The sequence below is a fragment of the Phytoactinopolyspora alkaliphila genome, from assembly GCF_010550695.1.
Lineage (GTDB): Bacteria > Actinomycetota > Actinomycetes > Jiangellales > Jiangellaceae > Phytoactinopolyspora > Phytoactinopolyspora alkaliphila.
Genome location: NZ_JAAGOB010000001.1, coordinates 402785 through 518127, shown reverse-complemented (window position 1 = coordinate 518127; position 115343 = coordinate 402785). Strand labels below are relative to the sequence as shown.

Sequence of the window (115343 nt, the reverse complement as noted above, 5' to 3'; positions counted from 1 at the left end):
GCTACCTCGACGCCGTCAGCGACGAAGCGACCAGCTGACCCGATCCGGGCTCAGTGGCCGCCGCCACCGGAGCGGGAGAAGCGCTCCCTGGCGACCGTCCAGGCGTAGCGGTCGAAGCGGCCGTCGTCGCGGATCGCGTCCACGGCGTCGTAAGCCATCAGCAGAGCCTGGTGGATGTTGTCGAAGATGAACAGGCCCTGCCGCCCCAGCGTCACGACCCGCCGGATCATCCGCGCCCAGGCGTCCACCTCGGTGAGGTCGTTCTCGTAGCCAAGCCGGTAGATCGGATACACCTGGCCGAGCCGGCGACTCTCGACGTGGATCCGGTCCACGCTCGGCAACCCGGTCAGTCCCAGAGTCTCGTCGACGAGATCGGCCAGCGATTCGTCGTCGAGACCCCAGACCTCGTCGGTCATGGAGCATGGGATCTCCGCACAGAGCACCGAGTGGTCGTCGGGGTCCGCGGGGTTGTCCCGGTAGTTGATCGGCTCGGAGATCCGCAGCACCGGCGTGCGCGGATCGGGGATGTCATGGGAGTCGAACGTGCTCCAGCGCCCGCCCTTGTGCACGATGTACACCAGCAGCATGGCCCGGTAGCGAAGCCGGGCGGCGGACTCGATCGAGGTGAGCGACGGCGCCGGGCGGGAGATCCGGGCCAGGACCGGCAACGGGAGGGTGGAGAACACCAGCCCGCCGGTGACGACGTCGCCGTCCTGGGTGCTGACCTCGACCTCGTCCTCGTATACCCGGACCCGATCCACCTCGGCCTCGAGCTTGATGTCCACACCGGCGTCGACCGCGGCGTCGGCGAGCGCCTCGACCAGCTGACCGAACCCGTTGCGCGGGTAGTAGTAACCACCGGTGGAGAGCTGCCGCTTCTGCCGCAACCGCCCCACGGCGCGCCCCGCGACCTTCCACGCGCTCAGCCTGGCGGCCTGCCGGTGCGCCTGCATGGTGCTCAGGCCGTGCCCCGGCACGCCCCACTGCTTCTCGGCCAGCGGTCCGTAGACCGTCTCGTACAAGGCGGGGCCGACCCGGCCGCGGACCACGCTCGCGTAAGTATCGTCATGGTCGCGCCGCAGGGACATCGTGGCCGAGTCTCTCGCGATGCGCGCCAGCAACGACGGCGGAAGCCGCCGGGTCACCTCGTCCATACGCAGGGGCAGCGACAGCCACTGATCGCCCACCCTGATCCGGCTGCTGCGGCGCCGCAGCTGGAGGTCTTCGCCCATCAGCCCGCGCAGGTCGGCGAGCAGCCACTCGGGCGTGGCCTGGTCCAGCCGATGAGAACCCTGATCGACCCGGATCCCGGCGACGTCCAACGACGCCGCCATTCCCCCGACGTGGTCGGCACGTTCCAGGAGCGTGACCTGGAAGCCCCGCTGGGCAGCGCGCCACGCGGCGGCGAGCCCTGCGGGTCCGGCGCCCATGACGATGAGGTCGCGAGAAGTGCCCATGAAGGAGGCCAGCCTACCGTCATCCACCGCCTGTCCACGCGGCGGACACACCGCGAGTGGCGTTCCCCGAAGGAAGTGGTGGCGCCGGGCGAGGCCCGGCTCCCCGGGGCATTAGGGTGGTCGCCGTGAACGGAGAGGACGCACGTCTGGTCACTGAGATCCGCGCCGCATTGCGCTCCGCCGCGGATGCGTCCAAGGCCGAGCCGATGCGGGCGTACATGAAGTCCGACATGCCGTTCCTGGGCGTGCAGAAGCCCCATCGCGCCCTCGCGCTGCGGCCTGTGCTCCGCGCTCGCCTCCTGGGCACCAGAGAGCAATGGGACGCCGCCATCCGCGAGCTGTGGGATCATGCCGCCTTCCGTGAGGAGCGCTACGCCGCGACCGATCTGGCGCAAGTCCGCGCCTACGCCGAATGGGCTACTGATCCGGTCTCGTTGCAGCTGTACGACCACATGATCGTCACCGGCGCCTGGTGGGACCACGTGGACGACGTCGCCATCCGTCTGGTGGGAGCGGTTCTACGCACCCACCCCTGCGAGACGTCGCCGGTCATCCGGGCGTGGTCGCGCGACGCCGACCGCTGGCGGCGGCGCACGTCGGTCATCTGCCAGGTGAGATCCGGTGAAGACACCGACGTGGACCTGCTGCGGGAGTGCGTGCTCGCCAATATCGACGACCCCGACTTCTTCCTGCGCAAGGGCATCGGCTGGGCGCTACGCCAGCAGGCGAAGATCGACCCGGCCTGGGTACGGACTTTCGTCTCGATCCACTCTGGACAGCTTTCCGCTCTTTCCCGCCGGGAGGCGATGCGCAACATCCTGTCCGGAGGCTGACGTTCCACCGGAGACTGGCGTTCTGACGGCGGCGAGTGGAGGGTATTGTTACTCACGAGTAGCATAGGTTGCACAGCCATCGCCGTCTGCCCTCGCAGGAGGTCTCGTGTCCTCGTCCACCAGGCAACACCGTGACGTCGTCTTCATCGACGGTGTGCGTACGCCGTTCGGCAAGGCCGGCGGCATGTACGCCGAGACCCGCGCCGACGATCTGATCGTCACCTGTATTCGTGAGCTGGTCCGGCGAAACCCGCAACTTCCACCGGAACGCATCGGGGACGTCGCCATCGCCGCCACCACGCAGACCGGAGACCAGGGTCTCACCATCGGCCGCACAGCGGCGCTCCTCGCGGGTCTCCCCCGCTCGGTCCCCGGCTACGCCATCGACCGCATGTGCGCCGGCGCCATGACGGCAGTCACCACGGGAGCCAGCGGGATCGCGTTCGGCGCCTACGACGCCGTCATCGCCGGCGGCGTCGAGCACATGGGAAGACATCCCATGGGCGAGGGTATCGACCCCAATCCCCGGTTCCAGTCCGAGTCGCTGGTCAATCCGGAAGCTCTGGTCATGGGCAAGACGGCGGAGAACCTGCACGACCGGTTCCCGCACCTCACCAAGGAACGTGCCGACGCCTACGCCGCAGCCAGCCAGGCCAAGCTCGCCAAGGCCTACGCGGACGGCAAGGTCCAGCCGGATCTGGTGCCTGTCGCTACCCGCAGCCAGGATGAAGGCTGGGGCCTCGCGACGGCCGACGAGCCGCCGCGCCCGGATACCACCGTCGAAGGCCTCGCCGGACTGCGCACTCCATTCCGCGCGCACGGCCGGGTCACCGCGGGCAACGCCGCAGGGCTCAACGACGGCGCCACCGCGGCACTGCTGGCGGGCCGGGACACCGCGGAAGAACTGGGGCTCTCCCCCAAGATGGAACTCATCTCCTATGCCTTCACCGGCGTCGAGCCGGAAGTCATGGGCGTCGGCCCTATCCCGGCCACCGAGCGGGCTCTCGGCCAGGCCGGTCTCACCATGGACGACATCGGTCTCATCGAGATCAACGAGGCTTTTGCCGTGCAGGTGCTCGCCTTCCTCGACCACTTCGGCATCGACGACGACGACCCCCGGGTCAACCCGTTCGGCGGGGCCATCGCCGTGGGACACCCACTCGCGTCCTCCGGGGTCCGGCTCATGACACAGCTGGCCCGGCACTTCGAGGACCGGCCCGAAATCCGCTACGGCATCACCACACTGTGCATCGGCCTCGGCATGGGTGGCACCGTCGTCTGGGCCAACCCCCACCATGTCGACTACCAGAAGGAGAACGCCGCCTGATGACTGACACTTCCGCGTCCGCTGGTACCGACACGCCCCTCGCGTTCCCGGGCGAGGTGGTCACGCACGCGCACCTGCGCTTCGTCGACCTCCCGCACGCAGCCGGCAGGGCCGCTTTGATCACGCTGGACAACGGCCATGACCACACCAAGCCGAACACCTTGGGGCCCACTACCCTGTACGCCTTGGATCGGGCCATCGACGCCGCGTACGCGGAGCCGGGCATCGTCGCCCTCGCCGTCACCGGCAAGCCGTTCATCCTCGCGGCCGGCGCCGATCTCAAGGGCTTCGCCATGCTGAACGACCGGGAGCAGGCCGTCGAGATCGCCCGGCTCGGCCATCGGGTCTTCGGCAAGCTCGGCGACGGCCCGGTGCCCACGTTCGGCTTCATCAACGGCCTCGCTCTGGGCGGAGGGCTCGAGGTCGCACTGAACTGCACGTACCGCACGGTCAGCAAGGCCGCTCCTGCCGTCGGTCTGCCGGAGGTCTTCCTCGGCCTGGTGCCGGGATGGGGTGGTGCCTGGCTGGTGCCGAACATCGCCGGGCCCGAGGCCGCGGTCACTCTGATGATCGAGAACCCCCTCAACCAGAACCGGCTGCTCAAGGGCGCACAGCTGGCCAAGCTCGGCGTGGCCGACGTCGCTCTCGATGCCGCCGACTTCCTTGAGCAGTCCCTGTCGTGGGCGGCGAAGGTGGTGCGCGGCGACCTGCGGGTGGAGCGTGCCCCCATCGACCGCAGCGAAGACGCGTGGGAAGCCGCGGTAGCCCGTGGGAAGGCGATCGCCGACGCCAAGGTGCATGGTGCCGCTCCGGCGCCCTACCGTGCCCTGGAACTGATATCGGCCGCCCGGACCTGCACCCGCGAGGAAGGCTTCGCCGCGGAGGACCGGGCGCTCGCCGACCTCGTCATAAGCGAGGAGCTTCGAGCCGGTCTCTATGCTTTCGACCTCGTGCAGCGCCGGGCAAAGCGCCCCGCCGGTGCGCCGGACAAGGAGCAGGCGCGCCCGGTGACCAAGGTGGGCGTCGTCGGCGCCGGCCTGATGGCCAGCCAGTTGGCTCTGCTGTTCGTCCGCCGCCTCGAGGTGCCCGTCGTGATGACCGACCTCGACGAGGAGCGGGTGAGCAAAGGTGTCGGCTACGTTCAGGCCGAGGTGGACAAGCTCCTCGGCAAGGGCCGGATCTCACCGGACCAGGCGAACCGGTACAAGTCGCTGGTGAGTGGCTCCACTGACAAGGCCGTCTTCGCCGACGCCGACTTCGTCATCGAGGCCGTCTTCGAGGAGATGTCGGTGAAGCAGGAGGTCTTCGGCGAGCTGGAGTCCATCGTCTCCGACGAGTGCATCCTGGCGACCAACACGTCGTCCTTATCCGTCACCGAGATGGCCTCTGTCCTGAAGTCACCTGAACGGGTCGTCGGTTTCCACTTCTTCAACCCGGTGGCTGTGCTTCCGCTGCTGGAGATCGTCCGTGGGGAGCAGACCGACGACGCCGCGCTCGCCACCGCGTTCGCCACCGCCAAGACACTCAAGAAGTCGGCCGTGCTGGTCAAGGATGCGCCGGCGTTCGTGGTCAACCGGATTCTGATCCGGGTGATGGCGGAGGTCATCAAGGCCGCCGACGACGGAACGCCGCTCGACGTCGCCGACAACGCCTTGCTCAAGCTGGGCCTGCCCATGTCACCGTTCGTCCTGCTCCAGCTGGTCGGGCCGGCCGTGGGGCTGCATGTGCTGGAATCCCTGCACGCAGCGTTCCCGGAACGCTATCCGGTGTCGGAGAATCTGCGCCGGCTGGTCGAAGCGGGCAAGCCTGGCATCTGGTCGTGGGACGAGAACGGCAAGCCCTATCTCGATGACGAGACCGCGGCGCTGATTCAGCAAGGCGAGACCGTCCTGACCGAGGATCAGGTCCGCGAGACGGTACTCTCGGCGACCGCGGAGGAGATCCGGCTGATGCTCGACGAGGGCGTCGTCGCCGAACCGCAGGACATCGACCTGTGCATGATCCTCGGGGCCGGCTGGCCGTTCCATCTGGGCGGCGCCACGCCGTACCTGGACCGGTCAGGCATCTCCGAGAAGGTGACCGGGTGCCGTTTCCTGGAGCCAGGAGTCGCGAGCCTGCCGCGGTAGGTTCCAAGGAGGCTTGGTGCTGCCAAGGGCACCTCAAGGAAGCCAGGTGTCGCGCCTACGGCAACTCCAGCTCCGGAAGATCGACCACGTGCTCGGCGGTGAAACCGAGCAGTTCCCGTGCGACGCTGAGATCCACGGGGGCTGCTCGGCCGGGAAAGACCCGCGTTCTCGGCACGCCTGGATGGTAACGATCGATCAACTGCTCGGTCGGGTAGGGCACTGACGTCAGCGAGGCTGCCACGAAGGCCACGTGCGCCGTTCCATGGTGTGTATGGGGACTGTTCGGCGACAGAGCGAGGGCGAGCGCGCGGGCGGCGTCGCGGTCGTCCAGGTACAGCCAGAAGTCCGTGGCTCCATCGGCGGGATTCGCGGCGAGGTGGTCGAGAAACCCGCGAAGCTGTCCGGACGAGCCTTCCTGGCTCCCCACCATGGGGAAGCGCAACGCCACCACGGTCATGCCGTGGCGCCGGGCCATCGCCGCGGCGGTTGCTTCGTCCACCAGCTTGGACAGCGAGTACGGGTCTGCGGCCTGGCTGGGCAAGCCTTCGTGTAGGGGCAGCTGATCGGGACGCCCCGGCACGGGGCCGAACCGGTACCCCAGCGCGTTGATGCTGCTGGCGATCGCCGCGTGCGTGATGCCCGCCTCTCCGGCCGCGTCGAGGACGGTGAAAGTGGCCTGCGTGTTCACGGCGAAGACCTCGTCGGCCGTACCGCGCGAAGGACTGGGGATCGCGGCCAGGTGGATCACGGCGTCCACGCCGTCCAAGGCAGTGATCACCGCGGACCGGTCCGTGGCATCACCGACCACGACGCGGTCGACCGGTACGTCGCCTGGGTCCTCGAGGACCAGGCCGGTGGTGGTGAAGCCGAGATCGCGCAGATGCGACGCCGTGGCCCTACCGATCAACCCGGCGGCACCTGTGATCAGCGCATGTTGCATGGAGTCCATCCTCGATCGTCGAGCCTCGTGTGGGGCGGAGCCCCGGCTACGTGGTCTTGCGGCTCGCGTCCCCACCTTCGTGGTCGGTGACCAGGTCCTCCAGGTCTGTGGGGCGGCCGTCGACATCGGGCACGCTGGCGCCAGGCATCGACGGTCTCCGCCCGCCCGCGCTAGAAGCGTCCTGCTCGCGGAACTTCCTGCGCCAGGCGATCACCGCCGCGGTGATGGCGCCGGTGATGGGCACCGCGAGGAATAGCCCGACCAGTCCGAAGGCGATACCGGCGCCGGTGGTGAGTACCAGGGTGATCAGCGGATGGAAGCTGACCGCCCTCGCCATGAGCAGGGGGGCGAGAACGTTGCCCTCGATCTGTTGCACGGCAAGCACGATAAGCAGCGCCCAGATCGCGGCGGTGAGACCACCGGAGAAGAACGCCACCATGATGGCGATGGCCCCGGCAAGCGTCGCGCCGACGAGCGGGATGTAGCCCATGATGAAGGTGAGCGCACCGATCGGGATGGCGAGGGGGACGTTGAGGATGGTCAAGCCGATCCCGATGAACAAACCGTCGACCAGGCCGGTCACGGTCGAAGCGTAGAACCAGTTGCCAGTGGTCTTCATCGACGCCTTGAACGCCGAGTGCGCCGGTGCCTGGTACCTCGGCTGCAGGGCGCCGACGAACTGTGCCCACAGCTTGTCTCCGCTTGTCAACGCGAAAATCGTGAAGAACACCGCGATAAGCAGCACCGTGGCGAAATTTCCCACAAACGTGATGCCGGTGGCGGCTGCCTGACCCACTCCGGTGAGCACGTTGCCCAACTGGTCCTGGACGTCGTTCAGCCAGTCTTGGACCGTCGCGGTGTCCAGCCCGAAGGGCCCGCCTTCAAGCCACTCCGTACCAGTCTCGATGGCACCGGTCACCGAGCGCACCATGTCCGGCCACGAGTCGATGACCTCGGTGACCACGAACACTACGATGCCGGCGAAGAAACCGAGGAACAGCAGCACCGACAACAGCGACGCGAAGACGGCGGGTACCTTGTGTGCCCTCAGCCACTTCGCCAGCGGCCACAGCAACGACACCATCGCGAATCCGAGCACGATGGCCATGACGATGAACTGGATCTGCATCGCCAGGTAGAGCGCACCGGCGACCACCAGGCCGATGCCGAGAAGGCGCCATGCCACCGCTCCTTCGCGTTCCAGCAGGTGAGTATGGTGACGCTGCTCGGGAGGGGGCGCAGACACCGGTTACACCGTTTCTGAAGGCGTCGTCATCGACGTCTCCGAGTCGAGGGCCGCGACAAGGCCGGAGATCTCCCGGGCCAAACCCTGGCCGGTCAGGCCGAGCTCGGCGAGGATCTCGGCCCGCTTGGCGTGGTCGAGGAAGCGCGGCGGGATGCCGAAATTCCGCACTGGGATGTCGACCCCGCGATCCTGCATGAGCTGGGCCAGCACGGTCCCGACGCCGCCGACGCGTGAGTTGTCCTCCACCGTCACCACCAGCCGGTGCTCCCGCGCGAGGTCGATGACGGCGTCGTCCAACGGCTTGACCCAGCGCGGGTCCACCACGGTGACACCCACACCCTGTGCTTGCAGCCTGCGGGCGGCGTCGACCCCGGCCGCCGCCATCGCGCCGACCGCCACGAGGAGGACGTCGCGAGAGTCCGCGCGGGCGAGAACATCACAGGCGCCGATCCGCTCGATCGCCGGAATCTCGGCGGCGGCGGGTTCCTTGCCGGGAAAGCGCACAACCGTCGGCGCGTCGGGGACGTCGAGCGCCTCGTCGAACTGCTCGCTCAGCTGGGCGGCGTCCCGCGGAGCCGCGAGCCGCAGGCCGGGCACCACCTGCAGAACGGACATGTCCCACATGCCGTGGTGCGACGCGCCGTCGGGCCCAGTGATGCCCGCACGGTCGAGGACGAACGTCACCCCGGCCTTGTGCAATGCGCAATCCATCAGCACCTGGTCGAAGGCCCGGTTGAGGAACGTGGCATAAACGGCCACCACCGGGTGCAGACCCATCATCGCCATGCCGGCCGCGGACGTGGTGGCGTGTTGCTCGGCGATCCCGACGTCGAAACAGCGGTCAGGGAATGCCTGGGCGAACGCCTCCATCCCCGTGGGACCGAGCATGGCCGCCGTGATCGCGACGACGTCAGACCGGCGTTTGCCGGCGTCGAGCAGGGCGTCGCGGAAGACGTGCGTCATTGACCGGGTGGGGCTGCTGGTCGGCTCGCCGGTGACCGGGTCGAACGCGGACGGGCTGTGCATGTGGTCGGCTTGGTCGAGAACAGCGACCTCGTAACCGTGCCCCTTCTGGGTGACGCAGTGCACGATCACAGGTCCGCCGAAGCGGCGGGCCTGGACGAGGGCGTTCTCGACGGCCACGCGGTCGTGGCCGTCGACCGGACCGATGTACTTGAGGCCCAGATCCTCGAACATGCCTTGCGGGGCCAACAGGTCCTTCAAGCCCTTCTTCAGCCCGTGCAGCGCCTCGTAGGCCGCATGCCCGACCAGCGGTGTCCGGTTGAGCGTGCGCTTCACCAACTCCAGTGCCTGCTCGTAGCGAGGATCTGTCCGGAGTCCGGAGAGATGCTCGGCCAGGCCGCCCACCGTGGGCGAGTACGAGCGGCCGTTGTCGTTCACCACGACCACCAGGGGGCGGCGGTCAGGACCTGTCTGCGGTCCACCGGCGATGTTGTTGAGCGCTTCCCAGGCCATGCCGCCAGTCAGGGCGCCGTCGCCGATCACCGCCACGGCCGTCCGGTTCTTCTCCCCCCGGACCGCCATTGCCTTGGCCATGCCGTCGGCGTAGGAAACGGCGGTGGAGGCGTGAGAGTTCTCGACCCAGTCGTGCGGGCTCTCTGCCTGGCTGGGGTAGCCGGACAAGCCGCCTTTGGACCGGATCGAGGAGAACTGCTCCACCCGGCCGGTCAGCAGCTTGTGTACGTAGGACTGGTGCCCGGTGTCGAACACGATGGGATCTCGTGGCGAGTTGAACACACGGTGCAGCGCGATGGTCAGCTCGACCACACCCAGGTTGGGTCCGAGATGGCCAGCGTTGCGGGAGACCGTGGTGACGATCAGATCCCGTATCTCCGCAGCAAGTGCGTCCAACTCATCGGCGGAGAGGCCCCGCAGGTGCCGTGGCTCTCTCACACGTTCGAGTACGCCCAATGCGGCTCGCCTCCTCGATGGCTCAAACAGTCCTCTGCGAGTCTAGTGTCCGGATTGCACGGACCGAATAGCCCTTCCGGGTTCCATGTGTAACGGTAGTGGTTGTGAGGCAGTGGATCACTCCGACCCGGCGGGGAATCGGCGCGAGCGTGGCGCTCGTCGGCGCGCTCGGGGTCGCCGCGAGCGTCTACCTGAGCTGGTATGCCAGCGACGGCCCCCGAGACTGGCCATTGCAGCAGCTGTTCCAGGCCAGTCCGGCCGGTACCGCGACCGCCTACTGGGGATCCGTGGCAGCGCCGCTGGCCGTCGTGGGGTTGCTCGGCGCCCTGGGGGCGCTGCTCAGGTTCCGGTTCATCCTCGGCCTGGGCTGGATCATCGGCTCGGCCACCTTCATCCTCTGGTCGATCATGCGCGCCATCGACGACGAGTGGCGCACTCAGGACCTGGAGAGCGGTGCGTGGCTCTGCGTTGCTGGTCTCGTCGTCCTACTGGGCGGGATCCTGGCGATGGGGCCCCGACAGGAAGAGGTCGAGGCCCCACTCAGGATGTTCGACGACGATCCGCCTCAGTAGGTTCAGAGAAGGCCGCGCAGCACGTACTGCATGATGCCGCCGTGGCGGTAGTATTCCGCCTCGCCAGGTGTGTCGATACGCACCACGGCGTCGAACTCGGTGTCGCCGGCCTTCACCTTCACAGTGGACGGTGTGTCGCCGTCGTTGAGCGCCTCGACTCCGGTGATCTCGAATGTCTCCTCACCGGTCAAGCCGAGAGATTCGGCACTCTCCCCCTCGGGGAACTGCAGCGGCAGGACGCCCATGCCGATCAGGTTGGACCGGTGGATGCGCTCGAACGACTCCGCGATCACGGCGCGAACCCCTAGCAGGGCCGTGCCCTTGGCCGCCCAGTCTCGCGAGGAACCGGATCCGTACTCCTTGCCGGCCAGCACCACCAGCGGGACGCCGGCTTCGGCATAGGCGACCGACGCCTCGTAGATCGAGGTCACCGGAGCATCCGCCTTGGTGAAGTCGCGGGTGAATCCACCCTCGGTCCCCGGCGCCAGCTGATTGCGCAGGCGAATGTTGGCGAACGTGCCCCGGATCATCACCTCGTGATTGCCGCGCCGGGATCCGTACGAGTTGAAATCACGACGGCTCACACCGTGGGAGGAGAGATACTCCCCCGCCGGCGAGTCGACCTTGATGGCCCCTGCCGGGCTGATGTGGTCGGTGGTGACCGAATCCCCGAGCTTGGCGAGCACCCGCGCGCCGGCGATGTCGGTCACCGGACTGGGGGTCGGCTGCATGCCGTCGAAGTACGGAGGCTTGCGCACATAGGTGGAGCCGGCGTCCCACTCGAAGGTGTCGCCCGACGGTGTCGGCAGCGATTGCCAGATCTCGTCGCCGGCGAACACGTCGGCGTAGTCGCGGGTGAACATCTCACTCGCGATCGCGGACTCGACCACCTCTTCGATCTCGGCCGGCGTGGGCCAGAGGTCGCTGAGGTAGACGGGCTGACCCTGCGTGTCGGTACCGAGCGGCTCGGTCGTCAGGTCCAGATCCATCGTCCCGGCCAGCGCGTACGCCACGACCAGCGGCGGAGACGCGAGATAGTTCATCTTGACGTCCGGGTTGATCCGCCCTTCGAAGTTGCGGTTGCCGGACAGCACGGAGACCACGGCGAGATCGTGCTCGTTGACCGCGGCGCTGACTTCCTCCAGCAGCGGACCGGAGTTACCGATGCAGGTAGTGCAGCCATACCCGACCAGGTGGAACCCGATCTTCTCCAGGTACGGCGTCAGCCCAGCCCGCTCGTAGTAGTCCATGACCACCTTCGACCCGGGTGCCAAGGTGGTCTTCACCCAGGGCTTGCGGTTCAAGCCGCGCTCGACGGCCTTCTTCGCCACCAATGCGGCACCGATCATGACCGACGGGTTGGAGGTATTGGTGCACGAGGTGATCGCGGCGATGACCACCGCGCCGTGATCGAGCTCGCATTCGGTGCCGTCATCGAGAGTGACCGCGACCCGCTTCGACGGGCGGCCGTTGGCGCGGGCGGCCGCCGACACGACCTCACGGGTCTCCTCGCCGCCGTTGCCGTCTCGGATGGCCACCGGGTCACTGGCCGGGAAGGTCTCTTCGACTGCCTCGTCGACGTCGGTGTGGGGGGCGTCATCGTGGTCCGCGTAGTCTCCGAGCGACGTGCGGAAAGCGGCTTTGCCGTCGGACAACGACACCCGATCCTGTGGTCGTTTCGGCCCCGCGATGGAGGGCACAACGCTACTGAGATCCAGCTCCAGGTACTCGGAGTACTCCGGTTCGATGTCCGGGTCGTGCCACAGGCCCTGTTCCTTGGCGTACGCCTCGACCAGCGCTACTTCCTGGTCCTGACGCCCGGTCAGGCGGAGATAGCGAACGGTCTCCTCGTCGATGGGGAACACCGCGATGGTGGAACCGTACTCGGGGCTCATGTTCCCGATGGTGGCGCGGTTGGCCAACGGGACCTCGGCGACGCCAGGCCCGTAGAACTCGACGAACTTCCCGACCACACCGTGCTGGCGCAGCTTCTCGGTGATGGTCAGCACAAGGTCGGTGGCCGTAGTCCCCTCGGGCAGCGCGCCGGAGAGCTTGAACCCGACCACGCGCGGAATCAGCATGCTGACCGGCTGGCCGAGCATCGCGGCTTCGGCCTCGATGCCGCCGACGCCCCAGCCCACCACGCCGAGGCCGTTCACCATGGTGGTGTGGCTGTCGGTGCCGACGCACGTGTCCGGGTACGCGACCCCGTCACGGACCATCACGGTGCGGGCGAGATGCTCGATGTTCACCTGGTGCACGATGCCGGTTCCCGGCGGGACGACCTTGAAGTCGTCGAACGCCCCCTGGCCCCAGCGCAGGAATTGGTAGCGCTCCTTGTTGCGCTCGTACTCCAGCTCGACATTGCGGGCGAACGAATCCGGGGCGCCGAACACGTCGGCGATCACCGAGTGGTCGATGACCAGCTCAGCGGGGGCGAGTGGGTTGATCTTGTTCGGATCGCCACCCAGGTCGCTCATCGCCTCGCGCATGGTGGCGAGATCGACGACGCACGGAACGCCGGTGAAGTCCTGCATCACTACCCGCGCGGGTGTGAACTGGATCTCCGTGCTCGGCTTGGCCTTGGCGTCCCAGCCGGCCACGGCACGAACATGCTCCGCCGTGATGTTCGCACCGTCTTCGGTGCGCAGCAGGTTCTCCAACAGAATCTTCAAGCTGTACGGAAGCCGGCTCACGTCGCCGGCAGCGGCCAGCCGGTATATCTCGTACGAGTCCGCCCCGACCTGAAGGGTGCCCTGGGCACCGAAGCTGTTCTTGCTGGCCACGTCAATCCCAACCTTTCGCTTCCACGCTTTTCGAGCCATCGTCGCGCACGCGCCGGGACGCGCCTTCCATAAGGTCGCCCTTACCCGCTTGCCATTACCCGACCCTGCTTCCCCAACGCATCGGAGTGCACTCTGAATGGCACTTATCTTGACCTCAAGATACACGACGTGAAGGTAAACTTCTATCCACCCTCCTCCCATGATCATCGGTTTGCCAGAGTGGGACGTCCCGATTGTCAGTTTCAGACCAGGAGCAACACTGCATGAACTCGCACCGTCGACTCACTCGACTCGGCATACTGACCGGGCTGGTGGCGTTCTTCGCCGCCGGTTGCGGGAGCGACGAGGACCGAGCCATCTCGGCCGCTGAGGACTTCTTTGGTGCCCTTGCCGACGTTGACGCCGCACGAGCCTGCGAGCTGAACCTCGGCTCGGACGGGAACCCGCTCGACAATGACCACGTCGACTGGCAGGCCTGCGTGACCGGTGTCGAGACCTGGGCGAATTCGGTGGCCATCCCGGTCGACTCCGAGCTGCCGACCGTCTCCTTCGAGTCAGTCGAGATCACCGGTGAGACCGCTCACGTCTCCGAAACGGTTCCGGCGGAATACGGCTTCGCCTACGCCTACGACCTGCGTCTTGTCGACGGATCCTGGTACGTCGACGGAGCCTGGTATCTCTGAGAACCCGATCGCGATGACAGCGACATCCAGCCGATGACGAGGCATGTCGTGGCCGGGACGGAGCTGAATCCGAACGGTTCCAGGCCGGTTGTGGCGTAGCCGAACACGCCGGCCGTCTTCGGGGTGCCATCCGAGTGGGTCTCGACGACTCATGTCACCCTGTGGAGCCACGCCGGAAACACGCCCGGAGAGTGACGTCACAGGCGGCCCGCGCTGACTACGAGATCGCCGACGCCCTGGTGCTCGCCGAGCAGACCGTGAAGACCCACGTGGGCCGGATTCTCACCAAGCTCGATCTGCGCGACCGGGCCCAGGGCGTCGTCGTCGCCTATCAGACGGGTCTGGTCCAGCCTGGCGGCTGAGCCGTCAGCCCGCGACGTGCGGTGCGACCTCGGCGGCCACCAGCTCCAGATGGTCCAGATCGGACAGGTCCAGGACCTGTAGATATACCCGGCTCGCTCCGTGCTCGCGCAGCTGGTTGATGCCGTCCACCACTTCCTGCGGAGTTCCGGCCAGGCCGTTTCGCCGCACCTCGTCCGGCTCCCGGCCGATCGCGGCAGCACGGCGCGCGAACTCGGCCTCGTCGCTGCCGCACGCCAGCACGAGCGCCACCGAGTAGATCAGGTCGTCCGGATCGCGGCCGGCTTCCTCGCACGCCTTGCGCACGGCGGCGAACCGCTCCGGGATATCCGCCTTGGCCGGGAAGGACGTGTTGTATTCGTTCGCGAAGCGGGCCGCCAGGGCCGGAGTGCGACGAGGCCCGTTTCCGCCGATGATCACCGGGACCGGCGACTGAGCCGGCTTGGGCAGCGCCGGCGAGTCGGTCACGGTGTAATGCTCACCCGAGTACTGGAACTTCTCCCCCTGCGGCGTGCTCCACATGCCGGTGATGAGCTCGAGCTGTTCTTCCAGGAGCCCGAACCGCTTCGGCGGGAACGGCACACCGTAGGCCGCGTGCTCGGCGTCGAACCAGCCGGCCCCGAGGCCGAGCTCGACCCGCCCGCCGGACATCTGGTCCACTTGGGCGACCTGCACGGCGAGCATGCCCGGATACCGGAACGTCGCGGACGAGACCAGGGTGCCGAGCCGGATCCGCGACGTCTCCCGAGCCAGGCCGGCAAGGGTCACCCAGGAGTCCGTGGGACCGGGCAGGCCGCTCGCGCTGCCCATCGACAGGAAATGGTCGGAGCGGAAGAACGCGTCGAAGCCGAGCCGTTCAGTAGCCTGGGCCACCCGGAGCTGATCGTCGTAGCTCGCGCCCTGTTGTGGTTCGGTGAAGATTCTCAACTGCATGATGCCAAGCCTTTCACGCCCGGGGTCTCACCAGTGCGACGCACTCCACGTGATGCGTCATCGGGAACAGGTCGAACGCACGCAGCCCGGCGAGCTCGTAGCCATGCGTGGAGAGTGCGGCCAGGTCACGAGCGAGCGCAGCGGGGTCACAGGCGACGTAGGCGATGGCTCTGGGCCGACGCCGGGCAATGGCACTCACCACGGCGAGCTTCGCTCCCGCCCGTGGCGGGTCAAGGACTACCACGTCGGCGCGGGCGTCGTCGTCGCGGGCGAGGATCTTGGCCACCGGACCGGAAACAATCCGTACCTGCGGCATGTCACTCAGATTGTGGCGGGCGTCCGCAACCGCGCTGCGGTCGCCCTCGATAGCCGTCACCCGGCCACCGCGGCCGACCCTGTCGGCGATGGCGGCCGCGAACAGCCCGACGCCGCTGTACAGATCGAGCGCCCGTTCACCGGGTTGAGGCGCCAAGGCCTCCAGCACGGCCTCGGTCAGCGTGGTGGCGGCGCCGGGATGCACCTGCCAGAACCCGCCCCCGGTGACCCGCCAACGCCGGCCGCCGGCCAGCTCGGTCACCGCGGACTGGCCGTGAAGCACGCGGGGACGTCCGCGATCCTGGCCGACGAGCACCGAGACGTCCTCGGGCAGGTCCGGCACCTCGACGTCGAGTTGTCCCGGTTCGACGACGACGAGCCGTTCCCCAGAACTCGACGTGACCGACTCCACGGACTCCACCCCAGGCCAACGCCTGCCCTCCACGCCCATCGAGCGCACACCCGGATGAGCGATCAGGCATTCCTCGATCGGTATCACCTCGTGCGAGCGGTGCCGCCGCAGTCCCGCTCGGTCTTCGTCGTCGACGGCATAGGTGACTCTTGTCCTCCAGCCCAGGCCGTCGTCGTCCTGGTCGTCGTCGTGTCTGGGCACGGGCTCGACGACGACGTCCCACTCGATGCCGGCCAGCCGGCTCAGCTGCTCCTGGACGACACCGGCCTTCAGCCGGCGCTGGGCCGGCAACGACGCATGCTGCCAGTCGCAGCCGCCACACTGTCCCGGGCGGGCGTAACGGCACGGCGCCGTGACACGGTCCGGCGAAGCCGACAGCACCTCCACCGCGTCGGCACGCCAGTACCGGGCGTCGTCAGCTCCGTCCGTGACCAGAGCGCGAACCCGTTCCCCGGGAAGCGAGTGACGCACGAAGACAACCCGGCCCTCGTGCCGGCCGACACCGAATCCGCCGTGGGCGGCTCGATCGATCTCGACGGTGATCTCCACAGGGGCTGGCACACCGGATATGTTAGACAGGTCGAGGGAGAGGACGAGCGTGCACGTCGTCATCATGGGATGTGGCCGGGTGGGGTCCACACTCGCCCACGGTCTTCAGACACGTGGGCACAGTGTTGCCGTCGTCGACCAGAACAAGGACGCCTTCCGGCGGCTCAGACCCGGTTTCGAGGGCATCACCATCACCGGCGTGGGCTTCGACCGGCACGTGCTGCAGGAGGCCGGCATCACCGAGGCCGGCGCGTTCGCCGCCGTCAGCAGCGGAGACAACTCGAACATCATCGCCGCCAGGGTCGCACGGGACACGTTCGGCGTGACCAACGTCGTTGCCCGCATCTACGACCCGGGGCGCGCGGAAGTGTACGAGCGCCTCGGCATCCCCACCGTGGCCACCGTCCGCTGGTCCGCCGACCAGGTACTGCGACGCATCCTGCCGGACGAGATCGAGACGGAGTGGGTGGATCCGTCCGGCACCGTACGGCTGGCCGAGGCGCACCTGGGCCCCAAGTGGATCGGGTCGTCCGTGCGCGCCCTCGAACAGGCCTCCGGTTCCCGGGTCGCCCTGATCACCCGGTTCGGCCGTGGTCTCATCCCCCACGCCGACACCGTGATCGAGGAAGGCGACCGGGTGCACGCCGTCGTCGCCGACACGGATATCGCTGCCGCGGTCGCCACGTTCGCCGGCGGATCGGGGGCGTCGTCATGATGCGGGTCGCCATCGCCGGCGCGGGCAACGTCGGACGGTCCATCGCCACCGAGCTGCTCGACAACGGCCACGAAGTCCTCATGATCGACCGGGATCCGAGGGCGATCAAGGCCGACAGCGTACCCAGCGCAGAATGGCTCCTGGCCGACGCCTGCGAGCTGTCCACCCTCGAGGAAGCGGCGTTGCACCGCTGTCACGTGGTGATCGCCGCCACCGGCGACGACAAAGTCAACCTGGTGGTGTCCCTGCTGGCGAAGTCCGAGTTCGACGTCCCCAGGGTGGTCGCTCGGGTGAACCATCCGGACAACGAGTGGCTATTCACCGAGAGCTGGGGCGTCGACGTCTCCGTCTCGACCCCGCGGATCATGAGCGCGCTGGTCGAAGAGGCTGTCAGCGTTGGCGACCTGGTCCGCCTGTTCACGTTCCGACAGGGTGAGGCGAACCTGGTGGAGTTGACTCTTCCGGCCCGCGCGCCCATGGTGGGCACCACGGTCGGCGATGTCGATTGGCCGCATGACACGTCGCTGGTCTCGGTCATCCGTGGCCGCCACGTGCACAGCCCGCGCCCGGACCTCGCGCTCGAGCCCGGCGACGAGCTGCTCTTCGTCGCTGCTCCTGACCAGGAGAACGAGCTGGAGGAGCTTCTCTCCCCCCGCGACACGTGAGCCGCACTACCTGCGCTCGCCGCGAGGTGTCACCTGATCGTCGATATGTCGTCTGATCGCTTCGGACTTAACGATCAGGTGCACAAAGTGCGAACGGCAGGCACCCTTTGTCATCTGATCGCGTCTCACGATACGAACGGAGAATGATCAGGTGACGTACTCGGCGGCATATCGCCGATGTGTCATCTGATCGACCTCGGCGGCGGCGATCCACCCTCGACCTTACGGGCCGGATGATCGATCTCCGCCGGAGGAGATCAGGTCACCGCGGCTTGCCGCTCCTGATGAGCTCGGTACGCCGGCCGGATGATCAGCCAGGACAGATATGCGACGAGCAGGAACAGCGGCCAGCTCATGACCAGCCGCGCGCCGGCCAGCCAGCCGAGCTGGTCCTCGCCGGCGAAGTACAGCGGCGCCTGGACCGACAGCCGGAAGGCGAACATCGCCACCCACACCGCGCTCGCCTTGGTGTAGGCACGCATCAGCTGGGGGTCGCTGCGCCAGGACATTCCCTGGCCGGTGGCCAGACCGACGAACACGCCGAGCAGGGGCCACCGGACCAGAATGGACACCAGATACGCGAGTCCGTAGCCGACATTGATCAGCAGTCCGGGCAGGAAGACGTCCTCCGGCTGGCCGGTCCGGTGCGCCCAGAAGGCAGCCAGGCCGAGGCCGAGGAAACCTGCGATGACGTTCTGCAGCGGCTCACGCCGGACGATCCGGAAGACGCCTAGAACGGCACCGGCCGCGAGCGCCGCCCACAGCGACATGGTGAGATCGCGTCCACCCGCCGTGTAGACGACCGTGAACAGAGCTAACGGGAAGCCCGCGTCGAGGAAGGCGGCCGGGGTCAGCGCATTGGTGGCACGGAACCGGTCGGCACCGGCCACGGCACCTGCCAGCCCCGTGCTTCGCTGACCTTCCTCGGATCCGTGGGGGCCGGAGCCCTCGGAATGCTGCCCGCCGAGGTCCTGCGTGCCGACATCCTGCGCGCCCACATCGCCCATATCACCCGCGTCCTGAGGGTCGCCGGAGGATCCCTGGCCAGGGTTCACCGCTGCGAACCCTCGTCGGGACCGGATCCGGCGTCGTCGTCATCCGCGCCCGCAGTACCGGAAGCGGAGGTACCGGTGACCGATGTATCGGTAGGAACCGCCTCGGCCGTGCGCGTGTCGGTGATGGTGGCGGCGCCGTCCTCGACCGCGCCCTCGGTCGCTTCCCCGGCCGCCTCTCCCCGCGGCGGCGGACGCAACGCGATCACCTCGCCGGGAGGCATGGGACCGTCGCCACGCACCACCACGACGTCGCGGACCAGCTGCACCAGGCGCTGGAAGGCGTTCGCGTCCGTGATGGCCTTTCCGAGGAAGGTGGCCCGGAGCATCCACCGGGGGCCGTCGATACCCGAGATCCGCGACGCCTGCCGTCCTTGCTTGCCGTCCTGGGTCTTGACCGGCAGCACCACCCGGACCTCGGTGCCGAACGGACCCGAGCCCTCTTGCACCGCGCCGCCGCGGCGCTCCGCGTCGGCGGTGATCTCCAGCATGGCCTGCTCCCACATACCCGCGCTGCGCGGCGCCGCGACGGCTACCAGCTGCACCGCGGCATCGCCGACGGCGAGCAGCGCGCTGGTGCCGCGCCCGGTTCGCTTGTCGACCTGAAGCTGGATCTTCAATCCCTCGACGCCCTTGACCAGGATCCCGCCGAGGTCGATCCGATCGCTGAGAGCTTCACGCGCGATCTCGGAGACGTCGAACGGCCCAGCCTGGCGAGGTGGAGAGTCGGCGCCAGATGGAGAGCCGGCGTGGTCGTCCTGGGCAGGTTCGGTGCCAGCGTCGACCTGGCCGGCCGATTCGTCGTCCCGCCTCCGGCGTCGAAACACCACGTGAGCTGACTCCCTACGTTTCGTGAGCGTGCGTTGCTGATCTCAACGGCCTGTCGAGCCGTATCCACCGTCCCCGCGTGCCGATCCGGGCAATCGCGTCACCTCGTGGAACACGGCGCGCTCTACCTTCTGCACCACGAGCTGGGCGATCCGGTCGCCTCGCGAAAAGACCGCCGGTTCCCGCAGGTCATGGTTGACCAGAAGAACTTTGATCTCTCCCCGGTATCCGGCGTCGACCGTGCCGGGGGTGTTCACGATGCTCACTCCCAGCCGGTGGCCCAGCCCGGACCGGGGGTGGACAAATGCAGCGTATCCCGCGGGCAGGGCGATGGCGATGCCCGTGCCGACCAGCGCGCGTTCGCCTGGAGCGATCGTGACGTCCTCGGTGGTGACGAGGTCCGCGCCGGCGTCGCCCGGATGGGCGTAGGAGGGCAGGCCGATGCCGCCGTCAAGCCGGGCGACCAGCACGTCCACGGGGGCCGCACCGGCTGGCGTCGATGAGGTGTCCACGGTGGCTGACCCTACCGTTCGGCCGGTGTGGGGCCTACCAGACCCCACACCGGCCGATGTGCCGACGGCGCCGGACCGCATCAGGCTGCGCAGTCGCGGCAGACGAGCTGCCCGTTCACTTCCTTGGCCAGCTGACTGCGGTGGTGAACCAGGAAGCACTGGCCGCAGGTGAACTCGTCGGCCTGCCGCGGAAGAACCCGGACTGCGAGTTCCTCGTTGGACAGGTCAGCACCAGGGAGCTCGAGGGACTCGTTGAGATCGGCCTCGTCGACGTCGACGATGCCGGACGCCTTGTCCATCCGGCGGTTCTTCAGCTCCTCGATCGAGTCCTCGGAGATGTCGTCGTCGGTCTTGCGTGGTGCGTCGTAATCGGTTGCCATCAGGGCTTTCCCCCTTGGGTGAGCGCTAAAGAGTCAAACAGTACGTTCCGTGGCACCAGGCGGTACCACGTTCCGTCGTGCTCTTGCTAACGCATGAGAGCCCGTGGTTGTGCCCGGTCCGGCGCCGAGATTGTGCCTGATTTCTTACCCAATTCGCACATCGGCTCGCCGATGTGACGCAGATCATCACCTGCGACGGCGCCCGCACGTGCCCGAAACCGGCCCGAGATCACGGGGCGCGAGACCAATTCGTGACCCGATTTCGCTTGACGGAACCGGCAACGTGCGCGAAACATGGTGTCGAAGCGTTTCGACTAACCGTTTCGACTATCCGTTTCGATGGGTCGCGTTCGACAGGGAGGTCCCATGGCTACGATGCACGACGTCGCCAACCTGGCGGGCGTATCCCTGAGCACGGTCTCCTATGCGCTCACCGGCGTCCGCCCGGTGTCGGAGAAGACGCGGGCGCGGATCCAGGCGGCCATGGACCAGCTCGGCTATCAGCGCAACGCGATCGCCCGTAGCCTCGCCAGCCGGCGAACTCACATCCTCGCGATGCTCTTCCCCGCCATCGAGCGGGGCTTGTCCGGCACGGCACTCGAGTTCGTCACCTCGGCCGCCGAGACGGCACGCGAGCGGGGCTATCACCTCGTTCTCTGGCCCGTGAACGACCAGGAGGGCCACGAGACCCGCGAACTCCTTCAGCAAGGGCTGGCCGACGGCGCGCTGGTGATGGAAGTCCGTCTCGATGATCCCCGCGTTGCTTTGCTGCACGAGGTCGGAACCCCGTTCACACTGATCGGACGGACGGAGGACCCGGACACCCTTCACTATGCGGACATCGATTTCGAGACCACTGTCCGTGACGCCCTGGACCACCTCACCGCACTGGGGCACCGCGACATCGCACTGCTCAGCCACTCGCGGGCCAGTCTGGACGCGGGGTACGGGCCGACGGTCCGGGTGGGCGCGGCGTTCGAGCGGTACATGACCGAGCGCGGGCTTTCCGTCGTCGTGCGCCATTGCGACGAGTCGGCTGACGCGGGCCGGATCGCGACGGCCGGTCTGGCCGCCAGCCATCCGCGGGTGACCGCGCTCATGACCATGAACGACGCCGCCACCTTCGGGGCGATGGCCGAGCTCCTGGAGCGCGGGAAACGGATCCCGGACGACATGTCCGTGCTGTCGATCGTCTCTTCACCGCGGGTGGGGGCACTCAGCCATCCGCGGCTCACCACGATGTCCGCTCCCGGCACCGAGCTCGGCCGGCTCGGGGTCACCTCGCTCATCGCCCAGATCGAAGGAACGGGCGCCACAGCGCTGCACACACTGATTCCGTGCCGGCTTGATGTGCAGTCCACCACCGGCCCGGCACGCCTACCCATGAATCACACGCCATGACCAACATGACCAGAACCCCCTGATCAGCACCCCCTGCCCAGCCTCACTAAGGAGTGAGAACACCATGGCACAACGACGCATCCTGGCCGGCACGGCTTTCCTGGCCGCGACGGCCCTCGTCCTCGCCGCCTGCGGCGGTGACGACAACGGCGGCTCCGGTGGCGACACCTCCGCCGGCGGAGAAGGCGGCACGCTGACGCTCTGGCACTACGAGGGCGAGAACAGCGCCATGGGCATCGCCTGGGACGAGGCGATCCAGGTCTTCGAGGAGGAGACCGGGGCCACCGTCGAGTTCGAGGAGAAGGCCTTCGAGCAGATCCGGCAGTCCGCCAATATGATCCTGAACACCAGTGAGGCGCCCGACCTCATGGAGTACAACAAGGGCAACGCCTCCGCCGGGCTGCTCGCCTCCCAGGGCCTGCTGACGGACATCTCGGAGGCCGTCGAGCAGTATGGCTGGGACGAGATGCTGTCGGAGAGCCTGCAGACGACGGTCAGGTACGACGAGCGCGGCGTCATGGGCTCGGGCGCGTGGTACGGCGTGCCGAACTACGGCGAGTTCGTGATGGTCTACTACAACCAGGATCTGTTCGACGAGCACGGCGTCGAGATCCCGGAGACCTATGACGACCTGGTCGCGGCGATGGACTCCTTCGTGGCCGAGGGTGTGACGCCGTTTGCCATGTCCGGCGCCGAGTACCCGGCCGGCCAGCTGTTCTACCAGCTCGCGCTCACCGAGGGTGACCGGCAGTTCGTCAACGACTACCAGCTCTACGAGAACCCGGTGGACTTCTCCGGCCCGGTCCTGCGCCACGGCGCCGAGGAGTTCGACACGTGGGTGAAGGCCGGCTACATCGACGACTTCTCGGCCGGTCTCACCGCGGAGGACATGGGCACCTCGTTCATCGCCGGTGACTATCCGATGCTCTTCTCCGGATCGTGGTGGTACGGGCGGTTCACCGACGAGATCGACGGCTTCGAGTGGGGCATCTTCCCGTTCCCCGGCGCCGATCTGCACCCAGGTTCCAGTGGCAACATCTGGGTGGTCCCGACCGCGTCGGAGAACCAGGAGCTGGCCTACCAGTTCATCGACATCACGATGCGACCGGAGATCCAGGCAACGCTCGGCAACAACGGCGGCGTGCCGGTGGCGGCCGACCCGGCGGACATCGAAGATGAGAAGAGCACCGAGCTCATCTCGCTGTTCAACCAGGTCAACGAGGTGGACGGGCTTGCGTTCTACCCCGACTGGCCGGCTCCCGGCTTCTACGACGATCTAGCCAGCGCCATCCAGCAGCTGATCAACCAGAGCGCGTCGGTCGACGACGTCCTCAGCGAACTGCAGGCGTCCTACGACACCGGCGTCGACGACTTCCTCAACTAGACGGCAGGAACTCATCATGGCCACCACGAGTCCTTCCCGAGCGAAGACGACGAGGGCCAAGGCATCCCGCGGCGGCACCAGGACGGGCATCGGCGAACGCAGTCCCGTCTACTGGCTCTACCTGGTGCCGGGCGGGCTGCTGTTCGCCGCGGTCATCATCGTTCCGTTCGTGATGAACCTGGGCTTGAGCATGGCGCGATGGCCAGGCGTCGGCGACATCACCTGGATCGGGTTCGACAACTACACGCGCCTGTTCGCCGACGACACCTTCTGGACGTCGTTCCGCAACTCGGTGGCCATGATCGTGGCGATGGTGATCGTCCCGACGGCGATCGGGCTCGTCCTCGCGGCCGTGCTCTTCGACGTCGTCGGCAAGCGGTTCGGCAACGGCACGGCCAGCGCTCTGCGGGCGATGTTCTATCTCCCGCAGATTCTGCCCGTCGCCGTGGCCGGCATCGTCTGGGGCTGGATCCTCCGGCCCCAGAACGGTGCCCTGAACACGCTCCTGGAGGCCGTGGGACTCGGGGACCTGGCGCAGAACTGGCTCGGTGACCCGTCCACGGCCCTGCCGAGCGTGATGGCCATCCTGGTCTGGGTCCAGATCGGGTACCCGGTCGTGATCTTCATGGCCGCTCTCCAGCGGGTCGACCCGGACCTCTACGAAGCCGCGGAGCTCGACGGCGCCGGCTGGTGGCGGCGATTCCGGGCGATCACCATCGCGCAGATCCGACCCGAGATGTTCGTGGTCGCGCTCACCGCCACGATCGCGGCGATGAAGGTCTTCGGGCCGGTCTACGTGCTCACCGGGGGCGGGCCCGGGCACGCCACCAACGTGCCGTCCTACTTTGCCTACCAGAACTTCTTCGAGCGGGCGAACGTCGGGTACGGCGCCGCGATCTCCACCATCCTCACCCTGATCATCATCGTGCTCAGCATCATCTTCATCCGCTTCCAGGCGGCGAGCGAGCGCAAGGAGCGAGGCCGATGACCGCCACCCGTACGGCTCCCCCGTCTTCGAGCGCCCCCGGCCCGGCGCTGCCCCGCCGCAAGGACCGCCACCACCGCGGCGTGGGCCGCTGGATCGTGCTGGCGTTGCTGGTGATCGCGGCTGCGGCGATGCTCTTCCCGTTCGCGGTGATCGTGCTCAACGCGTTCAAGACTCCGGCCGAATACTCCGGCGCCGGACCGCTCGCCATCCCGACCGAGTTCTATGTGGACGGGATGATCAACTTCTGGAATCGGGTCAACTTCGGCCAGAAGCTGTGGAACTCGTTCATGATCGCGGGCTCAGTGGCGATCCTCGCCGTGCTCGTCTCCCTGTTCAACGCCTACGCGCTGGGCATCGGACGGGTGAAGGGCCGGCTGAGCATCGTGGTGCTCTTCCTCATCGCCAACATGCTCCCGCACGAGGCGCTGATCTACCCGCTGTACTTCATCGCCAACGAGGTGGGCCTGTACAACACCCAGCTCGCGGTGATCATCATCTTCACAGTGATCCAGAGTGCGTTCGGCACCTACCTCCTGGCGTCGGTGTTCGGCACCTTCCCGAAGGAGATGCTCGAGGCCGCCGCGCTCGACGGAGCGTCGAAATGGCAGATCCTGTGGCGGGTCGTGTTCCCGATGAGCCGGCCCACCCTCTCCGTCCTGGTCGTGTTCTTCTTCATCTGGACCTGGAACGAGTTCTTCATCCCCCTGATCTTCCTGGTGTCCAACGACAAGCAGACGGTTCCAGTGGCGCTCGGCGTACTGGAGGGCGACCGGCTCATGGACGCCACCACCACCAGCGCCGCGGCTCTCCTCGGCGTCGTCCCGGCCATCCTGTTCTTCCTGTTCTTCCAGCGCACGCTGGCACGCGGCATCTCCGCAGGCGCCGTCAAGTAACACCCGCGAAAGGAACCACACGTTGAAGTTCACCGACGGCTACTGGGGCATGCGCCCCGGAGTCCAGGCGCTGCATCCGGCGCAGGCCTATGACGTCCAGGCAGGGACCGAGTCCGGCGACGCGTCGCTGACGGTATACGCGCCGACCAGGCGGATCAGGCACCGGGGCGACACCCTGAACCGGCCCATGGCCACGATCCGGCTCTTCTCCCCCGCGCCCGGGGTCGTCGGTGTCCGGCTCACCCATCATGCCGGTGGCCGGGAGCGCCCTCCGCACTTCGCGCTGCCGGGTGCCGGCGCTGCCGACGGCAAGGATCGCGCGTCGATCCGGGTGGACGACGATGTCGCCGAGCTCACCAGCGGCTCGCTCACCGCCCGTGTGCATCGCGGCGACACGTGGCGGCTGGACTTCGTCGCCACGGATCGGGCCACCGGACAGGAGCGTGTGCTGACATCGTCGGGCCCGAAGAGCATGGGATTCATGACGATGCCCGACGGCGGGCACCATGTCGTGGAGCGGCTCGATCTGAACCCCGGCGACGCGGTCTACGGGCTCGGCGAGCGGTTCGGGCCACTGGTGAAGAACGGGCAGGTGGTCGACATCTGGAACAACGACGGCGGCACCGCCACGGAGCAGGCCTACAAGAATGTGCCGTTCTACCTGACGAACGCGGGCTACGGCGTGTTCGTGAACCACCCGGGGCTGGTCTCCTTCGAGGTCGCCTCCGAGATCGTGGCCGGCACCCAGTTCAGCGTCCAGGACCAGGAGCTGGAGTACTACGTCATCCACGGTCCGTCGCCCAAGGAGATCCTGACTCGCTACACGGCACTCACGGGGCGTCCAGCACGGGTGCCGGCGTGGTCGTACGGGCTGTGGCTGTCGACGTCGTTCACCACCGACTACGACGAAGCCACGGTCACGTCCTTCGTCGAGGGCATGGCCGAGCGGGACATCCCGCTGAGTGTCTTCCACTTCGACTGCTTCTGGATGCGCGAGTTCAACTGGTGCGACTTCGAGTGGGACCCGCGCACGTTCCCCGACCCGCCGGGGATGCTCAAGCGCCTGAAGGGAAGGGGGCTGAACATCTGCGTGTGGATCAACCCCTACATCGCGCAGCGGTCCCCGCTGTTCGCCGAAGGCAAGGCGAGGGGTTACCTGGTTCGGCGGCCCGACGGCTCGGTGTGGCAGTGGGACATGTGGCAGGCCGGGATGGCTCTGGTCGACTTCACCAATCCGCGGGCCCGGGAGTGGTTCGCCGGGCATCTTCGCCGGCTCCTCCAGATGGGCGTCGACGCGTTCAAGACCGATTTCGGCGAGCGCGTCCCCACGGACGTGGTGTGGCACGACGACGCCGACCCGCAGCGCATGCACAATTACTACACGCACCTGTACAACGAGACCGTCTTCGACGTGCTGCGCGAGCACAAGGGCGACGACGGCTCCGTCGTGTTCGCCCGATCCGCGACCGCGGGCGGGCAGCAGTTCCCGGTCCACTGGGGCGGCGACTGCGACTCCACGTTCGCCTCGATGGCGGAGAGCCTGCGCGGCGGGCTGTCGTTGGCCATGTCCGGTTTCGGCTTCTGGAGCCACGACATCGGCGGGTTCGAGAACATCCCCGACCCCGTGGTCTTCAAACGCTGGTGCGCGTTCGGCCTGCTCTCCTCGCACAGCCGGTTGCACGGTTCCGGCTCGTATCGGGTGCCGTGGGAGTTCGACGACGAGGCGGTCGACATCCTGCGGACCTTCACCAAACTCAAGATGCGGCTGATGCCGTACCTGTCGGCCGCGGCACGCGAGGCGTACGGCGATGGTGTCCCGGTCATGCGGCCGATGGCACTGGAGTTCCCGGAGGACCGGGCGACGACACACCTGGAGTTGCAGTACATGCTGGGCGACCGGCTGCTCGTCGCCCCCGTGATGTCGGCATCGGGCGAGGTGTCGTACTACCTGCCCAGCGGAACCTGGACGTCCCTGCTGGACGGAGGCACGTTCGACGGCGGCCGCTGGCTGACCGAGACGCACAGCATCGGCAGTCTCCCGCTCCTGGTCCGCCCGGACACGGTCCTGCCGCTGGGCGCCGTCGATGCGCGACCGGACTACGATTACGCCGACGGCCTCACGCTGCATCTGTACCAACTCGCCGACGGGCACGATTCGACGCTCACGATCCCCGACGCCGAAGGGGCCGGGCACAGCACTTTCCACGTGGCTCGACGCGGTTCCAGTGTCATCGTGCGCGCCGTCTTCGCCGGTCGGTTCCCGGCCGCATGGAGCGCGACGGTCGCCGGCACGGATCTCGTCGCCGAGGCTCCGGCCGGCACCACGGAGCTCACCGTGACGGTGTGATCGGCCGGCCGGACCGTGCCTGAGTCCGCACCCTGCCGGCTCGCGTAGGGTGTTCGGGTGCTGCGAAAGAGAACCACGGTGACCCAGGCATCCGCCATGCAGTTCCGGGTGCCGAACTCGCGAGGCCCCCGCCGCGGTGACCTGTACGCCCACAACGTGATCGTCCGCCTCGACGCCACACCGCAGGGTCAGCCGGTCCAGGGAATCGGCGAGGCGGCGCCCCGGGGATGGACCATCACGGGAGACACCCGGGTGGGATCTTGGCGGTTCCTGGAGGCGGCGCTGGGTGCACTCGAGGGTGCAGAGCTGCGGCGTCGCCCGGCAGACGCACGCGACGACATCGCCGGACTCATGGTTGAGCTCAGGCAGCTCGCGGTCCGGACGAGCACGAAGAGCACCACCGAACAGCCTTACCGGGGCATCCTGGCGGGCCTGGAGTCCGCGCTCCTGGACCTGGCCGCCAAGGCGGCCGGCTGCACCGTTGCCGAATTGCTCGGTGCCGGTGCTCCCACGCCGCCCGCCGGGTCGCGCTCCCCCATGCCTGTCAACGTGGTCAGCGCCTCGTTGCCCGAACGCAAGCTTCACAAGGCGATCGCCGCCCGGGCCGGCTCGGCGATCAAGCTGGCGGATGTTCCGGACTGCGAGACCGCGCTGGCCCTGGCGCTACGTGCGGCGAAAGTCTTCGACGGCCCAGGGGTGATCTGGCTCGGCTTCGGCCGGCCCCAGCCGCAGCCGCAGCTGCTCACGCTGGTCGAGACCTTGCTCGCCCGCATCGCCGCCGGGGTTCTCCCGCCCCACGTGGTCGTGGAGCAACCCGCCGGCCCCGCCGAGACTCAGTCGCTGCTGGAGTTGCAGGCGGCGGCGCCGCCGCCGGAGGTGGATCCTGCACCGGGACCTGGCGTCGTGGTGATGGCCGGCGTCGCCACCGACCACCACGCGCGCGAGCTCGCGGCCGCCGGCGTCCGGAGCCTCAGCCTCAGTCCGCAGCGTCTCGGCGGCGCTCAGGCCGTCCTCGGGGTCGCGGCGGAGATTCGGGACCGCCTCGGGGCCGCCGTCCGGCTCGGACTCGGCGACGTACCGCACATCTCCGACGTGGGAGCCCGGGCGCTGAGCGACGTCGCGACCGGCATGCCCGGGCTGGACTACGTAGCCGTGCCGCGGACGGCGGCGGACGGGGTCCGTCTCGCCGAGGACGGCTCGCTCGTGCTCACCTCGGCCGTGGCGGCACTCACTCGTTTCGCGGCGGGCCCCGCGACCCCAGTGCGGCCGATGAGCTACGGCGGGCGCCCGGCCAACGTGTTCGACGTCGACCCGTTGCTGCCCTTCGTCACCCCGAAGGGCGAGATCAGGTTCGCCAGCCCGCTGGTCGAGCGCGCGGCCCTGTCCCGCGGCCTCGATACCGTCCGGATGAACAGCCGGGAACTCGTCGTCGACCATCACGACCTGCCCATGCCACTGTGCTTCACGCCCAGCAAGTCGCCCTGGACCGGCCGGCCGGCGCACCGGGCCACGGTCGACAAGGAACTCACGCGGACGCTCCTGCAGGATATGGACGTCCCGGTCCCGCATGGCACCGCGTTCGACGCACATCAGGTCGACGACGCCGTCAAGTACGCGCTGTCGTTGGCGGCTCCTGTCGTCGTGAAGCCACGCAACGGCATCCACGGCACCGGCGTCTCCACCGATCTGCGCACCGAAGCCGAGGTCCGTGCGGCGATCGCGGCGCTCGACTCGACCGCCTTCCGGGGCCGTCCGTTCATCGTCGAGACGTTCATCCCGGGTGACGACTACCGGCTCCTCGTCGTGGGCGACCAGGTCGTGTCGGTCGTTCTCAAGCGGCCCGCCTCGGTGGTGGGCGACGGCAGCTCCCGCGTGGTCGACCTGGTGCTCGAGAAGAACCGGTGGCGGCTGGAGAACCCGCACACCCGCAGCTGCCTGCTCGGCTTCGGCGGCGACGCGATGTACTGGCTCGGCCGGCAGGGCCTCACTCCGGACAGCGTCCCTGACGAGGGCCGGTTCGTGCGCCTCGGCAGCGCGGGAAACATCGCCGCCGGTGGCGAGAGCATCGAGGTCCTGGACGAGACCCACCCGAGCATGCTCGAGCTGGCTGTACGCGCGGTCCACGCGGTCCCCGGCCTCGACCATGCCGGAATCGACCTGATGGGTGATCACCTACGCGCCGTGGACGGCCATCCGGCGGCCATCATCGAGGTCAACGGCAACCCCGCCACGACGTTCAACCACTTCCCGCTCGCCGGAACTCCGCGTGACGTCTCCAGCGATCTGGTACTGCGCAGCTGCTCCCTCGCGGGCTTCGACCCGGGTGCACCGCGGGACCGCCTGACGGTGCGCATCGAGGTGGACGGCCGGGTGCAGAATGTCGGGTACCGTGCGTGGTTCGCCGCGATGGCACAGGAACGGCAGGTGACCGGCTCCATCCGCAACCTCCCCGAGGGAGGCGTGGAGGTGCTCGCGTCCGGTCCCGCCGCGGAGATCTGCGTGCTCGCCTCGAGCGCGATCCTGGGGTCACGGCGCGCCGTCGTCACTCAGGTGCGCACCACGCACCTTCCCGACCTGCCCGCCACCGATCGGTTCGAGGTTCTGCCATGACGTTACCGAGCGTGGAGCAATTCGTCGGCGACGCCGTGCCGGCCCGTTGTGGTCTCGCGTCCGCGCTGCTCGAGCATGCGGCGCTGCGACGAGGCCTTGAGGTGCGCCGGTTCAACCGGCAGATCGTCCTCGTCCGGCTCGGCGCCGCCGTCGTTCCCTTCCACGGCGTCAACGGCCCGGACACGAGCGAGACCGCGCAGCTGATGCGCACTCACCGGGACACCCTGTACACCCTGCTCACCGCCCGCGGCGTGCCCGTGCCGCGGTGGTCGGTATTCACCACGGAGCAGCGGAAGCCCGCCCTGTCCTACGCCCGCGGTCTCGGCTGGCCGGTGACGGTGCGCCCCGCGCGCGCGTCGGGCGACGACGGTGCCACCGCCGACGTGACCGGAGCGACCGCGTTCCGCGACGCATGGCAAGCCAGCATCGAAGCCACCCGCACCGGTTCTTCGCACACGACCGCCGCCGACGCCGTCCTGGTGCGCGAAGAGATCGGCGGCCGCCGCATGCAGGTCTTCGTCGTCGCGGGCAACGTCGCCGCCGTCACCGAGCTCGTCGGGGTGCCTCCGGGACAGACCCGGGTGTTCCGGCACGGCTCCACCACGCCCGCTCACGGCCGGCTGGTCAACCTCGCCCCGCCCCACCAGACCGCCGAGGACACGGCCCGCGACGGCGACGCCGCGGCCGTGCGGGCGGTCGCTGTGGCAGCCGTCCAGGCGCTGCCGGGCATGGCATACGGCACCGTGGACGTGATCGCTCCAGAACCCGTCCGCGCCGGCGCCGCGGCTGGTTCACCGGTGGTGACCTACGTGGACTGCTCGGCGGTACCGGTGGCGCAGTTCCCCACCGACGGAGAGCCATGCGACGTCGCGGGAGCGATCCTGGATCACTATCTCGACTCCCCACGGTGGGCGTCGGCCCGGGCGACGCCGCACAAAACCGGCACTGCGGGCACGGAGCGCGTCGAGCCCCTGTACCTCGGCCGCGCGTGAGCGAACCGTCAGCGGCGTGACCGGGCCGTCAGTGAATTCCGCATTCGGTCTTCGACCGGCCGGCCCAGCGCCCCGCCCGGGGATCCTCGCCGTCGGCCACCGGCCGGGTGCACGGCGCGCACCCGATCGATGTGTAACCCAGCTGCCGTAGCGGGTTCACCAGGATGGCGTGCTCCTCGATGTAGGCCTCGACCTGCTCGTCGGTCCACGCCGCAAGTGGGTTGACCTTGACTTTGCGACGGCGGGCATCCCAGCCGACCACGGAGGCCGTCTGCCGGCCGTCCGACTCCGCCCGACGGACTCCGCTGGCCCAGGCGTCGAACGGGCGCAGCGCCTGGTCGAGTGGGAACACCTTGCGCATGGCGCAGCACAGGTCCGGATAGGTCTCGTAGAGCTTGCCGTAGCTGGCCTCGTGGTCGGCCACCGGGAGCGGGTGCCGGGCGGTGTGCACGTCTACGTCGTAGGCAGACGCGACCGCGTCCCGGGTGCCGATGGTCTCCGCGAAGTGGTACCCGGTGTCCAGAAACAGCACCCGGATCCCCGGCACCGCCTGGGAGGCCACGTGGGACAGCACCCCGTCGGCCATCGAGGCGGTGACGACGAAACCCGCGCCGAACGTCTCATTCGCCCACCGGACGATGTCGTGCGCGCTCGCGGTGTCGAGGTCGCGCGCTGCGGCCTCGGCCACTCTGCGAAGCCCATCGGTGGTCATGCCAGGCATCGTGGGGATCCTCCGTCCGTATCGGCGGTCTGCTCGAGATCCAGGTGCTCGAGGATGAGTCCGAGCTTGCGCAGCGCGTCGGCGCTGTCCGCGAGGGTCCGTTCGAGCCGTTCGGTCCAGACCCGGCCGCGGGTGTGGTCGAAGACGATCTCCGACACCGTGGGGGCGCCGACTGCCAGCCGCAGCCCTGCCAGCCAGGCGTCGCCGCGGCGCAGAATCCGCACCGGCTGCCCGAGCTGGAATGTGCGCCGCAGCACGGGCTCGTTGACCGGGACAATGTCACGCAGGTCCTGGCTGAGGAGCCGGTGCACTACCTTCGCCTGCTCCATGGTGATGGGGCGCCCGTCGGCGCCGATGGCCAGGAACGTGAAGATGGTCGGCAGGTCGTCCAGACCACGGCGGTCCGGATCGGGAATGGCCGTATAGGGGCTCTCCACCAGCGACACCCACGGTGTCTCCTCGACGATGCGCCGCAGGCCCGACGCGAGGACGCGCAGCACCTCGTCCCGGATCTCCGGTGAAGCATTGTGAAACGAGCGCATCTCGGCAAGGGCGGCTTCCCAGCGCAGCAGCAGGCCCGCGTTCATTCCCGGTTTGGCCACGGCGTGCAGGTCCGGGAGCGACGCGGGGACATCGGACCGCCTGAGGTACCCGGCCACCCCGGCAGGCAATTGCCGGCCGGACGCGAGCCGGGCCGCCAGGTGAGCCGGAATGATCACAGCACCGGAGAACGGCGGACCGCCGAAGAACTTGGAGCCGGTGACGATCACGATGTGCCCGTCCCGCACGTGCGCCGCGGCCGTATGCTGGTCGACACGCATCTGAGCGGCATCGACGACCACGTCCAGCCGGTCACCGTACCGCTGCCGCCAGGCTCGAACCGTCTCGTGCCGGGGAAGCCGGATACCGGTCTTCGAGCCCTCCACCACGTGCACCAGACTCCGATAGCCGGGGTATGCGTCGATCGCCTCCTCGATCAACTCCTCCAGGTGTTGCGGCCGGAGCATCTGTCCGTCGTCACCGCGCACGTCGACGACGGACGTCACCACCGCCGAGGAGTCCAGACCGCCGACCGGGGCTCCTGCCTGTCCTGCCTCCCCGGAGGGCAGCCGATCACAGAAGTGCCTCCCAGCAGCGGCGTACACGCCCCCACTGCCGATCTCGTGCTGGCCGACGACGACCGAGTGGACGGGCTCACCCTCTGACAGCGCGATCAGAAGCGGCACGAGCTCGGCGTCGGTTCCCGACGGTGTGAACACGACCTCGACGGGTGCCGTGACGCCCAGCGCGGTGAGCAGTGTGGTACGCATCGCCGCCGTGTATGTGCTGACCATCGCCTCGATGTCGTCGGCCAGGGCCGCGTCGATGAGCCGGCGGCGCAGGCCGGCTGCGGCGTCGAACGCACGCACCGTCGGCGACGACGCGGTGCACGAGCCGAACAGGGCCGTCCATGGCGTGGGGCTGGGCGAGACACCGTACGAGTTGCAGCCGCTGAACCAGTCCACGCTCTGCCGGCTGTCGCCGCCGCTGGCGATCAGCACCTCTGCCGGGGGCGAGAACGGCAGGGCTCGGGCGGCCCGCTCGATCTCGCCCGGCGGGCACTCGTCGGCTGACTCGTCCCGCTCGCGCAGGAAGCGCGCGATCCGCTCGGCAAGGTCGCGGGCGGTCGCGGCCGAGCCGGCCGAGCGGGCGGTCGCGGCCGAGCCGGCCGAGCCGATCCGGTCATGCAGGGCGATGATCTCTGCCGCATCGGCACTCAACGGTGAGAAGGCTGCGCACGCCGCGCTCTCGGCGCGACCGGCCAGCCCGGTGGCGCCGAACACCACCGCGGTGGCGTGGGCCAGGATCCGGTCGGCCCACGCGGCCTCCGTGATTCCCTTCTCACCGAGCTCGATCGCCTCTCGCAAGATCAGGGCCGCACCCGTCACGGTGGCTGCCCTGTCCGGCCGGATCGTGACGTTGCCGGGAGCCACCGCGAAGGGGCGGCTCAGTTGAGGGTCGATCCGCACCGAGAACCCGGAAAGGCGGGCGCCGATCTCCGGCAGCCCGCACGCCTCGATGACGGGCCACGGAACAGGAGGGGTCTTGCCGGTGGATTCGAGGACGGCCGGAGCCAGCGATGCGTCGGTCACGTGTCGTATCGGCTTTCCAGTTGGTCCAGAACGGCTGTGCGGACATCTGCTCCGGCATCGATCCGCGACGTCACGCCGTACAGCGTGGCGCGGTTGTCCGCCGACGACGCGGGTGGGGCGTCGGCGACTGCCCAGCGCAGATCACGGAGGAAGTCCTCGGCGACCGGCGCGTGCGTGGGGTTGACGATCAGGTGGATGCTGTCCGGATCGCGCTGCCGGTCGATTCGCCACTGCCGGCTCTCCATCCGGTCTGCGACCGCCATCATGTCCACCTGCTCCGATGCCACCGCGAAGACGCTCATCGGGGGCTCACCCACGATGTGCAGTCCTGGCACTGCCCGTACGCCTTCCTGGATCCGTTCGGTGGTCCGCATCACGGTGGAGAAGATCTCCCGGTATCCGGCTCTTCCCTCGTAGACGATGGCCGCCCAGGCGCCGGCGATGGCACCTCCCGGGCGGGTGCCGAGCAGGGTCGGCGACGCCAGAATGCCACCGGGCCAATCGGTGTAGGCGGCGAACTGGAAGCGGCGCAGGCTGCGGTCCCGGTAGAGAATGCTCGACGAGCCTTTCGGTCCGTAGCCGTATTTGTGCATATCCGCCGTGATGGAGGTGACGCCTGGCACCGTGAAGTCGAAGTCCGGGACCTTGTACCCCAACTCCCTCACGAATGGCAAGGCGAAGCCGCCGATGGTGGCGTCGATGTGCAGCCCGATCCCGCGTTCCTGCGTGATCGCGCCGAGATCCGTCACCGGATCGACCACACCGTAGGGAAAGCACGGTGCCGAAGCGCAGCCGAGAATCGTCGAGTCCGACATTGCGTCCGCGAAGGCCACCGAGTCCGCCCGGAACGACTCGTCGACCGGCACCGGGACCGGGCGGACACCGAGGAGGTCGGCCGCCTTGAGAAACGCGGGATGCGCCGTGACGGGCACCACCATCTCCGGCACGGCGACCTCGGGACGCTCGGCCCGAGCGCGGTCCCGATACGCCTTGACCGCGAGGATGATGCTCTCCGTGCCACCAGATGTCATGGTCCCACCGGAGACGGCAGGGTCGGCGCCCAGCAAGTCAAGCAGCATCCACACCACTTCCTTCTCCATGGTGGCGATGCTGGGGAATGCGGTGGGGCCGAGGATGTTCTCCGAGGCGAACCTGCGGTACGCGTCGTGCACGACGTCGTCGTGCTCCGCGCCCGCCGAGTAGACCAGGCTCCAGATCCGTCCGTTGCGCCAGTCGACGTCGCCCGCTCCACGACTTCGGAGCTGTTCGTTCACCTCCCCCGCTGGCGACCCGTGTTCTGGAAACGTACTGAACTGCTGGTCACTACTCATACATGCTCGACATTCTCACTCCGGCAGGACGAACTGGCGATCTTCGGGAGCTGACCCGGAAGCGCCAGCGTAACCCATTCGTTATCCGGTATTCCGGAGGACCGCCGAACGACGAGCCCCACGCCCGGGATGTGCCGTAACCTGGCACCCGATGTGGGAGAACGACGAATGACACGCGACCACGGTCCAGAACGCGACATCTACGCGAACCGCACGCTCAACCTGCGTTCCGTCGAGGCCATCGGCTACGACATGGACTACACGCTGCTGCATTACCGCACCGAGGAGTGGGAGGGTGCGGCGTTCGAGCATGCTCGCCGGCTGCTCGTGGAACGCGGATATCCGGTCGGCGACGTCGTGTTCGAGGCAGACCACTACCTTCAGGGACTGGTGATCGACCTCGACCTCGGCAATCTGGTCAAGGCCACCCGGTTCGGCTACGTCATCCAGGCTCAGCACGGCACCCGGCAGCTGACGTTCGACGAGCTCCGGCGCGCGTATGCCGGCGTCTTCGTCGATCTGGGCGAACCACGATTCCGGTTTCTCAACACGAGGTTCTCCATCTCCGAAGCCGCCTTGTATGCCCAACTGGTGGACCGGCTCGACGCCGACGTGATCGAGGGCCCGATCGGGTACGACGAGCTGTACCGCATAGTGGCCGCGGCGCTCGACGAGTCACACGCGCTCGGTCCGCTCAAGGCCGAGATCGCCGCTGACCCGGACAAGTTCTGCGATATCGACCCCAATACCGCTCAGACGCTGATCGACCAGCGACGTGCCGGTAAGCGGGTGCTGCTGATCACCAACAGCGACTGGACCTACACCCGGGCGATGATGAGCTACGCCTTCGACCGGCACGTCCCCGGAGGCTCGTGGCGCGATCTGTTCGACATCGTGGTCGTCGCCGCGTCGAAGCCCAGGTTCTTCGCCGAGGACAGCGCCGCCTTCCGGGTTGTGGATCCGGACCGCGGACTGCTGGAACCGCACCGTGGCCCGCTCGGCGTCGGCGACGTGTACTACGGCGGATCCGCCCGGCTGGTCGAGCGCAGCCTGGGTCTCGACGGCGAGCACATTCTCTATGCCGGCGACCACCTGTTCGGCGACGTCCACGTGACCAAGTCGGTGCTCCGCTGGCGGACCGCGCTGATCATGCAGGAGCTGGAGTCGGACATCGCCGACGCCACCCGGTTCGCCGCCGACGAGGCCACGCTGCGCCGGTTGATGTCGGAGAAGATCAACCTCGAAGACCAGGTGGCACAGGCCAGGCTGGCGGAGCTGCGCCACTCGGCCGGCGACGACTCGTTCCCACCGTGGGAGGGCCCGTCGATCGGCCGGATTCTGGAGCAGATGAGGGAACTCGACCAGCGGATCACCCCGCTGGCCAAGAGCGCCGCGGAGCTCGGCAATCCCACGTGGGGCCCGCTGATGCGCGCCGGAAACGACAAGAGTCTCTTCGCCCGCCAGGTTGAACGTTATGCCGACGTGTACACCTCACGGGTGGCGAACTTCGGGCTGCGGACCCCGTATGCGTTGCTGCGCGCTACACGCACCACACTCCCGCATGACGTCCTGCCCTGGGACACCGGTCATGAGTGAATTCGCGCGTTGCATCGGATGGTGCCGTAAATACAGATAGCCCGCGTGCCTCACAAATAACGTGTGAGACACGCGGGCCGTCCCCCGTGATTGTTGTAATCTTGCGTTCTTGACGCCGCCCGGGCGGTGGCGATCCCCCGTGCCGCTCCCGGCCGTCGGGGCGTCTGTCGGCTCTTCTCGGATCTCTTACCGGGAGACCCTCATGTGAGCGTTATCCAAGCAGGCCCAGCAGTGTGTCCAGTAGACCGCCAACCAGTTCGAGCAAGGAATCCAAGAGTCCCATGAGCGCCTCCCTTCAGAGAGTATCTCCGACATTTCAGCCAACGGATCCTGGCTAGCCGTACCGGTAGATCCGTGAAGCCATGGCCATGACTATAACCATGTCAATTAGACGAGTAAAGAGTCTTGGCGACATTTTCCAGAAAACTCGCCCTGAATGGCAGGGAGTCATTCACGCGACACCGACGACCAGCGCCGCGACAGGTCAGTCATACATTGTCTTGGCAACAGTCATGGGCCGTGCCGGTGTGGCCTCGATGCACCGATCGGCCCGTTCGCGCCCTCCCTGTAAAGTCGGCAGGGTCGGGACGGACCACCTGGAGCACGCTTGCGCCGCACATTCACATGCCTGGCCTCCGCCGTACTCGGGGCCGCGCTGATCCTCACCTCGTGTTCGCCGGATGAGGGTCGCGTGCCTGGGACCGGGCCGACGGATCCGAGCACCCCGGCAGTCGAGATTCCCGCCGACGCGGTCGGCAGCCAGGTCAAGTGGGTCCTCGATCAGCTCGGGGCCGGTTCCGGACCGGACACCGAAACCGCCCAAGAGCGCTTCAGCGACGAGTTCCTCGCCCACGTGCCGGCGGAGGAGATGGACGCGACCTTCGCCCAGCTGCGGGCCCTCGGGCCGTTCACGCCGACGTCGTACTCAAGTCGCGGCGACGAGGCGGTCGTCATGCTCGACGGCGCTGACGACACGGCCTGGCGGCTGAGTGTCGCCATCGACAACGACGAGATCACCACCCTGCTCGTCGAGCCCAGCACCGAGATACCGGACATCGCCGGCTGGGAAGATCTCCAGGCTGCCCTGATGGCCACCGGCGCCGATGTCTCGGTGCTGGCTGAGCGGGAGTCACGCGGCTCGTGGAACACGGTGCATTCGACGCCCGGCTCCGAGGTGCTGCCCCTCGGCTCCGTGTTCAAGCTGTACGTCCTCGGCGCGGTCCAGCAGGCGGTGCTGGAGGGTGAGGTCAGCTGGGACGACGAGGTGACGGTCACCGCCGCTGTCCGGAGCCTGCCGACGGGTGAGCTGCAGGATCAACCCGACGGTACGCCCGTGAGCGTGGCCGAGGCGGCAGGCAAGATGATCTCCATCAGTGACAACACCGCCACCGACATGCTGATCGACCTGGTCGGCCGGGCTGCGGTGGAGGACGCCGTCGCCGCGATGGGCCACGCCGACCCGGCTCTGCTCCAGCCGTTCCTCACAACCCGTGAGCTGTTCCGGCTCGGCTGGTCCACGCCGGAACTGCGTGAGGCGTGGCGCGAGGCGGACCTGCCCGGGCGCTACGACCTCCTGGAGAGCCTCCCGGACGGCGAGCTCGAGGTGGAACCCCAGGCGGTCACCGACCCGAGCTGGCCGGACGGGATCGAGTGGTTCGCCACCGGGTCCGACATCGCTGAGGCGCACCGAGCTTTGCAGGACATGGCCGACGACGATGCCACCGGAACAGTACGCGATCTGCTTGCCGAGAACCCTGGTGTGCGGCTCGACCCCGGCCGATGGCCCTACGTGGCGTACAAGGGCGGCGCCGCGCCCGGCGTGTTCGCGCTGTCCTGGTATGCCGAGGACACGGACGGCGGGGCCTATGTCCTGGTGATCCAGCTCGCCGCCACAGAGCCGGAGCTGCTCTCCGACACCGCCTACATCGTCGCGGTCGCCGAACAGGCGTTCACTCTGCTTGGCGACTCGTAGCAATCCTCGCGGGTGCGTGACTCACGCGGGCATGGCCCCCACCAGCCGGGCTGTCAACCCCCGCATGGAATCGGCCGCCTCAGCGGGAACCGGGACGACGGACGACGCACCGTAATCGCGGGCGATCGAGCGCACCCGGTCGAAGAGATAGTCACCGTACGAATCGAGCGGGTTGGCGGCCGCGAGCTCCTCCGCTCGCATCACTCGTTCCACGGCGAACCCACGGGACCGGAACGGCCCGAAGTGGGGCGTGTCGATGACGAACAGCGGACGAAACGAACCGGTCAGCATCTGCGCGCTCTCGATCTCGCGAGCCAGCCGCTCCGTCGCGTCCCCCTCGAAGCCGATGACGACGATCACCACCACCGGCAGGTGGCGAGCCTCCACGTCGGTGAAGTAGCGGCCCGGACGAAAACCCATCGGTGTCCCCTGGGTGCCTTCCCGGTCCAAGCCGACCACGGCGTAGGCCACGCGACGTGCCAATGGCGATCCACGCAATGCCGTAGCGGCCTTCGCCCGCAATGCGCCGTACCCCGGTATACGCGCGCGCAGGGGCATCGTCGTCGAGCGCGTACTCATCGGATCACGCCCTTCTTCACCAGTACGTTCTCCAGCAGCGCCGCGCCGTCGGCGGCGCCGTTCTCCGGGTACAGGGCAGCGCACCGGTCGCGGATGCGCTCGCTCTCCCCCGGCGCGAGCAGCCGCGCGAGAGCGCCCTCGATCGCCACCGGGGAGACATCCTCCACGCTCACTCCCAGACCTGCCTCACCCGCGTAGCGTGCCCGGGCGAACTGATCGTCGGTGACCTTCGGCTTGGGGACGAAGATGGTGGGCACCCCGGCCATGATGGTTTCGTGGTACGCGTTGTAGCCGCACGCCACCACCGCCACGTCGAACGCGCGCATCACCCGGCTGAGCGGATACGGCGAGATCGTACGGATGTCGGCGTGCGTCATCGCGGCCCGGGCGATCGGCGCGCGTGTGGCGTACACCGTCCAGCCGGGCCGCCGTTCCATCACCGTGGCAATGGCCTCGAGATCCGGCCCGAGCTCGTTCGCGTTTCCGCCACCGAGAGTCACGAGCATGGCCTGCTCGTCCGGGTCCATGCCGAGTTCGGCCCGGGCCTGCTCACGGCTGAGCAGATCCGCGTGGTCGAGCAACGTGACGGGTCCGATCCTTCTCGCGTCCTCGCGGCCCACCGTCGGGCCGCGGTCCGCCTCCGCCGCGATCTCACCGGGCTCGATGACCAGGTCGAACCATGCTGACTTGTCCAAGCCGTCGGTGCGATGCTCAGGCACCCACATCGCCCGCCGCGACCAGATGTACACCAGCTCGGGGAAGATCTCCTTGGCTTCACCGAATCCTCGGTACGGCCAGGTCCCGTCGAAGACCAGCGCCTTCGGCTGGAAGCGTCGTATCACGTCCACGAAGCGAGCGGCGAAGAACGGGTTCCACTCCCTCGCCGTCACGTCCAGGTCGTCGCGCGACGGGCAGTACTCCCAGTGGTACCCGAACTTCGCCACGACGGGGACGGCGGACGACATGGAGAAGAAGAACGGCTCGATCCGCTCGCTGGTGCGGTTGGCCATGGCCAGGAGCCGGGTCAGGTGTCCCATGCCCGTCCCGTTGCTGCTGACGAAAAGCACCCGGGCGGGAGGTGTGCCGACGCGCGTCCGCGACGGGGCCGGCGTGCCGGCGGCCCACGACGTCACGGGCTCACCGATCTCTGCCGCCAGCCGGTCCACGTGCATCTGGAAGCCGTGCCGGGACGCGACGTACTCCCGCCCGCGGGTCGACTGCTCGGCGTACGCGTCGGGGTCCGCGGCCAGACGAGCGACCACGGAACGCACCTCGGCCGGTTGCGCGTACACAGCGGCGTCGCCGTACGTCTCCCGGAAGTGCTCGGGAAGGATCGCCACCGCGCCTGATGCGAGCGCCTCGATGATGTTCCGGCCGAATGCCTCGACCCAGCTGGGATGGTGGTAGTAGACGAAGAAGTCGATCTCGGCGAGGAAGTCCGCGGGATGGCGGGCACCGAACGGCTCGACCAGCCATCGCCGGGGTATCCGCCCCAGCACCTTGTACGCCGGTTCCGCACCGCCCAGGATCCGCACGCGGAAGTCCTCCGCGTCCGGGTACGCGGCCAGGATGTCTGCCGCCTTGCGCGGCCACTTCGCGGGGTGTGGACGGCTGTGCCGGCCCAGGACCGGCACCGGGCCCACACCGCCCGACCGATCTCGGCTCCAGGCCGCGACGTCGATGAGATTGCGCCAGTCCGTGTCAGCGAGTTTGATCTGCGAGCGGGTGGCGTACTCCAGCAGTTGCTGCCGCACCACCGGGCCGATCGGTCGCCACACCGGCTTGTGGCCGAAGTAAGCCACCATGTTCTCCGTCACCGCGACCGGGTCGTACTGCTCGACCTGTGCGGCGTCTCGCACGGGGTGATTCGCGATGACACTGACACCGTCCACGGTGAGTCCGCGCTGCGGGTCCGTCATGCCGTGCGCCACGATCGGCTGCCGCACGAGAGCGTGCCGGGCGTGCACGCGGTCGCCGGGCAGTACCAGGTCGGCTAAGCCGGCCTCGATGAGGCGCACCAGATGACCGGAGAACCCCAGTGCCTTACCAGTGAGCGAGCTGTTGACGTGGAGAAGGGCGGTGCGATAGCCCGCCGCGGAGTGCGCCCTGATCTCTTCGGCCATGCTCGCCGTGGTACCACCGGGCAGCCTCAGGTCCGAGACCATCAAGACGTCGTAATCAGCCACCATCGACACTGAACCCTTCGCAAGGCCGTACGTCATTGCGCGCACGTGAGCATGGTGTGACACATCGGCGCTGACCACCGCCACGCACCGTCTGACTACCCATTAATCCTGTCCGAAATCGTCCCGGAGTACCTTTTCGCCGTCCGGCAACGCTTCACGCTCGATGGAGGCGATGATGTTCCGGGTTCGCTCCCCCGCCCGCTGCAGGCCGAAAGAGAGGTTCTGGCTGTGGTTCACTACATACACCGCCGCGGGGAACGGCAACGTCTCGAACGGACGCCCCGACTCCTCCGCCACGATCGGCCAGTACGCATGGCTCTGGAACAGGTTGAAATACAGGTCTGGATCCGATCTGCCGTCCCGGGGCAGATCCTCCGCCTCGAAATGCAGCACCGCCGAACTGCCGCACACCCGGTCGAACGGCACCGACCATACTCCAGGGACCGGGGCCAGCCGCTGATTGGCGAAGTCATGGGCGTATCCGCGCTCGATCCGGTACCCCCGCCTGTTGTCGCTCTCCAGTACCGATGCGACGAGATCCTTGTGGATCAGATCGTCCGCATCGAGCGGGAAGAAGTACCCGCCGCCGAGGTCACGCAGGAAGGACCCCAGGAGTCGCCGCTTCCACATCTTGTCCTTGCGGAACTGCCCGGAGTGCGCCGGCGGGTCGATATCCGCCTCCACGAACATGATGCGCGGGTCGTCGAACTCCTTCAGCTCCGGCTTCTCGTGCCCACAGACGATGACCCTCCAGCGACCGTCCGTCTGGTTGATTACGGAGAGGAGCGTCCGTCTGAGCAAGTCCGAGGTCAGATCCCAGTTGGCCGCCGCCTTCTGGGACGCCAACGAGATGGCGAACAGCAGGTTGGGCGTACTCTTGGTGCCGGACAGCTGCGGATAGCACCGGGCCAGCGAGGCGAGCCGATCGTTGCCTTCGTCGCCGGCGGCGAGCATCTCCGGCGGAGCCCAGAATCGGCGCTGGCCGCCGGCCGGCTCCAGGTACAGGTCGCTGATCCGGTTGGTGGAGTGCCATTCCAGCCAGCTGTACTGGTACGCGGAGCGGATGGCGGAATAGTCCTCGGCGTCGCGCGCTCCGGGTCCGCTGGTGGTCAGAGACGAATCATGCTGACGGCCGAACCCGAGACACTGCGGGATGCTGCGGACCGCCTTGCGGCCGAAGACCCGCTGCAATCGGTACCAATACTCCGAGTCGGCGCTGAACCGCACCCGATCGAAATGGCCAATCATCTCGAGGACATCGCGCTTCATGAACACCGACGCCGGGTTCGGGTGCGCGAGCCGCTTTCGCCAGCGCCGGAAGTCCAGCCGGCCGCCGGCATCCGCGCGCAGCCACGACGAGCGGGTGGCGTACAGCACTGGATCGCTCTGCATCACCGACACATGTGTCTCGATCCGCTGCGGGTGGGCCCAGTCGTCGGAGTCGTGGAAGGTGATGTACTCGCCCGCGGCCATATCCAGGGCGGAGTTTCTCGCGACGTATGTGCCGGCGTTGACGTCACTACGCACGACCTTCACCCGCCCGTCGGACCTGGCGATCTCCGTCAGGAGGTCCATGGTGGCGTCCGTGCTCTGATCGTCGACGATGATCAGCTCGAGGCGACGGTGCGTCTGGCCGAGGATCGAGCGCGCCGCGTACTCCACGGTGCTCGCGGCGTTGAACGTCGTCATGATCACCGACACGAGCGGTCCGTCGTCGGTGGATGGGGTGCTCGCCGGAGCCAGCTCCTCGAACGCGAACGCCGTAGAGGAGCTACTGATCGGCGCGGAGAGCTCCTGGTCTTCGAAGAACCGGTTCACCTGGCGGCGGTACTCGTCGAACTGCCCAGTCTCCAGGGCCTGGGCGGCGTCCACGAGCAGAAACTCGCCGTCGTCCGCCGAAGGCAGCTCGGCGAGCCCGGACTCCCTGAGCACGTTGAGCCGCAGGTGCTTGTACAGCAGGGCATTGCCCGTCGACTCGCCCTTGGTGCCCTGCTGCGTCAACACGGTGGCGACATCCGCGGCCGCCGCCTCAGGATCGTGGATCCAGCAGATCTCCGCCCGGGTCGCGAGCAGCCCGCCCATGCCGGCGGCGATCTCCTCGTCGAGCATCGCTCTGGCGTCGTCATAGCGGCCCACCCGGGTGAAGTTCACGGCGGTGTCGGCGATGAACCTGCGATAGTCACGTTCACCGTACGCCGCGACCAGCTCGTCCCGGCGGCCGTGGTACCTGCGGAACACCGCGTCCGCCGCCTGAGCGCCGAACCCGAACGCTGAGGTCTTGCGAGCGAGCGCGCCCAGCAGGTAACTGTGCGAGAGGAAGCCTTCCTCGGTGGCGAGCGCTCGCTCGAACTTCTCTTTGAGAGCGAAGATGTTCTCGAAGTCGAGCTCCTTGACCAGAGTGGTGATGTACTCGGCGTTCCCGGCCACCTGGCTGGACCCGGCACGGCTCAAAGCCGTGCCGTCCAGACGAGGACGCTTCGGCAGCCGGCTGCGGCCGCTGGCAGACTTGCCCAGCCCCCTGCGCATCACCCGTCCGGCGATCCTGACCGGAGCCATCGCACGCCAGGTACGACTCTTCAGCACGCTCTGATATTTCATCTCCAGCTTGTCCGCGTACTCGACGTACGCGTCCCGCTCGCTGCGTATCTGCGCCACCTCGGCGTTGTGCCGCCGAAGGAGCACCGACTGCTCGGCGAGCCGCTGTTCGATGTCGGCCAGACGCGACGCCGCGGCGCGCCGCTCCCGTTCCCGCAGCGCGAGCGCAGACTCCCGCTTCTCCAGCTGTGCGCGAAGCTCATCGGCTTCCTCTGCCAGCGCCTTGTGCTGCTCCCGTAGCCTGAACAGCTCCCGCGACAGTCGATACGGATTGTTGGCCGCGAAAGCGGCGCTCATGAACGCGATGTTCACCCGGCGCAACGCGGGGGAATCGTCGATCCACTCGTTCTTCTGCTCGTAGATCTTGAAGATCTTGTAGCCGTACGAGTTGAGTGTGTCCTCGATCGATCGGTAGTACGTGTGCTGCTCGGCCTCCGGGTTCAGCCCGGCCTCGACGTAGATGACGTCCACGCTTTCCGCGGTCAGGAGCTCCTTGGCGCCCTCCAGCACGGCCATCTCGTGACCCTCGACGTCGATCTTGAGGATCTCGATGTGCTTGATGTCGCACGACCGTGCGAGCTCATCCAAGGTAACTGTCTTGACCTCGAAGAACGGAGATTCGACGCCTTCGTCCGGCGGTTGTCCCCCTGGAGCCTGCGCGACGTGGGTCATGGTGCCCTCGTCCCGCATCGTCAAACTGCCTGGGGCGGAGCTGATCGCCACGTTGTGGCATGCGACGTTGCCGGTCTTCACGTGCTCCTCCGCCGACTCTCGCAACACGTCAAAGCTGCGCCTGTTCGGCTCGATCAGGTGCGCTTCCCGCACGTTGATCGACGACGCGGTCATCCGCTCGAAGACGCTGCCCTCATGGGCGCCGACGTCCACGTAGGTGATCGGTCGCGTGTAGAAGAACGGTTCGAGATCCCGGATGAACGGGTGTGCCGCCTTCCCTTGCCGGGCGGATTCGCCCTTGGCATCTTCACCTGGGGTGTTGCCGTCCTTCGCCGTTCCCATTGTCCCTGTTTCTCTCGTGCTGTCGCAGGTGACGCTCAATGCCCGGAGCCGGGGGCGTAGCGCAGTACCGCCTGCCGCCCGAACGAGACCGGTTCGCGGACCAATCCCGGCGTCTCCTGGATCCAGCGTTCGATGATCTGTTGCTCATCGTGGCGGCCCGCGTCGTCGAGGATGACCAGCGCTCCCACGGCAAGTTGCTCTCGCAAGACCGGCACAGCCGGGTAACGTGCGTGCGGCCCGGTGCGTTCCGGTGGGCCGTCGACGATCAGCAGGTCGATTCCTTGTACGTCAGCGAGCAGGTGGGGGTCGTACCAGCGAAAGTCTTGCCCCGTGACAGTGACGTCCACAAGTGGCGCATGCCGTACTTCGGTGGGAGCGATCTCGTCACGGTGCAGCCCCACCATGGCAGCAGACTGTTCGGCGTACTCGCGCTCGTGGTCGACCGAGACCAGCCGGCCCTCGCCGTTGTTCGCCAGCGCATGTCCCAGCCACACCGTCGAGGTGCCGCTCCCCAGTTCCAGGACCACCTTGGGGCGGTGCCGCTGCACCAGCGCGTACAGGTTGAGCAGTCCCTGCGGGTTCAGCGCCCACTTGCCCGACGGTGGCATCGGCTCCGTCGGCTGAACTCTCGAATACAGCTGCAGGAGGGCTTCCATTTCGCGAGTCTGGGTCTTGACGAGGGTCGCGAGCCGCTTGCCCAGCAGCTCCTGGCTTCGCTGTTGCTCCACCAGCGCGTGGGCGGTGCCCCCGAGGCTGTCCCCGCCCGGAGCCTGGCCACTGAGCAACTCGACGGCCGACATGAGTTCCTTTCGGCTGGTCTCGACTGCGTCAATTATTGTCGCGTTGGTTACCCCACTGCTGAATTCATATTTCTGCCTCGTTAACAGAGCCTCGCTGGACATCGCGGCCGTCTTCACGTGGCGCGCCAGCTCCCCGGAGCGGCGGCGGACATCCAGGGTCACCAGTGCGGCCACCCCGATCACCGCCGTCGCCGCGGTACCGGCGAGCCGCCAGGCGCCGAAGGCGGCTGCGACTACCGCCACCAGGGAAATCAATGCCACCAGCGAGCTGACAGCCTGCTGCCGCCGGGTCACTCCGAATGCTGTCCTGAACATACGCAGACCTTGTCTCGACAAATACCGACCCTGACGCTCCGCAGGTCCGCGGAAGCGCGCTTCACGTCTCGATAAGCTACACCCAAAGCACGGCGCCAGTGCAGCGCGCCGTACGCTTCGCCCGCAGCATTTTCCGGCAGGTGCAAATGATCCGCAATCGGAAATACGAATGTCATTGTGTGAATAATTGACCCGAAAAATGGCAATCCTGCACAGGAACGCGGCCGAACAACTGACAGGAGACCCGATGAAGTTCGATGAGGTGGACCGCCTGGTCCGGGGCGTGAAGTTCATGAAGCCCCAGCAGGCCCGCATCGCCTACGATTTCGTCGTCCAGAACAAGCTGCCTCGTATCCTCGAACTTGGGTTCGCCTACGGAAAGTCCACATGCTATTTCGCTGCCGCGGCCGATGAGGTCGGGGGCGACGCACATGTGGTGACGATCGACCGGGAGGCGTCCCGAAGCCGGGAACCCAACGTGTACGAGCTCCTGGAACGGTGCTCTCTCACCGACCGGGCCACGCCCATCTTTGCCGAGGCGTCTTTCACCTGGGAACTCATGAAGATGCTCGAGCAAGACCCGCGCCCGCAGTTCGATTTCGTCTATCTCGACGCCGGGCACACGTGGGATGTCACGGGCTATGCGTTCTTCCTGGTCGACCTGCTCCTGGCCCCAGGCGGCTGGCTGCTCTTCGACGACATGGACTGGACGATCGCCGGTTCCAAAGCGCGCAAGCACGCGTGGGCCAAGGACCTGCCCGCCGAACAATGTGCCACCCCACAGGTCCGGAAGGTCTTCGACCTGCTTGTCCGGCCCCACCCCAACTACACCGACGTCCACGAAGATGCCGAATGGGAAGGGTGGGGCTGGGCTCGGAAGCGGTCCCCACGCCGCGGGCTCCTCCGGGGCCGCGCGGCGTAGCCGGGTTCTGGTTTTCAGCTGCGAGGGGAACCGTCGGCACCTGGCCGCCGTCCGATCAGCATCCGGGCGTGAGGGGAGGGCCGCTGATGACGGTCACCGGAAAGCCGGCTCACAAAGTCACACTCGCGCTCATGGTGCTCGTCCTCGCGTCATGCGGAGATGCGGCCGTACCCGCCGGCACGACGGAGGAGCAGACTCAGAAGGTGTCGTCGCCCACGGCGCCGGCGCGATCGCCGGGTTACGACATTCTGGAGGTCACGGAGTTCAACTACGAGAGCGTCGACTATGAAACGGCTGACCCCGAGCCGGAAGTAATCCTCACCGCATCGGACCGCGGCGAACTGGACGCCCTCTGGACCGAGATCGGATCACCCCGGCCCGTGCCGTCCGTGGACTTCGGCCAGCAGGTCGTGGTCGCGTACCTGGTGGGTGGGAGCGGTTCCTGCCTTGAACACGTCGCCAGGTTCGACGTGGACCCAGACATTCGCACCGCCCAGGCCGTGTTCGCAGCAGTACTCCCCCACGAGGTATGCACGGACGACCTGAGACTGCGATACCACGTCGCGGCCATCGCTCTCATCGACCTCGGTCCCGGCCCGATGACGTTCAGCCGGATCGCAAATCGTGCCCGCGAACAGGCCGAGCCGGTCGTCGTGGACCTTCCCGCGCATAGCGGGGAAGGGCCTTCCATACTGCCGATGCCGGTCGACGACGTCGCGCATCCAGCAGGCGTGGTGCCCTTGCCGCAGCCGGGTGAGGCCATCAGCGCACGCCTGGACGACGGCATGCCGGTGTGGGCGGTCGCCCCATAGTTGACACGGCGCCGTACAAGCTCAGGCCGTGCCCCGACGAGGCACCCCTGGTCTTCGACCGGCCCGCTCCCGCCGACTGGCCCGGCTCTGTCCGGGCTTACTCCGGGCCCCTGTTCGTCGAATTCCAGGGCGGTACCATCAGCCGGGTGACCCCGGTCAGTGGTGGTGTGGCGGAAAAGGCGCGACGCTAGGGCCGGCCGAGGCCGCGATAGGTCCAGCCCGCGGACTTCCACGCGTCGGCGTCCAGGCAGTTGCGCGCGTCGACGACGTTGCGTGAACTCACCACACCGGCTAGCTCGACCGGATCGAGCTCACGGAACTGCTTCCACTCGGTCAGGTGAAGGATCAGGTCCGCGCGGCTGCAGGCGTCGATCGCCGACGCGGCGTACTCCAGCGTCGGGAAGACCTTCCGGGCGTTGTCCATGGCCTTCGGATCGAAGACGGCGACGTGCGCGCCCTGCAGCTGAAGGCGCCCCGCGACGTTCAGCGCGGGCGAGTCGCGGACGTCGTCGGAGTCCGGTTTGAATGCCGCACCGAGCACGGCGATGCGCCGGCCGACCAGCTTCCCGTCGAGCACCTCGCGGGCGATCTCGGCCACTCTCTCTCGCCGGCGCAGGTTGATCGCGTCGATCTCGCTGAGGAAGGTGAGCGCATGCGGAGCTCCCAGTTCCCCGGCGCGAGCCATGAAGGCTCGGATGTCCTTCGGCAGGCAGCCGCCGCCGAAGCCGAGGCCGGCGTTGAGAAACTTGCGGCCGATCCGGTCGTCGTAGCCGATGGCATCGGCGAGGTGTGTCACGTCGGCCCCGGTGATCTCGCAGATTTCGGAGATGGCATTGATGAACGAGATCTTGGTGGCGAGGAAGGCGTTGGCGGAGACCTTGACCAGCTCCGACGTGGGAAGGTCGGTCACCACCACGGGCGAGCCGGCGGTGATGACGTCGGCATACACCTCCCGAAGAGTGGCCTCGGCGTGCTCCGACGAGACCCCGAAGACCAGCCGGTCGGGGCGCAAGGTGTCCTCAACGGCGAAGCCCTCCCGCAGGAACTCCGGGTTCCAGGCCAGCTCGACGTCGCTGCTTGCCGGCGCGATCTTGGTCAGCCGGTTCGCAAGTCGCTGCGCGGTACCGACGGGAACCGTCGACTTGCCGACGACGAGACACGGACGGGCGAGGTATGGCGCCAACGTGTCGACAGCCATGTCGACGTAGGTCATGTCGGCGGCTAGGCCATCCCCGCGTTGCGGGGTGCCGACACAGATGAAATGCACATCGGCCCCGGCGGCCTCGGCGAAATCAGTGGTGAAGCGCACCAGGCCGGTCTTCGCGTGCTTCTGCAGGAGCTCGTCCAGCCCCCGTTCGAAGATCGGCGCTTGACCGGCGCCCAGGGCCGCGATCTTGGCCTCGTCGACGTCAACGCCGACAACCGTGTGGCCGAGTTCGGCCATCCCTACCGCATGGACGGCGCCGAGGTATCCGGTGCCAATGACGGAGATGCGCACGCTGTGGTGGCCTTTCGTTTCAGAGCCGAGCCTTGCCAGCACGGTTACTTCCCGCCATTGTGCACAGATTCTTCGCGCTTTTCACCGTTCGCCCCCGTGGTGACGCGAGGCATGGCCCAATCTGCAGGCAGATTAGGCTCCTTCGCATGGGTACGTTGCAGGAGACGCTGGAGTCCGGGCTGAAAGCCGAGACGGCGGGATGCGACCATCCGCTGTATCCGGGCGCGGTCGCTTTGCTGATGCACGACGGCGCCGTGGTGGAGCAGGCGACCGTAGGCGACGCCGTGCTCTACACCGCCGGCGACGACGGACTCCGGCCACTCCCCCCGGGTCAGCGGGTCCCGATGCGCCCGGACACCGTCTTCGACATCGCGTCACTGAACAAACTGTTCACGGCGGTGACCACGCTGGCTCTGGTGGACGACGGGCTCGTCTCCCTCGACGCTCCAGTCGCGCCGCTCGCACCGGAATGGGCAGGCGACCAACGCGGCCAGCTGACGTTCCGGCACCTTCTCACACATACGTCCGGACTGCCGGCAGTTCTGCGGCTGTGGGAGCTGCCCACGCAGGCTCGCCGCATGGCCTCGGTCTTCGAAACCCCTTTGCGGTCTATGCCGGGCACCGCATTCGAGTATTCGTGCGTCGGCTATATCGTCGCCGGCTTGCTCCTCGAACGGCTCACCGGCACCCGGCTGCCCCGATTGGTCTCCGAGACCGTCCTCGAACCGCTGGGGCTGAACGACACCACGTACCTGCCTGGCTCCGCTCTGCTGGACCGGATCGCAGCCACCGAGCACCAGCCCTACGTGGGCCGCGGCATCGTCCGCGGCGCTGTGCACGACGAGAACAACTGGTTCCTCGGCGGCACCGCGGGCAACGCCGGCTTGTTCAGCACGGCCGCCGACCTCGCCCGGTTCGCCGAGATGCTGCGCCGCGGAGGTGAGCTGGACGGGCAACGGATTCTCAGTGCCGAGGCCGTCGGGCAGATGACCAGTGATCAGCTGCCGCTCAGCCTCGATCCCGGATACCGGCAGGGCATCGGCCCACGCATCGGCGACCGCTCGTTCATGGGTGTGCTCGCCGAGCATCGCGCCTTTGGCCATACCGGTTTCACCGGCACGTCGCTCGTGATCACGCCGCGTTTGAAAACCGTGACGATCCTGCTCACCAACCGCGTCCACCCGTCTCGGGACTGGTCGGTCATCTCCGGCATCCGACAGAAGGTGGCGGCCCTCAGCGCAGAGACGGCAGTGCCTTCGCGATCCGGGTGAGCTCGTCGTCGTGCTCGTCGTCGGGCCAGGTGAAGAAGAACTCGTCGAAGCCCACGGCGGTGAACCGCTCCACTTGTTCGTCGAACGTCTCGGGAGCTGTGAACGGATCTATCGCCACCGAGCGCCGCAACGAACGCGGGTCCCGGCCGATCTCGGCGGTGAGCTCGTCCAGCCGCCGGTTCTGCCCACGGGTCAGCTCGATGTTCTCGTCCACTGTCGCGTCGAGCCGCCCGATGGTGTTCCAGATGTCGGCACGTTGCGCCGCCACCCGCAGGATGGTGGGCGCCTGTCCCCCAACGATGATCGGTGGCCGAGGGCGCTGCACCGGGCCCGGGTTGGTCGGAAGACCCCGCACCTGAAGATGCGCACCGAGAAACTCGTACTCGCCGCCGGTGCTACGTAGAAGCTCATCCACAATCCGGGCGTACTCGACGAATCTTCCGACGCGCTGCCGGACCGTCCAGGGCTGGGTACCTGTCGCCAGATGGTCGAGTTCGACGATTCCCGCGCCGATCCCAAGCTCCAGGCGGCCACCGGAGAGATGGTCGACGGTCACGGCCTCTCTGGCCAGCAGAGCCGGCGGCCGCAGGATCGGGTTGTTCACCATGGTCCCGATCTTGATCCGCTCGGTCACCGTGGCGGCAGCGCCCACGAGGCTCCCGTAGTCGAACCAGGTCTTTCCGGGTTCGAACGGATGGGCGAGATGGTCGGCGAGGAACAACTGGTCGAAGCCCAGCTCCTCGAGGCGGCGAAACCGCTCCAGAAGCGTGGGCATCGGCGCGTCGGCCATGACCATCACGCCTACGCGCAATCCTGCGTCGATCGTGGGGCGGTCGACGCCGGTGATCGTGTCTGTGCTCATTTCCCGTTCTCCTTGCGCTCACGTGATTTCCTGATCAGTTCGAAGACGCTGGACAGGTCGTCGCCGCCGTGTCCGTCGTCGACCCGCTGCTCCATCAGCCGCTGCATCGGCGCCATCAGCTCACCGCTGATGCCGATCGATTCGGCGAACTCCACGAATCCGACGCCAGACGTCTGCATCGCCAGGTTGGACTCCTCGGCGGCGTACTGCCCCGTGTCGATCTGCCGGGCGAACTCGGGCAGCAAGCCGATCACGGCCTGCAGCCACGGCGTGAGCAGCGTGGCCGAGAACTCGGTGACGGGGATGCCTTCGGTGTCGACGATCGCCGCCGCCTGCAGGAAGCCGGCGAACATGCCGTACATGCCATTGAGAAGGGCCAGATCGAGCAGCGCAGCCAGGCCTGGATCCGCACCGGCGAAGGTCGGCGCTCCCAGCTCTGCCAAGGTGTCCCGATACTGGTCGAACGCGCTTGCTGAGCCGCTGTAGAGGATGAACGCGTCTGATCCGCCGATCATGGAGGGCACCGCCATGATCCCGCCGTCGAGGAACCCACCGACATCCTGCTTCTCGGCCCACTGCGCCATCTCGCGGGCTTGATCGGGGGAACCCGTGGTCAGGTTCACAAGAGTGCGCCCGGCCAAAACTTCCGCTGCGGGCGTCAGGACCCCGTACACGCTCGCGTCGTCCAGTAGGCAGGCGATCACGAGAGGGCTGGCCTCGATGGCCGCGCGGGCGGATGCGGCCTCGGCGGCGCCCTTCGCTACCAGGTGGTCCGCCTTGCCCGTTGACCGGTTCCACACGGTCACCGAGTGACCGCTGTCCAGGAGGGCTTCAGCCAATGCTCGCCCCATGTCCCCGAGGCCGAGGACCGTGACCGGGGCTTTCTGCTCCGTCATAGTGTGCTGCTCCTGTCTGAGTACGGGAGAATGGTGGTCTTCGTGAAAGAAGCCGGAGCTCATGCGGCGGTCCGGGGCCGGTCCTGGCCCTGGCGGGCAGCCGAACGGGCGAGCACTTCGACGAGCCTGCCGAAGTTGTCCTCCCCGTGACCCGCGGCGATCGCGCCGTTGGCGACGCCGACCGCCGACCTGAGCACGCTGACGTCCACGCCGCGATCCTGCGCGGCCGTGATGATGTGCGCCATCCCGGTGACGTTGGAGACCAGCGTCGACTCGTCGCCCGGGTAGTGGTCACGGTCCGCATCGTTGGCTACCTCTGCGGTCACCTCGCCGAGCAGATCGATGATCCCCCGCCCGAACGGCAGGAGCTCGGCGGCCGTGATGCCCTCGGTCCGCGCCAAGGCGAACGCGTGCACCACGCCGGCCATGCCGGTCCAGAAGACGTCGAGCAGAGCGAAGTCGAACGCCGCCGCCCGGCCGGGGTCCGCTCCGACATACGTAGCGGTGCCACCCAAGCTCGCCAGTACCGGGCGGCTCTTCTCGTACACTGCTTCCGGCCCGCTGTACAAAAACACAGCCTCCGGCCGCCCGATGGTCGGCGTCGGCGTCATGATGGATCCGTCGAGGTATTCCACGCCGTGTCCGCTCGCCCACCCGGCCATCTCCCTGGCCCGGTCCGGTGAGTCCGTGGTCACGTTGACCAGCATCTTGCCCTGGAGGTCGGCCGCAACCGGTTCGATGATGGCTCGCGCCGCGGCGTAGTCGAGCACGGACACGATCACCAGCTGGCTGGCCCGCACGGCGTCTGCCACACTCGCCGCGGACACCGCGCCCTTCTCCACCAGCGCAACGGCCTTGCTGGCCGTGCGGTTCCACACCGTGGTGGGATATCCGTTCTCAAGGAAAGCCGATGCCAACGCGGCACCCATCGGCCCGAGGCCCAGCACGGTTACCGGGACGCGGTCCTCGTCGTCGGCTGTCGTTGTCATATTCATGCCGTCTCCGTTCGTGTCGTGGCTCGTGAACCCGCTTTGTGGTTGCGTGATCGCGATACGGCTGTCGCGGCTTCGGTGCCCTGGCCGCTCTCGAACTCAAGACTGCGCTGCCCCGCTGGTGAACCACTGACGCTTTGCTGACGCCTCGATCGACAGGGACGCTACCCACGTTGGGCGGCGAGCCTTGTCTCGCGCTTATAGATTTGAATAAGAACGTGTGTTCGAGTAGAATTGGTCCTATGAGAGGTCAGAGTCGCGGCGTTCGTACCGCCCCGCCGGAGCAGCGGCCGGGCAGATGCGGCGCCGTGGGCGCGACCGATGACGCTCGGGGCACCAACCGTGCCAGTGAAGGATCCGTGGCCGCCGGCGCCGGCCGGACTGTGGCTTCCCACAGCGAGCACATGGCGGGGTCCGACGTGGACGCCAGGTGGCGTGCGCTGGTGGAGGCTGAGTTCGAGGCCGCTGAGATGACCGCGACGGCAATGGGCAGCACAGGCGTGAACGCACACGATGTCGCCGACCGCAGTGCCGCCGGGGAGGGGCTCGGCGCTGCTGACCGCGACGAGGACGGGTTCGGCGCCACCGACCATGACACGGGGTGGCTCGCGGCGAACGGGGGCCTGCTGGAGGATCTACCCGGCGGTGAGGAATCCGCGTGGGCTGACGTCTCTCCTGGCGTGGAGCTCGCCGGTGTGCTGCGTGCCCTCCCGCCGGCACACATGAGCGCATATCACCTCGCCGACGCGGTGGCCGGATGGGAGAAGCTCATCGCCTGGGCGCAAGCCCAGCAGGCGGCTGCCGCTGCCGAGCTCACACGCCGCCCAGAGGTGCAGGCCAGCGATCCTGATGCCCGGAGCGCGTCCCTGCATCCGGTCCCGGTCACGGCCGGTGACCTGTGCACGGTGTGGCCGTGGACCAAGCCGCAGTCCGAGCGGATCGTGGACTGGAGCGTGCAATTGGTCGGTTCGTTCCCGGCCGTGCATAAGGCCCTCGCCGAAGGACGGATTGATGCCCGCCGGGCCAGGATCATCACGGACGCGCTGCGCGATCACGACATCCCCGTGCGGCGCATGGTCGAGGCCGCGGTGCTGCCGCACGTGCACGCCTGGACGTCGGTCAAGGTGTCGTATGTGGTGAACCGGCTGCTTGCCGAACTCGCCCCCGAACAATCGAAGGATTGCCGCCGAAAGGCCAGGCAGAAGCGGCGGGTCTGGATCGAACCCGACGCTGACGGCATGGCATGGCTGTACGCCTACCTTCCGGCTGAGGACGCCGAAGCGATCATGACCGCGCTCAATGCCGCGGCGAACAATGAACGCCGTCACGAGCGCCGTGGGTCGAGGGACACTCGCCCGCGGCACGCCGGGCCGGACAGACAACGAGACAACCAACCCGGCGGCGGACAGCAGGACAGCCCACGCGACGGGCAGCAGGACGGGCGGCACGACAGGCCACGCGACGGGCAGCAGGACGGGCGGCAGGACAGCCGACCTGACGGGCGGCACGACAGGCGACACGACGGGCCGGACAGCCGACACAGCTCGCACAGCGGTGGCGGCATGCAGAGTAGCGGGAACCACGACGCGCGAGACAGCCAGCAGAGCGACCTCACGTCGCCGGCGCCGGCCCGTACGCTCGACCAGTTGCGCGCCGACATGCTGGCCGGGCTGGCGTGGGCGTCGCTGCGGACCGGGTACCTCGGCGGCACCGCGTGCGCGGGCTGCGGCTCGCCGTTCGGATTCCCGTTGTCCACCGCGCACGGCCACCCCGTGTCGGTGAATGTCACGGTCGCCCTGTCCACGCTCATCGGACTGGACGAGCACCCCGGTGAGCTCGACGGCTACGGCCCCGTCGACGCCGACACCGCCCGTCATCTGGCCGCCGCCGGCGTATGGCGCTGGGTCGGCACCCATCCCACGGGCGGTCACGCCTTGGACTACGGACGGACCCGCTACACACCGCCGCAAGACCTCGTCGATTTCGTGCTGCTCCGCGATCGCGAGTGCCAGATGCCGGGCTGCCATCGACCCGCCCGCCGGTGCCAGATCGATCATCGCGATCCCTACCCGCACGGCCCCACAGCGGCCTGCAACTGCTCAGCTCTGTGCCAGCCGTGTCACCTGCAGAAGCACCGTGCCGGTTGGACCGTAGAGCAGCTCAGACCAGGAGTTCAGCGCTGGACCAGTCCCACCGGCCACCCCAAGATCGTGAAGCTGCCGAGGCTGGCCCCTGACCCGCCGGGTCAGCCGCCACGAGGTCAGCCACCGCCGTTCTGACCGCCCCGCCGGGGTTGCCCGCCGATGGTGTGCTCCGTCCTGCCACACGTCTGTCAGTTCCGGCGATTACCGTGGGCACCATGCGATTCGGTCTGCTAGGCGCGCTGGCTGTCTGGGCGGACGACGGCAGCATCGTCGCAGTGCCGGAGCGCAAGGTCCGGATGCTGCTGGCGGATCTTCTCGTCCACCTCGGTCAGCCGCTCTCCGCAGATCGGCTGATCGATCACCTGTGGGGAAACAAACCACCGGCCACGGCGGCCAACACCGTGCAGCGCAAGATCTCCCAGTTACGCAACGTCCTCGACACGGCAGAGCCTGGCGGCCGGAACCTGCTGACCTTCGAGCCCGCCGGCTACATTCTCAGAATCGAGCCGTCCGCGCTCGATGTTCACCAGTTTTCTGGGCTGGTCAGCAGGGCTCGCGCTGCGGCCGACCCCGGTGTCCGTGCCCAGCTTCTCGGCGAGGCCCTCAAGCTCTGGCGCGGGCCTGCCCTCGCCGACTTCCGCGACGAGCCGTTCACCATGGCGGCCGTCGCCCGGCTCGACGAAGAACGAGTCCTGGCCCTGGAAGACCACGTGGAAGCCCGGCTGGTCATCGGTGAGCACGCCACGCTCACGGCGGAGCTGAGTGAGTCGATAGAACACCATCCACTGCGGGAGAGGCTGCGAGCCGCGCACATGCGCTCGCTCTACCAGGCCGGCCGGCAGACCGACGCGCTCGCCGCGTACCAGAGTTTCCGCGAGCACCTGGCCGATGAGCTCGGTATCGACCCCAGCCCGGAGCTCGAGGCTCTGCACCAGGCCATTCTCGAACGACGGCCGGACCCGCAGGCCCCGCAGTCATCGCCCGCCCCATCGGCGAAACCGCGGACCAGAGCGCGGACGAACCTCCCGTTGCCGCTCACAGAACTGATCGGCCGAGCCGGCGCCGTGACCGAGGTGTGCGCCCAGCTGCGTGCTCATCGGCTGGTGACCCTGACGGGGCCGGGCGGCGTCGGCAAGACGCGCCTTGCAGTCGCCAGCACCGACGCGCTGGCGGGAGGCGCCGATCATCCGCCGGACGGCATCTGGCTGGTCGAGCTCGCCGCGCTGACCACCGCGGCCCCGGGGCGTCCTGAGACCACCATGGACGACATCGCCGAGGTGATCGCCTCGACGCTGGACCTCCGGGACGGCCCGGCCATCCCACGGCTGACCGATGCCCTGCGCGACGCCCAGGTGCTGCTGATTCTCGACAACTGTGAGCACGTCATCGAGGCGGTCGCCGAGACGGTGCACCACCTCCTGTCCTCGGCACCGCATGTGCGTGTGCTCGCCACCAGCCGGGAGCCTCTCGGCGTCGCCGGTGAGGTGGTGTGGGCGGTTCCCCCGCTCGACCTCCCCTCAGCGGTGGTCTCGGACCCGGATCTCCTGCAGGAGTACAGTGCCGCCGCGTTGTTCGCCGCGAGGGCCGCCGCGGTGGCACCGGGATTCGTCATCGACGAGACGAACGCCGCCGCCGTCAGAGCGGTCTGCCGCCGGCTCGACGGCATCCCGCTCGCTCTCGAGCTCGCTGCCAGCCGTGTGCCCGCGCTGGGCGTGCACGAGCTCGCCCGCAAGCTCGACGACCGGTTCCGGCTGCTGACCGCGGGCAAGCGCGGAGTGCCGGCGCGGCAGCGCACCTTGCGCGGCGTCATCGACTGGAGCTGGAACCTGCTCGGCGACGACGAGCGGACCGTTCTGCGGCGGCTGGCCGTGCACGCCGATGGCTGCACCCTCGCCGCCGCCGAGCACATATGCGGGGGCGGCGATGTCGACGAGGCTGACGTCGCCGCCATTCTCGGCCGGCTCGTGGATCGTTCGCTCGTCGTCGCGTCTGCGTGCATGGAACCCCGATACGGCTTGCTCGAGTCGGTGTCGGCGTACAGCCGGGAGCGGCTCGTGGAGGCCGGGGAGGCCGACGTCATCAGGCGACGGCACCGCCGCTACTACACGCAGCTTGCCGAGCAGGCAGCGCGGCACCTGCGTGGACCTGATCAGCGTTCGTGGCTGTGGAAGCTCGACGCCGAGTCGGCCAACGTACGGCGGGCGTTGGACGGCGCCGTGCACGCGGCCGATGCCGATACGTCGCTGCGAATCGTCAATGCGCTGGCCTGGTACTGGTTCCTCCGCGGCCGGAGACACGAGGCGATCCGCTCACTGAACCGCGCCCTCGAGCTGAACAGCGCGGGCACACCCGAGCATGATGTCGCCGCCGCGCGCGCCCGGGGCTGGCGAGCCGGGCTGACGATGATCGACCATGTCCGGCGGGCCGAGCCGAACGAGGCCGTCCTCAAGCTGTACGAGGACATCGACGATCCGGCGGGCAGGGCGAGCACGGTGTGGCTGCTGGGGCATGCCGAGTTCGCCTATGGCAACCTGGCCGCCAGTGAGCAGCTGGCCGACGACGCGCTCGCCGGGTTTCGCGCACTCGGAGAGCGATGGGGTATGGCGGCTTGTCTCGCCCTGAAAGCCAACCATGCGGTCTTCCGCAACGATCTCACCGCGATGCGTCAGCAGGGCGAGGACAGCCTCGATGCGTTCACCCGGGTCGGCGACGGCTGGGGTCGGTTACAGGCACTCGAGGTTCTGGGCACGCACGCGGAGATCAGCGGCCAGTATGAGCGCGCCGCAGACCTGCTTCGCGAGGCGCATACCATCGCCGAGGATCTCAAGCTCTGGACGGAGCTGTCCTGGATGATGTCCCGGCGCGGGAGGATCTCGCTCCTGACCGGTGACCTCGCCGAAGCGGATCAGCTTCATGAGCAGGGCTTGCAGGTCGCGGTCGAGCACGCGGACCGCCCGGGACAAGAGTTCGCCGTCATCGGGCTAGCCCTCGGCGCGCGCCGGAAAGGACGCCTCGACGACGCCGAGCGCTTGCTGCGTCCCTGGCTGGATTGGAACCGTGACGTGGAGGCAGACTACGGCGCTGCGCTGATCCTGGCGCAGCTGGGCTTCGTCGCCGAACTGCGCGGGGACGCCGACGCCGCGCGATCCCTGCACACCGAGGGCCTCGCAGCGGCACTGAGCACCGGTGACGTCCGAGCCGTCGCGCTGGCACTGGAAGGGCTCGCCGGCGCGGAGACACTCGCCGGGCGCTCACCGCTGGCCGCTCGCTTGCTCGGTGCAGCCGACACCGCTCGTGCGTCGGTCGGCGCGCCGTTGCCGGAAGGTGAGCGGCACGATGTGGAGCGAATCACCGCCCGAGCCGTTGCCGCGCTCGGGCCCGAGCTGTTCGCCGCCGAGTTCGGCCGTGGCGCACAGGTCAATCCAGCGGAGCTCACCGGCGACGACGCTGCGAGCATGCGAGGTACGCTTTCCCACGCCGAGTTTCTGACGATTCTGTTTCCAGACAGCGGCAGCCGCTTCTAATCCCAGGGAGCCGACGTGTCCCGACGACCCGCCACCCCCAGCCTGTTGCGCTCCATGAACGATCGCGCCGCTCTGGAGCTGTTGCTGGAACACGGGCCGCTGACCAGGGTCGATTTGGGCAAGCAGACCGGCTTGTCCAAGGTGACAGCCTCACAGCTGCTGGCCCGGCTCGAAGAACGCGATCTGGTGGAGGTCGTCGGTACGCAGTCCGCTGCACGAGGGCCGAGCGCTGAGCTCTACGCTGTTCGCCCCGGTTGCGCCCACAGCATCGGCGTCGAGCTCAATCCGGACCGTGCGAAGGTCGCCGTCGCGGACGTCACCGGCACCGTCGTCGCCCGGGTCGAGCGCACGGTGGACGCGGCGTCCGACCCGAACCACTTCGTCCACGATCTGGTCGTCTCGGCAGCCGAGGAGTGCGGGCTGAAGGTCGCAGACGTCTCCGAGGTCGTCATCGGCATGCCCGGCGTCGTCGACCCGGTGAGCGGCGACATCGAACTGTCCTACGATCTGCCCGGATGGCACCGCGGGCTGCGCACCACGCTCGCCACGGACCTGGGCTGTGACCTGACCTTCGAGAACGACGTGAACCTGGCCGCCGAGGCGGAGCGCGCCGAAGGTGCGGGCCAAGACGTCGACGACATGGTCCTGCTCTGGGTCGGCCGGGGCGTCGGCCTCGCGGTGGTCCTCAGCGGGCACCTGCACCGTGGCGCCACCGGAGCCGCCGGAGAGATCGGCTATCTCCCGGCCCCCGGCGTCGAGGTGCCCGCCAGTGTGCGGGTTCCGGACAAGGGCGGATTCCAGGCGCTCGTCGGCGCCGCCGCCGTCGTCGACCTCGCCCGTGCCCACCGCATCGTCGCCGACGACGCCGCGGGCGCCATTCGCGCGGCGCTGGCGGGCGGCACGGCGGCAGAAGCCTTCCTGCACGAGTTCGCCGGCCGGCTCGCATTGGGCGTGGCCTCGGTGTGCACCGTGGTTGATCCGGCGCTGGTGGTCATGGCCGGCGAACTCGGCTCCGCCGGCGGAGGCAAGCTCTGTGACCTGGTAGCCGACGCGGTCCAGCGGATCGCACCCGTCCATCCACGAGTGGTTCCCACCATGATTCCCGACGCGCCTGTCCTCCGCGGCGCGGTCCTGGCCTCCGTGGAGAAGGCCCGCGAGGCTCTGTTCAGCGTTACGCAACCGTAACCCGCAAAACTGAAAAGGAACCTTACAGTAGTACCCACTACTGGAAAGTATCCTTCTAGTTTTGCGGAGGCACCACCATGACCAGAGCACGCATGCTCGGTACCGCACTCGCCGCCACCGCCCTGCTTCTCGCCGCCTGTGGGGACGAGGACGGCGCCACAGAGGACACCGCCGAGGGCACCGCGGAGGACACCGCTGGCGAGGCCCAGGCCCCCGAACCCGCCGAGATCCGCCTGTGGCTCAACGGCGGCGACACTCCGGACTCGATGCGCGAATGGCTCGTCGACGCCTTCGAGGAGCAGAATCCGGGATCCACCCTGGCCATCGAGGAACAGCAGTGGGAAGGCCTGGTCGACCGCCTCACCACGTCGCTCGGCAGCACGTCTGAGACTCCGGACGTGGTGGAGGTCGGCAACACCCAGGCCCCGACGTTCACCACGGTGGGCGCGTTCAGTGACATCACCGACATGCTCCCCGATATCGGCGGAGACGACCTCCTTCCGGGCTTCGTGGAGGCGGGCAGCGTCGACGGGAGCACCTATGCGGTGCCGCTGTACGCCGGGTCCGCCTACGTGTTCTACCGCACCGACCTGTTCGAGGCCTCGGAGCTCGACGTACCGACTACGATGGCGGAGTTCGTCGAGGCCGCCGTCACGCTGAAGGAGGACAACGCCGACGTCGAGAACTTCTCCGGCTTCTGGCTTCCCGGCCAGGACTGGCGCGACGGCGCGGCGTTTCTCTGGGACGCCGGCGGCGACTTCGCCGTCGAGGAGAACGGCGAGTGGGTGGGCGCGCTGTCCCGCCCGGAGTCACAGGAGGGCCTGAAGCTCGTCCAGAAGCTGTTCACCGAGGCGTCCGGCGCACCGCGCGACGGCAACGAGAGCGAGCCGCACGTGCCGTTCTGCGCCGGTGAGGTCGCCATGATGCTCCGTCCGGGCTGGGTGCGCTGGAGCATCGACAACGAGGAGATCGGCTGCCCGGAGATGATGGAGAACGTGGGCGTGTTCGCCCTTCCCGGCTCCGACGGGACACCCGCGCCGGTGTTGCTCGGCGGCTCGAACGTCGCGATCTCCGCGGCGTCGCCGAACCAAGAGCTCGCGAAGAACCTGCTCGAGCTGATCCTCAGCGACGACTTCCAGCGCCAGTATGCCGAGAACGGGCTCACCCCCGCGAAACTGTCACTGGCCGACGGGCTCGGCGACGACGAGTATGCGGCCGCCACCGTCGAGGCGGTCAGCAACGCGAAGCTCACCCCTGCCGCGGCCAGCTGGGCGGTGGTGGAGGGTTCCCGGGTCCTGGAGGATCTCTTCGTCGCGATCGCCGGAGGCGGGGACGTCCAGCAGCTTGCCGAGGCTGCGGATGCCGCCATCACCGAGCAGCTGCGCTAGCTCGCCGGACGGCTCAGCTCAGTGACTGTCTCGCAGCGCGCCGCCCCGCCTGTACGGAGGCGTCCGCTACTCCCCTACGTCCTACTCGTCCCGGCGCTGGCCGTGCTGCTGGCAGCGCTCGGCTACCCCCTGTTCCGCCAGGCCGTGATGTCCTTCCAGGAGTACGGTCTGGCCCAGCAGTTCGGCCAGGCGCCGGAATGGGTGGGATTCGACAACTATGCCCGGCTGGTCACGGACTCGTACCTGTGGACCGTGCTCGCCCGGTCGATCGCGTTCTGTCTCACCGCCGCGGCGACCACCATGGCTCTGGGCACGGCGCTGGCGGTGCTGATGACCGCGGTCTCTCGCGGCCCGCGGCTCACGCTGCAGATCGCGCTCCTGCTGGCCTGGGCGATGCCGCACCTGGCCTCGCTCACCGTGTGGCAATGGTTGTTCGAGTCCCAGTACGGCGTCGTGAACTGGCTGCTCACCGGGGTGGGCTTCGACCAGTTCACCGGGCACTCGTGGCTGCTCAACCCGTTGTCATTCTTCGTGGTCGCGGGAATCGTCGTGGTGTGGATGAGCGTGCCGTTCGTGGCATTCGCCGTCTACGCCGGTTTGAGCCAGGTACCGGCCGAGCTGTACGAGGCGGCGGCGCTGGACGGCGCCTCCGGGCGCCAGCGCTTCCGGATGATCACCGTTCCGCTCGTCAAGCCGGTGCTGCTCATCGTCGGCCTGCTGCAGATCATCTGGGATCTCAAGGTCTTCACCCAGATCTTCGTGCTTCAGGACGCCGGGGGCATCACGCGGGATACGAACCTCATCGGCACCTACATCTACCGCCTCGGCCTCGGCGAGGGGCAGTTCGGCCTCGCCGCGGCCGCGTCCTGGTTCATCCTGCTGATCACCGTGGGACTGAGCCTGTACTACGTCCGGATCCTGATCCGCGACGAGGAGGAACTATGACCGCCGTCGCCACAGCCACCCTCCCGGAACGACGGACGCCGCCGCGACCGGCACGTTCGCCGTCCCGGCGACGGCGGAGGCTCCTGGGCGTCCTCACCGTCGTCATCGCGGCCATCTGGGCGTTTCCGGTGTACTGGATGGTGAACAGCTCACTTCTCCCCTACAACCGGATCCGCAACCCCGACCCGACGTTCTTCCCTCTGGGCGGCACCGTCGGCGCGTACGGGCGGGTCTTGGAGGGGAACTTCCTCAGCTCCATGCGGATCAGCATGATGGTCACGCTGATCACCGTCGGCGCGGCCCTGCTGTTCGCGTTCCTCGCGGCGCTCGCTCTGTCCCGCTTCCGCTTCCGCGGCCGCAAGAGCTTCGTCGTCACGGTGCTGATCATCCAGATGATTCCCGCCGAGGGACTCTTCATCTCCCAGTTCAAGCTGCTCGAGGGCTGGAAACTGCTGAACAGCGTCCTCGGCCTGTCGCTGCTCTATATCGCCGCGGTCGTGCCGTTCACGATCTGGATGCTGCGCGGCTTCGTGGCCGGGGTGCCACGCGACCTGGAGGAGGCCGCGCTGGTCGACGGGTGCAGCCGGACCCAGGCGTTCTTCCGGATCACCCTGCCGCTTCTGGCGCCCGGCCTGGTCGCCAGCGGCGTGTACGCATTCCTGCAGGCATGGAACGAGTTCACCCTGGCCCTGGTGGTGATGACCCGTCCGGAGAACATGACGCTTCCGCTGTGGCTGCGCACGTTCACCGATGCCAACCGGGTCAGCGACTGGGCCGGGATCATGGCCGGCTCGGTGCTGATCGCCGTCCCCGTCATGGTGTTCTTCCTGCTGGTACAGCATCGGATGGCCTCCGGACTGGTCTCCGGGGCGGTGAAGGGCTGATGCCACCGACGATCCCCCATGCCGGCGAGCTACGCCGGCAGGCCCTGACGACACTGTTCCCAGGTTTCGAGGGAACGGCCGCGCCGCCGCCGTGGGTGCTGAGGCTCGGCGCGGAAGGGCTCGGCGGTGTGGTGCTCTTCGGACGCAACGTCGACCCGGCGCGGGGCGACCGCGGCGTGGGTGAGCTCACCGCTGCGCTGCACGATGCCGGCCTGCTGGTGGCGATCGACGAGGAGGGCGGCGACGTCACCCGGCTCGACGCGGCACGCGGCTCGTCCCTGCCCGGAAACGCCGCCCTCGGCACTGTTGACGACCCCGCGCTGACCGAGCAGGTCGCCGCAGAACTCGGCGCCCGGCTGAAGAGCTGCGGAATCGACCTGAACCTGGCCCCCGTGGCCGACGTGGACACTCATGCCGGCAACCCGGTGATCGGGGTGCGCTCGTTCGGCTCGGACCCGGACCTGGTCGCCCGGCATGTCGCCGCGTTCGTCCGAGGCCAGCAACGACACGGCGTCGGCGCCACCGCCAAGCACTTCCCGGGTCACGGCGGAACGAGCGAGGACAGTCACCTGACCGTTCCCGTGCTCGGCACGGGGATCGACGACATCCGGCGCACCGACCTCCCGCCGTTCCGCTCCGCCGTCAAGGCGGACGTGAAGGTGGTCATGACGGCGCATGTGCGGATACCCGTGCTCGACCCCGAGCTGCCCGCCACCCTCTCACCCGTCGTGACAGGCATATTGCGCGACGAACTCGGGTTCGACGGCGTGGTGATGACCGACGGCCTGGACATGCACGCGATCAGCCGCACATCGGGGCATGTCGAAGCCGGGGTGCTCGCACTAGCGGCCGGGGTGGACGCCCTGTGCGTCGGCGGCGACACCACCGGGCCGGAGCTCGTCGAGAAGATGGCCCAGGCGCTCGTCGACGCCGTCCTCTCCGGACGCCTGCCGGCCGCGCGGCTGGCCGAGGCAGCGTCCCGGGTGAACCAGCTACGCGCGTGGTCGCGCCAGCTCGTGCCCCAGGTTCCCGCAAGCGGCGCAGCCGCTCACGCCGCCCGGCGAGCTGTGATCAGTCGTGGTGACGTTCTGCTCACCAGGCCAGCGTTGGTGATCGAGCTGCACGACGAACCGTCCCTGGCAGCGGGAGACGTCCCCTGGGGTGTGGGGGCGCCGCTGACGGCGCGACTCCCGGGGACCGTCGTCGTCCAGATGAGCGCCAACGACGCGGACCCCGCCACAGTGATCGCGCAGCACCCGGAAGCGCGAGTGGTGGTGTGCGTCCGAGGGGTACGCCGGCGACCGTGGCAGGCGCGGCTAGTGGCGGCGGTCCGCCGGTCGCGGCCCGACGTGATCGTCGTCGACCACGACTCCGGGACACCGGGCGAGGTGCTCGGCACACACCACGTCGTCGCGTACGGCGCGGCTCGCGTCACGGCCGAGGCCGCGGCCGACATCCTCAGCGGCCGGGGGCAAGCCGGCTAGCCCGGCTGCCGACCCGGCCGATCACCGGTGTCAGCAGGCCCACGGCCGACGCCGCCATGACGTGCCACACGGCGTGCCCCTGGAACAGGCTGTCGGGGTGGCACAGCGGTCCACCACTGCGGGACAAGGTGCCGATCAGCGCACCGGTGCCGAGGACCAGCAGCGCTCTGACGATGGTCCGGCGGTGCTGGGGACGAGCCTGCCACCGCAGGACCGACAGCCCGACCGCCGCGGTTGCCAGGGTAGCCTGGGCGGCCAGCCGCACCGGTTCGCCGATCGCGCTGACGGCCACGGCCGCGACGCTGGGAACCAGCCACCATGCATCAGTCAACCGGCGGCCCGCAAGGTCGGACGCCGCGTCGGCCGCGACGAACGCGATCAGGGCGACCAGCGGCAGATCATGTACCACGCCGCTCCACTCGGGCGCAGGGCCGTGGAAGATCACCGACCCCGCGCCTGTGGTCACGATCAGCAGCCCGTAGACGGTGCGCTGGCGCTGGCGGAGCCGTCCGGAGGCGAGCACGCCCAGACCGACGGCCACGAACGCCAGGCTCGTGACCGCATTGGCCGGCTGCCCGAAGAACCCCTCCCCGAACAGCTCGCAGTCCAGCTCGGCCGGCCTGGCGGCACCCATCATCTCTCGACGATACCCAGGCTCCGGCGCGACTCAGGAACCTTGGACATTCCAGGCGTGGTAGGCGGCGATGTCCAGCCAGGCGTTGACCCGCGGCCGGTCTCGCTTGCGATAGGGCTTGCCGGTGTAGTGCCGGGCGAGCCGGTCGATCCCGGACAGATCCGGATCGTCCTCAAGGCTGACCGTGCCCTGCACACTCACATGCCGGTACCAGGACTCGTCGTCCAGGACCGTCAGCGAGACACGAGGATCGGCCTTGATGTGCTCGAGGCGCTTGCGACCGGCGTCGAGATTGAGCAGCACGCGGCCGTCGTCCCAGAGATACCAGGTCGCCACCGTGACCGGGGTGCCGTCGGGGCGCACCGTGGCCATCACGGCGGGGTTCGGCTTCCGGAGCAGCTCGGCGAGTTCGGCGGGTATCGGCGGTCTCTGCACATTCACTCCTCAGGTACGTCATTCGACAGGTGCCATCGCTCAGAGACTACCGTCCACCTGCGCCCTGGCAGCCGCCCGCGCTGCCCGGTCGGCGAGAGTACGCATGGCGGCGACAAGCTCGGCCGGAGCATGTACCTCGAAATCGCAACCGAGCACGACCATCCGGCCGGCCAGCCACTCGAGCGAGTCGTTGCCCCTGATCCTGACCCACGGGTGGCCCAACACGTTCGCCGAGTTCGCCGCGACCATCGCTCCGCTGGCAGATCCGCGTGCGTATGGTGGGGACCCGGCGCACGCCTTTCATGTGGTGGTGCCATCGGTGCCGGGCTTCGCCTTCTCCGACGCGCCCCGAGAGGGCGGCTGGAACGTACACGCGTCGCCCGAATGTGGGCCGCCACATGCTCCAGTGGATGGAGGGCGGTGTGGACCACCACGCTCTACTTCGGGCGGCACCGCAGACCTTCGCGCACGGGTGGACCGACTCCCCCATCGCCGTGCTCGCATGGATGCGGCAGAAGTTCCAGGAGTTCACGCCGATGGCGCGCGTGCCGGAGGATGCGATAGACCGCGACCAGATCCTGACCGCCACGAGCCTCTACTGGTTCACCGGCAGCACAGGCACGTCATCGTGGCCGATGTACGAGGGACTCGGCGACGGCGGTTTCGCTTGGCCGAAGGGGCAGGGCAAGGTGCCTACGGGCGTGTATGGCGGCGGCTCGGCCCTCATGCGCAAGCTGGCGGCGCGCGAAAACACGGTGGTGCATTGGCCCGAGGGCAATCCCGGCAATCACTTCGTCGCCATGGAAGTGCCGGAGGCGCACGTGGCGGACATCAGGGCGTTCTTCGCCAAGGTTCGCTAGCCGGTCAGCTCTTGCGTTCTCCGCCGCGATCCCGTTGCGTGTTCATCAGCTGGAGGCGCTCGTCGAGCAGGTCGTCGATCGTCTCCATCGCGCGTAGTTCTTCCAGAGGGCTGTCACTGGTGCCACGCCGTTCGACGAGTGTATGCAGCTCGTCATCGACCCGGCGGATCTTCGACGACAGGGTCTGTGCCATCGCTACTCTCCTCACGGGACGTCTCACCACATTGGCCGATACATCAAGAGTGCCCGAAGACGGCGTCTCGAAACATCACCGTCAGGTCACTGTTTGGCTTCTTGATACCTCAGCGCGGAGGAGTTCGAGGATGCGCAACGCCGCCGGGTGCCCGGCGACGGACTTCTTGACCGCGACGCAGATGTGGCGAACCGGCGTGGGTGAGACGAGCCGGACGGCCGTGACGCCGCTCGGCAGATCCCCCAGGCCGAGCTCGGGAAGGACCGTCAGGCCGATTCCGGTCGTCGCGAACGAGATCGCCGTGGGGTAATCATGCGTCTCGACCGCGAACTCCGGGGTGAACCCCGCTTCCGCGCACGCGGTGAGCAACACCTGACGGCATACACCGTGGCTGAGGTCGGCGTCGATCCACCGTTCCGCCGCCAGCTCACCCAGGGCGATCTCCGCGTGATCGGCGAGCGGATGGCCGACAGGGACCACCGCCACATACGGGTCGTCGGCGAGCCGGTGGACCTCGACGTCAGCAGACCGCCGCGACGCCGCGTCTTCCACGAAGATGTCGACGTCCGGTACCGCGGACGTGCCGGTGTCGAACTCGGTCATCCGCATGTCCACTCTGAGCTCGGGAAAATCCGTGTGCAGCGCGCCGACCACGGAAGGCAGCCACGCGGCCCCGGCCGAGCCGAAGTAGCCGATGGACAGGCTGCCGACGCGGCCGTCACGCAGGTCGGCGGCGATACCCTCCAGCCGGCTGAGCGCCTCGAACAGGCTTTCAGCTTCGGCGGCCAGCACCCGGCCCGCGGCGGTCGGCTCGACTCCGCGGCCGACCCGTTCGAGCAGGTGGAGCCCGGTCTCCCGCTGGAGCTGCGACAACTGCTGGCTGACCGCGGAGGAGGTGTAGCCGAGCGACTCCGCGCTGGCCCGGATGGAACCGGTGGCGACGACGGCGCGCAGCACGCGAAGGCGAGATACATCGAGCATGAGCCAACCATACAGCGCTACTTAACGAACCTGAAGTAATAATCGCTTGTCCTGAAGTGTTTGCGGTTCCACGATAGGTGTCGTGACCATCCGCCTGGACGACCGTATCGAGCCTCGCCCCACCCCACCCACCCCGTCGCGAAGCAGCGCCAAGGCCGCACTTGCGGCGGGCGTCACCGTCGTCCTGTGGGCATCGGCGTTCGTCGCCATCAGGGGCATCGGCCACGAACTCTCCCCCGCGCCGATGGCGCTCGTGCGGCTGGCCGTCGCCGCCACCACGCTCACGGTCGTGATGCTGGTGGTGCACCGTGGCCGGCCACGAGTGGCGGTACCCAGGCGGTCCGCGGGCCTTCTCGTCGCCTACGGCGTTCTGTGGCTGGCCGGGTACACCGTCGCCCTGAACGCCGCGGAACGCCATGTCGATGCGGGCACGGCGGCGCTGCTGGTGAACGTCGCCCCACTGCTCATCGCGTTCGGTGCTGGCATGTTCCTCGGCGAGGGGTACCCGCGGCCACTCATCCTCGGCTCCGTGGTCGCCCTCACCGGGGTCGCCGTGATCGCGCTCGGATCCGACGGGGAGCGGGACTCTCTCGGCGTCCTCCTCTGCCTCCTGGCGGCCCTGTTGTATGCGGCGGGCGTACTGATCCAGAAGGTCATCCTGCGCCGTGTCGATGTGCTCACCACCACCTGGCTCGGCTGCGTCGTGGGCACGGCGGCGCTGCTTCCCTGGGCGCCGCAGCTTCTCGGCGAGATCCAGGCGGCCTCCGCCGGCTCGGTCCTCGCCGCTGTCTACCTCGGCCTGTTCCCCACGGCTATCGGCTTCACCACGTGGGCCTATGCGCTCCGCCGGATGGATGCCGGACGGCTCAGCGCGACCACGTACGCCGTACCGGCGGTCTCGGTGGCCCTGTCGTGGGTCCTGCTGAGCGAGGTGCCCACGGCCTACAGCATGGCCGGCGGAACGATCTGCCTCGTAGGGGTGGCGATATCGCGGTACCGGAGACGGTGATCAGACCCGTGGCGGCTTCGCGGTGTACTCCGCACCCGCCCGCCGGGCCAGGAACTCGGACAGAGGGCCGGGCAGCTCCGCCACCCTTCCTCCCCAGTCGTACACGACTGCCGTGCCCGCGATGAGGTCGTGCATGGCCCGGTGTTCACGCTGGAGGACGATACCGGCGAACCCGAGCCCGGCGATCACCGCGCTGAGCGGGAAGGCCAGAGTGCGCACCAACGCCTTCCGGCCCGGCAAGGTCGAACCGTCCGCGGCCACCACGCGCAAGCCCACGAGCCCTTTTCCGGGTGTGCGGCCCGCGATGGCCAGACTGATGTACATGTAGAGGAAGGCCCAGATCGCCAGAGCGATGGACGACACCGGGCCAGCTGGGTCGTTCGCCAGGGACGCGCCCACGACCACCCGGGCGAGCAGGTCCAGCCCGGCCACCCCCGCGGTGAACGAACCGAGCACGATCGCGACATCGAGCGCCGCTCCCGCGGCACGGCTGACGGCACCCGCGTAGTGGCCGGTCACCCGGAGCCTGGGCACGACCGTCATGCCGGGCGCTCCCCGGAAAGCCGGGGCGGACCCCACGGCTGCTCCTCGGGATCGCGGCGAAGGAGACGGTTGACCAGACGGTCGACGACGACGTCGAGGCCGACGATCTGCCGGCGAGCAAGATCCAGGGCGGACCCGGCCACTCGCCCGGTGCTTTCCGCCACGATCTCCGGCACACCGGCCCGCCGGACAGCTGCTTCCAGGTCGACGTTCTCCAACGCGGCGTCGAGATCCACCCGGGCGACCAGACGGTTCACATCCACTCGATCCATGAGCCGGTCCACGTCCACTCGCTCAAGCAGCCGGTTGACGTCGATGCGATCGAGAAGGCGGTTCACGTCCACCCGGTCGAGCAGGGCGTCGACGTCGACGTGCTCGATGACGGAGTCCGGATCGATCGTCTCGACCACTCGCCCGGTGACCGCACCCGCCAGCCGGCCGAGCCGGCCCTGCCGGCTCTTGGATCTGCTGGACTGCGCGTCACTCACGGTGCCGACTCTATCCAGCAGCCGGCTCCCGCGGTCAGCGCGACGCGCTGGCTGTTCTGAGTCCGCGTTCTGCGGCCACCCCGAAGGCGTCGCCGCCCTTCTTCTTGCGGTCGTCGGTCCCCCATGCGCGTGTCCGCGGCACGGGCACCATTCGGGGGACATGTTTCGAGCAGTGGATATACGCTTCCTCGACGTCCACGACCACCCAGCGCTCCGGCCGGCGTCCCGGGATGTCGGTGTCTACGTCCACTTCCGGGTACCGGGCGCGGAACTCCTCTGCCGCGACCAGCGATGCCGCCCCGTTCACGTGCAACCCGACGAGATCCTGGACGAAGTCCATGAACAACAGGCCGACATGCGGGTTCTCCGTCATGTTGCCCGCGCTGGCGAGCACGCCGTTGCCGCGGTACTCGGGCCACGCGAGGGTGGTCGAGTCGAGGACCCGGACGAACCCGGCCGGCCCGGCCCGGAACGTCACGTCGCATTCACCCCCGGCGTCCGAGGTGCCGACGAAGACCATCTCCATGCGTGAGATGAACTCCCGCATGTGCTCGTTCACCCGGTCCGACATCTGTTCGCGATAGAACCGATCCGCCCGGTCTCGCGTGCCGCAGGCTTCCTGAAGCGCGTGTTCACCAGCCGAACCGGGACGATCTTCGCCTATGCCCGCATCCGGGTGTGTCATGATCACGAACCTCCAAGCCCGCCCAGGCCTGTCGCAGCCCCACCGAATTGATCACTCAACGTGATCAAATGTAACAGTAAAGGAGGATATCAGCGGCCTCGCCCCACTGCTGAACGGGCAGCGGCGCTGACGATGGCCGCGCGTTCCCGGGCGGTGATGACCGAGGCAGCTCGCAGCTGGTCCGCGACGTCGCTCGCATGCCGGACGAACTCGCCATGGTTATCCCAGTGCTCGCCGTCGAGAATGTGGTGGTTGACGGTACAGGACCCGGCCAGCGCGTGGTTGGGGACGCCGCTGTCGACGCCGCCGATCACCACCGTCGCCCGGTCGTCGTCCTCCGTGCACACCGGCATCGCGAGCGGCCCGCCCACCACCGGCAGCTCTACCGAGGTGGCTGTGAGGTCGATGGTCAGCTCGGTGCCCGGCTGCGGCCGGATCGTGAACTCCGGATCGGTCGAGTAGATCATCAGGCCCAGCTGGCGCCCGGCGGGGATCACCTGGTCGTCGGGCTGCAAGGGGAAGGTCACGTCGACGAACTCACCCGGCTCCATCGGGTCCTCCTCGCTGAGGGAGGTCCGGTTGAGCGGATCGGCCCACCCGCGGGTGACCACGCTGGTACTCGAACTTCGAGTGCTCGACGTGCATCCGGAGGCTCCGGTCCACGGCAGCCGGACCAGAGCCGCCGACAGGTTCGCCCGGTCCTTGCTCGACGCCATGCGCACCGTGACCGTCGGTGTGCCGGAGATGTGCACGTCCTCGTCGAACACCGGCGTGGTGTAGAGCAGCCGGTGCTGCGACTCCTGGGTGGCGAGCGTGCCGGCGTTGCATGCGGCGTTCCCGGCGTCGACCAGGGTCTCGCGCTCCGTCCCGGGCTTGGCCAGGGATGTCATGCCGCCCACCGATGCGCCACCCGCCTGCAGATTGAGCGTCACCGTCGCCGCGGCCGGGTTCGGATAGTCGTCGTACGGGGTCAGGGTGCTCGCGCCGGTCTCGTTGCGCACGATCCAGGCTCGCCGCGGGTCGTCCTCGACGCCGTTCTCCACGCCGTAGAGATACCGGCTGAACCAGCGGTTCATCATCTCGTGCGGCGGAGCACCACCGTGACCGCCCTGGTGGAAGTACTCCTGGACAGGAACGCCGCGCTCTTTGAGCGCCTCCGAGATCCGCACGCTGTGCTCGGGCATCACGTTCCAGTCGTTGAACGCGTGCGCCATCAGGGTGGCCGCCTCGAGGTCATCGAGCTGGTTCAGGTAGTCACGCTCGGCCCAGAACTCGTTGTAGTCACCGGTCACCCGATCGTGCTCGGCCTGCATCTGATCCCGATACGTGTCGATGCAGTACTGACGATTGTCCGGGTCGCCGCTGTTGATGTAGTCGAACAGGTAGTCGACGTCCTCGCCGAGCCATCCGCCCGGGTTCCGCACCAGGCCATTGGAGCGGTAGTAGTGGTAGTACGACGTGTTCGGCGCCACCGGGATGATGGCCTCCAGGCCGTCGACGCCGGTGGTGGCCGCAGCCAGCGGAAGCGTCCCGTTGTACGACGTCCCCGTCATCCCGACCTTGCCGGTCGACCAGTACGCGTCGACCTCCTCGTCGCCGTCGGCGCTCGTGTAGCCCGTCGCGCGGCCGTTGAGCCAGTCCACCACCGCCTTCGGCGCGAGGGACTCGTTGCTGCCGCCGACCGTTGGGCACCCCTGCGACAAGCCGGTGCCCGGAGACTCCGAATGCACCACGGCGAACCCACGCGGCACCCAGGTACTGACATGGCTGTTCGAGATGATCGGGCTGGTGCCCCCGGGTGCACTGATGGGCGGAGGGGACTCGCGAAGCGGCGGCTTCTCTCCGAGTTCGTGGTTGACGTCCCAGAAGTACCGGGACTGCGTGGACGCCGAGCCGGAGTAGTACGGGCTGGTCTCGTAGACCACGGGGACAGTCAGGTCGCCGGTCTCGGTCTCGCTGGGCCGGGCCACCTCGACGTGCATCCGATCCCGCTTGCCGTCGCCGTCGCTGTCGAACTCGGTCTCCACCCAGAGCTCGTGCCGCACCCATGGCTCCTCGAACACCGGCTGAGCCATGCCGTCGACGAAGACCGGCCCGGATGCGGCCGTGTCGGCGTCCGCGGCGGGCTCGGTGTCCTGTGGGGCGGCCTGGGCGCCCGCGGCGGTCAGCATCCCTGCCGCGAGCACTCCGGCGGTGATCGCCGCCGCTCCTGCGGGTATCCGACGGCGCATTCCACGCAACTCCGGCGATCTCATCATGCTCGGACAGTAGCGACGAGCGGAAAGCGTGTCATCAGACAGCTGTCCTACGTCCGAGCGAGCGCGCCCGACATGTGATGGAGCGAACGCCGGGTGGCGCGGTGCAACCGAACCACACCCTCAGGCGTGTTCTTCAGTGAGATGCCGAGAGACCGGCCGCCTGGGTGTGGCCGGCGACGTCAGGAGGTCCACTATGAACATCAGGCATCGTGTACGCAAGCTCGCGGTCGCGGTTGGTGCTGCCACCGTCATCCCCCTGGGGATGATAGCGACGGCACCGCTCGCACAGGCCTCGCACGCTCCCTACGAGGGCAAGGTCACGGCCTCGTCGCTGAACGTCAGGAGTGCTCCCACGGGTGCCTCGGCGAAGGCCGGATCGCTCAGCCGGGGCACAACGGTCAAGCTGCAGTGCAAGGTAATCGGGCCCAGGGTCGGCGGCAACGACCTGTGGTACAAGCTCGCCAACGGCAATTGGGTGACCGCCCGCTACGTCTCCAACGTCGGCAAAGCCCCCCGGTTCTGCGGTGACGGCAGGGAGTACAGCGGCAAGGTGATCGCGCAGAAGTCGCTCGCCGTTCGCAGCGGCCCCAGCACCGCCAACCTCAAGGTCAGCTCCGCCCCGCGCGGCATCGTGCTCCCCATCGTCTGCAAGGTCGACAATCAGAAGATCGATGGCAACGCCCGCTGGTACCAGCTCACCGGTGACGGCGGCGGGCAGTGGGTGTCGGCCCGCTACGTCTCGAACGTCGGCGCCGCTCCCCCGTACTGCTGATCCGGAACGTCGGCGCATTTGGTGATTGAACTGCCGGTGGGTGGGAACCTTCATGGTCCCACCCACCACGATGCCGCCGACGATATGGAGCGCCCGGGACATGAGCAGCGAGGTCTGGCCAGGCGAGGCATATCCGCTGGGCGCGACGTACGACGGCTCGGGCACCAACTTCGCGCTGTTCAGCGAGATCGCCGATCAGGTCGAGCTGTGCCTTTTCGATGCCGACGACGCGGAGACCCGGGTGCCGTTGACCGAGGTGGACGGTTTCGTCTGGCACGGTTTCCTGCCCGGGGTCGAGCCGGGACAGCGTTACGGGTTCCGCGTCCATGGGCCGTACGACCCTGGCAGCGGGCACCGCTGTAATCCGGCGAAGCTCCTGCTCGATCCCTATGCCAAGGCGATCGACGGTACGTTCGGCTGGGGCCAGACCCTGTTCAGCTACAACTTCGGCGACCCGGACAGCCGCAACGACGACGACTCCGCGCGTCTGATGCCCAAGTCCGTCGTCATCAACCCGTTCTTCGACTGGGGCGTGGACCGCCCGCCGGGCCACGAGTATACGGAGACGGTGATCTACGAGGCGCACGTCAAGGGCCTGACTCAGACTCACCCGCACATCCCGGAGGAGATCCGGGGCACCTACGCCGCGATCGCCCACCCGGTGATGATCGAATATCTGACCTCGCTTGGGGTCACCGCGATCGAGCTGATGCCGGTGCACCACTTCGCCGATGACTCCACGCTGCAGGACAAGGGGCTGGCCAACTACTGGGGCTACAACACCATCGGCTTCTTCGCCCCTGACCCCAAGTACAGCTCCAGCTCCACGCCGGGCGGCCAGGTCCAGGATTTCAAGGCCATGGTGCGGGAACTCCACGCGGCCGGCATCGAGGTCATCCTCGATGTCGTGTACAACCACACCGCCGAGGGAAACCACCTGGGCCCCACGTTGTCCTTCCGCGGCATCGACAATGCGGCGTACTACCGGACCGTCGAGGACGACAAGCGGTATTACATGGACTACACCGGCACCGGGAACTCCCTGAACGTCCTCCATCCCCACACCCTGCAGCTGATCATGGATTCGCTGCGGTACTGGGTCACCGAGATGCACGTGGACGGCTTCCGCTTCGACCTTGCGTCCACTCTGGCACGGGAGTTTTACGACGTGGAGCGGCTGTCGACCTTCTTCGAAATGGTCCAGCAGGATCCCACCGTGAGCCAGGTCAAGCTCATCGCCGAGCCGTGGGACCTCGGCCCAGGGGGCTACCAGGTGGGCAAGTTCCCGCCGCAGTGGACCGAATGGAACGGCAAGTACCGGGACACCGTGCGCGACTTCTGGCGCGGCGAGCCGTCCACACTGGGCGAGTTCGCCGCCAGGATCACCGGCTCGGCCGACCTCTACGAGCGCTCGGCGCGCCGTCCGGTCGCCTCGATCAACTTCGTCACCGCGCACGACGGCTTCACCCTGCGTGACCTGGTCTCGTACAACGAGAAGCACAACGAGGCCAACGGCGAGGACAACAATGACGGCGAAAGCCACAACCGGTCGTGGAACTGCGGCACGGAAGGCCACACCGACGACCCCGAGATCAACGCCGTTCGCGCGCGGCAGCAACGCAACTTCCTGACCACCTTGCTGCTGTCCCAGGGGGTGCCGATGATCTGTCACGGCGACGAGCTCGGCCGCACTCAGAACGGCAACAACAACGGCTTCTGCCAGGACAACGAGATCACCTGGATCGCCTGGGACAGTGCCGACGCCGGGCTGCTGGAGTTCACTCGCCGCCTGGTCTCGCTGCGTGCGGACCACCCGGTATTCCGCCGCCGCCGATTCTTCGACGGACGGCCGGTGCCCCAGCGCGAGGCGGAGCGGGTGCCGGACATCGACTGGTTCCGCCCCGACGGCACCGGCATGAGCGACGAGGACTGGGACAGCGGGTTCGGCAGATCGGTCACGGTGTTCCTCAACGGCCACGGCATCGCCGGCCTGGACGTCCGCGGCCAGCGCGTGATCGACGACTCCTTCCTCCTGTGCTTCAACGCGCACGACGAGCGGGTGGACTTCACGCTGCCCGATCCCGAGTACGGAGGCGCGTGGCAGCTGGTGCTCGACACCGCCGTCCCCGGCGACGCGGCTGATCCGGGCAGCGAGCCGGTCAAGGCGGGCTCGGCCGTCGGCGTGACCGGCCGGGCGATGGTCGTTCTCCAGAGTGTCGCCGCATGACTGCCCAGCGTCCCAGCTCCACGTATCGCCTTCAGATCAGTCCTGACTTCGCCCTCGCCGACGCCGCTCGGGTTCTGCACCATCTGGACCGACTGGGGGTCGGCGCCGTGTACTGCTCGCCGCTACTGCAGTCGGCAGACGGATCCGGCCATGGATACGACGTCGTCGACGTCACCCGCGTCGATGAGGCACGTGGCGGTGAGGACGGCTGGCGGGCGTTCCTGTCCGCGGCCCGCGGCCTCGGCCTCGGCGTGGTGGTGGACATCGTTCCCAACCATCTCGGTGTCGCCGGCGCCGTAGAGAACCCGGCCTGGTGGGACGTCCTGCGCCACGGCCGGAACTCGAGGTACGCGGCGTGGTTCGACATCGAGTGGGCCCGGGGACGGATCCTGCTGCCGGTGCTCGGCCCGGACGCCGATCCGGCCACGGACCTCACCGTCGCCGACGGCGAACTGTGCTACTTCGAGCATCGTTTTCCACTCGCCCCCGGCACGGGCCCCGGCCCGGCCGACTCCCCCGCCGACGTCCATGACCGGCAGCACTACCAGCTGGTCGACTCCCGCCGCGCGGACACCGATCAGAACTACCGGCGGTTCTTCGCCGTCAGCACCTTGGCCGGCGTGCGGGTCGAGGATCCGGCGGTGGCCACCGCTACCCACGAACGTGTGCTCGCGTGGGTACGGGACGACGAGATAGACGGCCTGCGAGTGGACCACCCGGACGGACTCGCCGACCCAGCCGCGTACTTCACCTGGTTGCGGTCGGAAGCTCCGGACGCGTGGCTCACCGCCGAGAAGATCCTGGAGCCCGGGGAGGCGTTACCGGCCCGGTGGCCGGTGGACGGAACCACGGGCTACGACGCGCTGGCCGAGGTGGGGCCTCTGTTCGTCGATCCGCGCGCGGAGCCTGCGTTCGACCGCCTCTACCGGGACGTGACCGGCGACCACCTCGACTTCGCCGGCCACGTGCAGGCCGGTAAACGGCTTGTCGCGACCACCATCCTGCGCGCCGAGATCCGCCGCCTGGCCCGTCTCGTCCCCAGCGTGCCACGGGCCGTCGAGGCGCTCACGGAGCTTGCCGTCGCCTTTCCCGTCTACCGCTCGTATCTCCCGGACGGCGCCGAGAACCTGGCGGGAGCGGTCCGGCTCGCCTGCCGCCGGCGGCCCGAGCTGGCCGAGGCCGTCGCGTCGCTCCTCCCCCGGCTGACCGATCCCGCCGACGAACTCTGTGTGCGTTTTCAGCAGACGACCGGCGCGGTGATGGCGAAGGGCGTGGAAGACACCGCCTATTACCGGTACGCCCGCTTCGTGGCACTCAACGAGGTGGGCGGCGACCCGTCGCTCTTCGGCCTCGATCTCGACGAGTTCCACGATGCCCAGCGGCTGCGGCAGGCGAACGCGCCGTACTCGATGACCACCTTGTCCACACACGACACCAAGAGAGGCGAGGACGTCCGAGCCTGGCTGGCGGTACTGTCGGAGCTGCCGGACGAGTGGGCGGTCCTCGTCCGGCACCTGTCCGACACGGCCCCGATGCCCCATGCGGCGCTGGGCTACCTGTTGTGGCAGTGCGTCGTCGGCGTCGGGCTGGATCAACCCGCCCGGCTGCACGCCTACGCCGAGAAGGCGATGCGGGAAGCCGCGGACGGCACCGGGTGGGCACATCCGGACGAGAAGTTCGAACACGCCGTGCACGCGGCCCTGGACGCGCTTCACGACGAGCCGCGTTTGCGCTCCCAGATCGATGCCCTGCGAGACCGGATCCGCCCATTCGGCTGGAGCAATGCGCTCGCCCAGAAGCTGATCCAGCTCACCATGCCGGGAATCCCGGATGTCTACCGAGGCACCGAGGGGTGGGAGGACTCACTCGTCGATCCGGACAATCGCCGCCCGGTGGACTTCACCGCACTGCGGTCTCTGCTGGAGGTGGACCAGCCACCGGTCGACGCCACCGGGGCCGCCAAGGCATGGATCGTGTCCCGGGCGTTGCGGCTGCGCCGGGACCGGCCCGAGCTCTTCCGCGGCTATGAGCCGGTTCCGGTGACCGGTCCGAAAGCCGAGCACGCCGTCGCCTTCGACCGGGGCGGCTCGATCACCGTCGCCGCCCGGCTGCCGGTCGCGCTGCGGGCGGGGGGCGGTTGGACCGGCACCGCGATCGACCTGCCGGCCGGGCTGGTCGATCTGCTCACCGGGCGCCCGATGGGCGGCCGGACACCGCTCGACGAGCTCCTGACCCGCTACCCGGTCGCCTTGCTGGCACCGGTCTGAGCTGCACGCCCCTACTCGCAGAAGGGCCGATTCCGTGACCGACTTCCAGCTCTGGGCCCCGGCGGCGAACAGCGTGCGGCTGCAGGCCGGCGACTCGACCGTGCCGATGCATTCCACCACCGGCGGGTGGTGGGAGGCGAGCGCCGACGTGGCACCGGGCACCGACTACGGATACCTGCTGGACGATTCGAGCCAGCTGCTCCCCGATCCGTGCTCCCGCTGGCAGCCGCACGGGGTGCACGAAGCCAGCCGCCTGTACGACGACGACGCCTTCGCCTGGACCGATCACGCGTGGCCGGGCCGCGAGCTGCCAGGCGCGGTGATCTACGAGATGCACATCGGCACGTTCAGCGCGGGTGGCACCTTCGAGGACGCCCTCCCACACCTGGACCATCTGGTGGATCTGGGCATCACGCACGTCGAGGTGCTGCCGGTCAACGCGGTCAACGGAATCTGGAACTGGGGCTACGACGGCGTGGGCTGGTTCGCGGTGCACGAGCCACTGGGTGGGCCGGACGGTTTCAAGCGGTTCGTCGACGTCTGCCACGAGCGCGGGCTCGCCGTTCTGCTCGATGTGGTGTACAACCATCTCGGCCCCAGCGGCAACTACCTTCGCCGGTTCGGCCCGTACGAGACCACCGGACGCAGCACCTGGGGTGAGCTGATCAACCTCGAGGAGGACGTGGTCCGGCGCTTCATCATCGACAATGCGCTGATGTGGCTGCGCGACTACCACGTCGACGGGCTCCGGCTCGATGCCGTGCACGCGCTGGTGGACCGCCGCACGCCGCATCTGCTGGCGGAGCTCTCCGCCGAAGTCGAGGAGCTCGCGGTGCAGGTCGGACGGTCCTTGCCGCTCATCGCCGAGTCCGACCTCAACGACCCGATCATGATCGAGCCACGCGCGGCCGGCGGTCACGGCATGGACGCGCAGTGGAACGACGACGTCCACCACGCCCTGCACGCGTTGCTGACCGGTGAGCGGCAAGGCTACTACTGCGACTTCGGCTCACTGGCCGTGCTCGCCAAGGTGTGCACAGCCGCGTTCCTGCACGACGGCACCTACTCGAGTTTCCGCGGTGCGGTCCACGGCCGCCCCGTGGACCGCGAACATACGCCGGGCTTCCGGTTCGTGGTATGCCTGCAGAACCACGACCAGGTCGGCAACCGCGCCGCCGGAGACCGGCTTCCTGAACTGACCTCACCGGGGCGCCTGCGGATCGGGGCCGTCCTCCTGCTGAGCCTGCCCTTCACGCCGATGCTCTGGATGGGCGAGGAGTGGGCCGCCTCCACCCGATGGCCTTACTTCACCTCGCATCCGGAGCCGGAACTGGCCGAGATCGCCAGCAGCAAGCGGATCGAGGAGTTCGCGCAGCACGGCTGGGACACGGATACCATGATCGACCCACAGGACCCGGCCGCCTTCACGACGGCGAAGCTGAACTGGGACGAGCGCGACGATCCCGAGCACGCCGACGTGCTGGCCCTGTATCGCCGGCTGGTCGCGTTCCGGGCGGCCGAGCCGGACCTGCGCGACGCTGACCTCACCGCCGTCGCGGTCGACTACGACGAGGACCGCGAGTGGCTCGTCCTGCACCGCGGATCACTGCGCGTGGTGGCGAACCTCGCAGACACGGCGCAGACCATCCCGGTCGCGGAGGTATCGACGACCACGTCCGAGATATGCCTGGCAACCGGAGAGGCCGCTGTCGCCTCCGGCGGCGTCGAGCTCGCCGCTGAGACGGCCGCGATCATCCGGCTCTGACCAGGCGCATCGATACTCCCCTGTTACTCCGCCGCCGCGGTCACCTCACGAAGAGAAGCATGAGGATGCGCGCCACCACCGGCAGCACGAGGAAGTACAAGAGCAGGATGAACACGAACGGGCCGGCCCCGCGACGCGGGCCAGGCGTGGGCCGCTGCGGAGCGGTGGGCATGGGGCCCCGCGGCGGATCCGGCGGCACCGGGCCCTGCTGCGGCGGCGGGTCCGATGTCGCAATGGTGGGACGCTCGCTCAGCAGGACGTCACGAGCCCGGGCCAGCTCGCGGAAGGTCCGCTCGTCGCCGCCGGTGTCCGGATGGCCGCCCTGCAGGACCTTGTGACGAAACGCCCGCGTGACCTGTGCCGGGCCCGCGCCCCGCGGTACTCCGAGTATCTCGTGCGGCTCGCGGCTGCCGTGTGCACGCTGGTCGATGGGCATGAAGCCGTGTCACCACCTCTCGCGTCTGTGCTGGCTTCCGCCGGACGTGGCTCGCCGGCTTACCCATATGACGCCGCGTGACGCGGATATGTGACACGCGCGGCTCAGCGATGCGTGGCAGGAGAGCCGCCGCGACGGTGATCGGCCAGCACCTCGCCGATCACCCGCAGCTGGACGGCCGCCGCCTCGTCGTCGCTGTCGATCACATCCGCCAAGACGATCAGGGCCTTCCACAGCGCCCATCCGCGGGCGCGCGCCCACGTGCCCGGATCCTGCCCGACCGCGGCGCGGAAGGCCTCCCGGCTCTCACCGGAGAACAGCGTCCACGCGATCACCAGGTCACATGCCGGGTCACCCACGCCGGACGTGCCGAAGTCGATGACCGCTGCAAGCTGACCGTCCTTGACGAGAAGGTTGCCGTGTGCGATATCGCCATGGAACCATACCGGGTCACCGTGCCAGGTTGCCGACAACGCGGCGTCCCAGACGGCTTCTGCGCCGGCGACGTCGATCCGCCCGTCCAGCCAGCGACGCACGGACCAGCTGAACGGAAAGTCTTCGCCCGGTGCGCCCTTCGCCAGCGGCACCGGGATCGGCACCGGAAGCGCTGGAGCGAGCAGCGGCAGCCAGCGGTCTTCCTTCTCGACGGCGGGCGCGTATGCCTCGGCGGTCGGTAACCGCACGGTCATCTCGTCCCCGAGGCGGTAGGTGCGGTTGTCCCAGCCGTCCACCGCGACCGGGGTAACCGGCAGATCCTTCCACTGGGGGAACTGGGCGCTGATCAGCCGCTCCACCAGCTGCGCGTCGATCCCGGCTCGCCCGTCGCGGTGCGCAATGTCGACCATCCCGACCATTCTCACCGGCAGTGATCACACAGGCAACTGACTATTAGGCCTCATCGGGTTGCGCGGTCAACCCGTCGTAGTAGGCCTTCATCGCCGGGTAGTACTCGTCGAAGTGTGGTCTGGGCAGCCCGTTCTCGGCCGCCACCAGCATGTCGAGGTAATGCTCCCAGCCGGGGCCGACCTCACCGAGCCCGGCTTCACTTTGCAGGTGCTGCACGAGACGCAGCTCCGTTGAACTCGCGACCTCGGTCAGCAACAGCTCCATGGCCCATTCGCCGGCCTCGTCGGTCATGGACACGGCCAGCCGGCGCGGCGGGTCACACGCATCGATGCGTACATCGCACCACGGCGTCTGCTCCTCGTAGGCCATCTGCACCTTGATGGTCCGGCCGGGACCCGCGTCGCCCTCCCACGGCCCGAACCAGCGCGCCGTGCGGTCAGGTTCGGTGATGCTGGCCCACACGTCTTCGGTGCCCGCCCGGAAGGTCCGGGTGAGTACCAGGTCTGGCCCTGATTGACCGCGAAACAATCGGCCGGTTGGTGTCTTCGTCATGCCGTCTTCTCCTCGTCCGTGCGTGTTGCCTGATGGGAGCGGCGCTCCCGGCGAGTCCGATAGACCTCGGTCTCCAGCGCGTCGAGGTGGCGCTCCCAGTCCGCGGGCCGGGTGAACTCCGCCAGCCAAGCCACGAGCTCGGAGAATCCCCCGGCGGTCAGAACATAGAACCGATGCCGGCCGACGAACTCGTCGCGCACCAGGCCACTGTGCTTCAGCACGCGCAAGTGCCTGCTCACGGCCGGCCGGCTGATGTCGAAGCGCTCGGCGATCTCTCCTGCTGGAAGCCGCCGTTCACGCAGCATCCGCAGGATCTCCCGTCGCACCGGATCCGCGATCGCGGAGGCCACCTCGTCCATGCCGAGAAGCGTAACCTATTGGTTACGCGTTGTCACTAGTCAATCGTGCGCGGCTCGGAATTGCCTTCGCTCGTGCTCGCTGCCCGCGTCGCTGGCCAGGTCGTCGCCGAGATCGACCCGGACAGTGCACAGCCGGCCGGTGAAGTGGTTGTCGGCGATCGGATAGTCGTCGGTCACCGGCGAGGCACGGTCGACGCCCAGGTCGAAGGTTTCGTCGAAGGCGAAGTAGTACGGGATGGTGGCGTCCACCCGCCCTTCCGCGACCTTCCTGCCGTCGACGAGCAACCGTGCGGTGCCGCCCTGCCCGACGCCACCGCCGTCGTAGGCGAAGTCCAGCTGGATCTCGTGACGGCCCACCGTCAGCGGCTCCGGCGCGGTCAGCGTGTGCACGGTGAGGCCGAAGTAGTTGTAGGCATACTTCGGCCTGCCCGCGTCGACGTACAAGGACCAGCCGCCGAACCGGCCTCCCTGGGCGACGAGGACGCCGGACGCACCCTCCCGCGGCACCTCGACCGTCGCGGTGATGGTGTGTGAACGGTTCTTCACGTTCGGCGCGGTCTCCTCGGTCAGCCGGAGGCCCGGACCGCGGAACGTGACGCTCCTGCGGTCCCCGAACAGATCGAGCCGGCCTGCCTCCTTGGGATTCTCCCGCTCGGTCATCCGGTCGTCGAGCGGGAACACGTTGTACTTCGCCGCCTCGATGAGGAACAGCTGCTGCAGCTCCCGCAGCTTTCCGGGGTGATCAGCGGCGAGGTCATGCGCCTGGGTCCAGTCGACGTTCGTGTCGTAGAGCTCCCAGACGTCGTCGTCGTACGACGAAGCGGCACCGTCCTGCACCATCTCCCACGGGACTCCGTGGCGGGTCACGGCCATCCAGCCCTCGTGGTAGATGCCGCGATGGCCCACCATCTCGAAGTACTGCAAGCGCCGACGCTCCGGCGCCTCGGAGTCGTTGAAGCTGTAGAGCATGCTGGCGCCCTGGATGGGCTGCTGCGCGACTCCGTTCACACTGATCGGATGCGGCAGTCCAGCCGCTTCCAGGATGGTCGGCATCACGTCGATCACGTGGTGGAACTGGTTCCGGATGCCACCGCGTTCCTCGATGCCCTCCGGCCAGTGCACCACCAGCCCGTCGCGGATCCCACCGAAATGCGAGGCCACCTGTTTCGTCCATTGGTATGGGGTGTTCATCGCCAAAGCCCAGCCCACCGGATAGTGCGCATGGGTCGTCGCGTCACCGAGGGCGTCGTCGTGGGCGTTGATGAACTCAGCGGTGTCCGGGATGCCGCTGGCGAACCGGTGCTCGTTGAGCGTGCCGCCCAGGCCACCCTCCGCCGACGCTCCGTTGTCCCCCAGGATGTAGAAGATCAGCGTGTTGTCCAGCTCACCCATGTCCTCCAGAGCATCGACCAGCCGTCCCACCTGGTCGTCGGTGTGCTCGGCGAATCCCGCGTAGAGCTCCATCAGCGACGCCGCGGAACGGCGCTCCTCATCGCCGAGCTCATCCCAGTGCGGCACGCCGTCGGCCCACGGCGCGAGTTCGGCGTCCTGCGGCACCACGCCGAGTTCCCGCTGTCGCTCAAGGGTGATCTCACGCTGGCGGTCCCAGCCATGGTCGAACGCTCCGCGGTACTTCTCGCGGTACTCCGTCGGCACGTGGTACGGCGCATGGGTGGCGCCGAACGGCACATAGGCGAAGAACGGGACGTCCGGCTTCAGCGCCTTCTGGTTTCCGATCCATCCGATCGCCTGGTCGACGAGGTCCTCGGACAGGTGATAGCCGTCCTCCGGTCGCTGCTGCGGCTCGATCGGCGTGGTCCCATCGAACAGCACGGGATACCAATGGTTCATCTCCGCGCACATGAAGCCGTAGAACTTCTCGAAGCCCTCACCGGTCGGCCACCGGTCGAACGGTCCGGCTGGGCTCACGTCACGGGCGGGCGTCTGGTGCCACTTGCCGAATGCGCCGGTGTTGTACCCGTTGCCCGAGAGCACCTGCGCCAGCGTCGCCGCGCTGCGCGGACGGATCCCGGTGTAACCGGGCGCGGCGCTGGCCATCTCCGTCGTCACGCCCATCCCGACCGAGTGATGATTTCGCCCCGTGAGCAGAGCCTGCCGTGTCGGCGAGCAGATGGCGGTGACGTGGAACCGGCTGTACCTCAATCCGTTCTCCGCCAGCCGATCCGCAGTGCGCATCCGGCACGGACCGCCGAACGCCGACGGGGCACCGAAACCCATGTCGTCCACGAGGACCACAAGAACGTTGGGCGCGCCCTGGGGTGGACGCAGCGGTGCTTGAGGCTGATAGGGCGGCGTCTGCAGGCGGGCATCGACAGAGGTGGCCGGTGGATAGTGTGGATCCGGTCCGGGAAGGTGCTCCGTCGTCATGAACTCTCCGTCTCGACGCCCTCGAGCCAGGACTGGACCGTGTCCTGGTTATCGGCGATCCACTCGCTGGCGATCGTCTCCGCGGGTACCTCCTCCTGCCCGTAGAGGTAAATCCACTCCGAGGCGGTGTCGAGGTCGATCTCCATCTGGGACAGCAGGCGGGTGACCTCGGGATGGTCGTCGGCGAACCCGGAACGGGTCACGACGCGGATCTCCCCTGCGCCCGGCCACACACCCTCGGGGTCGTCGAGGTAGACGAGATCCCACTCCACGTTCATCCAATGGGGCTCCCAGCCGAGGAAGACCACCGGCTCGCCCTGTTCCGCCTTCCCCCCGACGTCGGCGAGCATGGCCGCCGTGCTCGACTCGATCAACTCCCAGTCACCCAAACCGTATGCGTCCGCCGCGATCGCGTCGGCGATGTACTCGTTGCCCGGAGTTCCGGACTCGATCCCGACGAACTGCTTGCCGAACAAGTCAGCATTCGGTGCCAGATCGGCCAGTGAGGTGATGCCGTGCTCCTCGCTCACGTACGCCGGCACCACAGGTGCGTAAGTGGTGCCGGTGACGAGCGTCGTGACCACATCGATCTCACCGGCCTCCAGGTGCTCGGCGAAGACCGGCTCCTGGCTCGGCCACCAGTTCCCCAGGTACACGTCCACATCACCGTCGGCGAGCCCCACGGCGCCCACGGGCACGGCCAGGTCCGCGATCCTGGCCTCATACCCGAGGTCGGCTAGGAGCTGGCTGAGGATCTGGTTCTCGACGACCAAGTCTTCCCATGGTTGCTGCAGCAAGACGATCTCCTCACCACCTCCGGGCCCGGACCCGGTCGAGCCGTCCCCGGCGCCGTCCTGATCATCACCCCCACAGGCGGCGACGGTCATCAGCGCGACGCCCGCGGCAGACGCGACCAGATGTGATCGGACAGGCATGGGTGATCCTTTCGAATGGGGTGTGCTCAGCTCCAACGTGTTCACCGTGGCACAGCGATATGGCCGCGACAACGACACCGCCGCCGCGAACCTAGACCGATATTCAGTGTCCGCGATAGAGCTTCTCTATAGCGGTTGGTCAGTGGTTGTCAGGCGGCCAGGCGGTGACAAGTTCGACGAACGACTCCGCCGCGGGTGACAAGGCCCCGCGCGGCCACACGAGCACGCCGCGTCGCGTCAGAGGCGGACGGAGCTCGAGCACGACGGCGCCGAGCGCCGCCGCGTGCCGGGCGAGACTGCGCGGGAGCAAGGTCGCGCCGGCGCCGGCCAGCACCAGGGGAACGATGGCCGCGCGGTGCGCGGTCTCGACTGCGATGCGTGGCGGCGTGCCGTGACGGGCCAGCACACCGTCCACGACGGTGCGCGTCGTCGTACCGGGTGGGGTGGTGACGAGGTCGAGTTCGGCCAGCTCTGCCACGGACAGGCTCCCCCGCGCCGGGGTCGGTGAATCGGGCGGGAGAACGGCGAGCACCTCCTGTTCCGGCAGGCCGAGCACCCGCAGACCGGCCGTGGAGATGCCGCGTTCGGTCAGGCCGAGCTCACACTGCCCGCGCCGGACGACGTCGGTCACGGCCGCGGCGTTCTCCGGATCGATGACATTGAACTCGACGCCCGGATGACGTTGCCGGAATACGCCGATGAAGGCGGCGAGCGGATCCACGGCCAGGGTGGTCACCGCGACGATGTCCAGCCGCCCGGACACCAGCCCGGTCACCTGCTGGGCCGCCGAGTGTACGCGGGCGAAATCGTGCAATACCCTGCGGGCCGGCTCCAGCAGTGCCTCCCCCATCGCCGTCAGCACGACTCCGCGGCCGAGACGGCGGAACAGCGGGGCGCCCATCTCGCGCTCCAGGATCCGGATCGCATAGGACAGTGACGGCTGCGCGACCTGCAGCGCATGGGCCGCGCTGGTAAAACTGCCATGGCTGGCGATCGCCAGGAAATACTCGAGCTGCCTGCGCTCCATGTGTGACCGTCCTCGCCTCGACCGACCGTGCTGACGCCAGCCACAATCTACGGCGGCGTGCTTTCAGCGCTCTCGCAAGGCGCGCAGCAACGTGGACGCCGCCATGAGAAGAGCGAGCCCACGCACGACGCCCGCGATGACGTACGGAGCCCGCAGCCCGAGTTCGTGCGCGACCAGGCCACCGGCCAGTGCACCGAAAGGCATCAGCCCCCAGCCGAGCATCTTGTAGACGCTGTTGACTCGGCCGAGCAGCGCGGCAGGCACCAGCTGCTGGCGAAGGCTGACGCTGACGATGTTCCACAGCGTCGTGACGAAGCCGTTGCCACCCAGCAAGAGACCCAGCACCAGAACATTCGGGCTCAGCCCTATCCCGGCGTAGATCACCGCATTGGCGGCGAGCGCGGTGAACAGGGCCCGGCCCGCGCCGATCCTGGCGACGAGGCGCGCGTTGACCAGACCGCCGCACACGCTGCCGACAGCCGCGCCGGCGAGCAGAAGTCCGTATCCGCGCGCGTCCAGATGCAGGCTCTGGGTAGCCAGCAGCACCAGCGTCGCGTTGCCGAGTTGGGCGCAGAAGGTGCTGACGCCGAGGAGGATCGCCAGGGTGCGCAGTAGCCGGTGCCCGGCCAGCCAGCGCAGCCCGTCCGCGACCGCCGTACGCATCGGAGGGTGCCCGGCCGGGCGGCCCCGGCGCCTCGGCAACGTCGCCAGCAACGCCGCGGACACGGCGAACGCCCCCGCGGCCATGCCGAACGGCCAGGCGACCGCGATCCCGAACAGCAGACTGCCCAAGGGTGGACCGGCGAATTGCTGTCCGGCGATCAGCACGACCTGGTGATAGCCGTTCGCCCGGTAAAGGGCGGGCCTGTCGACGATGTCCGGCAAGATCGCCTGCGCAGCGGTGCCGTAGAGCCTGTGCACGCCACATAAGAGCCACCCGGTCGCCGCGGTCGGCGAGGGCGCCCGCGGGGAGGGACAGCAACAGCCACGGCAGGTAGATGGCTGCGGAGACGACCGTGACCAGTCGCGGATCCCGAGTGATCGTCACGGCAAGCAGCGGAACCGCCGCCGCGAAGGCCCCGTCGCCGAGGTGGTTCATACCCGCCGCGCTCCACAGCCGCCAATACGCCGGCGGCAGGGGCGGTTCAGCGTCGTTCCGAGTCATGCCGGCGATCGTGGCGCGCCGGGCACGATGGCGACACGACGAAGCCAGCGGCTACATACTCGGACAATGGCGTTCACTGTCGACCTCGGCGTCGCGGAGCTGGCGGAGACGCGATTCGCCGTCTCGCCGCTGTCTGAGACGGTGTCCTGCCTGCAGCAGCTGGGCGGCTGCGCGCGGCACGCGATCAATCTGCCGTGGCTGCGGTGGGCCACCGACGAGCTCGTCCAAGCGCCGCTCGATCTCCCACATGTCTGGCCGTTGCTCGTCAACGACCGCCAGGGCTGGCCCGAGTTCCTCGCCCCAGCCCCGCTCGGAGCGGGCGCCTCCATCGACGACGAACTGGCGGCCCTTCGACGTACGACAGACGACCAGGTGCGGGCCAGCCTGTGGCGGGTTTTCGGCGGCAAGCTTCCGGACGCGGCCGCCGCCATGGCCGCCCGGCCGGCAGCCGGTCTGCGCGCCGTCGCCGCGGAGCTGCACGCCGCTCACGACCGCCTTGTCGCGCCGCACTGGCCCCGTATCCGGGCCGTCCTCGACGCGGATGTGCTCCACCGATCCAGGCAGCTGGCCGCCGGCGGGAAGCACGATCCGGCTTCTCGGGCGGATGCGCGCCGAGCTGCTGGAGGCCCTGCGCTCCCCCGCCAGCACCACCGACCTCGCCCGTGCCTTCGGTGTCACCGCGAGCGCGGTGTCGCAGCATCTGCGAGTGCTGCGGGACAGCGGCCTGGTTCAACGGCAACGATCCGGTCGCAGCGTCCTGTACATGACCACGGCTCTCGGTGCGGCACTAAATGGGGCACCGTCCCGGGTCGGTGGTCCGGCTCCTACTCTCTCGCAGCCGCAGCGCGCACAGGTGCCGCCCGCAGGGCCGTCCGGGTCGGGATCCCGATCGAGACCGCGGCGAGCAGTGCGGTGACGCCGATGATGACCGCGTACGTCGCCACCGGGATCGCTGGTAGCGCGGACTCGGTCATGCCCAAGCTGAAGGCGGCGAGCGGCGGGACGGAGACGAGCGTGCCTATCGCGGCGGCGATCACCACGATGATCAGCACCTCCGCCCACATCATCCGCTCCACCTGGCGACGCGCGGCGCCGACCAGCTGTAATAGCGCGAACTCCCGGCCTCGTTCGGCCGTCGCCATGACCAGGGTGTTGACGACGGAGACGGCGAGATACCCGAACAGCACAAGGAGCGCGATGGCACCCGTCCACGACTCGGCGTCCCGATCGTCCTGACCCGCGACCGCCAGCGCGGCGGCGTCGGCGACGAGCAGCTCCGGGAAGGTTTCCGTCAACTGGCGCAACGCCGTCCCGAGGGGTTCGGCATCCGCGGAGCCCACGGCGCCGACCAGGATAGAGCTGTCCAGTCCCGTGGTCGTATGCGCGGCGAGTACGTCGCGTGGGAGAGTCACGTCGCCGAATCCCAGTCCCCGACCATAGATCGCGGCGACGGTGGGCCGGTGCTCGGTCCCGTCGCCCAGGGTCATGTCCACGGAGTCTCCGATGCCCACACCGAAGGTGTCGGCTGCCAGCTGGCTCACAGCCACTCGGCCTTCCCGGAGATCGCCGAGCGTGCCCTGGCGGACGTCCAGGTCGAGGGTGTACTCGAGACCGTCCGGCTCGATGCCCTGCGCAGAGAACGGCGCCTTCGTCGTCTCCCCGAATTCTCGATACCGCACGAGCACACTGCCCCGCACCACCGGCGTTGCGGCAGCGACCTGGTCGATGCCGGCTACCGCCTCGGTGACCTCGTGGCTGAGACCCGCGCCGCTACTGGTGACCACGAAATCGGCGACCACTCCCCTGGCGCTCTGTTCCCCGGCAGCCGCCGACACTGTCGACTGCGCGAACAGCTGGACCGAGACGATGGCGATCGCCAGGATGAGCGGCGTCACCGCCGCCGCGAGCCGACGAGAGTTCGCCTGGGTGTTGGCAGCCGCGAGATAGCCCGCCGTCGAGGATACCCGCCGCAGGGGTACGGCCAACGCGGCCGTGGCGGCGGCCATCAGGCTCGGACCAAGCAGCGCGACCGCGATGACGAGGAGCAGCACTGACCCGGCCGCTCCCGCCAGTGCGGCGCTACCCGGGAGGAATACCGGCAGCGTGGAGGAGGCGAGGCCGAGAGCGCCGAGAAGCCAGCCGAACGTCATTCGCGTCCGCGACAGCCCCGCCGGTTCGACCGCAGCCTGGCCGAGAGCCTCGGTAGGGCTGGTCCGGGCCGGCTTCCTCGCCGCGATCCAGCCGGCGATCCGGGCGCTGCCGAGGCACAGCAGCACGGACGCCACGGCGGGAATCGGGCTGAAGGCCAAACCGAAGTCGTCCGGAAGCAGACCACCGGCGGCGAAGCCTGCCTTCATCAGATGCGCCAGGATGAACCCCGGCGCGGTGCCGGTTACCGCGGCAACGCCTGCTACGTACAAGATCTCCGAGCCGATCAACCGGTGGATCTGACGCGGGGTAGCGGCGACGGCGCGCAACAGGGCGAACTCGCGCCGACGCTGCTGCACGGACAGGGTCAGCGTGCTCGCGACGACGAACATCGCGATCATGATCGACGTCCCGGCGAACGATCCCGTCAGCAGGACCAGCTCCGTCCGGGCCCGCCCGACGTCCAAGAACTCGGCGTCTGCGCGCTGGTCACCGGTGTAGGTGCGAACGTCCCGGCCGGCCAGTGCCGTCTCCACTTGGGCGGCGAGCTGATCGGGCGAGACGCCTGGCCGCGCGATCACGCCGACGGCGTCGACCTGGCCCGGATCAGCGGACAGTTCGTCCGCGCGCTGGTCGGTGAAGAACAGCGCCTCCTCGCGGAGATTCTCTTCCTCTGCCGCAGTGGCGATGCCGGTCACGGTGTAGGCGTGCGGCACCGAGCCCACAGCGACGTCGATCCGGTCCCCCACGCCGACCCGCGCACGAGCCGCGAGATCGGAGGTCAGCACTACGTCATCGGCATCGGTGGGCTCCGCGCCGCTGCGCACGGTGAACGGTGCCAGCGCCGCCGAGCTCCATCCGTGGCCGAAGGACATGCGGTCTCCGCTCGCGGCGACGGGCCGGCCGCCGGCGATCACTGTCACGGGGATACTGATGTCACCGGCGGCGGATTCGACCCCGGGGAGGGCGCCTATGTCGTCCACGATCTCCGCGGGCAGGCGGACGCGTTCGCTTAGGTGAGTATCGACGTCCTCGACCACCGGAATGGTCTGCGCTCCTCCGACGACGACCGTCGCCCCGGCGTAGCGCTGAGGTGGCACACCACCGCGTATCCCGGATTCCATCAGCGTACCGAGTGCGGTCACGAGCATGGAGGCGAGAAGCACGGCGATGAAGACGCCGGCGAATCCGGCCTTGCGGTCCCTGACCGTCGCCCTGGCGATGTCGCGCATGCTCACCACTCACCGAGGTGAGTCATACGCTCGGCGATGGTCTCCGGCGAAGGTTCGTCCAGGGCGCCCGCCAGGCGGCCGTCGGCGAGGAACAGGACTCGCTGGGCGAACGACGCCACTACCGGGTCGTGCGTGACCATCAGTACGGTCTGGCCACCTGCGTGCACGATCTCGCGAAGCAGGCGCAACACCTGCTGTCCTGTCCGCGAGTCCAGTGCGCCGGTCGGCTCGTCGGCGAATATCGCGTCCGGGCGGGTGATTAGAGCCCTGGCGATGGCCACGCGTTGCTGCTGGCCGCCGGAGAGCTGGCTGGGGCGGTACGCGAGCCGGTCGGAGAGGCCTACGTCGGCGACCACCCGGCTCAGCCACGCGTGGTCGGCAGGCCTGCCGGCCAGTCTCAGCGGCAGGGTGATGTTCTGTTCCACGGTGAGGGAAGGCAGAAGATTGTAGGACTGGAAGATGAAGCCGACTCGTTCCCGGCGGATCTTGGTCAAGGCCTTCTCACCCAGGCCGGACAGGTCGGTATCACCCAATGTGACGGCGCCCGAAGTGGGGCGGTCGAGCCCGGCCGCGCAGTGCAGGAAAGTGCTCTTACCGGACCCGGACGGTCCCATCACCGCGGTGAAGCTCCCTCGGTCGAGTTGGACGCTCACATCGTGCAACGCGGTGACCGCGTTGGCGGGATCGCCGTACACCTTGCTGACCGACGCCAGGCGGATCGCCGGTTCGGTGGTGACCGTGCTCGACACGCTCGTACCCGTTCTCTCTCGTTGACCTTGACACGCTTGAGCCTAGGAAGGCACGCCGGTCAGCACGATCCCGCTGGCATCCGAGTTCGTGGTACAGCTGGCCATACCCCCGGCAGGTCTGCCGGTGCTGACTCGGGCATGCTGAGGTCTCATGACGGACAGGAGCGGGCACGGGCGGTTGCGCCAGTGGGTGCGCCGTTCCATGTCCGATCTCCGCCGTAGCGTGCCGTATCTGGTGAGAGGCGCGGTCACGTCATTCGGTTCGTTGATCATCCTGATCGGCCTGGTCGTGGTCGCGGCGCTGCTGCTGGTCGGCGTCGGCTGGCTCCTTCTGCCGCCTGCCACGCGGCTGCTGCGCTGGTGGACCGGGACCGAGCGGCGCCGGGTTGAGGCCTTTACCGGTGCCTCGGTTCCAGAAGCGTATCCACCGCTGGCCGGATCGCTGTCCCACCAGATCCGGACCGTGGTGCTGGACAGAACGACACGGCGAGACACCGCTTGGCTGACCGTGCACGGACTCACGGGTCACGTGATGGGCGTCCTGGCCGTCGGGCTGCCGCTGGGCGCCGTGAACGCCGCGCTGGTGCCGGCATACTGGTGGATCCTTCCCGAGCACTCACCGGTCAATGCTCCGCACGCCGTCACGTCATGGGCCGACACCCTGCCGACACCGCTCGTGGCGGCGGTCTACGCGCTCTTGGCCCTCGCACTTGTGCCCCGCTTCGCCAGCTGGCAGACGAGGTGCGCACGGACTCTGCTGGCGCCACCGCGGGAGACCCGGCTCCGCGAGCGTGTCACCGAACTAACCGCCAGCCGCGCCGCGGCGCTGGAAGCGCACGGATCAGAACTCCGCCGGATCGAGCGCGACCTGCACGACGGCGCCCAGAACCGTCTGGTGGAGGTCGTCATGCAGCTGGGAATCGCTGAGCGGGCCTGGCAACGGGAGCCGGCGTCGGCTCTCCCGCTGATCCTTCGGGCACAGGATGCGGCCGGCTCAGCCCTGGGCGAACTGCGCGACGTGGTCCGCAGCATCTATCCACCGATCCTGACCGAGCGAGGGCTGGACGGCGCTCTGGCCGCGCTGGCCGCTCGATGCCCCATACCGTGCACACTGCGCATGGACGGGCTGCGACGCGTCCCAGCGGCCGTGGAGTCCGCGGCATACTTCGTGGTCGCCGAAGCATTGACGAATGTGGCGAAGCACAGCGGCGCCGAGCACGCCGAGGTGCGTGTCACCGTGCGGCGACGCCCAGAACCGGAGGAGGACGTGCTGGTGGTCAGGGTCACCGACGACGGCCGTGGCGGCGCCACCGAGCGGGCCGGCACGGGCCTGGCCGGAATCCGCCGCAGGGTGGCCGCGTTCGATGGCCGTACCGAACTCAGCAGCCCGGACGGTGGCCCTACTCAGCTGGAGGCGGAATTGCCGTGCGGGTCGTGATCGCCGAGGACGACGTACTGCTGCGGGAGGGTCTCGTCCTGCTACTGAACAACGAGGGCATCGAGGTGGTGGCGGCGTCGGACAACGCCGACGACTTTCTCGCCGCCGTGGAGGAGCTGCGCCCGGACGCCGCGGTCGTCGACGTACGGTTGCCGCCGTCGTTCTCCGACGAAGGGCTTCGGGCCGCCGTGACGGCTCGTCGCCGGCTACCGGGCATGCCCGTGCTGGTCCTGTCGGCCTACGTCGAGGACAGTTACGCCGCGGAACTCCTCGCCGACGGCGCGGGAGGCGTCGGCTATCTCCTGAAGGAGAGGGTAGGCAAGGTGGCCAAGTTCCTGGACGCCCTGCATCGGGTCGCGGACGGAGGCACTGTCATGGACCCCGAGGTCATCTCGCAACTCATGGTGCGACGCCGAGCCGACGACCCGATGCGGACGCTCACCCCTCGGGAGCGCGAGGTCCTCGAGCTGATGGCCGAGGGCCATGGGAACCGCTCCATCGCTGAGCTGCTGGTCGTGAGCGAGACCGCGGTCAGCAAGCACATCCGCAACATCTTCGTCAAGCTCGGGCTGCCGCCTACCGACAACGGCCATCGCCGGGTGCTCGCGGTACTCGCACATCTGCGGTCCTGATGAGGGCGTACGTGGATGGTCCACGGGGCCGTCGTGCCTCCGGCTGTTCGGCCATATCCGCATGGTGCGGCCATCGTCGGGTATCGGGGAGGGTCTCACGGTCAAACCGGAACTCGATGCCAGGCGAGAGATGAAGGCCTGTGGTGATGTCGGCAGTGACCACGCGGATGGGTGACAGCATTCCCCGGCCCATCCTGCCTGCACAGCGCCACCACTCCGGGGGGATCTAGTGGTCTCGCCACGCTGGGAACGACTGTTGGCCGCAACAATCGACACCAGAACCGCGGATCCAACGCAAAGCTGGACGCAGGCCGTGTGCCACGTATGCGTGTCGGCGATGCCGTCGGTCGACGCGGCAGCCATCACCCTGCGCACTCACAGCCGGGCACAGGAACTGCACGGTGCGAGCGACAAGTGGGCCGCCAAGCTTGAGCAGGTGCAGTACACACTCGGAGAAGGGGCGGGCGTGGACGCGTTCGGTACCGGCATGCCTGTTCTCGTCGGCGACCTCGGTGACGGCCAGGCTCGCTGGCCCATGTTCGCGGATTCCGCCCAGGACGCGGGTGCGGTGGCGGTCTTCGCGTTTCCGCTCCTGATAGGCGCGATCCGGATAGGTACCCTGGATCTGTATCGGGGCGGAGCGGGCGAATTGAGCTCCGCCGAGGTGGCCGATGCGTCCGTGCTCGCCGAACTGGCCGCCAACATGCTGGGAGAGCTCTTCAGCGCGGCGGAGCGGACCGGGAGCGAGGCTCCACGGCCGTTGACCTCCTATCAGGACGTCAACATCGCCACCGGCATGGTGGCGGCGAGGCTGCATGTCAGCCTGGAGGATGCGTTCGCCCGGCTTCGTGCGTGGGCGTACAGCGAGAACCGCGCGCTGCTGGACGTCGCGCAGGATCTCGTGCGCCGGCGCATAGCTCTGGACCAGCTGTCCGAGTGACCATTGCGCCAGGCCCCCAAGAAGCGGGCGTCAATCCCAGTCAGGGTCCGACCGGCCGTCAGCCTCGTGGTCGACCACACGGGCCACTCGTGTCGCCTCGGCGTCCACACCTCCGGGGTTCTGCTGCTCCAGAAGCAGCTCAAGCGCCACGGCGGCGTCGCACTGACGCCATGTCCGTACGGCACCGATCGCCTCATCGAGAGCTGCGGAAGCCCTCACGGTGGCGACCAGCCTTTCGGCGGCCACCTCACGTCTAACATGTCCTCGTACCACCCCATTCAGCCTACTCTCGCGTCCCAGCCGGGATTGCCGTCGTTGCGCACGGGTATAGGGACGCCGGAACGGTGTGGCCGGGCTTCTCACTGCCTCGGCCCGTTTCCGGTGCAACGTCGCGAACAGAAAGGGTGACGTCCTCGATGGCGGAGATCTGGAGCGAGGCGCGGTCCACATTCGCCGCGTTCGGAGCGAGCCTGCTGGCCTTGCCGCTGGCCGCGGCTGCCGCCGACCCGGGCGAACCGGGGCCAGTGGTCGCCTCACGGTCCTCGGAGCAGGCAGCCTCCGAACAGCTTCCTACCAAGAGCATCGGCTTCTACGTCGGCAGCGAGCTCACCGACGACGGCTCCGTGCTGTTGGGTGGGTTCGGCCACGAGCCGTCGAGCCACTGGCTGGAGATCGTCCCGTCGCGCGAGTTCCCAGTGGGTGCGACGACGACCGTAGGCATCACGGACGCAGCGCGCATGCCGGGCGAGCTCATGGAGATCCCCCAGGCACGTGAGACGAACAAGTACATCACCTCGCATTACTCCGAGTTCGCCGGCTTCCCCGCTCCGCTGACCAACGGTGGGCTCAACGAGCACGGCGTCGCCGCCAGGGACATCTGGTCACCCAGCAGCGACCGGCTGCTGGAGTTCACCGACGACGTACAGACCGGCCCCAACTACAGCGACCTGTCCCGCATCGCCATGGAACGCGCCACCACCGCCCGCGAAGCAGTCGAGATCGTCGGCTCACTGATCGACGAGTACGGCTACTCCAGCTACGGCGGAAACTCCCATCTCTTCGCAGACCAGGACGAGGGTTGGGTCCTGGTCAACTACGGGGGTAATCAGGGGCTTTGGGCGGCGGAAAGGCTCGGACCGGACGAGGCCCGGGTCTCCTTCCCCGGTTACCTCAATCCCTTCCCGGTCGACTTCCAGGACCACCCGGACGAGTATCTGGCCTCGGATAACTTCGTCGATTTCGCGGTAGAGCAGGGCTGGTTCGACCCCGAGGAGAGTGACGAGTTCGACCCTCAGGAGGTCTACGCGGGCTGGCAGCCGAACGAGCGGCAGGTCACCGAGACGCATCCGTGGGGCAACAACGTTCAGGCGGAGCTCGAGCAGGAGCTGGCCGAGGAGCTCGCCCCGGTGTCCCTGGAGGACATGCTCGCCTACGTCCGCGATCCCCGCTGGTCTCATGACCGGGCGGGGTACGGCCAGGTCGCCCAGCTCACCGACGTCGAGCATCCTGAGCTGAACGTCCTGTGGACGGCCGTGACCGCCGCGGTCACCACTCCGTATGTCCCGATCTACATCGGCGCCGACGACGTGCCACCGGAGTTCAAGCAGCACCGCTATCTCACCAGCGACGCCGCGTCGAGCTGGCTCGCTGCCGACTACGCCCCTCTGGAAGCGACCCGGTACGCCACCCGGACCTTCAAGCGGCTCATGTACCACACGTGCGAGGACCCGCACACACACCTGCACCCAGTGACAGCGGAGATCGAATCGTTCGAGACGAAGCTGCTGCGGGAGCAGCGCAAGATCGAGCGGCGCGCCACCGCGCGTCTCAACGCGGGCCGCACCGACCAGGCCGAGGAGCTGCTCACGGGATACGTGGAGAAACGGCTCCTGGACTCTCTGGACCTGGGCGAGGATCTCGTACGTGCCGTCGAGAAGCGTGTCCGGAACACGTCCGGCATCAGGCTGCCGAGTGGACGCGAGCTGCCGGGTGAGACCTATCGGCCGGAAAGCCAGAGCATGAACCGCGGCGACGGGCTCGAGAGCGCCGCGAACCACATCGTGCACTGTTACCGGGAGGACCTCGACGACTATCCGCGCGAGCACGGTGCCTACGCCGAACGAGGGCGAGGTCTGCTCGCCAGCGTCGAACAGAAGGAACTACTCGTCGACGCGCTGCGCGAAGCGCACGACAAGCACGATCCCGACGAGGACTGGGACGCGTTCGTCGACGCCGTGCTGCGCGAAATGGGCGACCAATAGCAACGACGATCAGCTGCGGCCTCTCGGGCCTCGGAACCGCGCCCGGGTCTGTTTTGCCGTGTCCGCCGGATGACCCGCGCGACGCGCTTCTTCAGTTCGGGCGCTGGCCCGCGTGGATGTGGGCGAACGAGGAGGTCTGTGCGTTCAGCCGCTGGCTACGTCAGCACAGGCGAGCCGGCGGCCTATCCAGCGGGAGTGTGACGATCCCGCCACGGGAGACCCAGGGTCACACGCCCGAATGTCCGTTCATGGACGTGGGCGGACGCTGCTTGCGTTCTGAGAGCGCCATCTCCACGGCGTCCGTCAGGTCTACGTAGCAGTCGATCGCGCTGTCAGCGCCGACGTGGCGCCCGATATCCGCGACGACGTCGTGGCGTCCGGCGATCCGCATGGTCCGTCCGCGTGCTCCGGCCGCCTGGCCAGCCGCGTCCAGCGCCCGTACAAGAACCGGATCGATACGGTGAGTAGCTGACAGATGGACGACCACGTAGTCGAGACCGGCCAGTCCGCACAGATGCTCCTGCATCCGGCACGCACTGAGGACATCGACCTCACCCGTGATCCGGACGACGAAGCAGCCGCCGAGCTGCTGCACTCTCATCTCACACCCAGGGCCCGCGAACCCGGCCTGCTCGGCTGCGGTTGACCTGTCCCAGCCCTCATGCACCGATCGTCCCCCCACTATCAGCCCAGGGTCCCACCCACGGAACCGCTCGATAATCTCTGCGATCCTTACCCCGTTGTCCCCGGGGCACGCACGAGCTCTCGCCGGCTTTGAGCGCATGTTCGGGTTCATCCACGGGTATGAGCGGTGCATGGCACAACGACCCGATGGCATACCCCCGGAAGAACTCGACGACGACACCCTCCGCCGTGAAGTGAAGCACTTGCACGACACCCGCCACGACGCCCTCCTGGGCGGCAGTGAGTCGGCCTTACACGCGCACACGGAACGGATGCTGGCGCTGGAGTCGGAGTTCCTGCGCCGCTTCCCCATTGAGAGCGCACCCGATCCGCAGCGCACGCGAGCCGGACGTCGTTAGTGTCCCGTGAGCCTGTTCACGGGACACATTGACTAGCTCTTCTTCTGCGCGGCTTTGCCGCCTTTACGGCCGGCTTCTTTCTTCTGCGCGGTAGTGCCGCCCTGCGAGCTGTCCCCACCGGACCCGCTCTTCTTGCCGCCACGGCTCGACGCGCCCTCGGAGTTCGCGATCCGAGCCGCCCTCTCCTTCGACATCCCCTTGTCCTTGAGCGCCTCGTACTGCTTCTCGTTCTTCACGTTCGCAGATTTGCTGGGCATCGTGACCTCCTTGCTCGAACCTTCATCAAGCAAGTACCCCCTGCCTACCCGTTCACGCCTGGGACGGCGCAGACGCCGTCCACGCACTCCCCCGCGCCGGGCTCGCCCATCATGGCCAGGCCGCCGGCAGGCGATTCCACTGTCTCCGGCTCGGCGGTTCGCTCTCGCAGAGGGTCAGTCATCGTCATACGTCCTTTGGGCCACGCGTTCCAGCGCGTCGGTGAAGACGTCGGCCGACTGCGCCCCGGACACGCCGACGCGGCCGTCGAAGACGAAAAAGGGCACGCCGTTGATGCCGAGCGCACGCGCCTGAGCGATGTCCGCGGCCACGGCGCCGGCGAACTTGCCGGATTCCAGAGCGTCCTGTGCGCCGGCCTGGTCCAGGCCCACCTCCTGAGCGAGCGCGACGAGGTTATCGATGCGGCCCACGTGCACACCCTGCTCGAAGTACGCCTTCAGCAGCCGTTCCTTGAGTTCGGACTGCTTGCCCACCGTCTTGGCGTAATGGAGCAGCTCATGCGCCTTGAGTGTCTTCGTGTGCTGGAGTGCCTCGTAGTCGAAAGCGAGGCCTTCCTCCGCGGCGAGGCCGGTCATCTGGGCCAGCATCTGCTCCACCCGCTCACGGGGCATTCCTTTGTGCCCCATCAGGAAGTCGACCTCAGAGCCGGCGAAGTCGACCGGGGTGTCCGGGGCAAGCTCGAACGAGTGGAATTCGACCACGACCTGGCCGTCGAAGGTGGCCAGTGCACGCTCGAAGCGGCGCTTCCCCACGTAGCACCATGGGCAGGCCACGTCGGACCAGATGTCGACTCTGATCACTGGATCGGCAGATTGGCTCACCTCCTGTCCAACCTGCGCCAGGTGCCCGCTATTCCGGGGCTTCCGGCCGCATTCCTGGCAGCTCGCCGCCGGCCCGGCAGGAGTGCTGTGGCCGACGCTGGTGAAAGGCAGCCGAGGCTCGTAGCGTTGCTGTATGGCCGCTCGCACGCTTCCGTTCGTGGGCGACCTGCTGGCATTCGGTTCCGATCGGCTCGGCTACCTGACCCGTGTCTCCGGAGAACAAGGTGACGTCGCGCGGATCACTCTGGGCCCGTATCAGTGCTGGTTACTGAGCCATCCGGACCATGTCCAAGACGTGCTGATCCAGCACGCCGACCACTTCCGGAAGGGACCGGTGCTGCAGCGCGCCCAGTTCGTCCTGGGCGACGGGTTGCTGACGGCGGAGGGCGACGTGCACCGCCGGCATCGGGATATCGTGCAGCCGGCATTCCACTCGCGGCGGATCACTGGTTATGCCGAGACGATGATCAGCCGGGCTCTCGCGATGTCGGACAGCTGGACCGCGGGTGTGCCGCTCGACGTCCATGCTGAGACCGTCCGCCTGACGCTGGCATCCGCCGCCTCGACGCTCCTGGGCGCGGATGTCGGCGACGACGACATCCGCACCGTAGAGGACGCCGTCGCCGACCTGCTGGCCGCCTACAAGCTGGCGTTCGTTCCCTTCGGCTGGCGTCTGCAGCGGATCCCCGTCGGGCCCATGAGACGCCTCCGGCGTGGCCGGCAACAGCTGTACCGCGTGGTCGACCCGGTCATCGCGGCACGCAAGGCCGCCGCCGGCGCCGGAGACCTGCTCTCGGCACTGGTCCGTCCCGAGGACAGCGATCGGCTATCCGACCAGGAGATCCGAGACCACGCCGTGACCCTGCTCCTCGCCGGCCACGAGACGACGGCCAACGCGCTCACCTTCGCCTTCCACCTGCTTGCTCTCCATCCCGATATCGAGGGCCGGGTGCATGCCGAAGTCGACGAGACCCTGGAGAGCGGCATGCCGGGACCGCAGGATCATGGCCGCCTGCCGTTCTGCCGGGCGGTGATCTCGGAGGCGCTACGGCTGTATCCGCCGTCCTGGGCGATAGCCCGCCAAGCCCTCGACGACCACCGTGTCGGCGACCATCTGATTCGTGCCGGCGATCTCGTCCTGCTCTCCCCGTGGCTGGTCCACCGTGACCCACGCTGGTGGCCCGAGCCAGAGAGCTTCCGCCCCGATCGATGGCTCGACGGCGAGTCCAAGGAAAGGCCGCGATGGGCATACTTTCCATTCGGTGCCGGAATTCGCCGCTGCATCGGTGAGGGGTTCGCCTGGACCGAGGGGGTACTCGTCCTGGCCGCCGTTGCTCGTCGGTGGCGGCTTCGGGCGGTGCCGCATCGGCCTCTCAGGCTCGAACCACTCATCACCCTTCGCCCACGTGACGGCCTCTGGCTACGCCCCGAGCCCCGAACGCGGCGCAAGCCCCATGCCAGCACGACCAGCTAGACGTCATCATCCAGACGTTCTTCGTAGGGCTCCGTGCGAGGCTGCGTGTCGTCGTACGGCTCCGAGCCACGGACCGTGTCGTCTGCCTCGTCCTCGGGCAACTCCGCACTGAACCCCTGGCCGGGCAAGCCGCCCGCCTTGCCGGCGCCCGTGCCCTCCGCGGATCCGGGCCCTTTCGGCCCTGGCTCCACGTGTACCTCGTCGCTGCGTCCCTGTTCATGACCGGTTTCTTCACCGTGAGCGTCGTCGTGTCCGGGCCCGCTCGTCGCGTATTGATCCATCGCCCCCACGTACCCATCGCCACACAGCACAATCCTTGCCGTGTTGCATATAAATGTCTCGTGCGGCATACTTTTGCTCATGTCCAAGGTGATCCCTTCCCTGCCCGTCGGCGAGCGCGTCGGCGTCGCCTTCTCCGGAGGGCTCGACACGTCCGTCGCCGTGGCGTGGATGCGCGACAAGGGCGCGGTACCGTGCACGTACACCGCTGACCTGGGACAGTACGATGATCCCGACATCGACTCGGTTCCCGGGCGGGCCAAGCTGTACGGTGCCGAGATCTCCCGGCTGGTCGATTGCCGCGCCGCGCTCGTCGACGAAGGCTTGGCCGCTCTCACCTGCGGCGCGTTCCACGTCCGCTCCGGCGGACGGTCCTACTTCAACACCACACCTCTGGGCCGGGCGGTCACAGGCACGCTGCTGGTGCGTGCGATGCTCGACGACGACGTCCAGATCTGGGGCGACGGGTCCACATTCAAGGGCAACGACATCGAGCGGTTCTACCGCTACGGCCTGCTGGCCAATCCGAATCTGCGGATCTACAAACCGTGGCTCGATCCGGCCTTCGTCGCCGAGCTCGGTGGCCGCCTGGAGATGAGCGTGTGGCTGCAGGCCCACAACCTCCCCTACCGCGACAGCGCGGAGAAGGCCTACTCCACCGACGCCAACATCTGGGGCGCCACCCACGAGGCCAAGACCCTCGAGCACCTCGACAACTCCATCGAGACTGTTGAGCCGATCATGGGTGTGCGGTTCTGGGACCCCGAGGTGGAGATCGCTCCCGAGGACGTCACGATCGGCTTCGAGCGTGGCCGGCCGGTGACGATCAACGGCGCGTCGTTCCCCTCAGCCGTCGACCTGGTCAATACTGCCAACGCCATCGGAGGCCGGCACGGCTTGGGCATGTCGGACCAGATCGAGAACCGGATCATCGAAGCCAAGAGCAGGGGAATCTACGAGGCACCCGGCATGGCGCTGCTGCACGCCGCCTATGAGCGGCTGGTCAACGCGATCCACAACGAGGACACGATCGCCACCTACCACGCTGAGGGCCGCCGCCTGGGCCGGCTGATGTACGAGGGCCGCTGGCTCGACCCGCAGGCGCTGATGATGCGCGAGTCGCTGCAGCGCTGGGTCGGCACGGCGATCACCGGCGAGGTCACGCTACGGCTTCGCCGCGGCGAGGACTACTCGATTCTCGACACCACGGGCCCGGCGTTCAGCTATCACCCGGACAAGCTCTCCATGGAGCGCACCGAGGACTCCGCCTTCGGCCCACTCGACCGGATCGGACAGCTCACCATGCGCAACCTCGACATCGCTGATTCGCGGGCCAAGCTCGAGCAGTATGCCGGGCTCGGCATCGTCGGCACCGCGCATGCCGAGCTAATCGGGGCGGCAACCACGCACACGGAGCTGATCGGCGAGATGCCTCAAGGCGGCGCCGAGGCGATCGCCTCACGCGGCGAGGTGAACGCCGACGACGAGCTCCTCGACCATGCGGCGATCGAATTCGGCACCGACTGACCCGCAGGGTCATGCGTGGGGTGACCGCAACGACACCGTCCACACCCCGCCGGCCAGCGCCACCATCGCCGCCACGCCGAAGGCCCACGGGATCCCCGCTGCGCTCGCCACGAGCCCGAGCAGGATTGGGCCACCCCCGAGGCCGAGGTCGAGGAACATGCTCGCGGTACCCGAGGCCGCGCCACGCTCCGACGCTCGGGCCGTCGCGAAGATCGCGGAGAAGAACGCGGGTGTGCTGAAGGTGACGCCGAGAGCGAGCACGCCCGCCCCGAGAACGACGCCCGCCGGCGTGGACCACAGCGCGATCACGGCGAGACCGGACGCGATCCCCAGCATCGAGGCCGCGCCCAGCGCCAGCGGCGGGAACCGGTCGTGGGCCTGCGCGAACACGATTCGGCCGACCACGACGACGCTGCCGTACACCACCAGCGGCGTGCCAGTGCGGCCCATGCCCACCTCATCGGCGTGTAAGGCGGCGAATGCGAGAAACGCACCCATAGCCACGACGGAGGCGAAGAAGCCCAGGGCCGGCGGAATGGCCTTCACGTGGATCAGGCCGCCTCGCCGCCGCGGGAGCGTGCGATCGATCTGAGTCTCACCGATGTAGACGATCACCAGCACCGCGAGCAGGGCCAGCCCGGCCGCGCCGTACCAACCGATCATGAACCCCCATCTGCTGACCAGGAAGTCGCCCAGAAACGGGCCCACGGTGATGCCGAGGTACAGGCCCAGCGAGTTGTAGCTCAGGGCCTCGCCCAGGCGACTCTGCGGCGCGAGGTCTGCGAGCGCGGCGAACGACGCGACGACGAACGCCGCCTCGGCGACACCAAGCAGGAGGCGGATACCGACTACGGCCGCCAGAGCATCGACATACGCGGTGGCGATCATGCAGAGCGCGCACAACGCGGCACCGGTCAGGAGCAAGGGCCGCCGCCCGAGCTGGTCGGTCAGGCGGCCGGCCAGCGGGCGAAGCACGAGCGCTGAGACCGCGAACGCTCCGAACGCGATTCCGGCGCCCGCAGTGCCGGACCCCACCGGGCCCGTGACGTAGAGCGGCAGGAGCAGGATGGACATGCCGACGGCGGTGAAGTATGCGAGGTCGGCGACGGTCAGCCCGATGAACGCCGGCGTGAACAAGCGCTCCCGCGCCTGGCCGGGTCGTGGCTGCGACGATGCGGTCGAAGTGGTCATGCCGTCAGCGTGGACCTCAGCGGACACCGGCGGCATGAGTAGATCTACCTGGATTCGCTCAATAGGCCATGCTCCATCGCGAACAACGCGGCCGCCGCTCGGGTGGAGACGCCGATCTTGGTGTACACATCCTGCACGTGGTTCTCGGCAGTTCGCCGGGATATCACGAGCCGATCCGCGACTTCGCGATTCGACAACCCACGGGCAACCAGCTGGAGGACTTCGACCTGACGCTCGGTCAGTCCCGCGGGCCGGACCCGACGTGCCCGGTGGCGGTGGCCCGTCGCCTCGAGAACCGCCTGAACCGCGTCGCCGTCGAGACAGCCCTTCCGTGCCTCGTCCTGGAGGCGCTGTGCCGCAGCCGCTGCGCGCATCGGAGGCGCTCCCGGACGTCCTTCGACCAAGACCCGGTACGCGTCGGCGGTGGCCAGGGTCCGAGCCGCCATGGTCATCCGGTCACTGGTGAGGCCGCGGTGGTATCCGCTGCCATCGCATCGCTCATGATGCTGTCCGGCCAGCGCGGCGACGGGTGAGAGCAGGGGAACGCGCGCGAGCACACGTTCGCTGTGGTAGGGGTGGAGGCGCGCTTGGTCAAGCTCGGTCGCGCTCAGCGGCTCGGCCTTGTCCCAGATGCGGCTCGAGATCGCGACCCGTCCGATGTCGTGCAAATAGCCGGCGACCCGCACGTTCCGGACGTCGTCGTTGAGACCGAGCAGTCTTGTCGCGACTGCGGCGAGCTCCCCAACGGCGGACGAGTGTCCGCGCAGCCACGGGCTCTTCAAGTCCGCGAGATCACCGAACGTTCGCGTCACCTCCTCCAGTTCCGGCTCGTCGACCATGACGACCGGGTCGGGCTCGCAGTCCAGGACCGCCTGATAGGCATCGGTCGTCTCCACGTCGGTGAGAAGCTCCGTCCCGCGCGATACGAAGAGCTCGGCAAGGTCCGGGTCCAGATAGCTCCCGCTTCGCCGGCGCACCTCGGCCAGTGCCGCGTCCGGCCCCGCGTGGCAGAGAAACAGCACCGCAACTGACGCGACGTGCATCAGCCGCGTACCCAACGGGATGTCATGGCCCGCCACCCTGGGATAACCCTTGCCATTCCACATCGACACCGTGTGACCGAGGCAGTTCTGAACAGATCCCGCGAGACCGAGCCTGCGCGCAGCCTCGCGTGCGACGTCGCAGGTGGCTGCCGTGGCGTTCGCATCGACCTCCCGAATGGACCGTACGGTCGTGGCCAACACGCCCATCCGCGACCGGTGTGTGGCCTCAGCCATGCCGGAGACGAAAACCCGCAGCACGTCGAACGGGTCGGCTTCGTTCATCAGGAAGGCCAATCGGTTGGCGGTGATCTCGTCACCCCAGATGCGGGCCAACTCGTGCGCGTAGGCGGTGCACCCGAGGTGCTGCAGCAACGACACATAGACGACCTCGCGCACGCCCTCGTCGCCGCAGCCCGCATCCCGAGCCAGCCGTGACGCCACTACGCAACGCCGCAACGACTCATCCGGCGCGGCGCCCGTTCCCAGATCCGTGACGGCTGCCAGCCCACCGAGCAGCCCGAGCAGGCGGAACACCTTCACATAGTGACTCCTTGGGGGCCGTTGCGCCAGGGTCAGCGGCATCGGCAGGCCCCTCATCAAAGGGTGACACCGCTCGTCAACGACGGCGCAACAACACGACTCCGTCGTCGAGCACTGCAGCCTGTCCGTCCGGGCCCGTGGTCTCCCTGGTCCGGGTCTCGGCGATCCGCACGTCCCACTCCACCGGGTCGAGATCAAGCTGGTCGAGCTCTTCGGTAGGTGTGAGGAAGCGATGCTCGTCCGTCGCGGGTCCGGTGGCCCACGGCGGGAAGTCGGCATGAGAGACGATCAGCAGATGCCCGCCCGGCGTCACGTGCCCAGCCGCGCGAGAAAGAATCTGCGCGCGAGGGATCTCGACAGGCGAATGGAAGAAGCTGGCTGACACGAGGTCGTATGAATCGTCGCCGGTCCACGAGGCGAGATCGTGGATGAGCCACTGGATGCGCCCGTCGGTGACCCCGGACCGGGCCGCCGCCTCCGCGGCCCGGTCGAGCGCCGTCGACGAGACGTCTACACCGGTGACCTGCCATCCCCGCAGGGCCAGCCAGATGACGTCCCCGCCTTCGCCACAGCCGAGATCCAGCGCCCGTCCGGGAGGTAGCCCGGAGACGACGTCGGCGAAGGTCTTGTTCACCCGCCCGGACCAGATGTGGCTGGATTCCGCGTAGCGGCTCTCCCAGAACTGCTCAAGAGTATGTGTGTCATTCACACGCCACAGCATCACCGGCACGTTCGGTCCGCGCAAGCTGTGTTGCCAGATCAGCAAAGGCGCGACTCGACGTCGCCCTCTCCGGTCACTTGGCGTCGGCGTAGCAATCGGCCACGGTGACGCTCAACGGGAACTGCACGGGGAAGTCAGCGAACAGGAGCCGTCCCGCCTCAGCGGCGGCAGCCCTGACCTCGTCGGCTACATCCTCGACCATCGTGGCCGGCGTGTGGATCACGACCTCGTCGTGCAGGAAGAGCACCAGGTGCGGGCGGGCGGCGAACGGCTCCGGCACTGGCACGTGCGCCGCGCCAGGTGCCTGCCCCAGCCGCCACAGCCGTCGCCGGATCGAGGCGATCCAGCACATCGCCCACTCCGCGGCCGTACCCTGCACGACGAAGTTACGGGTGAAGCGCCCCCACGAACGCGAAGAGGACCTGGCCCGCGCCGCCTCGCCTTCGCCGGCGTTCTCCTGGTACGCCCCCGCCTGCGCCTCCATCCAGCTCGTGCCGGGCAGAGGCGAACTGCGGCCCAGGTGGGTGGTGACCACCTCGCCGCGCTCCCCCGCCCGCGCGGCCTCGTCGACGAAAGCGAGCGAACGAGGGAAGGCCTTCGCGAGCCGCGGCAGCACCTGGCCGCTGGACCCGGTGGTCCCGCCATACATGGCGCCGAGCATTCCGACCTTGGCCAGCTCCCGCGTCGCCACCGCGCCGGACGCCACGATCCCCGCATACATGTCGGCTTCTCGGCCGTCCCCTCCGCGTCCGGCGGCAGCCATGGCCTCGTCACCCGCCATGCCGGCCAGCACCCTCGGTTCGAGTTGAGCGGCGTCGGCGATGACAAACGTCCAGCCGGGATCCGCGACCACCGCCCGGCGCACGTTCTTCGGGATCTGGAGTGCTCCCCCGCCTTTCGACGCCCACCGGCCCGTGACGACGCCACCGACGACGTACTCGCTGCGAAACCGTCCACCGCGCACCCACGCATCCAGCCAGGACCACCCGTTGGCGGTCAGCAGCCGGTACAGCGACTTGTACTCGAGCAGCGGCTTGATGACCGGGTGGTCGAGCCGCTCCAACTCCCACTTGCGGAGGCTGCGCGCACCGACTCCGGCGTGTTCCATCGCCCTGAACAGGTCTCGTGGAGAGTCCGGGTTGAGACCGGGCGGGGCGTCCAACGCATCGCGGATCTGGTCTGCGAGATCTTCCAATCGCTGTGGCCGTTCCCCCCATCGCGGCCGCGGCCCGAGGATCTCGGTGAGGATCGCGTCGTGGACGTCGAGCCGCCACGGCAGCCCGGCGTGGAACAGCTCCACCGCGGCCAAGGCGCCCGCGGACTCTGCCGCCAGAAGCAGCCGGAGCCGCCCCGCCGCGCGTGATGCCGAGACAGCAGCGTTCTGTACGTCGAGTTCAGAGAGCGGATCCGCCTCAGGCGTCTTCTCTGCCGGGCTCAGGTTCGCGAACAGCGTCGCCGGCGTGCCGGATCCTGCTGCAGTCCCGGCGGCCAGCGGCGCGGGTGGCATGCCGTCCCACGGCCCGGCAGCTGTGGTGGCCGGCTCCGGCCACGAGACGAGGACCGACTGCCGCAGGATACGGTGCGCCAACCGCAAGTCGTGCGACCGCTCGACTCTGACGCCCGCTGCCAGCAGCGACGGATACCACCGATTCGTGTCGTCCCACGTCCACCGCGGGCCCACCACGGCCGCGGTCTCGGCACCGCGCACCACGGCAGCCAGCTCAGCTGCCGCGATCCGCCGCTGGCCATCGGGCGCGTCCAGGCCGACCACGCGCACAGTGGCGTCAGGTTCCGGGACCACGACAGGCTGCACGCGACCATCCTGCCCCCGACCACCGACAGAGTGTGCACCGCCGGCCGGCTACGCTTCACTGTACCGGTGCTCGCACACCCGGAGTGCGCCCGAACGCGCGCCGGAAGGCGTCGATGAAGGCGCTGGCCGACGACCATCCACACGCGTGCGCCACGGCGGTGACCGGGGCGTCTTCGGCGAGCAGGACCAGCGCCCGATAGAGGCGCAACTGGGTCCGCCATTGCGGGAACGTCATGCCGAGGTCGGCTTTGAACAGTCTGGACAGGGTGCGTTCGCTCGCCCCTACCTGCCGTCCCAGCGCGGCCAGCGTACGGCTGTCGGCCGGGTCGGCTCGCAACATGTCGCAAAGCTCCACGAGCCGGGGATCGGATGGCGCCGGAAGGTGGACCGGCCGGTGCGGTGCGGCCCGTAACTGGTCGAGCAAGACCCCGAGCAGACGTTCGCGGGCCGGACCGTCGTCGCCCGTCGAGCGGGTATACGCGAGGATCAGCTCGCGGAACAAGGCCGTGACGCTGAGCACCGTGGGCCGATTCAGGCCGGCCGGGTTCTCCGTGGCAGGCAAGCCGACCAGATGCAGTTCGATGTCTCCGTGTGCCTGGTGCGCATGTACGGTTCCGGCCGGTACCCAGATGGCGCGGTTTGCCGGAGCGACCCATGAACCGGAATCCGTCGTGATGGCCAACACGCCATGGGCCGCGTACACGATCTGGTGATCGTCATGGCGGTGTGGCTCGATCGCCAATCCGTGCGCCAGCCGCTGGGATCGGGTGGGCGCCACCGGTAGGTGGCGGGTTTCCGTCATAAATAGGCAGATTATCGGAAGTGCGCCAGCGATGTGTGGATCGATCATGGCTTTATGCCAGCTACCAGATCCATCACGCTGCTGTCGGCCGGACACGCCTGTGTGGATGTATACCAGGGCGCCGTTGCCGCGCTCGTCCCCTTCTTCATCGCCGAGCGTGCCTACACCTACGCCGCCGCATCTGGCCTCGTCCTGGCTGCATCGCTGCTCTCCTCGGTGGCACAGCCCCTGTTCGGTACGCTGACCGACCGGCGCGCGCTGCCGTGGCTGCTTCCCGCGAGCACGATCGTCAGTGGGCTCGGCATCGCGATGAGCGGAGTCACCGGCTCCTACGCATTGACGTTGGTGGTCGTCGCCCTGTCCGGGATCGGCATCGCGGCGTACCACCCGGAGTCGGCCCGCGCGGCACGCGTCGCCAGCCACGGCAGCCACACGGCCATGGGCTGGTTCTCGCTCGGCGGCAACGTCGGCTTCGCTGTGGCTCCACTGGTGGTTGCGGCCGTGATCGCCACCGGCGGCTTGCGTCTCTCCCCACTTCTCATGGTGCCCGCTCTCGCCGGCAGTGCGCTGTGTCTTCCGGCAATGCGGGCGCTCGGCCGTCCGGTGCGCCAGCCGCGCTCAACCGGTCGAGCGCGGGCGGACGACACCGGCTCATTCATCAAACTGTCATTGGCAGTGGCCTGCCGGTCGGTCGCCTTCATCGGCCTGAGCACGTTCATCGCGGTGTACGCCCAGCAACGGGCGTCCGGTGGACCCATCGCCGGGATGGCGGCGTTGTGCGTTCTCTACCTCGGCGGCGCCGTCGGCACGGTCCTGGGCGGGCGGCTCGCCCGGCGCTGGGACCGAGTGCAGATAGTCCGGCGAGCGTACTTGGCCACCACGGTCGCTGTCGCCGGCATCGTAACCGTCCCCGGCCCGGCGCTGTACCTGTTCGTCGCGCTGGCCTCCGTCGGGCTCTACATCCCGTTCTCGCTGCAGGTCACGCTGGCACAAGACTACCTACCCTCGCGTGTGGGCACGGCCAGCGGAATCACCCTCGGCCTGGCCGTCAGTGTGGGCGGGCTGCTCGCGCCTGTCATCGGCCGCGTCGCCGACGCCACGTCACTCCAGCTCGCACTGTCGCCACTGATCGTGATGCCGGCCCTGAGCTGGCTACTGTTCCGGACACTGCCCGAACCGGCCGTCCTCCTCGCCAGAGGGGGCAGAGATCACAAGAGTAACCCTTAAAAAGGTCTAAACTGGTTATGTAGGAACGTCAAGCACATGCTGGCTTTTCGATCGGCCCGGCGGTCAGCCCTCCGCAGGCGGCCGGTGCTTGCGCAGCCATACCTCGGTCTGCGCCACATGGGTCGCCGCCGCTGCGGCCGCCCCTGCCGGATCACGAGTCTCCAGCGCACGCAAGACGGCGCGGTGTCCGGCGTCGGAAAGCCGCTTGATCTCACCAGCGTCCGCAGTACGGAAGATCCGGACCGACGCCACCATTGTCCGCTTAGGCGCGGTGATGCTCGCTGTCTGCACCTTGGGAGCCGCGGTACTGGCATATGCGGCCGGCTGGCTGCTGATTCCAGAAGAGCAAGACGAATACGCAGCGTGGGACGCGTGATCGCGTACTGCATCGACCGCCCCTGCCGGTCACGGCAAGCGACCCCGACATGCTCCAGCGATTCACGGGCGCGCTGAAAATGCGCCATCTTCCGGCCGCCATAGCGGCGGTACGGCGAACATCCGCCTGCCTGGACATGGTGACGTGCGTCGATCAACACGACCATCGGCCACCTCGATGTCCCATCACCTGGCACGCCGGGTCCGTGTTGTACTCGACGCTGATGTCCGGGTTCTCGACGACCGCCGCTGTGCCATCGCCGCTGAACACGACCGGTGAATCCAGGGTAAACGGACTGGCCGCGATCAATTCCTCGTTGATCTGTTCCACCGTGTCGAAGTACTCCGCGTACACGGGGGTGATTTCGGGCCACGGACTGTCGAGCGCTGCGGAGGTATGCAGCCCGATGAATCCTTCACATCGGTCCAGGTCGTTGTGGAGCAGGGTGAGCAGGGGCAGCTCCCCGGCCTCATCACTGGTAGCACCCACCCCGAGGGAGAAGCTCAGCTCGAACGCGGCCGGTCGGCCAGGGTGGTTGGTGCCAGGCACCAGCGATGCCTCCACCAGCACGGGAATATCCCACCGGACCGCTTTGGTCGGCGATCTGACACCCTGCATCATCGGCACGTGGCACCAGGCTTGGTACCCGTCGAGCACCATCATCCCCGGCGTGCGAGGTTTGCCGTCCCGGCCGGGCCACGTGCCCCGCCAGGCGCCTGTCGCCTCGACGTTCCCATCGCTGAGCAGGAAGATGGTGCCGGTGATCTCCCAAACGCTGTGGTCGGTGTAGTTCCACACGCCTTCGCGCTGGTCACGATGCTGGCCACCCCGGCCATGAGTGGTGATGATCTCGGGCAGATGCGACACCCGGTCCACGAGGCCGGCGATCGGCTCGACGTCGTCGAAATCCAGGCGCACCGTGTACGGGGTCACTGCGGCGACGTCGTCGAGACCGAAAGCTGCTGGATCGTCGATCAACCCCAGCCACGCCAGCACGGCGATGACGTCGATTCTGCCCACGTCGTCCCGCCACTGCGTGAGCAGCGAGCGGACGTGCGCGGGGGTGAGATCGGGCCTTTCAGCCAGGACGATTGCCAGCAGACCACTGATCAGCGGAGCCGCGAACGACGTGCCGCTGCCGACCGCGTATTTGCTGCTCGTGTCACGACGATCCACGTCGGCGATCAGCATCCGAACCGCTGGTGCGAGCACGTCCACATCGGGCCGATCAGGCGAACACGAGTACACCTCCCCCGACGGCGCGTAGCCGCCAACGGAGATCACCGTGTCGAGGACGGCCGGCCACTGGTCCGCATTGGTTGACCCGCCACACCCTTCCCCGCCGCCGTTGTTGCCAGCACCAGCGACCACGATGACGCCTTTACTCTCCGCGTAGTCAGTTGCCGCGGCCACGCCGTTGGGACAGCTCGTCAGCCACAACACAGACTTGCATCCGATCACCATCGAGATGTTGATGATGTCGACGCCGGCGTCAACGGCCATGATGATGCCCCGCACCATGTCGGCTTCGCTCCCGTCGCCGATGTTGACCGGGTAGATCTCGGCACCCGGTGCGATACCGGGCACCGCGCCGGCGGGCTGCCCGACGACGAGAGACGCGACGGCGGTCGCGTGCACCCCCGGATCGGAGACACCGTTGTGCACTCCATCAGAGGCGGTTTCGGCCTGGTCATCGTCGTCGGAGGCGCTGGTGAGGAGCCAGTAGTCGACGTGCCGCCCGTCCCGTACCGCCCCGGCCAACGAGGGATGGCTCGAGTCCACCCCTACCGCCTCAATGGTCCCCACGAGGACGCCGTCCCCACGTGGATTCCCCGGCAACACGTCATATCTCATCGCGTCCGCGTACCACGTGGACAGTGCGGAGCCTGACGATGCGGGCCCGCTACCGGCCGATGTGCCGACCGGCAGGTTCAACGACGCGGAGACCACACCCGAATCCGGTTCCATCGCCTCTTCGATGATCCGCTCGGCCTCCTCAAGCGAATCGACCGGTACAACCTCCACCTCGGGCGACGAACCCTCCACGGTGGCATCCCAGCCATAGACGAGAAGGACCTCGAGCTTGTCCTCGCTCAACTCGTCATCCTCATCGGGATGGTCCGGCAGATCGACCACCACCACGAACGGCTCGGAAAAGGCCCCGTCCGCCGTGGCAGCGCTCACGGGGATCTCGCCATCAGGGCGGATGATCTCCGGCAGCACGGTCAGCGCGCAGCCGTCACCACAAAGGCCGGCGGGCACCGCGACGTCGTCGTCAACCCCGCCAAGGACGTACTGGGTGGCATCGTCGACGGGGTCCCACGTCAAGCTGACCGCGCCGTCGACGAGCTCTGCGGTCACCTCGGTCATCTCGATCGACGAGTCAGCGCGCGCCGGCCGATCCGACGACGCTTCGTCATCGGCGGACGACTGGCTGTCACCGCCGGTACACGAGACCACGACGAACACCGCACAGAACGCGCTCACCGCACCAGCCCGAACGCGCCGATCAGCCGAAACTCGCACAACCATCGTCCCTCTTTATCCAGCGGAAGGAGCAGATCCTACGGCAGGCCACTCGCCCACTGACGGCCAGCTCGCTCAACGCTCTGGACCTTTGATGGTCTATGCACGCTCTGGCGGGGCGCGGCCCGGTTCGCTGGATCCAGACCGTGCGCATGCGGCCAGCCAGGGCCGGCACAGGAAGCCGCGCTACATAGGTCTGAGCGCGGTCCACGGAGTCTGACAGCTCTGGCGTTAGTAACTGTTAAAGTCGGGTAATACGGTTACGTATGAGAACGGGGAAGATCAGACTCGAAGGGAGTCCTCGATGCGCCCGGGAAAGACAAGGCATCTGTACCGTGAAGTGGAAGGCCTCAAGCTGCACTACCGGGAGGCAGGCGAGCCGTCGTCGACCGCGGTTCTCCTCCTCCACGGCTATCCCAGCTCGTCGCACTGCTTCCGCGACGTGCTCCCGGCACTGGGCGAGCGCGTGTGCGCGATCGCGCCGGACATGCCCGGCTCAGGGACATGACTGCCTTCGAAGCCCACATCTACGACGCTGGGCACCTCATGCTGGAGACGCACGCCACCGAAGTCGCGGCACAGCTCGTGACCTTCCTCGGTGACGTCCTCAACCACGCGGAGGTTCAGTCGTGAACACCGTGGACATCACAGTCAGGCCCCTGACGGCAGACACCTGGGACGACTTCGAGAGCGTCATGGGTACCAACGGCGGAGCGCGCGGCTGCTGGTGCATGCACTGGCGCCTGAGCATGGAGGAATGGATGGAGGGCAAGGGCGACGGCAACAAGGCGGCGATGCGGAATCTCGCCGGACACAAGACGCCACCGGGGGTCGTGGCCTACGTCGATGACGAACCGATCGCCTGGTGTGCGTTCGGCGACCGCTCGGACTTCCCCCGCATGCAGCGCTCCTCACTGATGAAACCCATCGACGACGAGCCGGTCATCTCCCTGACGTGCCTGCTCGTCAAGAAAGGTCATCGCGAGGAAGGCTTGAGTTCTGCGCTGATCACCGCAGTGTGTGAGTACCTCGCCGAAACCGCCGAGACACGAACGGTCGAGGCGTACCCCGTGGAACCGGCCAAAGGACGCAAGGCTGGCCCGGACAACGCAATGACCGGAATCGCCAGCGCGTTCCTTGCCTCCGGCTTCACCGAGGTCGCTCGCCCTCGAAAAGACCGCCCCGTGATGCGATACTCACTGCGATGAGCAGTGCCACCGCCTGGACCGACGACCACTTCATCGCCGGCGACGTCGCACTCGACTTCGCGAACACCGTCTACCGCCGCACACCGGAGATGGGCGCCGACCTTCTCAACAACATCGACGCCCTCACCGCCTGGCTCCGTCACACCGAACTGCTGCCCGACGACGCACGAGACCCCTTTGAGGACTCTCAGGCAGCACTGCGCCAGGCACGCCGGTTACGCGAGCTCTTCTGGGCGGTCTTCGAGGCACGCGCGGAAGGACGCGAGCTACCCGCAAACGCCCTCGCCGATCTCCTCGACGCGGCGCGTCGGGGCGTCGGTAGCGACGTCACCGTGGGCTCAGACGGTTCCGCGACGCCCCTCACTGCTCAGGGGACGCTGACCGTGCTCGCTCTGTACGGAATCAGACTGGCACTGAGTCCATCGTCCCTGCCGGTGCGTGCCTGCGATCGCTGCGGCTGGTTCTTCATCGACACGTCCCGCAGCCGGCGTCGCCGGTGGTGCAGCATGAAAACCTGCGGGAACCAGGCGAAGGCGGCACGCTACCGCTCCTCTCACGTCTGACCAGCTACGCGGCTCCGGCAGCCGGAGGCGCGACGGCCGCGATCACGGTTGGGTGATCCGCGCTCACGGTTCAGCGAACCCTCCGCCGCCCCTCGGTCCGGGCGCATAGCGAACCAATGCGTTGACACGTCCACGGCTTCCAGGTCTCAGGCGTTCACGCTCGCCTGAGCCGCTGCAGGTAAAGGAGTAATCCGCCGACCAAGGCGAGCGCACCTGCCACCGTCAGGATGGATAACGAACCACTGCCTGTGTCCGGCAGATCGTCGCCGTCCTCGGTCCCGTCTTCGGTCCCGTCTTCGGTGCCGTCTTCGGTCCCGTCTTCGGTGCCGTCCTCGTCGCCGTCTTCAGTCCCGTCTTCGGTCCCGTCCTCGGTGCCGTCCTCGTCGCCGTCTTCGGTGCCGT

General features: G+C 68.1%; 104 protein-coding genes and 1 pseudogene (2 of these 105 running past the window's edge). 49 read left to right on the top strand and 56 right to left on the bottom strand.

Annotated elements, in window-relative coordinates:
• Positions 1-38, top strand: partial view of a helix-turn-helix transcriptional regulator gene (locus tag G1H11_RS02205; protein WP_163815565.1) — the final stretch only. 931 nt of this gene lie to the left of the window's left edge; only the last 38 of its 969 coding nucleotides appear in the window; the start codon falls outside the window, past its left edge; its stop codon occupies positions 36-38.
• 12 nt (positions 39-50) lie between these two features.
• Here the strand turns inward: G1H11_RS02205 and G1H11_RS02200 are convergent, their stop codons facing one another.
• Positions 51-1457 carry a protoporphyrinogen/coproporphyrinogen oxidase gene (locus G1H11_RS02200; RefSeq protein ID WP_163815563.1) on the bottom strand — a complete coding sequence of 469 codons (1407 nt, stop codon included), beginning with the start codon at positions 1455-1457 and terminating at the stop codon, positions 51-53.
• A gap of 125 nt (positions 1458-1582) precedes the next feature.
• On the opposite strand from G1H11_RS02200, the gene G1H11_RS02195 reads away from it, so the two are divergent.
• The 3 genes from G1H11_RS02195 to G1H11_RS02185 all read left to right on the top strand — a co-directional run bounded on the left by G1H11_RS02195 (position 1583) and on the right by G1H11_RS02185 (position 5743).
• The gene (locus tag G1H11_RS02195; RefSeq protein ID WP_216843354.1) at positions 1583-2290 is read left to right on the top strand and encodes a DNA alkylation repair protein; all 708 of its coding nucleotides are present in this window, start codon (positions 1583-1585) and stop codon (positions 2288-2290) included.
• Positions 2291-2396: 106 nt separating this feature from the next.
• Positions 2397-3617 (top strand): acetyl-CoA C-acyltransferase, encoded by a 1221-nt coding sequence (locus tag G1H11_RS02190; RefSeq protein WP_163815561.1) that lies wholly within the window; start codon positions 2397-2399, stop codon positions 3615-3617.
• Positions 3617-5743: a 3-hydroxyacyl-CoA dehydrogenase NAD-binding domain-containing protein gene (locus G1H11_RS02185; protein ID WP_163815559.1), complete on the top strand. Its 2127-nt coding sequence runs from the start codon at positions 3617-3619 to the stop codon at positions 5741-5743. Before G1H11_RS02190 ends, G1H11_RS02185 begins: the two co-directional genes overlap by 1 nt.
• Before the next feature lie 55 nt (positions 5744-5798).
• On the opposite strand, the gene G1H11_RS02180 is transcribed toward G1H11_RS02185, so the two are convergent.
• The 3 genes from G1H11_RS02180 to dxs are packed head-to-tail and all read right to left on the bottom strand — an operon-like array spanning position 5799 to position 9861.
• Positions 5799-6683: an NAD-dependent epimerase/dehydratase family protein gene (locus G1H11_RS02180; RefSeq protein ID WP_163815557.1), complete on the bottom strand. Its 885-nt coding sequence runs from the start codon at positions 6681-6683 to the stop codon at positions 5799-5801.
• Positions 6684-6729: 46 nt separating this feature from the next.
• A complete protein-coding gene (locus G1H11_RS02175) occupies positions 6730-7929 on the bottom strand; it encodes an AI-2E family transporter (protein WP_163815554.1) in 1200 nt (399 codons plus the stop codon).
• Positions 7930-7932: 3 nt separating this feature from the next.
• A complete protein-coding gene (gene dxs, locus G1H11_RS02170) occupies positions 7933-9861 on the bottom strand; it encodes a 1-deoxy-D-xylulose-5-phosphate synthase (RefSeq protein WP_163815552.1) in 1929 nt (642 codons plus the stop codon).
• A gap of 104 nt (positions 9862-9965) precedes the next feature.
• Between dxs and G1H11_RS02165 the strand changes: the two genes are divergently transcribed.
• Positions 9966-10433: a hypothetical protein gene (locus G1H11_RS02165; protein WP_163815550.1), complete on the top strand. Its 468-nt coding sequence runs from the start codon at positions 9966-9968 to the stop codon at positions 10431-10433.
• 2 nt (positions 10434-10435) lie between these two features.
• On the opposite strand, the gene acnA is transcribed toward G1H11_RS02165, so the two are convergent.
• Positions 10436-13258 carry an aconitate hydratase AcnA gene (gene acnA / locus G1H11_RS02160; RefSeq protein WP_163815549.1) on the bottom strand — a complete coding sequence of 941 codons (2823 nt, stop codon included), beginning with the start codon at positions 13256-13258 and terminating at the stop codon, positions 10436-10438.
• Positions 13259-13482: 224 nt separating this feature from the next.
• Here acnA and G1H11_RS02155 point away from each other — a divergent pair, with 224 nt between their 5' ends.
• A complete protein-coding gene (locus G1H11_RS02155; protein WP_163815547.1) occupies positions 13483-13902 on the top strand; it encodes a hypothetical protein in 420 nt (139 codons plus the stop codon).
• Between the two features lie 218 nt (positions 13903-14120).
• Positions 14121-14264 (top strand): annotated as a pseudogene (locus G1H11_RS24965) (LuxR C-terminal-related transcriptional regulator); the annotation flags it as partial.
• Between the two features lie 4 nt (positions 14265-14268).
• Here G1H11_RS24965 and G1H11_RS02145 read toward each other — a convergent pair.
• A complete protein-coding gene (locus tag G1H11_RS02145) occupies positions 14269-15195 on the bottom strand; it encodes an LLM class F420-dependent oxidoreductase (protein ID WP_163815545.1) in 927 nt (308 codons plus the stop codon).
• A gap of 13 nt (positions 15196-15208) precedes the next feature.
• A complete protein-coding gene (locus tag G1H11_RS26790; RefSeq protein WP_216843351.1) occupies positions 15209-16483 on the bottom strand; it encodes a class I SAM-dependent RNA methyltransferase in 1275 nt (424 codons plus the stop codon).
• Positions 16484-16520: 37 nt separating this feature from the next.
• Here G1H11_RS26790 and G1H11_RS02135 point away from each other — a divergent pair, with 37 nt between their 5' ends.
• Positions 16521-17186 (top strand): NAD-binding protein, encoded by a 666-nt coding sequence (locus tag G1H11_RS02135; protein ID WP_163815541.1) that lies wholly within the window; start codon positions 16521-16523, stop codon positions 17184-17186.
• Positions 17186-17851 carry an NAD-binding protein gene (locus tag G1H11_RS02130; RefSeq protein WP_163815936.1) on the top strand — a complete coding sequence of 222 codons (666 nt, stop codon included), beginning with the start codon at positions 17186-17188 and terminating at the stop codon, positions 17849-17851. Before G1H11_RS02135 ends, G1H11_RS02130 begins: the two co-directional genes overlap by 1 nt.
• A gap of 257 nt (positions 17852-18108) precedes the next feature.
• Here the strand turns inward: G1H11_RS02130 and G1H11_RS02125 are convergent, their stop codons facing one another.
• The 4 genes from G1H11_RS02125 to G1H11_RS02110 all read right to left on the bottom strand — a co-directional run bounded on the left by G1H11_RS02125 (position 18109) and on the right by G1H11_RS02110 (position 20623).
• A complete protein-coding gene (locus G1H11_RS02125; RefSeq protein WP_163815539.1) occupies positions 18109-18906 on the bottom strand; it encodes a DUF3159 domain-containing protein in 798 nt (265 codons plus the stop codon).
• Positions 18903-19733: a DUF3710 domain-containing protein gene (locus G1H11_RS02120; RefSeq protein ID WP_163815538.1), complete on the bottom strand. Its 831-nt coding sequence runs from the start codon at positions 19731-19733 to the stop codon at positions 18903-18905. Before G1H11_RS02120 ends, G1H11_RS02125 begins: the two co-directional genes overlap by 4 nt.
• Positions 19734-19775: 42 nt before the next feature.
• Entirely contained in the window at positions 19776-20243 is a 468-nt protein-coding gene (gene dut / locus G1H11_RS02115) for a dUTP diphosphatase (RefSeq protein WP_343074788.1), read from the bottom strand.
• An 80-nt stretch (positions 20244-20323) separates the two neighbouring features.
• On the bottom strand, positions 20324-20623 hold the full coding sequence (locus G1H11_RS02110) for a DUF4193 domain-containing protein (protein WP_163815534.1): 300 nt from the start codon (positions 20621-20623) through the stop codon (positions 20324-20326).
• Positions 20624-20989: 366 nt separating this feature from the next.
• On the opposite strand from G1H11_RS02110, the gene G1H11_RS02105 reads away from it, so the two are divergent.
• The 7 genes from G1H11_RS02105 to G1H11_RS02075 all read left to right on the top strand — a co-directional run bounded on the left by G1H11_RS02105 (position 20990) and on the right by G1H11_RS02075 (position 31238).
• The gene (locus tag G1H11_RS02105; protein WP_163815532.1) at positions 20990-22024 is read left to right on the top strand and encodes a LacI family DNA-binding transcriptional regulator; all 1035 of its coding nucleotides are present in this window, start codon (positions 20990-20992) and stop codon (positions 22022-22024) included.
• A 64-nt stretch (positions 22025-22088) separates the two neighbouring features.
• On the top strand, positions 22089-23408 hold the full coding sequence (locus G1H11_RS02100) for an ABC transporter substrate-binding protein (RefSeq protein ID WP_163815530.1): 1320 nt from the start codon (positions 22089-22091) through the stop codon (positions 23406-23408).
• A gap of 16 nt (positions 23409-23424) precedes the next feature.
• Positions 23425-24396 (top strand): carbohydrate ABC transporter permease, encoded by a 972-nt coding sequence (locus tag G1H11_RS02095; RefSeq protein WP_163815528.1) that lies wholly within the window; start codon positions 23425-23427, stop codon positions 24394-24396.
• Complete coding sequence (locus tag G1H11_RS02090) at positions 24393-25289, top strand: carbohydrate ABC transporter permease (protein ID WP_163815527.1); 897 nt, start codon at positions 24393-24395, stop codon at positions 25287-25289. The genes G1H11_RS02095 and G1H11_RS02090 overlap by 4 nt, the downstream gene beginning before the upstream one ends.
• 22 nt (positions 25290-25311) lie before the next feature.
• A complete protein-coding gene (yicI, locus tag G1H11_RS02085) occupies positions 25312-27636 on the top strand; it encodes an alpha-xylosidase (RefSeq protein WP_163815525.1) in 2325 nt (774 codons plus the stop codon).
• Between the two features lie 57 nt (positions 27637-27693).
• Positions 27694-30246, top strand: a complete 2553-nt coding sequence (locus G1H11_RS02080) for an acylphosphatase (protein ID WP_163815523.1) — start codon at positions 27694-27696, stop codon at positions 30244-30246.
• On the top strand, positions 30243-31238 hold the full coding sequence (locus tag G1H11_RS02075; protein WP_163815521.1) for an ATP-grasp domain-containing protein: 996 nt from the start codon (positions 30243-30245) through the stop codon (positions 31236-31238). The genes G1H11_RS02080 and G1H11_RS02075 overlap by 4 nt, the downstream gene beginning before the upstream one ends.
• 28 nt (positions 31239-31266) lie before the next feature.
• Here the strand turns inward: G1H11_RS02075 and G1H11_RS02070 are convergent, their stop codons facing one another.
• From G1H11_RS02070 to G1H11_RS02060, 3 genes are read right to left on the bottom strand one after another with little or no spacing between them, the layout of a single operon-like run.
• A complete protein-coding gene (locus G1H11_RS02070) occupies positions 31267-31950 on the bottom strand; it encodes a phosphoadenylyl-sulfate reductase (protein ID WP_163815519.1) in 684 nt (227 codons plus the stop codon).
• Positions 31947-34091, bottom strand: coding sequence for a hypothetical protein (locus G1H11_RS02065; RefSeq protein ID WP_163815517.1), 2145 nt, complete (start codon positions 34089-34091; stop codon positions 31947-31949). Before G1H11_RS02065 ends, G1H11_RS02070 begins: the two co-directional genes overlap by 4 nt.
• Positions 34088-35365 carry an aminotransferase class V-fold PLP-dependent enzyme gene (locus tag G1H11_RS02060; protein WP_163815515.1) on the bottom strand — a complete coding sequence of 426 codons (1278 nt, stop codon included), beginning with the start codon at positions 35363-35365 and terminating at the stop codon, positions 34088-34090. Before G1H11_RS02060 ends, G1H11_RS02065 begins: the two co-directional genes overlap by 4 nt.
• 225 nt (positions 35366-35590) lie before the next feature.
• On the opposite strand from G1H11_RS02060, the gene G1H11_RS02055 reads away from it, so the two are divergent.
• The gene (locus G1H11_RS02055; protein ID WP_163815513.1) at positions 35591-37018 is read left to right on the top strand and encodes an HAD-IG family 5'-nucleotidase; all 1428 of its coding nucleotides are present in this window, start codon (positions 35591-35593) and stop codon (positions 37016-37018) included.
• 691 nt (positions 37019-37709) lie between these two features.
• Positions 37710-38990, top strand: a complete 1281-nt coding sequence (locus G1H11_RS02050) for a serine hydrolase (RefSeq protein WP_163815511.1) — start codon at positions 37710-37712, stop codon at positions 38988-38990.
• 21 nt (positions 38991-39011) lie between these two features.
• Here G1H11_RS02050 and G1H11_RS02045 read toward each other — a convergent pair whose 3' ends face one another.
• The 4 genes from G1H11_RS02045 to G1H11_RS02030 are packed head-to-tail and all read right to left on the bottom strand — an operon-like array spanning position 39012 to position 46479.
• Complete coding sequence (locus G1H11_RS02045; protein WP_163815509.1) at positions 39012-39569, bottom strand: hypothetical protein; 558 nt, start codon at positions 39567-39569, stop codon at positions 39012-39014.
• Positions 39566-41800, bottom strand: coding sequence for a glycosyltransferase family protein (locus G1H11_RS02040; protein ID WP_163815507.1), 2235 nt, complete (start codon positions 41798-41800; stop codon positions 39566-39568). Before G1H11_RS02040 ends, G1H11_RS02045 begins: the two co-directional genes overlap by 4 nt.
• 57 nt (positions 41801-41857) lie before the next feature.
• A complete protein-coding gene (locus G1H11_RS02035; RefSeq protein WP_163815505.1) occupies positions 41858-45364 on the bottom strand; it encodes an FkbM family methyltransferase in 3507 nt (1168 codons plus the stop codon).
• 35 nt (positions 45365-45399) lie between these two features.
• Positions 45400-46479: a class I SAM-dependent methyltransferase gene (locus tag G1H11_RS02030; RefSeq protein WP_163815503.1), complete on the bottom strand. Its 1080-nt coding sequence runs from the start codon at positions 46477-46479 to the stop codon at positions 45400-45402.
• A gap of 247 nt (positions 46480-46726) precedes the next feature.
• Between G1H11_RS02030 and G1H11_RS02025 the strand changes: the two genes are divergently transcribed.
• Together G1H11_RS02025 and G1H11_RS02020 are read left to right on the top strand one after the other, a co-directional pair.
• Positions 46727-47401, top strand: coding sequence for a class I SAM-dependent methyltransferase (locus G1H11_RS02025; protein WP_163815501.1), 675 nt, complete (start codon positions 46727-46729; stop codon positions 47399-47401).
• 86 nt (positions 47402-47487) lie between these two features.
• A complete protein-coding gene (locus G1H11_RS02020) occupies positions 47488-48213 on the top strand; it encodes a hypothetical protein (protein WP_163815499.1) in 726 nt (241 codons plus the stop codon).
• Positions 48214-48400: 187 nt separating this feature from the next.
• Here the strand turns inward: G1H11_RS02020 and G1H11_RS02015 are convergent, their stop codons facing one another.
• A complete protein-coding gene (locus tag G1H11_RS02015) occupies positions 48401-49711 on the bottom strand; it encodes a nucleotide sugar dehydrogenase (protein WP_163815497.1) in 1311 nt (436 codons plus the stop codon).
• Between the two features lie 146 nt (positions 49712-49857).
• Here G1H11_RS02015 and G1H11_RS02010 point away from each other — a divergent pair, with 146 nt between their 5' ends.
• On the top strand, positions 49858-50982 hold the full coding sequence (locus tag G1H11_RS02010) for a serine hydrolase domain-containing protein (protein WP_163815495.1): 1125 nt from the start codon (positions 49858-49860) through the stop codon (positions 50980-50982).
• On the opposite strand, the gene G1H11_RS02005 is transcribed toward G1H11_RS02010, so the two are convergent.
• Genes G1H11_RS02005 through G1H11_RS01995 form a run of 3 tightly spaced genes read right to left on the bottom strand, consistent with a single transcriptional unit; the run spans position 50945 to position 53735 of the window.
• The gene (locus G1H11_RS02005) at positions 50945-51844 is read right to left on the bottom strand and encodes an LLM class flavin-dependent oxidoreductase (RefSeq protein WP_163815494.1); all 900 of its coding nucleotides are present in this window, start codon (positions 51842-51844) and stop codon (positions 50945-50947) included. The genes G1H11_RS02010 and G1H11_RS02005 overlap by 38 nt on opposite strands.
• Complete coding sequence (locus G1H11_RS02000) at positions 51841-52740, bottom strand: NAD(P)-dependent oxidoreductase (RefSeq protein ID WP_163815491.1); 900 nt, start codon at positions 52738-52740, stop codon at positions 51841-51843. Before G1H11_RS02000 ends, G1H11_RS02005 begins: the two co-directional genes overlap by 4 nt.
• Positions 52741-52799: 59 nt before the next feature.
• On the bottom strand, positions 52800-53735 hold the full coding sequence (locus G1H11_RS01995) for an NAD(P)-dependent oxidoreductase (RefSeq protein ID WP_163815489.1): 936 nt from the start codon (positions 53733-53735) through the stop codon (positions 52800-52802).
• A 239-nt stretch (positions 53736-53974) separates the two neighbouring features.
• Here G1H11_RS01995 and G1H11_RS01990 point away from each other — a divergent pair, with 239 nt between their 5' ends.
• From G1H11_RS01990 to G1H11_RS01960, 7 genes are all read left to right on the top strand, one after another.
• Positions 53975-56011: an HNH endonuclease signature motif containing protein gene (locus tag G1H11_RS01990; RefSeq protein ID WP_163815488.1), complete on the top strand. Its 2037-nt coding sequence runs from the start codon at positions 53975-53977 to the stop codon at positions 56009-56011.
• Between the two features lie 80 nt (positions 56012-56091).
• Positions 56092-59400, top strand: coding sequence for an AfsR/SARP family transcriptional regulator (locus G1H11_RS01985; protein WP_163815486.1), 3309 nt, complete (start codon positions 56092-56094; stop codon positions 59398-59400).
• 15 nt (positions 59401-59415) lie between these two features.
• Complete coding sequence (locus G1H11_RS01980) at positions 59416-60585, top strand: ROK family transcriptional regulator (protein WP_216843348.1); 1170 nt, start codon at positions 59416-59418, stop codon at positions 60583-60585.
• Between the two features lie 77 nt (positions 60586-60662).
• Entirely contained in the window at positions 60663-61973 is a 1311-nt protein-coding gene (locus tag G1H11_RS01975; RefSeq protein WP_216843347.1) for an extracellular solute-binding protein, read from the top strand.
• Between the two features lie 21 nt (positions 61974-61994).
• A complete protein-coding gene (locus tag G1H11_RS01970; protein ID WP_163815484.1) occupies positions 61995-62918 on the top strand; it encodes an ABC transporter permease subunit in 924 nt (307 codons plus the stop codon).
• Positions 62915-63802: a carbohydrate ABC transporter permease gene (locus tag G1H11_RS01965; protein ID WP_163815483.1), complete on the top strand. Its 888-nt coding sequence runs from the start codon at positions 62915-62917 to the stop codon at positions 63800-63802. Before G1H11_RS01970 ends, G1H11_RS01965 begins: the two co-directional genes overlap by 4 nt.
• Positions 63802-65286, top strand: coding sequence for a glycoside hydrolase family 3 protein (locus tag G1H11_RS01960; RefSeq protein WP_163815481.1), 1485 nt, complete (start codon positions 63802-63804; stop codon positions 65284-65286). Before G1H11_RS01965 ends, G1H11_RS01960 begins: the two co-directional genes overlap by 1 nt.
• Here the strand turns inward: G1H11_RS01960 and G1H11_RS01955 are convergent.
• Genes G1H11_RS01955 through G1H11_RS01945 form a run of 3 tightly spaced genes read right to left on the bottom strand, consistent with a single transcriptional unit; the run spans position 65261 to position 66604 of the window.
• A complete protein-coding gene (locus G1H11_RS01955) occupies positions 65261-65923 on the bottom strand; it encodes a hypothetical protein (RefSeq protein ID WP_216843346.1) in 663 nt (220 codons plus the stop codon). The genes G1H11_RS01960 and G1H11_RS01955 overlap by 26 nt on opposite strands.
• Positions 65924-65953: 30 nt before the next feature.
• Positions 65954-66355: a TIGR03618 family F420-dependent PPOX class oxidoreductase gene (locus G1H11_RS01950; protein ID WP_163815479.1), complete on the bottom strand. Its 402-nt coding sequence runs from the start codon at positions 66353-66355 to the stop codon at positions 65954-65956.
• 39 nt (positions 66356-66394) lie between these two features.
• Positions 66395-66604, bottom strand: coding sequence for a WYL domain-containing protein (locus tag G1H11_RS01945; protein WP_163814892.1), 210 nt, complete (start codon positions 66602-66604; stop codon positions 66395-66397).
• A 149-nt stretch (positions 66605-66753) separates the two neighbouring features.
• On the opposite strand from G1H11_RS01945, the gene G1H11_RS01940 reads away from it, so the two are divergent.
• Entirely contained in the window at positions 66754-67215 is a 462-nt protein-coding gene (locus tag G1H11_RS01940) for a hypothetical protein (protein WP_216843345.1), read from the top strand.
• 4 nt (positions 67216-67219) lie between these two features.
• Here the strand turns inward: G1H11_RS01940 and G1H11_RS01935 are convergent, their stop codons facing one another.
• Both G1H11_RS01935 and G1H11_RS01930 read right to left on the bottom strand, forming a co-directional pair.
• A complete protein-coding gene (locus G1H11_RS01935) occupies positions 67220-67408 on the bottom strand; it encodes a hypothetical protein (protein WP_163815477.1) in 189 nt (62 codons plus the stop codon).
• 81 nt (positions 67409-67489) lie between these two features.
• On the bottom strand, positions 67490-68389 hold the full coding sequence (locus G1H11_RS01930; protein WP_163815475.1) for a LysR family transcriptional regulator: 900 nt from the start codon (positions 68387-68389) through the stop codon (positions 67490-67492).
• 88 nt (positions 68390-68477) lie between these two features.
• On the opposite strand from G1H11_RS01930, the gene G1H11_RS01925 reads away from it, so the two are divergent.
• The gene (locus G1H11_RS01925) at positions 68478-69398 is read left to right on the top strand and encodes a DMT family transporter (protein ID WP_343074793.1); all 921 of its coding nucleotides are present in this window, start codon (positions 68478-68480) and stop codon (positions 69396-69398) included.
• On the opposite strand, the gene G1H11_RS01920 is transcribed toward G1H11_RS01925, so the two are convergent.
• The 4 genes from G1H11_RS01920 to G1H11_RS01905 all read right to left on the bottom strand — a co-directional run bounded on the left by G1H11_RS01920 (position 69399) and on the right by G1H11_RS01905 (position 73372).
• Complete coding sequence (locus G1H11_RS01920; RefSeq protein ID WP_163815473.1) at positions 69399-69941, bottom strand: RDD family protein; 543 nt, start codon at positions 69939-69941, stop codon at positions 69399-69401.
• Entirely contained in the window at positions 69938-70429 is a 492-nt protein-coding gene (locus G1H11_RS01915) for a hypothetical protein (protein ID WP_163815471.1), read from the bottom strand. The genes G1H11_RS01920 and G1H11_RS01915 overlap by 4 nt, the downstream gene beginning before the upstream one ends.
• Positions 70430-70463: 34 nt before the next feature.
• Positions 70464-71114 carry a pyridoxamine 5'-phosphate oxidase family protein gene (locus tag G1H11_RS01910; protein WP_163815469.1) on the bottom strand — a complete coding sequence of 217 codons (651 nt, stop codon included), beginning with the start codon at positions 71112-71114 and terminating at the stop codon, positions 70464-70466.
• Positions 71115-71203: 89 nt separating this feature from the next.
• Complete coding sequence (locus G1H11_RS01905; protein WP_216843343.1) at positions 71204-73372, bottom strand: Xaa-Pro dipeptidyl-peptidase; 2169 nt, start codon at positions 73370-73372, stop codon at positions 71204-71206.
• Positions 73373-73565: 193 nt separating this feature from the next.
• On the opposite strand from G1H11_RS01905, the gene G1H11_RS01900 reads away from it, so the two are divergent.
• From G1H11_RS01900 to treZ, 4 genes are all read left to right on the top strand, one after another.
• Positions 73566-74144: an SH3 domain-containing protein gene (locus G1H11_RS01900; protein ID WP_163815467.1), complete on the top strand. Its 579-nt coding sequence runs from the start codon at positions 73566-73568 to the stop codon at positions 74142-74144.
• A gap of 100 nt (positions 74145-74244) precedes the next feature.
• The gene (glgX, locus tag G1H11_RS01895; protein WP_216843342.1) at positions 74245-76371 is read left to right on the top strand and encodes a glycogen debranching protein GlgX; all 2127 of its coding nucleotides are present in this window, start codon (positions 74245-74247) and stop codon (positions 76369-76371) included.
• Positions 76368-78638: a malto-oligosyltrehalose synthase gene (treY, locus tag G1H11_RS01890; RefSeq protein WP_163815465.1), complete on the top strand. Its 2271-nt coding sequence runs from the start codon at positions 76368-76370 to the stop codon at positions 78636-78638. Before glgX ends, treY begins: the two co-directional genes overlap by 4 nt.
• A gap of 34 nt (positions 78639-78672) precedes the next feature.
• Complete coding sequence (treZ, locus tag G1H11_RS01885) at positions 78673-80403, top strand: malto-oligosyltrehalose trehalohydrolase (RefSeq protein ID WP_163815463.1); 1731 nt, start codon at positions 78673-78675, stop codon at positions 80401-80403.
• A 40-nt stretch (positions 80404-80443) separates the two neighbouring features.
• On the opposite strand, the gene G1H11_RS01880 is transcribed toward treZ, so the two are convergent.
• From G1H11_RS01880 to G1H11_RS24960, 9 genes are all read right to left on the bottom strand, one after another.
• Positions 80444-80839, bottom strand: a complete 396-nt coding sequence (locus tag G1H11_RS01880; RefSeq protein ID WP_163815461.1) for a J domain-containing protein — start codon at positions 80837-80839, stop codon at positions 80444-80446.
• 104 nt (positions 80840-80943) lie between these two features.
• Entirely contained in the window at positions 80944-81684 is a 741-nt protein-coding gene (locus tag G1H11_RS01875; protein WP_163815459.1) for an aminoglycoside phosphotransferase family protein, read from the bottom strand.
• A gap of 43 nt (positions 81685-81727) precedes the next feature.
• Positions 81728-82237 carry an SRPBCC family protein gene (locus G1H11_RS01870; RefSeq protein WP_163815457.1) on the bottom strand — a complete coding sequence of 170 codons (510 nt, stop codon included), beginning with the start codon at positions 82235-82237 and terminating at the stop codon, positions 81728-81730.
• Positions 82234-82596, bottom strand: a complete 363-nt coding sequence (locus G1H11_RS01865; RefSeq protein ID WP_163815455.1) for a metalloregulator ArsR/SmtB family transcription factor — start codon at positions 82594-82596, stop codon at positions 82234-82236. Before G1H11_RS01865 ends, G1H11_RS01870 begins: the two co-directional genes overlap by 4 nt.
• 39 nt (positions 82597-82635) lie before the next feature.
• Positions 82636-84984, bottom strand: coding sequence for an arylsulfatase (locus G1H11_RS01860; RefSeq protein ID WP_163815453.1), 2349 nt, complete (start codon positions 84982-84984; stop codon positions 82636-82638).
• Positions 84981-85919, bottom strand: a complete 939-nt coding sequence (locus G1H11_RS01855; RefSeq protein WP_163815451.1) for a glycine betaine ABC transporter substrate-binding protein — start codon at positions 85917-85919, stop codon at positions 84981-84983. Before G1H11_RS01855 ends, G1H11_RS01860 begins: the two co-directional genes overlap by 4 nt.
• 139 nt (positions 85920-86058) lie before the next feature.
• Positions 86059-86946, bottom strand: coding sequence for a LysR family transcriptional regulator (locus G1H11_RS01850; RefSeq protein ID WP_163815449.1), 888 nt, complete (start codon positions 86944-86946; stop codon positions 86059-86061).
• Positions 86947-87009: 63 nt separating this feature from the next.
• The gene (locus G1H11_RS01845) at positions 87010-87867 is read right to left on the bottom strand and encodes an MFS transporter (RefSeq protein WP_343074787.1); all 858 of its coding nucleotides are present in this window, start codon (positions 87865-87867) and stop codon (positions 87010-87012) included.
• 295 nt (positions 87868-88162) lie between these two features.
• Positions 88163-88789 carry a hypothetical protein gene (locus tag G1H11_RS24960; RefSeq protein WP_246210893.1) on the bottom strand — a complete coding sequence of 209 codons (627 nt, stop codon included), beginning with the start codon at positions 88787-88789 and terminating at the stop codon, positions 88163-88165.
• On the opposite strand from G1H11_RS24960, the gene G1H11_RS26785 reads away from it, so the two are divergent.
• Positions 88716-89027: an ArsR/SmtB family transcription factor gene (locus G1H11_RS26785; protein WP_343074786.1), complete on the top strand. Its 312-nt coding sequence runs from the start codon at positions 88716-88718 to the stop codon at positions 89025-89027. The genes G1H11_RS24960 and G1H11_RS26785 overlap by 74 nt on opposite strands.
• Here G1H11_RS26785 and G1H11_RS01835 read toward each other — a convergent pair.
• Entirely contained in the window at positions 88936-91491 is a 2556-nt protein-coding gene (locus tag G1H11_RS01835) for an ABC transporter permease (protein WP_163815447.1), read from the bottom strand. The two genes, G1H11_RS26785 and G1H11_RS01835, sit on opposite strands and share 92 nt — an antisense overlap.
• Positions 91492-91493: 2 nt before the next feature.
• Positions 91494-92240 (bottom strand): ABC transporter ATP-binding protein, encoded by a 747-nt coding sequence (locus G1H11_RS01830; RefSeq protein WP_216843341.1) that lies wholly within the window; start codon positions 92238-92240, stop codon positions 91494-91496.
• 151 nt (positions 92241-92391) lie between these two features.
• Here G1H11_RS01830 and G1H11_RS25100 point away from each other — a divergent pair, with 151 nt between their 5' ends.
• From G1H11_RS25100 to G1H11_RS01815, 3 genes are all read left to right on the top strand, one after another.
• Positions 92392-93678 carry a sensor histidine kinase gene (locus G1H11_RS25100; protein WP_163815445.1) on the top strand — a complete coding sequence of 429 codons (1287 nt, stop codon included), beginning with the start codon at positions 92392-92394 and terminating at the stop codon, positions 93676-93678.
• Entirely contained in the window at positions 93666-94310 is a 645-nt protein-coding gene (locus G1H11_RS01820; RefSeq protein WP_163815443.1) for a response regulator, read from the top strand. Before G1H11_RS25100 ends, G1H11_RS01820 begins: the two co-directional genes overlap by 13 nt.
• Before the next feature lie 337 nt (positions 94311-94647).
• A complete protein-coding gene (locus tag G1H11_RS01815; protein WP_163815441.1) occupies positions 94648-95250 on the top strand; it encodes a GAF and ANTAR domain-containing protein in 603 nt (200 codons plus the stop codon).
• A gap of 30 nt (positions 95251-95280) precedes the next feature.
• Here G1H11_RS01815 and G1H11_RS01810 read toward each other — a convergent pair whose 3' ends face one another.
• Entirely contained in the window at positions 95281-95469 is a 189-nt protein-coding gene (locus G1H11_RS01810; protein ID WP_163815440.1) for a hypothetical protein, read from the bottom strand.
• 197 nt (positions 95470-95666) lie between these two features.
• Between G1H11_RS01810 and G1H11_RS25095 the strand changes: the two genes are divergently transcribed.
• Together G1H11_RS25095 and G1H11_RS26780 are read left to right on the top strand one after the other, a co-directional pair.
• A complete protein-coding gene (locus G1H11_RS25095; RefSeq protein ID WP_163815438.1) occupies positions 95667-97511 on the top strand; it encodes a C69 family dipeptidase in 1845 nt (614 codons plus the stop codon).
• Positions 97512-97564: 53 nt separating this feature from the next.
• Positions 97565-97828 (top strand): erythromycin esterase family protein, encoded by a 264-nt coding sequence (locus G1H11_RS26780; RefSeq protein ID WP_216843340.1) that lies wholly within the window; start codon positions 97565-97567, stop codon positions 97826-97828.
• Here G1H11_RS26780 and G1H11_RS01795 read toward each other — a convergent pair.
• A complete protein-coding gene (locus tag G1H11_RS01795; protein ID WP_163815436.1) occupies positions 97738-98112 on the bottom strand; it encodes an STAS domain-containing protein in 375 nt (124 codons plus the stop codon). The genes G1H11_RS26780 and G1H11_RS01795 overlap by 91 nt on opposite strands.
• A gap of 214 nt (positions 98113-98326) precedes the next feature.
• Between G1H11_RS01795 and G1H11_RS01790 the strand changes: the two genes are divergently transcribed.
• Entirely contained in the window at positions 98327-98554 is a 228-nt protein-coding gene (locus tag G1H11_RS01790; protein ID WP_163815434.1) for a DUF6158 family protein, read from the top strand.
• A 32-nt stretch (positions 98555-98586) separates the two neighbouring features.
• On the opposite strand, the gene G1H11_RS01785 is transcribed toward G1H11_RS01790, so the two are convergent.
• The 3 genes from G1H11_RS01785 to G1H11_RS01775 are packed head-to-tail and all read right to left on the bottom strand — an operon-like array spanning position 98587 to position 99651.
• Complete coding sequence (locus G1H11_RS01785; protein WP_163815432.1) at positions 98587-98811, bottom strand: DUF7218 family protein; 225 nt, start codon at positions 98809-98811, stop codon at positions 98587-98589.
• A gap of 44 nt (positions 98812-98855) precedes the next feature.
• Positions 98856-98993: a hypothetical protein gene (locus tag G1H11_RS01780; protein ID WP_163815430.1), complete on the bottom strand. Its 138-nt coding sequence runs from the start codon at positions 98991-98993 to the stop codon at positions 98856-98858.
• Complete coding sequence (locus G1H11_RS01775; RefSeq protein WP_216843339.1) at positions 98986-99651, bottom strand: DsbA family oxidoreductase; 666 nt, start codon at positions 99649-99651, stop codon at positions 98986-98988. Before G1H11_RS01775 ends, G1H11_RS01780 begins: the two co-directional genes overlap by 8 nt.
• A gap of 133 nt (positions 99652-99784) precedes the next feature.
• Between G1H11_RS01775 and G1H11_RS01770 the strand changes: the two genes are divergently transcribed.
• The gene (locus G1H11_RS01770; RefSeq protein WP_163815428.1) at positions 99785-101125 is read left to right on the top strand and encodes a cytochrome P450; all 1341 of its coding nucleotides are present in this window, start codon (positions 99785-99787) and stop codon (positions 101123-101125) included.
• Here the strand turns inward: G1H11_RS01770 and G1H11_RS01765 are convergent.
• On the bottom strand, positions 101122-101406 hold the full coding sequence (locus G1H11_RS01765; protein ID WP_163815426.1) for a hypothetical protein: 285 nt from the start codon (positions 101404-101406) through the stop codon (positions 101122-101124). The genes G1H11_RS01770 and G1H11_RS01765 overlap by 4 nt on opposite strands.
• 79 nt (positions 101407-101485) lie before the next feature.
• Here G1H11_RS01765 and argG point away from each other — a divergent pair, with 79 nt between their 5' ends.
• Positions 101486-102931: an argininosuccinate synthase gene (gene argG, locus G1H11_RS01760; protein ID WP_163815424.1), complete on the top strand. Its 1446-nt coding sequence runs from the start codon at positions 101486-101488 to the stop codon at positions 102929-102931.
• 9 nt (positions 102932-102940) lie between these two features.
• Here argG and G1H11_RS01755 read toward each other — a convergent pair whose 3' ends face one another.
• From G1H11_RS01755 to G1H11_RS01735, 5 genes are all read right to left on the bottom strand, one after another.
• Entirely contained in the window at positions 102941-104122 is a 1182-nt protein-coding gene (locus G1H11_RS01755) for an MFS transporter (RefSeq protein WP_163815422.1), read from the bottom strand.
• Positions 104123-104166: 44 nt separating this feature from the next.
• On the bottom strand, positions 104167-105705 hold the full coding sequence (locus G1H11_RS26775) for an HD domain-containing phosphohydrolase (protein ID WP_163815420.1): 1539 nt from the start codon (positions 105703-105705) through the stop codon (positions 104167-104169).
• Positions 105706-105781: 76 nt separating this feature from the next.
• The gene (locus tag G1H11_RS01745) at positions 105782-106414 is read right to left on the bottom strand and encodes a class I SAM-dependent methyltransferase (protein ID WP_216843338.1); all 633 of its coding nucleotides are present in this window, start codon (positions 106412-106414) and stop codon (positions 105782-105784) included.
• A gap of 85 nt (positions 106415-106499) precedes the next feature.
• The gene (locus tag G1H11_RS01740) at positions 106500-108239 is read right to left on the bottom strand and encodes a bifunctional 3'-5' exonuclease/DNA polymerase (RefSeq protein WP_163815417.1); all 1740 of its coding nucleotides are present in this window, start codon (positions 108237-108239) and stop codon (positions 106500-106502) included.
• Positions 108240-108294: 55 nt separating this feature from the next.
• On the bottom strand, positions 108295-109041 hold the full coding sequence (locus G1H11_RS01735; RefSeq protein WP_163815415.1) for an AraC family transcriptional regulator: 747 nt from the start codon (positions 109039-109041) through the stop codon (positions 108295-108297).
• A gap of 54 nt (positions 109042-109095) precedes the next feature.
• On the opposite strand from G1H11_RS01735, the gene G1H11_RS01730 reads away from it, so the two are divergent.
• Positions 109096-110268 carry an MFS transporter gene (locus tag G1H11_RS01730; protein ID WP_163815413.1) on the top strand — a complete coding sequence of 391 codons (1173 nt, stop codon included), beginning with the start codon at positions 109096-109098 and terminating at the stop codon, positions 110266-110268.
• A 63-nt stretch (positions 110269-110331) separates the two neighbouring features.
• Here the strand turns inward: G1H11_RS01730 and G1H11_RS01725 are convergent, their stop codons facing one another.
• Positions 110332-110559 (bottom strand): FCD domain-containing protein, encoded by a 228-nt coding sequence (locus G1H11_RS01725; protein ID WP_216843337.1) that lies wholly within the window; start codon positions 110557-110559, stop codon positions 110332-110334.
• Between G1H11_RS01725 and G1H11_RS27365 the strand changes: the two genes are divergently transcribed.
• Positions 110543-110644 (top strand): hypothetical protein, encoded by a 102-nt coding sequence (locus G1H11_RS27365; RefSeq protein ID WP_425501174.1) that lies wholly within the window; start codon positions 110543-110545, stop codon positions 110642-110644. The two genes, G1H11_RS01725 and G1H11_RS27365, sit on opposite strands and share 17 nt — an antisense overlap.
• A gap of 153 nt (positions 110645-110797) precedes the next feature.
• Here G1H11_RS27365 and G1H11_RS01720 read toward each other — a convergent pair whose 3' ends face one another.
• Positions 110798-113131 carry a S8 family serine peptidase gene (locus tag G1H11_RS01720; protein WP_163815411.1) on the bottom strand — a complete coding sequence of 778 codons (2334 nt, stop codon included), beginning with the start codon at positions 113129-113131 and terminating at the stop codon, positions 110798-110800.
• A 343-nt stretch (positions 113132-113474) separates the two neighbouring features.
• Between G1H11_RS01720 and G1H11_RS01715 the strand changes: the two genes are divergently transcribed.
• The 4 genes from G1H11_RS01715 to G1H11_RS01705 are packed head-to-tail and all read left to right on the top strand — an operon-like array spanning position 113475 to position 114941.
• Complete coding sequence (locus G1H11_RS01715) at positions 113475-113678, top strand: alpha/beta fold hydrolase (RefSeq protein ID WP_216843336.1); 204 nt, start codon at positions 113475-113477, stop codon at positions 113676-113678.
• Complete coding sequence (locus G1H11_RS26270) at positions 113675-113803, top strand: hypothetical protein (RefSeq protein ID WP_281352194.1); 129 nt, start codon at positions 113675-113677, stop codon at positions 113801-113803. The genes G1H11_RS01715 and G1H11_RS26270 overlap by 4 nt, the downstream gene beginning before the upstream one ends.
• Positions 113800-114378 (top strand): GNAT family N-acetyltransferase, encoded by a 579-nt coding sequence (locus G1H11_RS01710; RefSeq protein ID WP_163815409.1) that lies wholly within the window; start codon positions 113800-113802, stop codon positions 114376-114378. The genes G1H11_RS26270 and G1H11_RS01710 overlap by 4 nt, the downstream gene beginning before the upstream one ends.
• Positions 114375-114941, top strand: a complete 567-nt coding sequence (locus G1H11_RS01705) for a CGNR zinc finger domain-containing protein (protein WP_163815407.1) — start codon at positions 114375-114377, stop codon at positions 114939-114941. The genes G1H11_RS01710 and G1H11_RS01705 overlap by 4 nt, the downstream gene beginning before the upstream one ends.
• A 154-nt stretch (positions 114942-115095) precedes the next feature.
• On the opposite strand, the gene G1H11_RS01700 is transcribed toward G1H11_RS01705, so the two are convergent.
• A protein-coding gene (locus G1H11_RS01700) for an ice-binding family protein (RefSeq protein ID WP_163815405.1) crosses the window boundary here: on the bottom strand, positions 115096-115343 show its 3' end. It continues 1003 nt past the right edge of the window; only the last 248 of its 1251 coding nucleotides appear in the window; its start codon lies off the right edge, out of view; its stop codon occupies positions 115096-115098.

What these genes read in the sequence shown, in the direction of transcription:
- G1H11_RS02200 (WP_163815563.1), bottom strand. Translation starts at nt 1,457, where the DNA reads ATGGGCACTTCTCGCGACCTCATCGTCATGGGCGCCGGACCCGCAGGG.
- G1H11_RS02185 (WP_163815559.1), top strand. Translation starts at nt 3,617, where the DNA reads ATGACTGACACTTCCGCGTCCGCTGGTACCGACACGCCCCTCGCGTTC.
- G1H11_RS02180 (WP_163815557.1), bottom strand. Translation starts at nt 6,683, where the DNA reads ATGCAACATGCGCTGATCACAGGTGCCGCCGGGTTGATCGGTAGGGCC.
- acnA (WP_163815549.1), bottom strand. Translation starts at nt 13,258, where the DNA reads ATGGCTCGAAAAGCGTGGAAGCGAAAGGTTGGGATTGACGTGGCCAGC.
- G1H11_RS02155 (WP_163815547.1), top strand. Translation starts at nt 13,483, where the DNA reads ATGAACTCGCACCGTCGACTCACTCGACTCGGCATACTGACCGGGCTG.
- G1H11_RS02145 (WP_163815545.1), bottom strand. Translation starts at nt 15,195, where the DNA reads ATGCAGTTGAGAATCTTCACCGAACCACAACAGGGCGCGAGCTACGAC.
- G1H11_RS02130 (WP_163815936.1), top strand. Translation starts at nt 17,186, where the DNA reads ATGCGGGTCGCCATCGCCGGCGCGGGCAACGTCGGACGGTCCATCGCC.
- G1H11_RS02110 (WP_163815534.1), bottom strand. Translation starts at nt 20,623, where the DNA reads ATGGCAACCGATTACGACGCACCACGCAAGACCGACGACGACATCTCC.
- G1H11_RS02105 (WP_163815532.1), top strand. Translation starts at nt 20,990, where the DNA reads ATGGCTACGATGCACGACGTCGCCAACCTGGCGGGCGTATCCCTGAGC.
- G1H11_RS02100 (WP_163815530.1), top strand. Translation starts at nt 22,089, where the DNA reads ATGGCACAACGACGCATCCTGGCCGGCACGGCTTTCCTGGCCGCGACG.
- G1H11_RS02095 (WP_163815528.1), top strand. Translation starts at nt 23,425, where the DNA reads ATGGCCACCACGAGTCCTTCCCGAGCGAAGACGACGAGGGCCAAGGCA.
- G1H11_RS02090 (WP_163815527.1), top strand. Translation starts at nt 24,393, where the DNA reads ATGACCGCCACCCGTACGGCTCCCCCGTCTTCGAGCGCCCCCGGCCCG.
- G1H11_RS02075 (WP_163815521.1), top strand. Translation starts at nt 30,243, where the DNA reads ATGACGTTACCGAGCGTGGAGCAATTCGTCGGCGACGCCGTGCCGGCC.
- G1H11_RS02070 (WP_163815519.1), bottom strand. Translation starts at nt 31,950, where the DNA reads ATGACCACCGATGGGCTTCGCAGAGTGGCCGAGGCCGCAGCGCGCGAC.
- G1H11_RS02055 (WP_163815513.1), top strand. Translation starts at nt 35,591, where the DNA reads ATGACACGCGACCACGGTCCAGAACGCGACATCTACGCGAACCGCACG.
- G1H11_RS02045 (WP_163815509.1), bottom strand. Translation starts at nt 39,569, where the DNA reads ATGAGTACGCGCTCGACGACGATGCCCCTGCGCGCGCGTATACCGGGG.
- G1H11_RS02035 (WP_163815505.1), bottom strand. Translation starts at nt 45,364, where the DNA reads ATGGGAACGGCGAAGGACGGCAACACCCCAGGTGAAGATGCCAAGGGC.
- G1H11_RS02030 (WP_163815503.1), bottom strand. Translation starts at nt 46,479, where the DNA reads ATGTTCAGGACAGCATTCGGAGTGACCCGGCGGCAGCAGGCTGTCAGC.
- G1H11_RS02025 (WP_163815501.1), top strand. Translation starts at nt 46,727, where the DNA reads ATGAAGTTCGATGAGGTGGACCGCCTGGTCCGGGGCGTGAAGTTCATG.
- G1H11_RS02020 (WP_163815499.1), top strand. Translation starts at nt 47,488, where the DNA reads ATGACGGTCACCGGAAAGCCGGCTCACAAAGTCACACTCGCGCTCATG.
- G1H11_RS02010 (WP_163815495.1), top strand. Translation starts at nt 49,858, where the DNA reads ATGGGTACGTTGCAGGAGACGCTGGAGTCCGGGCTGAAAGCCGAGACG.
- G1H11_RS02005 (WP_163815494.1), bottom strand. Translation starts at nt 51,844, where the DNA reads ATGAGCACAGACACGATCACCGGCGTCGACCGCCCCACGATCGACGCA.
- G1H11_RS02000 (WP_163815491.1), bottom strand. Translation starts at nt 52,740, where the DNA reads ATGACGGAGCAGAAAGCCCCGGTCACGGTCCTCGGCCTCGGGGACATG.
- G1H11_RS01995 (WP_163815489.1), bottom strand. Translation starts at nt 53,735, where the DNA reads ATGAATATGACAACGACAGCCGACGACGAGGACCGCGTCCCGGTAACC.
- G1H11_RS01990 (WP_163815488.1), top strand. Translation starts at nt 53,975, where the DNA reads ATGAGAGGTCAGAGTCGCGGCGTTCGTACCGCCCCGCCGGAGCAGCGG.
- G1H11_RS01985 (WP_163815486.1), top strand. Translation starts at nt 56,092, where the DNA reads ATGCGATTCGGTCTGCTAGGCGCGCTGGCTGTCTGGGCGGACGACGGC.
- G1H11_RS01975 (WP_216843347.1), top strand. Translation starts at nt 60,663, where the DNA reads ATGACCAGAGCACGCATGCTCGGTACCGCACTCGCCGCCACCGCCCTG.
- G1H11_RS01965 (WP_163815483.1), top strand. Translation starts at nt 62,915, where the DNA reads ATGACCGCCGTCGCCACAGCCACCCTCCCGGAACGACGGACGCCGCCG.
- G1H11_RS01960 (WP_163815481.1), top strand. Translation starts at nt 63,802, where the DNA reads ATGCCACCGACGATCCCCCATGCCGGCGAGCTACGCCGGCAGGCCCTG.
- G1H11_RS01955 (WP_216843346.1), bottom strand. Translation starts at nt 65,923, where the DNA reads ATGATGGGTGCCGCCAGGCCGGCCGAGCTGGACTGCGAGCTGTTCGGG.
- G1H11_RS01945 (WP_163814892.1), bottom strand. Translation starts at nt 66,604, where the DNA reads ATGGTCGCGGCGAACTCGGCGAACGTGTTGGGCCACCCGTGGGTCAGG.
- G1H11_RS01940 (WP_216843345.1), top strand. Translation starts at nt 66,754, where the DNA reads ATGCTCCAGTGGATGGAGGGCGGTGTGGACCACCACGCTCTACTTCGG.
- G1H11_RS01935 (WP_163815477.1), bottom strand. Translation starts at nt 67,408, where the DNA reads ATGGCACAGACCCTGTCGTCGAAGATCCGCCGGGTCGATGACGAGCTG.
- G1H11_RS01930 (WP_163815475.1), bottom strand. Translation starts at nt 68,389, where the DNA reads ATGCTCGATGTATCTCGCCTTCGCGTGCTGCGCGCCGTCGTCGCCACC.
- G1H11_RS01920 (WP_163815473.1), bottom strand. Translation starts at nt 69,941, where the DNA reads ATGACGGTCGTGCCCAGGCTCCGGGTGACCGGCCACTACGCGGGTGCC.
- G1H11_RS01910 (WP_163815469.1), bottom strand. Translation starts at nt 71,114, where the DNA reads ATGACACACCCGGATGCGGGCATAGGCGAAGATCGTCCCGGTTCGGCT.
- G1H11_RS01905 (WP_216843343.1), bottom strand. Translation starts at nt 73,372, where the DNA reads ATGATGAGATCGCCGGAGTTGCGTGGAATGCGCCGTCGGATACCCGCA.
- G1H11_RS01900 (WP_163815467.1), top strand. Translation starts at nt 73,566, where the DNA reads ATGAACATCAGGCATCGTGTACGCAAGCTCGCGGTCGCGGTTGGTGCT.
- glgX (WP_216843342.1), top strand. Translation starts at nt 74,245, where the DNA reads ATGAGCAGCGAGGTCTGGCCAGGCGAGGCATATCCGCTGGGCGCGACG.
- treY (WP_163815465.1), top strand. Translation starts at nt 76,368, where the DNA reads ATGACTGCCCAGCGTCCCAGCTCCACGTATCGCCTTCAGATCAGTCCT.
- G1H11_RS01880 (WP_163815461.1), bottom strand. Translation starts at nt 80,839, where the DNA reads ATGCCCATCGACCAGCGTGCACACGGCAGCCGCGAGCCGCACGAGATA.
- G1H11_RS01875 (WP_163815459.1), bottom strand. Translation starts at nt 81,684, where the DNA reads ATGGTCGACATTGCGCACCGCGACGGGCGAGCCGGGATCGACGCGCAG.
- G1H11_RS01870 (WP_163815457.1), bottom strand. Translation starts at nt 82,237, where the DNA reads ATGACGAAGACACCAACCGGCCGATTGTTTCGCGGTCAATCAGGGCCA.
- G1H11_RS01865 (WP_163815455.1), bottom strand. Translation starts at nt 82,596, where the DNA reads ATGGACGAGGTGGCCTCCGCGATCGCGGATCCGGTGCGACGGGAGATC.
- G1H11_RS01860 (WP_163815453.1), bottom strand. Translation starts at nt 84,984, where the DNA reads ATGACGACGGAGCACCTTCCCGGACCGGATCCACACTATCCACCGGCC.
- G1H11_RS01855 (WP_163815451.1), bottom strand. Translation starts at nt 85,919, where the DNA reads ATGCCTGTCCGATCACATCTGGTCGCGTCTGCCGCGGGCGTCGCGCTG.
- G1H11_RS01850 (WP_163815449.1), bottom strand. Translation starts at nt 86,946, where the DNA reads ATGGAGCGCAGGCAGCTCGAGTATTTCCTGGCGATCGCCAGCCATGGC.
- G1H11_RS26785 (WP_343074786.1), top strand. Translation starts at nt 88,716, where the DNA reads ATGCGCGCCGAGCTGCTGGAGGCCCTGCGCTCCCCCGCCAGCACCACC.
- G1H11_RS01835 (WP_163815447.1), bottom strand. Translation starts at nt 91,491, where the DNA reads ATGCGCGACATCGCCAGGGCGACGGTCAGGGACCGCAAGGCCGGATTC.
- G1H11_RS25100 (WP_163815445.1), top strand. Translation starts at nt 92,392, where the DNA reads ATGACGGACAGGAGCGGGCACGGGCGGTTGCGCCAGTGGGTGCGCCGT.
- G1H11_RS01815 (WP_163815441.1), top strand. Translation starts at nt 94,648, where the DNA reads ATGCCGTCGGTCGACGCGGCAGCCATCACCCTGCGCACTCACAGCCGG.
- G1H11_RS25095 (WP_163815438.1), top strand. Translation starts at nt 95,667, where the DNA reads ATGGCGGAGATCTGGAGCGAGGCGCGGTCCACATTCGCCGCGTTCGGA.
- G1H11_RS01795 (WP_163815436.1), bottom strand. Translation starts at nt 98,112, where the DNA reads ATGAGAGTGCAGCAGCTCGGCGGCTGCTTCGTCGTCCGGATCACGGGT.
- G1H11_RS01790 (WP_163815434.1), top strand. Translation starts at nt 98,327, where the DNA reads ATGGCACAACGACCCGATGGCATACCCCCGGAAGAACTCGACGACGAC.
- G1H11_RS01785 (WP_163815432.1), bottom strand. Translation starts at nt 98,811, where the DNA reads ATGCCCAGCAAATCTGCGAACGTGAAGAACGAGAAGCAGTACGAGGCG.
- G1H11_RS01780 (WP_163815430.1), bottom strand. Translation starts at nt 98,993, where the DNA reads ATGACTGACCCTCTGCGAGAGCGAACCGCCGAGCCGGAGACAGTGGAA.
- G1H11_RS01770 (WP_163815428.1), top strand. Translation starts at nt 99,785, where the DNA reads ATGGCCGCTCGCACGCTTCCGTTCGTGGGCGACCTGCTGGCATTCGGT.
- G1H11_RS01765 (WP_163815426.1), bottom strand. Translation starts at nt 101,406, where the DNA reads ATGGATCAATACGCGACGAGCGGGCCCGGACACGACGACGCTCACGGT.
- argG (WP_163815424.1), top strand. Translation starts at nt 101,486, where the DNA reads ATGTCCAAGGTGATCCCTTCCCTGCCCGTCGGCGAGCGCGTCGGCGTC.
- G1H11_RS01755 (WP_163815422.1), bottom strand. Translation starts at nt 104,122, where the DNA reads ATGACCACTTCGACCGCATCGTCGCAGCCACGACCCGGCCAGGCGCGG.
- G1H11_RS01735 (WP_163815415.1), bottom strand. Translation starts at nt 109,041, where the DNA reads ATGACGGAAACCCGCCACCTACCGGTGGCGCCCACCCGATCCCAGCGG.
- G1H11_RS01730 (WP_163815413.1), top strand. Translation starts at nt 109,096, where the DNA reads ATGCCAGCTACCAGATCCATCACGCTGCTGTCGGCCGGACACGCCTGT.
- G1H11_RS27365 (WP_425501174.1), top strand. Translation starts at nt 110,543, where the DNA reads ATGCTCGCTGTCTGCACCTTGGGAGCCGCGGTACTGGCATATGCGGCC.
- G1H11_RS01715 (WP_216843336.1), top strand. Translation starts at nt 113,475, where the DNA reads ATGCGCCCGGGAAAGACAAGGCATCTGTACCGTGAAGTGGAAGGCCTC.
- G1H11_RS26270 (WP_281352194.1), top strand. Translation starts at nt 113,675, where the DNA reads ATGACTGCCTTCGAAGCCCACATCTACGACGCTGGGCACCTCATGCTG.
- G1H11_RS01705 (WP_163815407.1), top strand. Translation starts at nt 114,375, where the DNA reads ATGAGCAGTGCCACCGCCTGGACCGACGACCACTTCATCGCCGGCGAC.